Here is a 115,343-nt window from a genome sequence, read left to right on the forward strand (position 1 = left end):
GCGCGCTGATTGTTTTCAAGAATCGCGACCAGCGTGCGACCAACTGCCAGACCGGATCCGTTCAGCGTGTGGCAGAGCTCGGTCTTGTTCTTGTCGTTGCGGAAACGGGCCTGCATGCGGCGGGCCTGGAAGGCGCCGAAGTTGGAGCAGGACGAGATTTCGCGGTAGGTATTCTGGGCCGGCAGCCAGACTTCGAGGTCGTAGGTCTTGGCGGCGGAGAAACCCATGTCGCCCGTACACAGCGCCATGCGGCGATACGGCAGCTCGAGCTTCTCGAGGATCACTTCGGCGTGGCGGGTCAGCGCTTCGTGTGCTTCGGCCGATTGCTCCGGATGCACGACCTGGACCAACTCGACCTTGTCGAACTGGTGCTGGCGGATCATGCCGCGCACGTCACGCCCGCCCGAACCGGCTTCGGAACGGAAGCACGGCGTGTGGCAGACGAACTTGAGGGGCAGGCTTTCGGCCGCGAGGATTTCGTCGCGCACGATGTTGGTCACCGGCACTTCGGCGGTCGGGATCAGGTAGAGCGGATCCTGGTCGCCGCGCAGCACCTTGAACAGGTCTTCCTCGAATTTCGGCAGTTGACCGGTGCCGTTCAGGCTGGCGGCATTGACCAGGTAAGGCGCGTACAGCTCGGTATAGCCATGCTCTTCGCCATGCGTGTCGAGCATGAACTGGGCAAGCGCGCGATGCAGGCGAGCCAGGCCGCCCTTCAACAGCGAGAAGCGGGCGCCGGCGATCTTGGCAGCGGTGGTGAAATCGAGCTGGCCGAGTTGTTCACCGATATCGGTGTGGTCCTTGACCGGAAAGTCGAAGACGCGCGGCGTGCCCCAGCGCTTGATCTCGACATTGCCGGTCTCGTCGGAACCGACCGGCACCGACTCGTCGGGAATATTGGGCAGCGTTGCCAGAATCGCATTGAAGCGCTCGAGCAACTCGCCAAGACGCGCCTCGGAAGCCTTCAGTTCATCGCCAATCGCGCCAACCTGCGCCATCACGCCGGAAGCATCGCCGCCCTGGCCCTTGATCATGCCGATCTGCTTGGAGAGGCTGTTGCGCATGGCCTGCAGGTCCTGGGTGCGGGTCTGCAGCGTCTTGCGTTCGGCTTCGAGCGCCTTGAATTCGGTAAAGTCGATCGGCTTGCCACGCTTGGCGAGGCCTTCGGCCACGGCGTCGAGATTGGAGCGGAGTTGTTGGATGTCGAGCATGATTTGACCTGTAACGGGCGGAGCCGCAGCCCCGGAAAACAGCGATTATACGCGAGGCAACAAATGGCCTGCGCTACGGACAAATGGGCCGGCGCCGATTATCATTGGCGCATAGCTATTTTCACCTGATTGCTCCATGCCCCGCTTTGCCTACGTACTCCTGGTCAGCCTGCTGTTTCCGACCTTCTCTAGTGCCACCCCGGTCAAGGAACCCGCCAGGACGGCCAAGGCGCCGACAGGCAAGGCCAAGGTGCCGCACACGCGCAGTACAGCCAAAGCCAGGGCAGCGAAAAAGCCCGCCCCCGGCCACGCGACGATGGCCGCACCGGCCGGGCCCGCCGCTGCTGCACCAAGCGCCGTCAAACCCGCCGAAGCCGGCCCGACCACCACCTCGGCAAGTGAAAGCTGGTGCGCCGCCATCGGCAAACGTCTGGGCAGCGTGCCACCGCCGCTTTGCAACAAACTGGGCCTGGAGCCCGCTGCCCTTGTTTCCGGAAATGGCCACGCACTGATGTCGCGCGACATCGCTCCGCCCACCCGCAAGATCGCCCAGGCCGGCAAGCCCTCCGTCCGTGCCCGGCGGATCCTGCTGATCGGCGGCATCCATGGCGATGAGCTGACTTCCGCCTCTATCGTTTTCCGCTGGCTGCAATGGCTGGATGAAGCCGACAGTGAGGCCCGCCAGTACCACTGGCGCGTCATCCCGGTCGCCAACCCGGATGGCCTGCTCGCCAACCCGCCGCAGCGCGTCAACAGCCACGGCGTCGACCTCAACCGCAATTTCCCGACGCCGGACTGGGAAAGCGATGCGCAGGCCTACTGGGCCAAGAAAACTGGCCGCGACCCGCGCCGCTTCCCCGGCCAGAAGCCGATGTCGGAACCGGAAACGCGCTGGCTGCACGACGAAATCGAGAAATTCCAGCCCGACGTCGTGGTCAGCGTGCACGCCCCCTACGGCATCCTCGACTACGACGGCCCGGCGCACCAGCCGCGCCGCTTCGGCCATCTCGACCTGAACCGCCTGGGCATCTACCCCGGCTCGCTCGGCAACTACGGCGGCGTGCACAAGAACATGCCGGTCATCACCATCGAGTTGCCCAACGCGACCAGCATGCCGCCGGCCAAGGAGCAGCGCGAAATCTGGGAAGACATGCTGACCTGGCTGCGCCGCAACATCGCCGGCAAAACGACCTCCTGACGCCTTACTGCTCGCCGCCTTCGTTGCCGTTCTGGCGCGTACGGCGGCGCGCCTGCTGGTCGAGGGCACGCAAATGCCCGAGCTTTTCGCCGATCTTGCCTTCCAGGCCGCGCGGCGTGGGCTGATACCAGCCCGGCTCCGCCATGCCGTCCGGCAGATAGCTCTCGCCGGCCGCGTAGGCTTCCGGCTCGTCGTGTGCGTAGCGATAGGCGTGGCCGTAGCCGAGTTCCTTCATCAGCTTGGTCGGCGCGTTGCGCAGATGCACCGGCACCGGCGCCGAACCCGCCTTGCCGACAAAGGCGCGCGCCTGGTTGTAGGCCATGTAACCGGCGTTCGACTTGGCGGCGACGGCCAGGTAGATCACCGCCTGACCCAGCGCCAGCTCACCCTCCGGCGAACCGAGGCGCTCGTAGGTGGCGGCGGCATCGTTGGCGATCTGCATGGCGCGCGGATCGGCCAGTCCGATGTCTTCCCAGGCCATGCGGATGATGCGCCGGGCCAGGTAGCGCGGATCGGCACCGCCATCGAGCATGCGGGTCAGCCAGTACAGTGCGCCGTCCGGGCTGGAGCCGCGCACCGACTTGTGCAGCGCCGAAATCTGGTCATAGAAGGCATCGCCGCCCTTGTCGAAACGGCGCAGGCTCTGCGCCAGCGTTTCTTCGATAAATTCGCCGTCGACCGTCTGGCGCTTGGCGGTGCACGCTGCCGTGCGTACCTGTTCGAGCAGATTGAGCAAACGCCGCGCATCGCCGTCGGCCAGACCGACCAGGCGTTCGCGCGCCGTCGCATCGAACTCGAGATCGGCCAGCGAACGCTCGCGGGCGCGGTCGAACAAGCTACCCATCTCGGCCTCGTCTAGCGACTTCAGCACATAGACCGAGGCCCGCGACAGCAAGGCGGAATTGACCTCGAACGACGGGTTTTCAGTGGTCGCGCCGATGAAGGTGAACAAGCCGGATTCGACAAACGGCAAAAAGCCGTCCTGCTGCGCCTTGTTGAAACGGTGGATTTCATCGACGAACAAAATCGTGCGCTTGCCCTGCGCCCGCCACATCTCGGCCTGCACCACCGCCTCGCGCACTTCCTTGATGCCGGAAAACACCGCCGACAGCGCGATGAACTCGCAACTGAACTGCGTCGCCATCATGCGCGCCAGCGTCGTCTTGCCAACACCGGGCGGCCCCCACAGGATCATCGAATGCGGCTGGCCGGACGCGAAAGCCAGGCGCAGCGGCTTGCCGGGGCCGAGCAGATGCTGCTGGCCGATCACCTCGTCCGGCGTTTGCGGGCGCAACTGCTCGGCGAGCGGTGCGTTGGCCGCTGCAGCGGCATCCTGCGGCGTACGGTCGACCGCGTTTTGCGAGAACAAATCACTCATTGCATCAACCCCAGGCCCGCGAGAACACTTCGTCGAGCGCCGCCACCACGCTGTCGCCCTCTTCGGCCAGCGAGGCCACCTGCGGCCCGAGCGCATCGAGCGACAGCGAAACGATATCGAGCGGATTGAGCACGACCCGCCGCCCCTCGACCATGAATGCCGGATTGACCGGCGAAGCCGGTAAATCGACCGCACCGGCCAGCAGATCGCCGGCCACCAGCGGCACAACCACGCGCCGACGCCGCGCGTCGAATGCCGCCGACTGCACGACCACGACATAGGGCACCTGCGCCGCCTGCCGCCCGATATTGCGATGCACGTCGAACTGGCTCATAGCGTCGAATGCTCGTCGGCGAACGAACCATGCGCCTCTTCAAAGCGGTTCCAGGCCCCCGACACCTCGGCGTAGCGTTGCTGCTGATCCTGGCGCAACTGCTGCTCGCGCGCCACGAACTCGGCGAGCAGACCATCGACGGTCGACGACAGATTGCGGGTAAAAACCCGCGCCTGCTGTACCGTGCTTTCATTGAGCAACAAATTTACCGGGCGTTTGGCCGGCACTGTCTGGGTAACGGGTTTCATGGCAAGACCTCCTGTGCGCATGGTATGCGCAGCCACTTGAAAAAGCCAGTCAGCGCACCGCATCGAGCGGTGACAACACACCGCGCCCACCGCGATTGAGCACATGGGTGTAGATCATCGTCGTCGACACATCGGAATGGCCGAGCAGTTCCTGCACCGTGCGAATGTCGTAACCCGATTCCAGCAGATGGGTGGCGAAGAAATGGCGCAAGGTGTTTTTGATTCTGGACAACCTGCGTGTGCATCACAGCAACAAGGTTCGGGACTGGCTGAAAAAGCACAGCGAACACATAGAGGTGTTCTTCTTGCTCGCCTTTTCTCCGGAACTCAACCCGGACGAATATCTGAACTGTGACTTGAAGGCCTTGGTTCATGGCGGGAAACCAGCCAAGAATCGGGATGAACTGGAATCAAAGGTGCGAGGCGCAATGATAAAAAACAGAATCGTCCAAAACGGGTTATGTCCTATTAACCTGGCAAATAGATAGGGCGTTTATGTTATGATATTTGCATGGATAAAGAAGATGCCCGCAAGCTCAGGCCAGAGCAACAAAAGGAGAAGCGCAAGATAGCGCTTCGCATGCGAATGAACGGACGCGAATTTGCCGAGATTGGATTAGCGGTCGGAGTACATTCCCGTACGGTCCAATATTGGTGGTCGCGCTACCAGGCAGAAGGCCTCAAGTCGGCGGTAGAAGGCGGCAAAAGAGGCACGGAGATTGGTGAGCGACGCACACTCAGCGTGGAACAGGAGTGGGCAGTGCAGCAGTTGATCAGCGAGAAAATGCCTGACCAACTCAAGCTTTCCTTCGCGCTCTGGACACGGGCAGCAGTTCAGGAGTTGATCCATCGTCGTTTCAAGATCGACATGCCGATTCGGACGGTCGGTGAGTATCTCAAGCGCTGGGGTTTTACACCGCAGAAGCCGTTGAAGCGGGCCTATGAGCAGAAACCTGAATTGGTGGAGGCTTGGCTCAAGGAGAGTTACCCACGCATCGCCCGGCGCGCCAAGGACGAAGGGGCGGAGATTCACTGGGGTGACGAAACGGGCATCCGTAGCGATTGCCAACATGGCCGGAGCTATGCGCCAGCGGGAAAAACACCTGTTCAAAGGGTGCCCGGCAGCCGGTTTGCCACGAACATGATCTCCACGGTCACCAACCAGGGGAAAGTGCGCTTCATGCTCTATCGGGAAACGATGACGGCCACTGTCCTGATTCGATTCCTTGCACGCCTGGTTCGTGATGCTGGACGCAAAGTGTTTTTGATTCTCGACAACCTGCGAGTGCATCACAGCAACAAGGTTCGGGACTGGTTGGAAAAACATACCGAGCACATTGAGTTGTTCTTCTTGCCCGCCTACGCCCCGGAACTCAATCCGGACGAGTATCTGAATTGCGACCTGAAGGCCTTGGTTCATGGCGGAAAGCCTGCCAGGAATCGGGATGAACTGGAATCAAAGGTGCGAGGTGCAATGATGAAAATACAGAATCGCCCAAAACGGGTTATGTCCTATTTTAGACACCGAAAAATCCAATATGCCGCGTAATGAACCTATTGGATTGCCGGGTTAATATTTTAGACATCGGAAAATCCAATATGCTGCCTAATGAACCTATTGGATTGCCGGGTTAATAATTAGACACCACCAGAAAATATCAGGCAAAAAAAGCAGACACTCAAAAAAAAGAAACTGCAAACAGTTTCATTTTTCTGAGTTTGATTTGCACTATTTATACCGATGACCAGATTTCAAAATCCTCGTAACCAAAATCGGCAACACGCCCTTTGACAACAGCAACCAAAACTGCTTCCGAATCAGATTGATTACCATCGGCATCATAATAAAGACGCCCGGAAGACGTATCGTAGATCAAATAATCATCAATCCCGGTTTCATTTTGACTCGCACCAGTCAGGCCTTTGCCCTTGATGAAACTCGTTTCTTTCAACCCGATTAAAGACGTATAGACAGCGCTGTCGAATGACAGAATATCAATGACACCATTATCGGAACCTGCGTCAAAATCATTAATTTTATGAGATAGATAGGTTGCCTTGACCGTGCCGTACTGGTCACCACTCATAACAACTTCTGTTTCTTCCGGCAAAAAATTAAACACAAAAACATCGTTACCTTTTCCGCCCCACACCTTATCATTTCCATCACCGAGCCAAATCACATCATCACCAGCACCAGACTTAATCGTGTCACTGCCTGAAGATGCCATACCATCTTCAATATAATAACCATCCTTATTGATAATGTCGTTGCCCGATCCGGTAGTAATCACATCATCTCCGGATCCGCCATACACTATATTATTCCCATCACCGGCCTTAACCACGTCATTACCGGTTCCCGAACCAATAACATCATTACCGGCCCCGGCATCAATACGATCATCTCCGTCATCGGAATCGATCTTCCCGGTTTCCGCAATAACGTAGTTATTGCCGTTTCCCGCATTAATCTTGTCGTTTCCATCGCCGGCATAAATAACATCGTTACCCTCGCCAGACTTGATCGAGTCGTTACCTGCATTGCCGTCGATAACGTCATCGCCGCTGGTTCCCACCAGATTGTCGGCAGATGTGGTACCGATCAAACCATCCCACTCGATGATCGACCATAACAAATTGGACCCGGACAGATCGTTCCATTGACCGGCAGCCCCAAGCCCACCGCCACTGGCAGGCCATTTACCGGCCCCCATGGCCGCGTAATTCTGGCTACCACCAAAATTATCCGGTTCCGAACCAAGACTGCCGCTCCCCCAATTGCTGTAGGAAACGGAAGTGGCATCGGTCCACAGCCACGTTCCCTCGGCTCCGCTATCGGAAGCCCCGATCCAGGCATAGTCGGCACCTCCGCCATCCTGCGCGAGGCTTCCTCCCTTAACCATCGATGCCTTCAGGTTTTTAAGTATTGCCGCGTTTTCAGCGGATGACCCGATATTGACCAAATACGAGGTGACTGAAACGCCCAATGCAGCATCATCGCTCCACGCCAGACTGGTCGCGTTTGTAACCGCACTATCCCAAGTCTGCTTTGACGTCTCGATTTCATAGGTGTGACCGTTAAAATAAAAATGGGTTGCCATTGCCAAGTCCTCCAAACCGGTATTTTTTCGATGATACGCGGATACCATCTCTGTGTCATCGCACCGCGGCGCATCAACAGCTGGTCCATTCGCTTCGAATACCACGCCCCAGAAGGAGTAGCTGCAATACCGTACAGATTTTTCCCGGGGCAGCCTTTAAGATAGCCCCCCGTCGTATCCACTCCCGCAAGGCACTTCCGTCATGATGCATCTCAAGCGTTCCGTCCTCGCCATTTCCGCCCTCTTCCTGCTCGGCAGCGGGCCGCTGCTCGCTGCGCCCGGCAAGGCTGCGGCGCCCGCCACGCTGGAGGCGCAGGCTGGCGGCTTTTCGTCCTACGTGTTGCCGAACGGTTTCCGGATCATCCTGGCGCCCTTCCCGGCGGCGGCCAACGTGCGGATCGAGCTGCTGGTCAAGACCGGCTCGAAGCTCGAAGGCTATGGCGAAACGGGCATGGCGCATCTGCTTGAGCACATGCTGTTCAAGAGCGCCGGCCCGCGCAAGGACATCAAGAGCGACCTGACGGCGCTAGGCGCCAGCTGGAACGGCACGACCAACGCCGAGCGCACCAACTATTTCGAGACGGTGGCAGCCGAGCCGGACAAGGTGGATGCGGCGATCCGTATCGAGGCCGACCGTTTCATCCGCGCCAGTTTCACCAAGGAGCATCTGGCCAGCGAAATGACCGTGGTGCGCAACGAGCTGGAGCGCAACGACAGCGATGCCGGCAGCCTGGTCATGCGCGCCCTGCAACGGCAGAGCTATTTCTGGCACGGCTATTCGCGCCCAACGATCGGCGCGCGCAGCGACATCGAGGATGCGCCATTCAGCGCGCTGCAGGCCTTTCACAAGAAACACTATCGCCCGGACAACGCCGCCCTGATCGTTTCCGGCAATTTCGACGCGGCGCGCGTGCTGGCGCTGGCCGGCAAGCTGTTTGCCGAGGCGCGCAACCCGGCCAGCCCGAAAATCACCAGCTGGACGCGTGAAGAAGCCCGTGCCACGACCAACCGCAGCGAACTGACCCTGCCCGCCGGCAAGACCATCGCCGCCAGCGCCTGGAAGTTGCCCGGCATGACCGAGCGCGAAACCTACGCCCTCGACCTGGCGAGCAGCGCAATCTGCGCCGAGGACTGGGGCAGCCTGCGCAAGGAGCTGGTGCTCGAGCGCAAGCTGGCCGTGTCGGCCTATTGCGGCACGCAGATCCAGAGCGACTACAGCCTGCTGATCGCCTCCGCCTCGGCTGGCAAGGACGCCGATGCCGAAGCGCTTTCCGCCGCCCTGCGTGGGCATCTGGAAAAGGCGGCAGCCAACGGGATCAGCGCCGAACAACTGGAAAGAGCCCGGCAAAACGAGTTGACCGCCTGGGAGCGCCTGGAAAGCGACCACGAAACCCTGGCGCCGCTGCTCTCGCAGGCCGAGCTGGGCGGCGACTGGCGCCTGTTCTTCTGGCAGCGCGACATGGTCAAGGCGGTGACGCTGGCCGAGGCCAATGCGGCGCTCAAGAAATGGCTGGTGGCGGTCAATCGCAGCGACGTGCTGCTGCGCCACGCCGACGGGGTCAGCGCGCCGGAAATCGGCAAGGCAACGCCGGCCGCCGGTCTGGTCCGGGGCAAGACCTGGGCGCCGGTCGCCAAGAGCGCCGACCCGATCCCGACGTCGGTCGGCGAACTGGCGCGCGCCACGCAGAAAATCACCCTTGATGGCGACAAGGCCCGCGCCGCGCTGATTTCGCGTCGCACCCAGGGCAATCTGGCGTGGGTGGTGCTGGCCAATGATTACGGCAACGAAGCGACGCTGAGCGGCCGTCGTGCCGCCTGCGCGATGGGCAACAACCTGCTCGCCTACGGCGGTGCCGGCCTGAGCCGCGACCAGCTGAGCGCAAAACTCGAAGCCCTGCAAGCCGAATGGTCGCTCGGTCTGGGCGGCATCGTGCTCGAAGCACCGCGCCAGAACATCGACGCCGCGCTCGACATCCTGCTCGCCGCCTGGGCCGCGCCGGCGCTACCGGTCAACGAGTTTGAACGCATCAAATCGGCAAGCATTGCCAGCCTCGAAGCGGCCCTGAAAAACCCCGGCAACGTTGCCGCCACGCAGAGCGGCCTGCGCTTTGACAACTATCCGGCCGGCCACCCCTTGCAGCCGCGCCCGCTCGAACAGCAGCTGGCCGAAAGCCGCGCCGTGACGCTGGCCGACGCGACCGCCTGCGTCAATGACTTTGCCGGCATCGGCCATGTCCGTCTGGCCATGGTTGGCGCCTTCACGCCGCAGGACGTCAGCGCCACCTGGAGCAAGATCGCCCGCCTGCCCGCCGCCCGGATTCCCTACGCCCGGGTCAGGGATGTGGCCGTCCCGACAACGGTCGACACCACGCCGATCCGCATTTCCATGCCGGAGAAACCGAATGCCAGCATCACCGGTGCCGCCCTGCTGGCGATGACCGACGAGTCGCCCGATTTCCCGGCCCTGCGCATTGCCGTCAAGATTCTTGGTGGCGATGCCGACAGCCGCGTCTGGAAGCGCCTGCGCGAAACCGACGGCCTCGCCTACGGCGCCGGCGTTTCCCTGGCCGGCAGTTCGTTCGAGCCGCGCAGCCGGGTGACGCTGCAGGCAAGCGCCGCCAGCGACAAGTCGGAAGCCGCCCTCGCCGCCCTGCAGGAGGAACTGGTTCGGGCACTCAAGGAAGGTTTCACGGAGCAGGAAGTGAGCCGCGCCAAGAAGGCCTGGGCGGAGGAGCGCAAGAACATGCTGCGCGCCGAGAAGTCCTTCGCCGGCACGCTGGCGCAGGGCCTGTACACCGGCCACGATTACGCCTGGGTGGCGCAGTACGACGCGAAGATCGCCCGGCTGAGCACGGCCGAAGTGAACGCCGCGCTACGTAAATACCTGCAGGATGCGCCCATCGTCTGGGCGATCGGACGCGGCAACTGAAAATCGGCATTTCCGGGCGGTCGACCGCCCGGAAAAGGCAAAATTACTCGCCGATTACATCGACGCCGGCCGGCGGCGTGAATTTGAAGGCATTCGCCGGCAGGGCCGGGTTGCGCTCCAGCGCCGAGAAGGTGATCAGCGTCGTCTGACCGAAGCTGTCGTGCAACTCCATGGCTTTGAGATCAGCCGCGGCAAAGCCGAGGCGCACTTTCTCGAAACCGCTGTCGCCGCTCTTCGGCGTCGCCTCAACCCAGTTCAGGCCTTCGGCGCTGCCGGCTTCGGCCAGCGTGAAATTCTTTTCCAGGTCGTTCTTGCCGGCGAGCAGGGCCGCCGGCGAACCGCCGATCGCCTTGCCGACCGGGCGCACCGTGACCTGCTGCAGTTCGGTGTCGTAGATCCAGATCTTCTCGCCGTCGCCGACGATCAGTTGCGGCGAGGGCTTGCGGATTTCCCAGCGCAGCTTGCCCGGCCGCGAAATGGCGACGACGCCGGACGATTGCTGCGGCTTGCGGCCGCCCTTGGCGACCACCAGTTGCGCAAAATCGGCCTTGAGCGTGCGCGTGCTCTGCAGGAACTGGTGCAACTGGTCGATTGCGCCGGCTTCGGCGCACAGCGGGAAGATGGCCGTCGCAACGGTCAACAGGGTTTTACGGGCAAATTTCATTCAGCTTCCTTGCGGGCGAGGACTTCGCGGCCGCCACGGCCGTCCATGGAAGAAACCAGGCCGGCCTTTTCCATGGCTTCGATGAGACGCGCCGAACGGTTGTAACCGATGCGCAGATGACGCTGGACCAGCGAGATCGAGGCCCTTTTGTTCTTCAAAACGATGTCGACCGCCTGGTCGTAAAGCGGATCGGCCTCGGCATCGCCGCTTTCGCCACCATCGCCACCGCCCTCTTCCTCGTCGCCGCCGCCACCGTTGAGGATGTCTTCGATGTATTCCGGCGCGCCGGTCGCCTTGAGGTGTTCGACGACGCGGTGCACTTCGTCATCGGAGACAAACGCACCATGGACGCGGGTCGGGTAGCCGGTACCCGGCGCCAGGTAGAGCATGTCGCCCTGGCCGAGCAGCGCTTCGGCGCCCATCTGGTCGAGGATGGTGCGCGAGTCGATCTTGCTTGAGACCTGGAAGGACAGGCGGGTCGGGATGTTGGCCTTGATCAGGCCGGTGATCACGTCCACCGACGGACGCTGCGTCGCCAGCACGAGGTGGATGCCGGAGGCGCGCGCCTTCTGCGCCAGACGCGCGATCTGCTCTTCGACCTTCTTGCCGACCACCATCATCAGGTCGGCCAGTTCGTCGATGATGACGACGATGAAAGGCATGGTCTTCAGCGGCTCCGGCGTTTCCGGCGTCAGGCTGAGCGGGTTCGGGATGTGCTCGCCGCGCTTCTCGGCATCGCGGATCTTGGTATTGAGGCCGGCGATGTTGCGCACGCCCATCGCCGCCATCAGCTTGTAGCGCTTTTCCATCTCGGTGACGCACCAGTGCAGCGCGTTGGCGGCCTGCTTCATGTCGGTGACGACCGGCGCCAGCAGGTGCGGAATGCCTTCGTAGATAGACAGTTCGAGCATCTTGGGGTCGACCATGATCAGGCGCACCTGGTCCGGCTCGGCCTTGTAGAGCATGGACAGGATCATCGCATTGACGCCGACCGACTTGCCGGAGCCGGTCGTGCCGGCAACCAGCAGGTGCGGCGTCTTGGCCAGGTCGGCGACCACCGGCAGGCCGCCGATGTCCTTGCCGAGGCAGACGGTAAGCGGGCTGCTCATGTCGTTGTAGGGCCGGCTGGAGATGATTTCGGAGAGCTTGACCATCTGCCGCTTCGGGTTGGGCAGTTCGAGCGCCATGCACGACTTGCCGGGCACCGTTTCGACAACGCGGATCGAGACCATGGCCAGGGCGCGCGCCAGGTCGCGCGCCAGATTGACGATCTGGGCCCCCTTGACGCCGACCGCCGGCTCGATTTCGTAGCGCGTGATGACCGGGCCGGGCAAGGCCGCCAGCACCTTGACCTGGACACCGAAGTCGGCGAGCTTGCGCTCGATCAGACGTGAGGTGTACTCCAGCGTTTCGGCACTGACCGTCTCGGTGACCGGCGGCGCCGGGTCGAGCAGGTGCAGCGGCGGCAACTGGCCGCCGAATACCGCCTCGGGGAAGAGCACCGCCTGCTTTTCGCGCTCGACGCGGGCCTCGGCCTTTTTCGAGACCGGCACTTCAACCGGGGCCGGCGTTTCGATGATGATCGGCTCGTGCAATTCGACGCGACGTTTCTCTTCTTCGACGACGACTTCGCGCTGCTGCGCGACTTCCTTGCCGATCTGGCGATCGCGCCAGGCATCGACACGGCCGTAGAAGAAGCCGACGAAATTCTCCAGCCCGGCACCGAGCTTCTCGAAGGCCCACAGCCAGGACATGCCGGAGAACACGCTCCAGCCGGCCGCCATCACGGCAAGCAGGAGCAGCGTCGAGCCGGTATAGCCGATCTGATGGGCGAGGACGCGGCTGACCTCGATACCGAGCATGCCGCCCGGACTGAGCGGCAACTCAAGCTTCAGGGAGTAGAAGCGCAGGGCTTCCAGCGTCGAACTGGCGACCAGCAGAAAGACAAAGCCGATCAGCGCCACGTAGAGCGGCCGGCTTTGCGCGGCATCCTGCGTATTGAGCTTGTGAAAGCCCCACCAGACAAACATGCCGAGCAGGACGATCCACCACCAGGCGGAAAAACCGAACATGTAGAGCATCAGGTCGGAAATCCAGGCGCCGGCGCGCCCGGCCGGGTTGTGCATGCCCTGCCCGACGATGGCGTGCGACCAGCCCGGATCTTCGCGACTGAAGCCCCACAGGGCCATCGACAGGAACAGGGCGACAGCGCCGACGGCGAGCCAGCGCGACTCCTGCAGCAGGGTGCCGATTTTTTCCGGCAAGGGACTTGCCGTGTTGCGCTCGATATTGCGTCTAGCCATGTTCAAACTCCGGCGATGATCGGCCGATCATCCTTGCCAACAATAGAAGCGCCGCGCCCGGAAAACAGGCTGCAGCCAAAAAATCCTGAAGACACAAATCACTTTCCAGTCATACAGTTACGCGATGATTATAAACTGCTTTCCCAAACAACATGGGAACTTGGCGGAAAAGCCCGCCTCTGAGAAGGCTATAATTTTCCGATCAGCCACTTAAAGAGGATCGTCATGTCCCAAACCACCCGTCACAGCCCCCTCATCATTCTCGGCTCCGGCCCGGCCGGTTACACCGCCGCTGTCTATGCTGCCCGCGCCAACCTCAAGCCCCTGCTGATCACCGGCATGGCCCAGGGCGGTCAACTGATGACGACGACCGAAGTCGATAACTGGCCGGCTGACACCGACGGCGTGCAGGGTCCGGAACTGATGGCCCGCTTCGAGGCGCATGCCCGCCGCTTCGAAACCGAAATCCTGTTCGACCACATCCACACCACCAAGCTCACCGAACGCCCGTTCACGCTGACCGGCGATGCCGGCACCTACACCTGCGACGCGCTGATCATTGCCACCGGCGCCTCCGCCATGTACCTCGGCCTGCCTTCCGAAGAAGCCTTCTCCGGCAAGGGCGTCTCGGCCTGTGCCACCTGTGACGGTTTCTTCTACCGCAACAAGCCGGTGGCCGTGGTCGGCGGCGGCAACACCGCGGTCGAGGAAGCACTTTACCTTGCCAACATTGCCAGCCATGTAACGGTTATTCACCGTCGCGAGAAGTTCAAGGCCGAGAAGATCATGCAGGACAAGCTGTTCGAGAAGGAAAAGGCCGGCAAGGTCACCATCCTGTGGAACAGCACCCTAGACGAAGTGCTCGGCGACGACTCCGGCGTCACCGGCCTGCGCGTCAAGAGCACCAAGGACGGCAGCACGCAGAACGTTGACGTGCATGGCGTCTTCATCGCCATCGGCCACAAGCCGAATACCGACATCTTTGCCGGCCAGCTCGAGATGGATCACGGCTACCTAGTGACCCAGGCCGGGCGCAACGGTAACGCCACGCAGACCAGCATCCCCGGCGTCTTTGCAGCCGGCGACGTGCAGGACCAGATCTACAAGCAGGCCTGCACCTCGGCGGCCAGCGGTTGCATGGCGGCCCTCGACGCCGAGCGCTACCTCGACAATCTTGGCCACCAGGGCTAAGCACAACCCGCTCAAGGACGGTTTGCGGGCAGTCTGGAAGACTGCCCGCAATGCTGTCCAGGCCGCACCGGCAACACGACGCGAGGAGGTGCCGGAGGCAACGGCCATGCCCGCCCCCGCCGACGACAGTGCTGTTTTCCTGGCGGCCGTTGCCGGCGCGGCGCCCTTGCCGCCCGACAATCGCGTGCAGCTGGCGAAAGCACCGGCACGACGCATCCCGCCACGTCCGCTCCGCAATACCGAGCAAGCAAGCGCCACCAGCCAACGCCGCGACGAGAGCGAACTGCCCGCCTCCTGGCACAGTGAAGGCACCGTCCCGCGCCGGCAGTTGCCGAGCGATCCGGATGCCGCCGCCTTCGTACAGGCGATGGCCGGCGTGGCCCCCCTGCCCGAGGTCAATCGGGTCGTGCTCGGCAAGCCGCCACCGCCGCCCCGGCCGCAACAATTCGTCGCCGATGAACGGGCTGCGCTGCATGAGAGCCTGCATGGCCCGATCGGCCTGCAGGACCGTCTGGAAGGCGGCGACGAGCCGAATTACCTGCGTGACGGCCTGGCCAATACGGTTTTGCGCGATCTGCGGCGTGGCCGCTGGGTGACCCAGGATGAAGTCGATCTGCACGGTCTGAACCGCGACGAAGCGCGCCATCTGCTCGCCGGCTTCCTGGCCGACTGCCTGCTGCACGGCCGGCGCTGCGTGCGCGTCATTCACGGCAAGGGACACGGCTCACCACAGAAGCTGTCCATCCTGCGCCAGCTGGTGCGCGGCTGGCTGGCCCAGCGCCAGGAAGTGCTCGCTTACTGCCAGGCCAAGCCGCAGGACGGCGGCGAAGGCGCCCTGCTCGTCCTGTTGCGTTCGGCCAAAAAACAAGGGACAGCCTGAGCTGTCCCTTTTTGCCAAAACCATTTCTGCCGCAGGTCAGTCGTAGCGCGAAGACGAGCCGCAGACAGTGCAACCTGCACGGCAAGGCGAAGTCGACAAAGCTACGGCTGGCATGCGGTAGAAATCAAATTGCGGCTTCGTTGGTTTCGCCGGTACGAATACGAACGATCTGTTCGACCGAGGTGACGAAGATCTTGCCGTCACCGATCTTGCCGGTACGGGCTGCCTTGATGATCGCGTCAATGGCCGGCTCGACGTTGTCGGAAGCGACAACGATCTCGATCTTGATCTTGGGCAGGAAATCGACCACGTACTCGGCACCACGATACAGCTCGGTATGGCCCTTCTGGCGACCAAAACCCTTGACCTCGGTGACGGTCAGGCCGGCGATGCCGATTTCCGACAGGGCTTCGCGCACTTCGTCGAGCTTGAAGGGTTTGATGACGGCTTCAATTTTCTTCATCGTCTGTTCCTCTCTCTAGATACAGTTTCTTAAAATTCGTCTTGATAACGGTTGGTAATAGGATACCGCCAATCCTTGCCAAAACCACGCGGCGTGATGCGGATGCCGACCGGTGACTGACGCCGCTTGTACTCGGCGATGCGCAGCAGGCGCACGACACGGCGCACATCGGCCTCGGGCAGGCCAGCAGCGATGATCTCGCGCGGGCTGCGGTCTTCTTCCATGTAGGCGCGCACGATGGCGTCCAGCACCTCGTATTCGGGCAGCGAATCCTGGTCCTTCTGGTCAGGCTTCAACTCGGCCGAGGGCGGCCGCACGATGATGTTCTCCGGAATGACCGGGGCGCCGCTGCACAAGGTATTGCGATAGCGCGACAGGCGATAGACCAGGGTCTTGTAGACATCCTTGATCACTGCAAAACCGCCGGCCATGTCGCCGTACAGCGTGCAGTAGCCGACCGCCATCTCGGACTTGTTGCCGGTGGTCAGGACCAGCTTGCCGGTCTTGTTGGAGAGCGCCATCAGGATGTTGCCGCGGATGCGCGCCTGGATGTTCTCTTCGGTGGTATCGGCCGGCAGGCCGGCAAACAGCGGTGCCAGCATCGTCTCGTAGGTGGCCATGGCCGGCGCAATGGCAATCTCGTCATACGAGCAGCCGAGCTGGCGGATCATTTCGCGCGAGTCGTCGAGGCTCATCTGCGCCGTGTAGGGCGACGGCATCATCACCGCATGCACCTTGTCGGCACCCAACGCATCGACCGCAACGCACAGCGTCAGGGCGGAGTCGATACCGCCGGAGAGGCCGATCAGCGCGCCCTTGAAACCGCTCTTGCCAATGTAGTCATGCACGCCGAGGACCAGCGCCTTGTAGGCTTCGGCTTCGAGCGACAATTCCTCGGCCATTTGCGCGGACTGCAGCTGGCCATGCTCGTAATCGACGATGCCGAGCGCTTCTTCGAAAGCCGGCAGGCGCATGCGGCAGACGCCCTTGGCATCGAGCGCAAAGGAGGCGCCATCGAAGACCAGTTCGTCCTGACCGCCGACCAGGTTGCAGTAGATCGCTGCCATGCCGGTCGCGGCAACCCGTTCGCCAAGAACCTCGACACGCGTCTGGTGCTTTTCCAGGTGGCAGGGTGAGGCGTTGAGGACGAGCAGCAGTTCGGCACCGGCGCCATGCGCCAGTTCGGCCGCACCGGCTTCCCAGATGTCGGCACAGATGTTGATGCCGCAACGCACACCGGCAATGTCGACAACCAGCGGCTCGCTGCCGGACTCGAAATAGCGGACTTCGTCGAAAACTTCGTAATTGGGCAGGCGAATCTTGCGGTAGACCGCCTTTTGCTGGCCATTTTCAATGACCGTCGCCGCGTTGTAACAGCGACCTTCGTGTTCTTCCGGATGACCGACAACGATGCTGATGCCATCGACGCGGGTCGCCAGATCAGCCAGTGCCCGGCTGCAGGCGCGGTAGAAATCCGGGCGCAGCAGCAGGTCTTCCGGCGGGTAGCCGCAGAGCGCCAGTTCCGGCGTCAGCAGCACCTGTGCGCCACGGGCTTTCGCCTCGGCAGCACAGGCAACGATACGTTCGACGTTGCCCGTCAGGTCACCGACGGTGGCGTTGAACTGGGCAACGGCGATACGCAGCATCTTAGTAGTTCGGCTTGTCTTTCGCGTCGTTGAAACGCTGGACGCCGGTCATCACTTCATTGCGGGCGGCATCGATGCCTTCCCAGCCATTGACCTTGACCCACTTGCCCGGCTCGAGATCCTTGTAGTGCTCGAAGAAGTGCGAAATCTGCTTGCGCAGCAGTTCCGGCGTGTCTTCGAAGGTCTTGACGTCCTTGTAGAGCGGGGTCAGCTTGTCGACCGGCACGGCCAGCAGCTTGGCATCTTCACCACCTTCATCGGTCATCGACAGCTGGCCGAGCGGACGGCAGCGCACGACAACACCCGGCGGCAGCGGGAAGGGGCTGATCACGAGCACGTCGACCGGGTCACCGTCACCGGCGATGGTGTGCGGGATGTAGCCGTAGTTGCACGGATAGTGCATCGAGGTGGACATGAAACGATCCACGAAAATGGCGCCGCTTTCCTTGTCGACTTCGTACTTGACGGGATCGGAATGGGCAGTGATTTCGATGATGACATTGAAATCATCGGGAAGGGACTTGCCGGAAGGAACGTTGTTAAGAGCCATTTTTATCTCTCTGCGCTTTGGGTTGAAATCGGAACATTATACCGCTGCACTACGTTTCTTCAGCCCCAGGCGGCGAGAAACTGCTGCCAGTGCGGCGCGCCGATCTTGCCGAGTTGCGCCTTGACGAAGTCGCATTCGGCCTTTTCCTCGGCTGCGCTCAGTTCACCGCGCAGGCGGCGGAAGCGGTTGTACACCAGATAGGTATTGATGACGTCGGTTTCGCAGTAGTCGCGAATCTCGCCGCCCTTGCCGGCCTGCCAGGCTTCCCATACCTTGCTGCCGTCCATGCCGAGCTTGCCGGGAAAGCCGTAAAGCTTGGCCAGATCGTCGAGCGGCGCATTGGCGCGGGCATTGTAGAGCGCCAGCAGATCCATCAGGTCGAGATGCCGTGTGTGGTAGCGGCTGATGTAGTTGTTCCACTTGAACTCGCGCGAATCGGCGTAATCGCCTTCGCCCATGTCCCAGTAGCGTGGCGCGGCGACGCCGTGCAGCATGCCGCGGTAGTGCAGCACCGGCAGGTCGAAACCGCTGCCGTTCCACGAAACGATCTGCGGTGTGAATTTCTCGATGCCGTCGAAGAAGCGCTGGATGATCGCGCCTTCGTCCAGGTCAGGTTCGGACAGCGACCAGACCTTGAGACCGTCGCTGGTGCGCAGCACGCAGGAGATGGTGACGACGCGCTGCAGGTGGAGTTGCAGGAAATCATTGCCGGTGCGCGCCCGCCGTTGCTGGAAGGCAAGCTCGGCGACTTCGTCGTCGGAAAGGCCGGCCGGCAGGTCGTTCAGGCGGCGCAGGCCGGCGACATCGGGAATCGTCTCGATATCAAAAACGAGAACCGGCTTCATGCCGGGAAGACGCCGGTCGACAGGTAACGGTCGCCGCGGTCGCAGACGATGGAAACGATCGTCGCATTCTCCAGCGTCTGTGCCAGGCGCAGCGCCACGGCCAGCGCACCGCCCGAGGAAATGCCGGCAAAGATGCCTTCTTCGGTTGCCAGGCGGCGCGTCATCGCCTCGGCATCGCCCTGGCTGACATATTCGATACGGTCGACGTTGGTTTTATCGTAAATCTTCGGCAGGTAGGCTTCCGGCCACTTGCGGATACCCGGGATCTGGCTGCCGTCTTCCGGCTGGCATCCAACGATCTGGATTGCCGGATTGACTGACTTGAGGAAGGCGGAGGTGCCCATGATGGTGCCGGTGGTGCCCATGCTGGAAACGAAATGCGTGATCCGGCCGTCGGTGTCGCGCCAGATTTCTGGGCCGGTGCCCTCGATGTGGGCACGCGGATTGTCCGGATTGGCAAACTGGTCGAGGATGATGCCCTTGCCTTCGTTGCGCATCTTCTCGGCGATGTCGCGACACAGCTCCATGCCGCCATCCTTGGGCGTCAGGACCAGTTCGGCGCCGTAGGCACGCATGCTCTGGCGGCGCTCGATGCTCTGGTTTTCGGGCATCACCAGGATCATCTTGTAACCCTTGATCGCCGCCGCCATGGCCAGCGCAATGCCGGTATTTCCGGAGGTCGCCTCGATCAGCGTATCGCCCGGCTTGATCTCGCCACGCGCTTCGGCATGCACGATCATCGACAGGGCCGGCCGGTCCTTGACCGAACCTGCCGGGTTGTTGCCTTCAAGCTTGGCGAGAATCACGTTGCCACGCCTGTCGTTGTCGGCGCCGGGGACGCGTTGCAAACGTACCAGCGGCGTGTTTCCGACAAAATCCTGCAGGGTTTTATACATGCTTTTGCAGCCACTCGATGTATTGGGAAACGCCTTCCTCAACCGTGGCCATCGGGGCAACGTAGCCGGCAGCGCGCAACTTGGCCAGATCGGCCTGCGTGTATGCCTGGTACTTGCCCTTCAGCGCCTCGGGAAAGGCGGTGTATTCGAGCAAGCCTTGTGCCCGCAACTGGGCGAGATCGAGCGGCGCCTCGCTTTTTGCCTTGCGGCAGCCGTTGACCGCTGCGACAGCGACATCGTTGAAGCTCTGGGCGCGGCCGGAACCGAGATTGAAGATGCCGGACTTTTCCGGATGGTCGAGGAAGAACAGATTGACCTTGGCGACGTCACCGACATAGACGAAATCGCGCATCTGGCCGCCGTTTTCATAACCGTGCGAGCCTTCGAACAACTTGACCTTGCCGTCGGCGCGAAACTGGTTGAAGTTGTGAAACGCTACAGAAGCCATGCGCCCCTTGTGCAGTTCGCGCGGCCCATAGACATTGAAGTAGCGGAAGCCGACGATCTGCGACGACGGATTTTCGGCGAGGCGCTGGCGCACGATCTGGTCGAACAGGAACTTCGAGTAGCCATAGACATTGAGCGGCCCCTCGAACTCGCGCTCTTCCTTGAAGGTGCTGGACGCACCGTAGGTCGCCGCGCTCGACGCGTAGAGGAACTGGACGTCCTGGTCCAGGCACCAGTCGAGCAGGATGCAGGAGTAACGGTAATTGTTCTCCATCATGTAGCGACCGTCGGTTTCCATGGTGTCGGAACAGGCGCCTTCATGGAAGATCGCGTCGATCTCGCCGTCGTAGTGGCCGGCCTGGATGCGCGCAATGAAATCGTTCTTGTCGATGTAGTCACTGATCTCGCAATCGATCAGGTTCTTGAACTTTTCGGCCTTGGCCAAGTTGTCGACCGCGATGATTTTGGTCACGCCGCGCTCGTTGAGCGCCTTGACGATGTTGGAACCGATAAAACCGGCAGCGCCGGTAACGACTATGTACATGGCTATTCCTTACAGGGCAGCGGCGAGTTCTTCACGGGTAACGACGGCGGTCCCCAACTTGCCGACGACAATGCCGGCGGCGACATTGGCGGCGCGGATGGCTTCCGCCCAGTCGGCACCTGCGGCGAGCATGACGGCGAGCGTTGCAATCACGGTATCGCCGGCACCGGAGACATCGAACACCTCGCGCGCCTGCGCCGGCTGGTGGTGGATCTCGTCGGCGGCAAACAGCGTCATGCCTTCTTCACTGCGCGTCACGAGCAAGGCTTCGAGGCCCAGTTCGGCACGCAGTTTCTGCGACTTGGCGAAGAGTTCGTCATCCGACGCCCAACGCCCGACCACTTCGCGCAGTTCCGAGCGATTCGGCGTGATCACCGTGGCGCCGGTGTACTTGGCGTAATCATCGCCCTTCGGATCGACCAGCACCGGTTTGCCGGCAGCGCGTGCCAGGCGGATCATTTCGGCGATGTGGGTCAGACCGCCCTTGCCGTAATCGGAGAGAATCACCGCGTCGCACTGGGCGACCCGGCGCTCGAACTCGGCGAGCTTGGCATCGAGAATTTCATGCGACGGCGTCGTTTCGAAATCGATGCGCAGCAGTTGCTGCTGCCGGCCAATGACGCGCAACTTGACCGTGGTGTCGATCGCCCGGTCGACGTGCAAACCGGCATCGATTTCACCTTCGGCAAGCAGGCTGCGCAGGCTACGCCCGGCATCATCATCTCCGACCACCGACAGCAAGGCCGTCCGGGCGCCGAGCGCCGCGGCATTGCGCGCGACGTTGGCGGCGCCGCCCAGGCGCTCCTCGACACGTTCGACCTTGACCACCGGCACCGGCGCTTCCGGCGAAATCCGGTTGACCTCGCCGAACCAGTAGCGGTCGAGCATGACATCGCCGACCACGAGCAGACGCACTTGCAAGACTTTGTCCAGCATGCAGTTACCGTCCGATCGCGAAGTATTCGATCCCCTGCTCGCGCACGAACTTCGGATCGTAAAGATTGCGCCCGTCGAAAACCACCGGATGCTTCAAAGCCTGCTTGATGGCGTCGAAATCCGGGCTGCGGAATTCCTTCCACTCAGTGACGATGAGCAGTGCATCGGCCTTGTCGAGCGCCCCCATCGGGTTCTCGGCATATTGCAGGCGGCTGTCGTCGCCGAAGATGCGCTGCGTCTCGTGCATGGCGACCGGATCGTAGGCAGACACCGTGGCACCGGCGGCAAACAGGTCGGCGATCAGTTCGCGGCTCGGCGCTTCGCGCATGTCGTCGGTATTGGGCTTGAAGGACAGACCCCAGAGCGCGAAATGCATGCCCTTCAAGTCACCGAAGCGGGCCTTGAGTTTCTTGGTCAGGATGTGTTTCTGTTCGTCATTGGCTTCCTCGACCGCGGTCAGCACCTTGAGCGTGATACCGGCATCATCCTGGGCGGTGGCGATCAGCGCCTTGACGTCCTTCGGGAAGCAGGAGCCGCCGTAGCCGCAACCGGGATACAGGAAGTGGTAACCGATACGCGGATCGGAACCGATGCCCTGGCGGACCATTTCGATGTCGGCACCGAGCACTTCGGCCAGGTTGGCGAGTTCGTTCATGAAGCTGATGCGCGTCGCCAGCATGGCGTTGGCGGCGTACTTGGTCAGCTCGGCACTCTTCACGTCGGTGATGATCAGGCGTTCGTGATTGCGCTGGAAGGGCGCGTAGAGCGCGCGCATCAGGTGAATGGCCTGCTCTTCCTCGGCGCCGACGACGATGCGGTCCGGCCGCATGAAGTCTTCGACCGCCGCACCTTCCTTGAGGAATTCCGGGTTGGAAACGACGCTGTAAGGGATGTCGACCGCACGCTTGGTCAGTTCGTCGGCGATCGCCGCCTTGACCTTGGCACCGGTACCGACCGGCACCGTGCTCTTGTCGACGATGACCTTGTAATCGGTCATCAGGCGGCCGATGTTGCGCGCCGCGCCGAGCACGTACTGCAGGTCGGCCGAACCGTCCTCATCCGGCGGCGTGCCGACCGCGATGAACTGGATGGTGCCGTGCTGCACGGCCTTTTCAATATCGGTCGTGAAATGCAGTCGACCGGCGGCGACATTGCGCCGGACCATTTCCTGCAGACCCGGTTCGTAAATGGGAATACCGCCCTCTTCAAGGATGCGGATCTTTTCCGGATCGACGTCCAGACAGAGAACGTCGTTACCCACTTCAGCAAGACAGGTGCCACTGACCAGACCGACATAGCCGGTGCCGACAACGGTAATTTTCATGGATGCTTCCTACAATGTTTGATCGAATTCTTCACTGCGCCGTGGCGGATAGGTTTCCCAGCCACCGCAGGCCGGACAGCGCCAGTAGAACTGGCGGGCCTTGAAGCCGCAATTATCGCACCGATAACGCGACAGGCGCTTGGTGTAGCCCTGGATGATGGTCTTGGCCAGCTCGACATCGACGCGCACTTCCGGCTCAACCAGCGGCAGACGCGCACTCATCAATTTTTCCAGGCCGAGCAGGGTCGGATTGCGCTGCAACTCGTCGCGCACCAGACGGTAAGCCGACTCGGTGCCCTCGCCTTCAAGAATCAATTGATAGACGACATCGAGCAGATCGAGCGAAGGATAGCGCTCAAGATAGGCGCGCAGCAGTGCCGCACCTTCGTCGCGCCGCTCCAGCTTGCGATAGGTTTCGAGCAGGCGCTGGGCCACCAGGGCCAGGTAGGCCGGATCCTGCTGCTCGATGCGCTGCCAGGCCTCGATGGCGTCAAGGAGCTTGCCCTCCTGCAGCAACAGGTCGCCCTGCAGCAGGCTGGCGCGCACGCACTTGCGGTTCTGCTGCATCGCCTGCTCAAGGTATTCGCGCGCCGAATCCGGGCGCGAACGCATGATTTCATTGGCGGCCAGTTCGCAGTAATACTCGGCCACATCGCGCTGCGAAGCAATTTCCGGCAACTCGCGGGCAATCTCGACCGCCTTCAGCCACTCTTTCTCGACCTGGTAGATCTCGAGCAGGTTGCGCTTGGCTTCGGCGTCGAACGAGGTAGCAAGCAGCTTGTTGAACATCTCCTCGGCCCGATCCAGCAGGCCGGCCTTGAGATAATCCTGGGCCAGTTCGGAGAGGGCATGCAGACGGACCTTTTCATCGAGATCTTCCCGATCGATCAGGTTCTGGTGCATGCGGATCGCCCGTTCGGTTTCACCACGGCGACGGAACAGGTTGCCGAGCGCAAAATGCAGCTCGACGGTCTGAGAATCGACCTTGGCAACCTCGAGAAAGGAATCGATGGCCTTGTCCGGCTCTTCGTTGAGCAGGAAATTCAAGCCCTGAAAATACGAGCGCGGCAAGGCGCGCGACTCATGCACCACCTGGCGCATATCCACCCGTGCCGCCGCCCAGCCCAGCGCGAAAAAAACTGGGATCAGCAGCAGCTGCCAGTATTCGAACAGATCATTCATACGGCAGGTGGCTCGGGAACAACGACGGCGGCAGCCTTGGTTTCACTCGCCGCGCGCTTGAGGCGGGATATTTCGCGGCGCTGGCGATAAATCACCCCGAGCAGCGACAGGACACCCAGGAGCGCACCACCAGCAAAAAAGGCAAGCAGAACAATGACCAGCGGCGCCTGCCAGATCTGGCCAAAAATGAAATTCAGATTGACCGGATCGGTATTCTGCAGCGCGAAGAGCAGCAGAAACGAAAAAATGACGAGCCGTACGGCCCAGGTGATTGCAGTCATGGATTCAAATAAAAAGGGGCAGTGAAATGACTCACTGCCCCGAATCTACCACATTGCGCCTGCGCGACGTCAGATCGACTGATCGACCCGCTCACGCAGTTCCTTGCCTGCCTTGAAGTGGGGAACCCACTTGGCAGGTACGCTGACCTTGTCCCCCGATTTGGGGTTACGACCGGTGCGCGGCGGCCGGTAGTTGAGCGCAAAGCTGCCGAAGCCGCGGATCTCGATACGATCCCCACGCACCAAGGCGTCGGACATCGCATCGAGCATCATCTTGACCGCGAAATCAGCATCCTTCGCCACCAACTGCGGAAATCGCTCCGCCAGCCGGGCGATGAGCTCGGATTTGGTCATGCTTTTTGCCTATCAGCCTTGCTGGTTGAGCTTGGCCTTGAGCAGGGCACCCAGATTGGTCGTACCGGAAGCAGCGGAGTTCGACTCGGCAGAGAACTTCTGCAGGGCTTCGTGCTGTTCGGCTTGATCCTTGGCCTTGATGGACAGGTTGATACCACGGGTCTTGCGATCCACGTTGATGATCATGGCTTCAACCACATCGCCCACCTTGAGGTGTTGCGACAGGTCGTCGATACGATCACGCGAGAACTCGGAAGCGCGCAGATAGCCTTCGTTTTCACCGTCCAGCGTCAGCACGGCACCCTTGGCGTCAACCGTCTTGACGGTGGCGTTAACGATGCTGTTCTTTTCGTGGGTAGCGATGAAGTTGGTGTACGGATCGCCTTCGAGCTGCTTGATACCCAGGGAGATGCGTTCCTTTTCAACATCAATGCCGAGGACGACGGCTTCAACTTCGTCACCCTTCTTGAAGTTGCGGATGGCTTCTTCGCCGGTGGCAGACCAGGACAGGTCGGACAGGTGAACCAGACCATCGATACCGCCAGGCAGACCGATGAAGATGCCGAAGTCGGTGATCGACTTGATGGCGCCCTTGACCTTGTCACCCTTCTTCTGGTTCATCGCAAAGTCATCCCACGGATTCGGGGCACATTGCTTCATGCCGAGCGAAATGCGGCGACGCTCTTCGTCGATTTCCAGGATCATGACTTCAACTTCATCACCCAGGGAAACGACCTTGGACGGATGAACGTTCTTGTTGGTCCAGTCCATTTCGGAAACGTGAACCAGGCCTTCGATGCCTTGTTCGATTTCAACGAATGAACCGTAGTCGGTCAGGTTGGTGACCTTGCCGAACAGGCGGGTACCGGCCGGGTAACGGCGGGCAATACCAACCCACGGATCGTCGCCCAGTTGCTTCATGCCCAGGGAGACGCGGTTCTTCTCGGCGTCGAACTTGAGGATCTTGGCGGTAACTTCGTCACCAACGTTGAGCACTTCGCTCGGGTGACGGACGCGGCGCCAGGCCAGGTCGGTGATGTGCAGCAGGCCATCGATACCGCCGAGGTCGACGAATGCGCCGTAGTCGGTGATGTTTTTGACGATACCCTTGACGACAGTACCTTCCTTGAGGTTCTCGAGAAGCTTTTCGCGATCTTTGTCAGCGGTGGCTTCGAGCACGGCACGGCGGGACATCACGACGTTGTTGCGCTTGCGATCGAGCTTGATCACCTTGAACTCAAGGGTCTTGCCTTCGTACGGGGTGGTGTCCTTGACCGGACGCATGTCGACCAGCGAGCCCGGCAGGAAGGCACGGACGCCGTTGGACATGACGGTGAGACCGCCCTTGACCTTGCCGGTAATCGTACCGGTGACCAGCGAGTTGTTGTTCAGGGCTTCTTCCAGGAAGTTCCAGGCGGCGATGCGCTTGGCGCGATCGCGCGACAGGCGCGTTGCGCCGTAGCCGTCTTCCAGCATTTCGATAGCGACCTGGACGAAATCGCCAACGGCAACTTCCAGTTCGCCCTGATCATTCAGGAATTCTTCGAGCGGAACATAGGATTCCGATTTCAGGCCGGCATTGACCACAACGAAGTTGTGATCGATGAGCACCACTTCTGCAGTGATGACTTCGCCTTGACGCATTTCCTGGCGAGCCAGGGATTCTTCAAATAGTTGAGCAAAAGATTCCATTGACGGAGAGAGCTTTCATGCCGCGAATCGCTAAATCCACAGCGGGTTAGAGTTGAAAACATATCGCCGGCCCGTCGGCCGGCAACACCTTGCTACATTGCTTCCTTGCTCCACGCCAGCACCTGGTTCACCGCCTGTTCGATGGTGAGGCCTGTCGTATCAAGCAACTTGGCATCTGCCTCCTGTCTGAGCGGCGCCACGCTACGCTGGGAATCCCGTTCGTCACGTTGCTGCAGGTCTAACAGAAGGTCCGCGAGATTAGCAGAGAATCCTTTTTCGATCAACTGCTTATAACGGCGTTCGGCGCGCGCCTCGGCACTGGCCGTGAGGAAGACCTTGAGCGGCGCTTGCGGGAAAACCACCGAGCCCATGTCGCGCCCGTCGCCGATCAGGCCCGGTGCGCGATTGAAGGTGCGCTGACGGAACAGCAGCGCGTCGCGCACCGCCGGCAGGGCAGCGACTTTCGAGGCGCCGGCCGAGATTTCCTCGGTCCGGATCGAATCGCCGACCAGCTCGCCGTTGAGACGGATATCGCCGGCCGTGAATTCGGCATCAAGCCGCGTCGCGATGGCGGCGACACCGCTTTCGTCCGCCCAGTCGACGCCGGCTTTTTGTGCCGCCAGCGCGGTCAACCGGTAAAGCGCCCCGGAATCCAGATAGTCATAACCCAGGGCTGCCGCGACGCGCGCCGCGACCGTGCCCTTGCCAGAAGCCGACGGACCGTCGATGGCGATCACCGGCGCCGCCTTGCTCACCTTGGCAAAGCAGGCGAAATAATCGGGGAAGGTCTTGCCGACGCATTTCGGATCATTGATGCGCAAAGGCGTACCAAAGGCCGCCAGCGAGAAGCACATCGCCATGCGGTGATCGTCGTAGGTGTCGATCGCGGCCGGCTGCAGGCTGGCCGGCGTGACACGGATGTAGTCGGCGCCCTCCTCGACCTCGGCACCGAGCTTCTTCAGCTCGGTCGCCATCGCGGCGATGCGGTCGGTTTCCTTGACGCGCCAGCTGGCGATGTTGCGCAGCGTGGTCGTGCCCCTGGCGAACAGCGCGGCGGTGGCCAGCGTCATTGCCGCATCGGGAATGTGGTTGCAATCGAGGTCGACCGCGACGAGGCCGCCTTGCGGCGCACGCGCTTCCATCCAGTTCGGGCCGGTCGTGATGACGGCGCCCATCTGCGCCAGCGCTTCGGCAAACTTGACGTCGCCCTGGATCGATTCGCTGCCGACGCCTTCGACGCGCACCGGCCCGCCGCCGATGGCGCCGAGCGCCAGGAAGTAGGAAGCCGACGAAGCATCGCCCTCGACGTAAATGGTACCCGGCGAGACGTAGCGACTGCCCGCCTTGACGGTGAAACGTTGCCAGCCGTCGCGCTCGACGACGACGCCGAAGCGCGCCATGATCGCCAGCGTGATCTCGATGTAAGGCTTGGAAATCAGCTCGCCGACGACGTCGACCGCTACCGTTTCGCCGGTCAGCGGCAAGGCCATGAGCAGGCCGGTCAGGAACTGGCTGGAGACGTCACCACGCACCTTGACCACACCGCCCGGCTGGATCGCGGCCGGTTTGAGCTGCAGCGGCGGGAAGCCGTCGTTGCCGAGATAGCTGATGTCGGCGCCGAGCTGACGCAGACCATCGACCAGATCGCCGATCGGCCGCTCGTGCATGCGGGCGACGCCCTTCAAGACGTAATCGCCGCCGGCCAGCGCCAGCGCCGCGGTCAGCGGCCGGAAGGCCGTGCCGGCATTGCCCAGAAAAAGCTCCGCCTGGCGCACCGGGAAATGCCCGCCGCAGCCGGTGATCGTCCAGTTTTCGCCCCCCAGCGAGGCGACACCGACGCCAAGCGTCTTCAGCGCATCGAGCATGCGTTCGGTATCGTCGGAGGCGAGCAGGTCGCGCACCTCGGTTGCCCCCTCGGCCAGCGCCGCAAGCAGCAGCACGCGGTTGGAAATGCTCTTCGAACCGGGCAGGCGCACCGTGCCGCCGGCCGAGATCAACTGGGGAAGATCGAGAAATTCAGTACTCAAGGACAACTCCGTTTGCAATGGCAGCGCCGCACTGGGCGCCCGCCTGATTCGTTACCGGCCGGGCCGCATGGCCAGCCGCTTCAGGAAAATTTTTCGCAGGCCGCGAGATCGAGCCCCTGCCGGTCCTTCGCAGAAAGCAGCGGGGCACCGGCCGGCAGCGGCCAGGCGACACCGACTGCCGGATCGTCCCAGCGCAGACAGCGCTCGCTGGCCGGATCGTAATAGTCGGTGGTTTTGTAGAGAAATTCCGCCGTTTCGCTGAGCACCAGGAAGCCGTGTGCAAAGCCCTCGGGAATCCACAACTGCTTCTTGTTTTCCGCGCTGAGCCTGACCCCGGCCCATTGCCCGAAGGTTTTGGCACTTTTCCGGAGGTCGACCGCTACGTCGAAAACCTCACCCTGCACGACCCGCACCAGCTTGCCCTGCGGCTTGCCGACTTGGTAATGCAGACCGCGCAGCACGTTCTGCGCCGATTTCGAGTGGTTATCCTGGACGAACTGGCGCTCGATACCGGTGGCCTCCGCGAATTCCCGCGCGTTGAAGCTTTCGAAGAAAAAGCCGCGCTCGTCGCCGAAGACTTTCGGCTCGATCAACAGTACGTCAGGGATTCCGGTCGGTATTACCTGCATCAGAACGACCTTTCACGCAGCAGGGCGAGCAGGTACTGGCCGTAGCCATTCTTGGCCAGGGGCTGGGCCAATTGCTCGAGATGTGCAGCGCCAATCCATTGTTTACGGAAAGCCACTTCTTCCGGACAGGCCACCTTCAGACCCTGGCGTTTCTCGATGGTGGCGATGAACTGGCTGGCTTCGAGCATAGACTCGTGCGTGCCGGTATCAAGCCAGGCATAGCCGCGCCCCATGATCTCGACGTTAAGCTTGCCTTGCTCGAGGTAGATCCGGTTTACATCGGTGATCTCGAGCTCACCGCGCGCTGATGGCCGGATGCTCTTGGCAACATCGACGACCTGGCTGTCGTAAAAATACAGACCGGTCACCGCGTAATTCGACTTCGGCTGCAGCGGCTTTTCTTCCAGGCTGGTCGCCCGCCCGGCGGCATCGAAGGCAACCACGCCATAACGCTCGGGATCGGTGACGTGGTAGGCAAACACCGTCGCACCCTGCTCCTGCTCGCTGGCATTGGCGAGCAGCTTGTAGAACTCGTGACCGTAGAAAATGTTGTCGCCGAGCACCAGCGCGGCATTGTCGCCGGCGATGAAGTCCTCGCCAATGATGAAGGCCTGCGCCAGGCCGTCCGGACTGGGTTGCACGGCATAGCTCAGATTGATGCCCCACTGGCTGCCGTCGCCGAGCAGTTGCGCGAAGCGCGGCGTGTCCTGCGGCGTCGAGATGATCAGGATGTCGCGCATGCCGGCCAGCATCAGCGCGGTCAGCGGGTAGTAGATCATCGGTTTGTCGTAGATCGGCAGCAGCTGCTTGGAGACTGCCAGCGTCGCCGGATAGAGCCGGGTACCGGAACCGCCGGCGAGGATGATGCCCTTGCGTTTGCTCATGCGCGTGCTCCGTAGTTTTTGTCCAGCCACTGGCGATAGCTGCCGCTGGTGACGTTATTCACCCAGGCCTGGTTGGCGAGATACCACTGCACCGTCTTGCGGATGCCGGTCTCGAAGGTTTCGGCCGGTTTCCAGCCCAGTTCGCGCTCGAGCTTGGAGGCATCGATCGCGTAACGACGGTCGTGCCCGGGGCGGTCGGTGACGTAGGTGATCTGCGTTTGATAGGGCTGGCCGTCGGTGCGCGGCTGCAGTTCGTCGAGCATAGCGCACAGCGTATGCACGACGTCGAGATTGGGCTTCTCGTTCCAGCCGCCGACGTTGTAGGTCTCGCCGACCCGGCCCGCTTCGAGCACGCGGCGGATGGCGCTGCAGTGATCCTTGACGTAGAGCCAGTCGCGAATCTGCTGGCCGTCGCCATAGATGGGCAGTGCCTTGCCGGCCAGCGCGTTGAAGATGACCAGCGGAATCAGCTTTTCCGGGAAGTGGTAGGGGCCGTAATTGTTCGAGCAGTTGGTGGTCAGCACCGGCAGGCCGTAGGTGTGATGATAGGCGCGCACCAGGTGATCGCTCGCCGCCTTGCTCGCCGAGTACGGGCTGTTCGGCTCGTAGCGGTTGCTTTCGGCGAAGGCCGGATCGTCCTTGCCGAGCGAACCGTAAACCTCATCGGTCGACACATGCAAAAAGCGGAAATTCGCCTGGTCGACCGCTGGCAGGCCGTTCCAGTAGGCGCGCACGGCTTCGAGCAGATGAAAGCTGCCAACGATGTTGGTCTGGATGAAATCTTCCGGGCCATGAATGCTGCGGTCGACATGCGATTCGGCGGCAAAATTGACGATGGCACGCGGCCGGTGTTCGGCGAGCAGACGACCGAGCAGCGCGGTGTCGCCGATGCTGCCATGGACGAAGATGTGACGCGGATCATCCTTTAGACTGGCCAGGTTTTCGAGGTTGCCGGCATAAGTCAGCGCATCGAGATTGACGACCGCCTCGGCACTGCCGGCCAGCCAGTCGAGGACGAAATTGCTGCCGATGAAGCCGGCACCGCCAGTCACGAGGATCATGAGAAACAGTCCACCCTGAAGTAATCCCGAATTTTAACGCGCCCCGCCCTCATTCCTGACGTATCCGCAGGAAGCTGGCAAAACGCGGCAGACCTTTGGCGGTCAGGTCGCGGTAGCGATAAGTCACCGTCACGCCGAGCGGCGGCGGGTCGCGCCGTTGCGCATCGCTCAAGCCGCTGCCCAGCGCAAACTCGCGCCCGTCCGGCGTACGCACGCGCAGGGCGCCGAGCTGACCGAGATACTTGCCCTTGCCCGGCAGATGCGCGATGACCACAGCCTCGGCATCGGCCCAGGGCTTCATCTTGAGCAGCACGTCGCTACGCCCGGTGACATAGGGTGCGTCCGCCAGATGCAGCATCAGGCCTTCGCCGCCGGCCGCAACGACGGCCTTGAAGCGTTTTTCGAGTTCCGCCCGGTCGACCACCGGAAATTGCCCGATTTCAGCCAGCCAGGGCACACCGGCCTGCGCCACCAGTTGCCGGATTGCCACGGCGCGTTCGCTGAAACTACCGGGCGCGCCGGGCAGTTCGAAGATCATGTAGCGCACCGCCCGCCATTCGGCGTCATCCGGCTGTTCGCGCCGGACGATGCCGGACAGGCGCTCGAACTGGCCGCGCCCCAGCCACAACTCGCCGTCCAGCGGCGTTTTCGGCAAACCGGCCAGAAACCAGGCCGGAGCCGGCACCACATTGCCGCTGCGAAACCGCAGGACTTCACCATCCCAGATCGCCCGCACACCATCGAGTTTTTCGCTGACCAGATAACGGGAAACATCGACCTGGCCGCGATAGATTTCGGCAAGCAAAATGACGGGCACCTCGCCTGCCGCGAACGCCGGCAGCAGCAGCGTCACGCCGAGCAGCAAGGCGCTCAGCAGGCGTCGCATCAGTCCTCGCCGGCCCAGTCGCGGCGCGCCTGGCGGGCGATGCCGAAGATTTCCTCGAGACGCGCCCCGTCGTTGCGCGCCAGGGCCGCGCGCAATTCGTCGAGCTGCGCGCGGTAGGAATCGAGTTCGCCGAGCAATGCCGCACGATTGGCGAGACAGATGTCGCGCCACATTTCCGGATGGCTGGCGGCGATGCGCGTGAAATCGCGAAAGCCCGAAGCGGCGAAGGTGAAGAAGATGTCGGCATCCTCACGCACGGCGAGATCATGCACCAGCGCGAAGGAGAGCAGGTGCGGCAGATGGCTGACTGCGGCGAAGACGCGGTCGTGCGCTTCCGGCGTCAGCTCGTAGATGTCGGCGCCGCACAGCGACCAGGCGCGCTTGATGCGGTCCAGCGTGTCGTCGCTGTTTTCGGGCAGGGGCGTGACAACAACCTTCCTGCCCTGATAGAGATCCCAGCGCGCCGCCGCCGGACCGCTGTTTTCGGCACCGGCAATCGGGTGCGCCGGCACGAACTGGCTGATCTTGTCGCCGAGCCCGGCCCGCGCCGCGGCGACGACATCGCCCTTGGTCGAACCGCCATCGGTGACGATGGTATTCGGGCCGAGATACGGTGCGATTTTTTCGAAAATTTCCGGCATCTGGGCGACCGGCGTCGCAAGCAGCACGATGTCGGCTTCCTCGATTTCATGCGTCGGATTGATCCCGGCCCGGTCGATCACACCCAGTTGCTGCGCCGCCCGCAAGGTGGCCGGCGTGCGGCCGAAACCGACAACTTCCTCGACCGCCCCGGCTTCTTTCAAGGCCAATGCAAAGGAACCGCCGATCAGGCCGGTGCCGAAGATGATGACCTTGCCGAACTCGGGCATGCCGGCCGCCATTCAGAGGGCCTTATCCAGGGCCTCCAGGAACCTGGAGTTCTCGGCCGCGGTGCCGATCGTCACGCGCAGCCATTCCGGCAGGCCGTAGCCGGCAATCGGCCGGACGATGACGCCCTGCTGCAGCAGCTTCTGGTTGACCGACGCCGCATCGCCCGCCTTGAAGGTGACGAAATTGCCGTGCGGCTTGATGTACTCGAGACCGAGCTTTTCCAGACCGGCAACGATCTGGGTCATGCCGCTGCGGTTCAGCTCGTAGCTCGCCTGCAGGAATTCATCATCATCAAGCGCCGCAATCGCTCCGGCCAGCGCCAGGTTGTTGACGTTGAACGGTTGGCGGACGCGATTCATCAGGTCGGCCACTTCCGGCGAAGCCAGCCCGTAACCAATGCGCAGACCGGCCAGGCCGTAGATCTTGGACAGCGTGCGGCAGACCACGAGATTCGGGAATTCCTTGATCCAGCCGGCGACATCGACGCGGTCGGCGGGCGGCAGGTACTCGTTGTAGGCCTCGTCGAGCACGACGACGACATCCTTCGGCACGCTTTCGAGGAAGGCGCGCACTTCCGGATAGGGCAGGAAGTTGCCGGTCGGGTTGTTCGGATTGGCAATCCAGATCAGGCGCGTATCGGGGCGGATCGCGGCACGCATCGCGGCGAGGTCGTGACCGTAATCCCTGGCCGGCACGGCGATCAGTTCCGCACCGGTCGACAGCGTCGCCAGGGGATAAACCGCGAAGGCATGCTGGGCGAAGATCGCCGAACGGCCCGGCGCCAGGAAGACGCGGGCGATCAGGTCGAGCACGTCGTTCGAACCATTGCCGAGCACGACCTGGCCTTGCGCCACGCCAGCCCGGGTCGCCACCGCCTTGATCAGGTCGAACTGATCGGGATAGCGCTCGATACCGTCAATCGCCGCCTGAACGGCCAGCTTCGCCTTCGGGCTCATGCCGAGCGGATTCTCGTTGGAAGCCAGCTTGACGATGCTGTCAACCGGAATGCCCATTTCGCGGACCAGTTCGGTGATCGGCTTGCCCGGCTGGTAGGCAGAAATGGCGCGCACGTAGGGCAGCGCCTGTTCGACAAGACTCATCAGTATTCCTCAGTAAACGGCGAGCGGGTAGGACCCGAGAATTTTCAGGTAGGCGGCGTTCTTGGCCAGCCCGTCGAGCGCCGCCTTGACGGCCGGCTCTTCGCGATGCCCTTCGACATCGACGTAGAAAACGTATTCCCACAGCGCATTGCGTGCCGGCCGCGACTCGAGGCGCGACATCGAGACGCCGCTCTGCGAGAAGGGCAGCAGCAGTTCATGCAGGGAACCAGTACGGTTCGGCGCCGACATGATCAGCGAGGTCTTGTCGCGCCCGGACGGACCGGCATCGTGCTTGCCGAGCACCAGGAAGCGCGTCGTGTTGTTCGGCTCGTCCTCGATGTTCTCGACCAGTTTGGGCAGTTTGAAGCGCTCGGCCGCGGCCTCGCCGGCAATGGCCGCGACACCGGACTCTTCCGCTGCCATCTGCGCCGCCAGCGAGTTGCTCGCCACCGAAATGCGCGGCACGCCCGGCAGATGGTGATTCAGCCATTCGTGACACTGCGCCAGTGACTGGGCGTGCGAATAAATCCTGGTGATCTTGCCGAGATCCGTCTCGTTCGAGAGCAGGTTCTGGTGGATGCGCAGCACCACTTCGCCACAGATCTTGAGTTGCGTACCGAGCAGCAGATCCATGGTGCGACCGACCGCACCTTCGGTCGAGTTCTCGACCGGCACCACGGCGTAATGCGCATGCCCGGATTCGACTTCGCGGAAGACGTCGTCGATCGAGGCCTGCGGCAGCAGGCGGGCGGCGTGCCCGAAATGCTTGGTCGCGGCGCTGCCGGTGAACGAGCCGAGCGGCCCGAGGAAGGAGATGCCGAGCGGCTCTTCGAGCGACAGGCAGGCCGACATCACTTCGCGGAAGAAGAAGGTGATGTTCTCGCCCGGCAAGGGGCCGGGATTGGCCTCCTGCAAACGACGCAGCACCTGCGCTTCGCGCTCGGGACGGTAGATATGGCCGGCTGCACCATGCTCGGCCTTGATTTCGCCGACCTTCTGGGCGCAACGGGCGCGAGCATTCAGGAGGCGCAGCAACTCGGCATCGATGCCGTCGATTTCGGCGCGGACGCCGGCCAGGGCCTGGGTAAGAGCGTCACTCATGCGGGGTCAAGCCTTGCGTTGGGCGAAATCGTTCATGAAGGCCACCAGCGCCTGCACGGCCTCCAGCGACACGGCGTTGTAGATCGAGGCGCGCATGCCGCCAACCGACTTGTGGCCCTTCAGCGAGGCCAGGCCGGCCGCTTTCGACTCGGCCAGGAAGGCAGCATCGAGTTCGGGATTGGCGAGCACGAAAGGCACATTCATGCGCGAACGACAGTCAGGATCGACCGGATTGCGGTAGAAGCCGCCCGACTGATCGATGGCGTCGTACAAAATGCGTGCTTTTTCGGCGTTGACCGCATCGATGCCGGCCAGACCGCCCTGCTTCTTCAGCCACTGGAAAACCAGGCCGGCGATGTAGATGCCGTAGGTCGGCGGCGTGTTCAGCATCGAGCCGTTCTCGGCCATCACCGCGTAATCCATCACGGTCGGAATGGTCAGCGGCGCCATGCCGAGCAGGTCTTCACGGATGATGACCAGAGTCAGGCCGGACGGCCCGATGTTCTTCTGCGCGCCGGCATAGATCAGGCCGAATTTCTCGACATTGACCGGGCGCGACAGGATGTGCGACGACATGTCGACCACCAGTGGCACACCGGTATCGGCGATGCGCTGCGCAGGAATTTCGACACCATGGATGGTCTCGTTGGTACAGACGTGCAGGTAGGCGGCAAACGGGTCGAGCTTGATTTCCTCAGCCGTCGGCAGACGGGTGAAACCGCTCTCCTCGGTGGTCGCGGCACACCGTACCGTACCGATGCGCTGCGCTTCCTTGTAGGCCTTCTTCGACCACGAACCGGTCACGATGTAGTCGGCCGAACGTCCGGCCAGCAGGTTCATCGGGATCTGCGCGAACTGCTGCGTCGCGCCGCCCTGCAGGAACAGTACCTTGTAGCCGGCAGGAATCCCCATCAACTCGCGCAGATCGGCTTCGGCCTGCTCAAGGATGGACATGAATTCCTTGCCGCGATGGCTCATTTCCATGACGCTGCAACCGGCACCATGCCAGTCGAGCAGCTCTTCCTGCGCCTGCTTGAGAACTTCTTCAGGAAGCGCAGCCGGACCGGCGCTGAAATTCCAGATTCGAGTCATCAGACCTCTCCACCTTCGTTGCTCTCACCTTCGCTTGCTGCCGCTTCATCGCCAGCCGGGGCCGGCGTTTCAGCAGTTGCCTCGGCAGCGACTTCAGCTTCGGCTTCGGCATCAACCTCGGCAACCGATTCGGCAACCTTTTCGAGGCCGGCCAGCTTTTCGCCTTCATCAAGCGAGATCAGCGTCACGCCCTGCGTGGCCCGGCCCATGCCGCGAATTTCCGCGACGCGGGTGCGAATCAGCACGCCGCCGGTGGTGATCAGCATGATTTCATCGTCGTCACCCACCAGCTTGGCACCAACCACGTTGCCGTTGCGCTCGCTGTCGGCAATGGCGCGCACGCCCTGGGTACCGCGGCCGGAATGACGGAAATCGGCCAGAACGGTACGTTTACCGTAGCCATTCTCGGTCGCCACCAGCACCGTCGCCTGATCGCTCTCGGCGACCAGCAGCGAAATGACCGATTGGCCTTCCTGCAGCTTCATGCCGCGCACACCGCGGGCACCGCGACCCATCGGACGAACATCTTCTTCGTCGAACCAGACCGCCTTGCCGGCATCCGACACCAGCACGATGTCGCTCTGGCCGGTGGTCAGTTCAACGCCGACCAGGATGTCACCCTCGTCCAGCGCCACGGCGATGATGCCGGCCTTGCGCGGGTTGGAGAAGTCGGACAGCGGCGTTTTCTTGACCGTACCCATGACGGTCGCCATGAAGATGTACTGGTCGTCGGAGAATTCCTTGACCGGCAACACGGCATTGATGCGTTCGCCTTCTTCGAGCGGGAAGAGATTGACGATCGGCTTGCCGCGACTGGTCCGGCTGCCCTGCGGCGCTTCGTAGACCTTGAGCCAGTAGCAGCGGCCACGATTCGAGAAGCACAGGATGTAATCGTGCGTATTGGCGACAAACAGGTGATCGACGAAATCCTCGTCCTTGATCGCAGCCGCCTGCTTGCCGCGTCCGCCGCGCTTCTGGGCGCGGTAATCGGCAAGCGGCTGAGCCTTGATGTAACCACCGTGCGACAGGGTAACCACCATGTCCATCGGCGTGATGAAGTCTTCGATACCGAGTTCCTGCGTATGCAGCACGATTTCGGAGCGACGCTCGTCGCCGAACTGCTCGCGGATCGCGGTCAGTTCGGTAACGATGATTTCGGTGATGCGCTGCGGCTTGGCCAGGATGTCGAGCAGATCGAGGATCTTGGCCATGACGTCCTTGTACTCGCTGACGATCTTGTCCTGCTCGAGACCGGTCAGGCGTTGCAGACGCAGTTCGAGAATGGCCTGGGCCTGGGCATCGGACAGGCGATACCCCTGCGCCGACAGACCAAACTCGGGCGCCAGACCGTCCGGGCGCGAGGCATCCGACGAAGCCCGCACCAGCATTTCCTCAACCACCGGGCTGCGCCACTGGCGCTCCATCAGGCCGCGCTTGGCGTCCGGCGGCGTCGGTGCGGCCTTGATCAGGGCGATGATTTCATCGACGTTGGACAGTGCGACTGCCAGACCTTCGAGGATGTGGCCGCGTTCGCGCGCCTTGCGCAACTCGAACACGGTACGCCGGGTAACCACTTCGCGGCGATGCGACAGGAAGCATTCAAGCAGCTGCTTGAGATTGAGCAGGCGCGGCTGGCCATCGACCAGCGCCACCATGTTCATGCCGAAGGTGTCCTGCAACTGCGTCTGCTTGTACAGATTATTGAGGATGACCTCGCCGACTTCGCCACGCTTCAGTTCGATGACGACGCGCATGCCGGACTTGTCCGACTCGTCGCGAATATCCGAGATGCCTTCGATCTTCTTTTCGTTGACCAGTTCGGCGATCTTCTCGATCAGCGACTTCTTGTTAACCTGGTAGGGAATTTCATCGACGATCAGCGCCTGCCGACCATTGCCCTTGTCCATGTCTTCGAAGTGGGTGCGGGCACGCATGATGACGCGACCACGACCGGTCTTGTAACCTTCGCGCACACCCATCACGCCGTAGATCAGCGCAGCAGTCGGGAAGTCCGGCGCCGGGATGTGCTCGATCAACTCGTCGATCGAAATCGCCGGGTTCTCGAGCAGCGCGAGGCAACCGGCAATGACTTCATTGAGGTTGTGCGGCGGGATGTTGGTCGCCATACCCACGGCAATCCCGGACGAGCCGTTGATCAGCAGGTTGGGAATACGCGCCGGCATGACCAGCGGCTCGTTTTCCGAACCGTCGTAGTTCGGCCCGAAATCGACCGTTTCCTTGTCGAGGTCTTCCAGCAACTGATGCCCGATCTTGGCCATGCGCACTTCGGTGTAACGCATTGCCGCCGCGCTGTCACCGTCGACCGAACCGAAGTTGCCCTGACCATCGACCAGCATGTAACGCAGCGAAAAATCCTGCGCCATGCGAACAATGGTTTCATAGACTGCAGAGTCGCCGTGCGGGTGGTACTTACCGATCACGTCGCCGACGATACGTGCCGACTTCTTGTAGGCCTTGTTCCAGTCGTTGTTCAGCTCGTGCATCGCGAACAGCACGCGCCGATGCACCGGTTTCAGGCCATCGCGCGCATCTGGCAGCGCCCGGCCGACGATCACGCTCATCGCGTAATCGAGATAGGAACGCCGCATCTCGTCTTCGAGGCTGATCGGCAGAGTTTCTTTGGCGAATTGGTCCATGTCTCACAATCGCACCGCTTGCGCGATGCCTTATTGGTTGAATTGAGCGTAATTTGCTATTTTACCACGCCCCAACCAATGAGCAGACGCCGTTTTCCATGACAACAACACCTGAATCCATCGACCTCCTGATCGAATCCCGCTGGGTCGCAGCGGTCGACCCCGATGTTGTGCTCAAAAACCATGCCGTCGCCGTGCATAACGGCCGCATCCTGGCCGTGCTACCCAGCGGAGAAGCTCGCCTGCGCTATCGGGCCGAACAACGCGTCCAGCTCGATGACCACATCCTGATTCCCGGCCTGATCAACCTGCACACCCACGCCGCAATGTCGCTGATGCGCGGCATCGCCGACGACCTGCCGCTGCTGGACTGGCTGCAAAAGCACATCTGGCCGACCGAAGCCGCCCACATGTCGCCGCAGTTCGTGCTCGATGGCACGCGCCTCGCCTGCGCAGAAATGCTCAAGGGCGGCATCACCTGCTTCAACGACATGTACTTCTTCCCGGATGCCGCCGCCACTGCCGCTGCCGAATTCGGCATGCGCGCCGCGCTTGGCATCACGGCACTCGAATTCCCGACCCCTTACGCCAGCGATGCCGACGATTACATCAACAAGGGACTGGCAGTCCGCGAAAAATGGCTGGACAACCCGCTGATCAGCTTCTGCCTGGCGCCACATGCGCCGTACACGGTGTCAGACGCGACCTTCGAACGCATCCTGACGCTCTCGGCGCAAATGAACCTGCCCATCCACTGCCATATTCACGAAACCCACCATGAAATCGAGGAAAGCCAACAGCAATACCAACAAGGCCCACTCGCCCGCCTGCACAAACTTGGCCTGCTCGGCCCGGGCTTCATTGGCGTACACGCCGTGCACCTCACGGAAGACGAACTGCAACTGCTCGCCAAGACCGGTTGCAGCATCGCGCACTGCCCGACTTCCAACCTGAAACTGGCGAGCGGCATTGCCCCTGTGGCAAGAATGAGACAACTGGACATCAATATCGGACTCGGCACGGACGGTGCGGCGAGCAACAACCGCCTCGACCTGTTCGGTGAAATGCGTCTGGCCGCCCTGCTCGCCAAGGGCAGCACCGGTGACGCCAGCGCCCTGCCCGCCCATGCCGCGCTGCGCATGGCCACCCTGAACGGCGCCATCGCGCTGGGTCTCGGCCATGAAATCGGCTCCATCACCCCTGGCAAGGCCGCCGATCTTTGCGCAGTCAGCCTTGGCACCCTGGAAACCCAACCCTGTTTCGACCCGGTGTCACATCTCGTACATGTTGCAGGACGAGAATGCGTCACGCATGTCTGGGTGGCCGGAAAGTGTTGCGTAGAGCACAAAACTTTACTCTCCAACGGCCAAAATGACTTGGAATCAGCGATTGCCCTATGGCAAAATAGGTTGGAAGTCCGCTAGGCGTCCTGTTTTCAGGTCAATTCGCGGGTCAAAGAGATTTTCAAATTTTCTTCAACGAGGGAAAACAATGATCAAGAACATCGCCAAGAAATCACTGGTTGTCGCACTGCTGGCCGGTATCGGCTTCTCCGCTGTTGCCCAGGAACGCGTTTACGCCATCGACCAACGCGACACCGTCGTCAAGAGCGGTTTCGGCCTGTGCTGGCGTGATGGCTACTGGACCCCGGCTGCTGCCGCCAAGGACAAGGCCGGTTGCGAATGCGACAAGGACCTGCTGCCGGCTGAAGCCTGTGCCGCCCCGGCCGCCAAGACCGCCGCTGCAGCTCCGGCCGTTGCCGGTGTGAAGCCGTCCGGCGAAAAGATCACCGTCGCTGCCGACGCCCTGTTCGACTTCAACAAGGCTGTCCTGCGCCCTGAAGGCAAGGCCAAGCTCGACGACGTCGTTGCCAAGTCCAAGGCCATCAAGCTCGAAGTGATCCTGGCCGTTGGCCACACCGACCGTATCGGTGGTGACGCCTACAACCAGAAGCTGTCGGAAAAGCGCGCTGCTGCCGTCAAGGAATACCTGGTTGCCAAGGGTATCGAAGCCAACCGTGTTTACACCGAAGGCAAGGGCGAAAAGCAACCGGTCACCGGCGACAAGTGCAAGGGCAATGCCAAGACCAAGGCCCTGATCGACTGCCTGCAGCCGGATCGTCGCGTTGACATCGAAGTCATCGGCACCAAGTAATCTGCCGACGCTTCAACAAAAGCCCCGCAGTGCGGGGCTTTTTCTTTTCAACCCCTTTTTTGTGACTCCCATGCTCAACGCCGATCCTGCCGAACTGGACAAATTTGGTGAACTCGCCCACCGCTGGTGGGACCCGAACAGCGAATTCAAGCCGCTGCACGAGATCAATCCGCTGCGCCTCGACTGGATCGACCAGAACATCGGCCTGGCCGGCAAACGCGTACTCGACGTCGGCTGCGGTGGCGGCCTGCTCTCCGAGGGCATGGCGGCACGAGGCGCCGAAGTCACCGGTATCGACCTCTCGGAAAAGCCGCTCGGCGTGGCCAAGCTGCATCTGCTCGAAACCGGACAGAAAGTCGACTATCGCAAGATCGCGGTCGAACAGCTGGCGGAAGAAATGCCCGGCGCCTTTGATGCGGTGACCTGTCTCGAAATGCTTGAGCACGTACCGAACCCGTCGAGCATCGTCAGTGCCTGCGCCCGCCTGGTCAAACCCGGTGGCCAGGTCTTCTTCTCGACCTTGAACCGCAACCCGAAGTCCTACCTGTTCGCGGTGATCGGTGCCGAGTACATCCTCAACATGCTGCCCAAGGGTACGCACGATTACGCCAAGTTCATCAAGCCGTCCGAGCTTTCGCGCTGGGCCAAGCTGGCCGGCCTGGAGCCGGAAGAGCTGATCGGCATGAGCTACAACCCGCTGACGCAGCAGTATTCGCTCGGCCGCGACAGCAGCGTCAATTATCTGCTGCGCAGCATCCGGAATGTTTGAAGCGGTTCTTTTCGACCTCGACGGAACCCTGGCCGACACCGCTCCCGACCTCGGCGGTGCGGCCAATATTTTGCTGCTCCAGGAAGGTCGACCGGAACAGCCGCTCGCAGCCCTGCGCCCGTACACGTCGCAAGGGGTACGCGGCATGCTGCGCGCCGGGTTCGGCATCGAAAACACGCACCCGGATTACGAACGCCTGGCCGCTGCCTTTCTCGAAATCTACGCCGCCCGCCTGTGCGATGAAAGCCAGCTGTTTGCCGGCATTCCCGAACTCCTCGACCGGATTGAAAATCTCAAGCTCGGCTGGGGCATCGTCACCAACAAGCGCATGCGCTTCACCGATCCGCTGGTCGAATTGCTGCAGCTTTCACCGCGCACGCGCTGCGTGGTCAGCGGCGATACGACAGCCGCAGCCAAGCCCTCGCCACTGCCCATCCTGCATGCCTGCGCCCTGCTCGGCTGCGCTCCGGAGAAAGCCATCTACGTCGGCGACGACCAGCGCGACATCATCGCCGGCCGCGCCGCCGGTTGCTTCACCGTCGCAGCCGCCTACGGCTACCTCGGCAACGGCGAAGCGCCGGATGCCTGGGGGGCCGACCTGGTCATCGAACAACCGGAACAACTGGCGACCTACCTCAGTCAGCGCGTTCAGCCGAAATAAGCAGATTGCGCGGCGTCAAGCGCTGGTCGCAAAAGCTTTGCAGGTTCACTGCATAGCCCTGCTGCTCGAGATAGACCGCGAGGTCGAGCACCAGCCAGATTTCCAGCGCCCGCCGGAAAGCCTGGCGCGGCAGGGAAAGGCGCATGACCTCACGATGACGCTGCCAGCCGGCAAGCTCCCATTGCGCACAATCCGCATCAACCGGCACCGCCAGCCCCTCACGCACTGCCATCTGCTGCAGAAATCCGGAAAAATCACCGGCAAACCAGGCCGATGGCACCGGCTTGAAATTCTGGTACGCCGCTGCCGACAAGGCATGACGATAGGCATCGAAGCCCAGCTTCCAGGCCATCTCCCGATCGCGACGCCGGGCCAGGCGGGGCGAAGCGGTCACGGTTTCGGTCACGGCCAGACGCACATCGTCGCGCGTCAGCGCCAGGCCGGAACCACTCGACAAGGGCTGATAGAAGTCCCCCACCCCGCGGTGATAGCAGCACGGCGCCACATCGAAACGGCGAACCCCCTGCACCACGCCACGTTGCAGCAAACGCCGGTGCAAGTCGCCGCAGGCATGCAGGGCCACCGCATGCTGCCCCGGTTGCGGCCACGCGGTGGTGGCCAGCGCATCGGCCACGACGAAATGCTGCCCCGCTGCCTGGCGTGAGGCCAGTCGCTCACCAGCGGCACAGAGTACGGCATCGATTTCCAGCGTATGCACGGTCTGCCCCCATTGTCCGGCAAGCAGGCGCCCAAGATGTCCCTTGCCGCCGCACCAGTCGACAACCGGCTGTCCACAGCATCGGGCAGAAGCCGCGAAAGCCTCGATCTGCGCCCGTTTGCGCCCGGGAATCTCCCAGGCCCAACGCTCGCCTGCGGCCGAGACCGGCGCTGCCGGGGCCTGCGCCAGGCGAATCAGGGAACGCAATTCGCCAAGCTCGGGCAGGTATGGCGTCAGCCAGGCCAGCGCAGCGTCGTTGTCGGCACTCAGGGCTTCCAGCCCGGACTGATCGAGTGCCAGCAAATCAGCAGTCAGGGCCGGATAGGCATGACACCAGTCCGGCCGCAACTCGCGAAAGGGTTGCGGATGCCAGCAATCGCGATAGTGCCGCAGGAGACCTTCGAGCTGCCGCTGCTGCTCGCCCGGGCTCACGTCAGACCTGCCCGCCGCTCACGCCGGCGATAAGCAAGCAGGGCGGGCAGCAAGGCAGAAAGAAGCAGCACCAGGCCAACGACGAAGGGCCAGACCACCGGCGCATTCCAGGCTTGCCGCGCCGCCATGCGGTCGACCGCATCAATTCGCTGATATTTGAGGATATTGTTGCCGACCTCGCTTGGCTTGCGATTCTTCAGCCAGCGGTGGGTCAGCGTGTAGCTCTTCGGATGCAGCCCGAAGACCCAGGGTGCATCGTGCTGCAGGATGTGGTTCATCTGGCGAACGATAGCCAGCCGCTCCGGCGTGTTGTCCATGTTTTTCATGCGCAGGAAGAGGCGGTCAAACTCGGGATTGGCATAGTTCGAGGCATTCTCGCCGCCGTGCGCCACCTTGCCCTCGTTGCCATCGAGCAGAAAGAAGAAATTTTCGGGATCGGGGTAATCGGCATTCCAGCCCAGGGAATAGAGCTGGACATTGCCCTTGCGCAACTTGTCCTGGAAACGGTTGTAATCGGTGCCCCGGACCACAAGCTGGATGTCGATGCCAGCCAATTGCCGGGTCAGCCAGTCAAGGTAAGACTTGTCGCCACCACTGCCGCCCGTGCTGTCGAGATAGACGACCAGCGGCTCGCCCGTGCGGGCGTCGCGGCCATTCGGATAGCCGGCCTCGGCAAGCAGCTTCTTTGCCGCTTCGAGCGCCTTGCGTTTCGGCTTGCCATCGATCCAGTCGTACACGACCCGATTGATCCCCGCCTCGCCGTTTTCGTAGCCAAAGATGCCGGGCGGCAGCGCACCTTGCGCAGCGATACCGCGGCCATTGGCAAATATTGAGATGTACTCTTCTTGATCGATGGCGATTGAAATTGCCTGCCGAATCCGGGTCGACCGCTCGGACAAACCACCCACCACCGGATCGAGCATGTTGAAGCCCATGTAGAAAATTGACGCCTTGACCGTCGTCAGCAGACGGATGCCGCGCGCCTGCATCTCGTCGCTGAGTGCCACATCGCCGCCGACATTGACGCGCACCGCCTGGTCGAAGCTGTCGGAGGAAATGCCCGAGGCGTCGTAGTAGCCCTGCAGGAACTTGTTCCAGTAGGGAATTGCCTCCTTCTCGCGGGTGAACACCGCCTGCTCGATAAAGGGCAGCGCCTTGCCACAATCCGCGAGCAGGCCGGCGGCGCGGTCAGCAGCCTCACCGTCGCAGGGATAATGCTGGGCGTGGAAATTCGGATTGCGGCTGAGCACCATGCGCCGGTTCGGATCGTTCTCGCTCAACATGTACGGGCCGCTGCCGACCGGCCACCAGTCGAGCGTCAGGTTCTTTTCGGCCATGCCGGGCTGGGCGTAGAAACGCTCGGCTTCGCGCGGCACCGGCGCGAAGAAGGGCATCGCCAGCCAGTACAGGAATTGCGGATACTTGCCCTTGATACGGATGCGCCAGGTGCGCTGATCGACCTTCTCGACGCCGCTCAGCGGATATTGGTCAAGATCCAGCCACTCGCCGGCCGGCGCCTTTTTCGCGGCCTGTGCCAGGCTGGCGCCGAGTTCTTTCAGGCCAACGATCTTGTCGGCCATCATGCCGAAAATCGGCGAATGCAGACGCGGATGGGCGAGACGCTTGATCTGGTAGATGTAGTCGTCAGCCGTCACTTCGCGACTGGCCGTTTGCGCAAAATCGGCCAGCGTCTGACGCCCCTCGGCGGCATTTTTGCCCAAATACAACGGTCGACCGTCTGGCGTCTGCACAAATGCCGGATGCGGCTGGAAGCGCACGCCAGCCTGCAACTTCAGTTCATAGACGCTTTCGGCAATGCGCTCGGCCGGCGCATCGGCGGCCAGCTCACGCCCCGCCGCATCGAAATAACGCGGCACGGGAACCTGTTCGACAGTCGCCGGCTCGAGCACGTACGGGCGCTTCAGGTAGTGATACTGCAACGGCGGCTCGTAGATCTGGCCGGTGAAAACCAGCTCATCCTCGCTGTAGGACTGGGCCGGGTCGAGATGCTTGGGCCGCTCGGTAAACGCCGTGTACAGGATGTTTTTGCCCGCATCGGCCGCCGGATAGGGATCATTCCAGGACTGGCCACAAGCCGACAGGCAAGCAAGGAGAACGAGACTGGCGCAAATTTTTCGCATGGGCAGGAGTTTAGCAAATGACCGGTTGACCGTTCTGCCGGGATTTGCCGACAATGAGGCCAATCCGACGACAAAAGGCAGGCACATGCTCGATACCAAAATCCCCGACTTCTCACTGCCCGCCACCAGCGGCCAGACCTTCACGCTGTCGGCCCAGGCCGGCAAGATCGTGGTGATCTACTTCTACCCCAAGGACAGCACGCCGGGCTGCACCACCGAAGGCCAGAACTTCCGCGACCTGTACGCCGAGTTCTCGGCGGTCGACGCCGTCATTCTCGGCATTTCCCGCGACAGCCTGAAATCGCACGAAAACTTCAAGGCCAAGCAATCCTTCCCCTTCGAACTCGGCTCGGATGCCGATGAAACGGTATGTAACCTGTTCGGCGTCATCAAGCAGAAGATGATGTACGGCAAACAGTGCCGCGGCATCGAACGCAGCACTTTCGTCATCGACCGCAACGGCGTTTTGCGCCGCGAATGGCGCGGCCTCAAGGTCGCCGGCCATGTTCAGGAAGTACTGGATTTCGTCAAAACCCTTTAAACCTCCCAACCCCAACCAAAGGCCCATTTCATGCCGCGCAAACCCGCAGCCGTCAAGAAGCCCGCCGTTACCAAACTTTTCGTCCTCGACACCAACGTGCTGATGCACGACCCAAGCAGTCTTTTCCGCTTCGAGGAACATGATGTCTTCCTGCCCATCATGACGCTGGAGGAACTCGACAACAACAAGAAGGGCATGTCGGAAATTGCCCGCAACGCCCGCCAGACCTCGCGCATGCTCGACGAGTTGCTGGCCGCCGGCGATGACATCGATGAAGGCATCGATCTCTACCCGCCGTCGAACAAGCTCGCCAGCGGCCGCCTCTTCCTGCAGACCGAGGCGATCAGCAGCGAACTGCCGCAAGGCCTGCCGACCTCCAAGGTCGACAACCAGATTCTCTCGGTGGTCATCCACCTGCAGAAGAAATTCCCCAAGCGGCCGGTCATCCTGGTGTCGAAAGACATCAACATGCGCATCAAGTCGCGGGCACTGAACCTGCTCGCCGAAGACTATTTCAACGACAAGGTGCTGGAAGACACCGACATCCTGTACACCGGCACCCGCGCCCTGCCCGAGAACTTCTGGGACAAGCACGGCAAGGGCATGGAATCGTGGAAGAAGGAAGCCAAGACCTACTACAAGGTGAATGGCCCGCTCTGTCCGCAAATGCTGGTCAACGAGTTCGTCTGGCTGGAAAAGGACGGCTTCTCGGCCATCGTCAAGGAAACCGCCGGCAAGAGCGCAGTGCTGGAAACCCTGGTCGATTACACGCATCCGAAGAATGCCGTGTGGGGCATCACGGCGCGCAATCGCGAACAGAATTTTGCGATGAACCTGCTGATGAACCCGGATATCGACTTCGTCACCCTGCTCGGCCAGGCCGGCACCGGCAAGACCCTGCTGACGCTGGCCGCCGGTCTGACCCAGGTCCTCGAAAGCAAGCAGTTTGCCGAAATCATCATGACCCGCGCCACCGTGCCGGTCGGCGAGGATATCGGCTTCCTGCCCGGCACCGAAGAAGAAAAGATGGCACCGTGGATGGGCGCACTCGAAGACAATCTCGACGTCCTTACCCATACCGACGAAGCGAGCAGCGGCGCCTACGGCGGCGACTGGGGCAAGGCGGCGACCAACGACATCATCCGCTCGCGGATCAAGGTCAAGTCGATGAACTTCATGCGCGGCCGTACCTTCCTCAAGAAGTACCTGATCATCGACGAGGCGCAGAACCTGACGCCGAAGCAGATGAAGACGCTGGTCACGCGCGCCGGCCCGGGCACCAAGGTGGTCTGTCTCGGCAACATCGCGCAGATCGACACGCCCTACCTGACCGAAGGCAGTTCCGGCCTGACTTACGTCGTCGACCGCTTCAAGGGCTGGCCGCATTCCGGTCACATCACGTTACAACGTGGCGAGCGTTCCCGCTTGGCTGACCACGCGGCTGAAGTGCTATAATCGACCGCAATCAAGCAAAGGGGCCGTGTCAGTGACACGGCCCTTTCGTTTCAGCCACGGGCTGTCTCTGCCGGAGGAATTTTTTGAAACGCCGCACTTTTCTCGCATCAGCCGCCGCCCTTTCAGCCATCATTTCCGATGCCTGGGCTGCCAAGAAATCAAGCCCGGCCAAGGCGTCGACCGCCAAGCCCGGAACCGCGAAAGCCAAATCCGGACGCAGCGCCAAGCCCAGCCGCAAACCGTCGAGCCGCTCATCCCAGCGCTACGCGCCGATTTCGGCGCCGGTTGCGCACACGGCCGACGACCCGGTCATAGAGAGCCCGCCGCCCGGCACGACAGCCAGCCGACTGCCCCCGGTCAAAGCGGCCGAACCACCCAGCGAATGGCGCACCTACGAGATCACGACCACGGTCAACCTGAAAAGCGCAGGCACCAGCAAGCTGTGGCTGCCCCTGCCACTCAACCAGGACACCCTGTTCCAGCGCACGCTGGGCCACTCCTGGGAGGGCAACGAGAACAACGCCGGCATGCGCCGCCTGCCCGATGGCGATCTTGAAGTCTTTCATTGCGAATGGCGGGATAGCGGCGAAGGCAAGTTGCAGCTGAAAACCCTGGTCACGACGGCCGACCGCCACTTCGACGTCACCCGGCGCACGGTTGCGCCGGAGCGCGAGGACATCCTGCGCCGCAACCTGCAGGCCTCGCGCCTGATTCCCAATGATGGCCTGGCTTACCAGCTTGGCGAGCGCATCCTCGGTCGCATCAAGGATCCGGTCGCCCAGGCCAAGGCCATCTATGACTGGGTCGTGGACAACTCGATTTATGACCCATCCCTGCCCGGCTGCGGCACCGGCGATGTCCGGCAGCAACTGGTACGAGGTCAGTATGGCGGTCGCTCGGCCGACATCAATGGGCTGTTCGTCGGCATTTGCCGCGCCATCGGCATCCCGGCACGCTGCGTCTATGGCTTGCGGGTCGGTCCGTCACGACTGTTCCGCAGCCTCGGATTGACCAGCGACGATGCAACGCGTGGCCAGCATGTCCGTGCCGAATTCTACATTCCGGGTTACGGCTGGATTCCGGTCGACCCCAGCGATGTGCGCCGCGCCATCTCCATGGAAGTCCTTTCGGATCGCGACAGCAAGCTGTCTTCGCTGAAAAAGATCCTGTTCGGCGTCTGGGAAATGAACTGGATCGCCTACAACGTCGGCAGCGATATCACGCTGCCCGGCAAGAATTTCAGCCAGCCCTTCCTGCTGCACCCGCAAATGGAGTCGCGCGAAAGTCTCTACCGCGATCAGGGCACAGCACAAGCGCCATATACCATCAGCGCACGCCGGGTCGAACTCTGAAGCAGGCCGGTTTCGTCAGTTCTGTGAGCTGACGAATATATCCGCAATCGCCTTTATTGGCGGGCGTTCGACGACAGCTTAACGAATTAATACCCCCAGCAATACCCCCTAGAAAGAGGTGCAACCCCTCGTTGGGCTGCTGATCGAAAGTACCCGAAACTGCATTCTCTTACGTGCAAGCACGAGGGGCTTCTGTAAATTCCATCCATTGATGCCGGCGTGCTGCGAGCTGGGCCTACCTTAGGGCGGCCCCCACTACCAGATGGAACGCCGTGGTTTTCTCCGATTCGGCCGGAGGGCTTCATGACTACAGATCGGCTTGGCCCGAGCGCTCTGTCGTCATGACCCAAGGGCCTGACGGAGAAACAAATGAATACCTCTCAATATGCCCGCGAACTGGGCATCCAACCTGAATCACTTCGCAAGTCTGTTGCCAAGAATGGCAGCTATTTCGGCGTCGTTCCGACCAAGGCCTTGAATGGTCGCTTGATCTGGCCACCGGCCGAGCTCGATCGCCTGAAAGGCGGTGTGCGATGATCCGCACCCGCATGCGCGACAAAGAGTTCGCCGACAACCTCCCCCTTCGCCTTCCTCTGAAAATGTACCAGCCGCTGTTGCCCCACCACGACTATGTCGAAGGCCAGTTTGTTACGCGCAACTCCTTCGCAGAAGATGGCGCAACGCGGATTCACCAGAATATGCTTCGCCTGATCGCGATCTGCGATTCGCTCGAACTGACACCGGTCGCCAACGTCGGCGCCCTGCTCGGTGAAGACGCCTCATTCTTCTACAGGCCGCTGGGGTTCAAGACCGACACCGGCGACATTCTGATCCTCGATGTCCCGTGTTACGTGAATGAACTGGCCTGGCACGAAGATCTGACGGAGCGTGACTGGTTGTACTCGGAGATCGACCCAGCTCTTTTCGGGTTGCAGTTCAAGTACGAGGAGCAACATATTCGTATTTCTACGCCGTTTGAATCCGGTCTCGACATCGACGACACTGCAAAAGCTATCGCAAATTCACTTGCGATTTTCAATAACTATTGATATCGTGCATCTGCTGCCCGGTTATTAGCGTAGCTCAGGTGGCAGAACGGCGCCCGAGAGCGCCGTTTTTCATTGGGAGTACGCCTTTTGTCTCTACGTATTGCAGTACTGTTTTCGGAAATATTCAACGCTCGAATCCGGGTGTGGTTCGCTAAGCACGGAAGGGATTTTATCTTCGAACACCTTCTCACCAATTCCCATGCGTTGTCGAAACCCAGTCACACTCACAAATCGACCAAGATTCCGTGAGCAACTAACCTCCATCTCAAAAACCGTTGAGAACGCACCGTACTGATCTGGTGATGCCTGATCAGCAAGCCATGAGAACGAGACTTTGCCGTCAAAAAGTACAATCGAGTTGGCATCATAGTACCCAATGGACTCATTTGACCGGGACAGCTCCCTCCAATCACGCGGAAGTCGATGAACAGCACTTTCTCCGGAAGCATTAGGAAGACGGTCGTACTTATCGAAAGGATTGAAGGGCTTCGCGGTTGTCGTCTCAGAAGCCAAACTACCCTCTGAGGATTTCGCGGGTGCTGACCCGGATTCTGCATCAAGACGATGGTCACCCCTAGATTCGGGCGACCACGAAAGATCCGGGCCAGGCGCACCGGCTCTGGTTTCCATTGCCTCCTGTAGTGCAGAAGCGACGAAGATCACCCCGAAGATCGCAGTCACGACAATCGAGGTTATTCGAAGCCAAGTCACGTCGCCCTTGCGAAAATTCCACACTAGGCAAACACCTACCGGGATCAAACAGACACCCAAGGCGCGCGCCAAACTGAAGACAGAAAATCCGTACTTCTGAGCAATGCCGTAGGCGACTGCCAGATACAGGGCCAGAACAAGCACGTTCGGAATTGACACTACAGATTTCACGCTATCGTTCTGGGCGTCCCCCTCGGAGGTCGAGGCTGCATGCTTTACAGGCGGCGCATCCGTCTCAACTGGTCGCTGCATTTTCTCGACCCGAAGCCGAATGTAGTGAGCCTTAGTTCTGGCTTCGTCACCACTCTCCAGAGCAAAAGCCTTGGTCCACAAGGCCTCATCACGAACATTGGCGGTCAGTTCCTTGGCTACCGCCAGATACAACGAGTCATCTGATGACATGGATTTCCGCCTATTCATTTGTGCTAATTGATTATGCCCCAGTTGCTGTTTTATGAGGCGCCTGATCATCAGACTGAACTGGGTCAGCATCTTCCCGGCCGCCACCACCCTCACGAGGATCCTCGACCGGCGACGGCACAGGCCGTTTCACAAAGCTGATCTGATTGTTTCCTAGCGGATGCGTTGCCGGGATTTCTCCCTTGCCCTCGTAGCCCATGACCCCTTCTCCTCAGACCAGTTGTTCGATCGCGCGCAAGGCATCCTGGGCGCCAGCACGTAACGATATGCCACCTTCTGGCACCCGATCATCGCGCGGATTGATTCGTACCAGCTGGCCACCGGCTTTCTCGCTGTAGTTCCGCACGGTGGCGATGTCCCGCCCGGCGCCAAGCTCGATCACAACAAGGCGCTTCACCGTCTGCCGCCAGACATGCAGCCTGACGCTCTGCTCGTTCGAGCGCGTTCGCACCCAACTCCAGTCTCCGAACATCAGGATGTTGGGCCGAGCAATTCCGCCGCAGTGCGGGCAAATCGGGAACTCGCTGAGCAGCTCGCAGCTTTCCTCGTCGACTACAGGGTGAAAAGCATCCCCCGGCCAGATATCCCCACGGCAGCCGTTCAGGCACTGGAGGTGATGAATCGAACCATGAACCTCTGATATCCGATCAGGATCAAAACCGGCTTTCTGAAACTGGCCATCGACGTTCGACGTAAAGACACAGGCCCCGTGCTCGACCTTTGCCGCCAGCGTTCGAAGAATCTGGAAGCCGTCATGCGGTACCGTTTCGCGGTAGAGATTCAGGCGATGGCCGTAGAACCCCCAGGCCCGATGGGGCGAATTCGTAAAGGCGTTTGGGCAGGCGATGTCCTGGAAGTTAATCCCCGACTCGGCCAGGGCCGGGTAGGCTTTCCAAAAACCTTGATTGCCGCGAAAGTCTGGCAGCCCTGAATCGACTCCCAGGCCGGCGCCTGCAGTGATGAGAAGGCCATCTGCTCGCTCTATTGCTGCGACAGCTCGATCAATTGCGTACATGGTCACGCTCTCCTGTTTAGCTGTTTGCCGAATCGGCTGGCCAGCAAGTTGGTGTAAAGCGCCAAGCTCGTAGGTGAGCCACCCCCAAAAACAAAACCCGTTCAGCATTGATTGCTAGAACGGGCTCCACGCCGCTTTAGCAAGAATTTGTATGGCGCCCTGCAAGCTGAATCAAATCGGCGCGCGGTCATTCTGTTCTCAGGAAATTACGTTGTCAATGCACTCCGGCCCATCGGTCGGTCCGCAACGGCCTGATCATCTCAAGCGTACCAGCGGAGTTTCCCCTTTCGGCGACCAGGTAAGCCAGTCCAACCCGGTGTTAGCGACACTAACAAAAAGTAAGCAATGCTTTCATAACGTATTGTTTATTAACGATATTTAATTAATCGGCCACAAAATTTCCGTGTATGATCCATCCCACGCAACCAACACAGGGAGAACGCCATGGAAGACCGCCTCGAAACCGCAGCAGCAACGCTGGACATCATCGAATCCATGATCACCAGTATCGCCGCCAGTCTGAGCTCAGCCGGTGGCATCCCGGCAGCCACAACAACGTTTAATAGCCTGCTGGGCGTCCGATCCATGGTCAGCCAGGTCAAGACAGAGCTCGGCGTCTAGATCCACCAAGCCCCGCCACAGGCCGCTCTCAGCGGCCTTTTTTGTTACCCACCCTACGGCCTAGCCTCGTCTGTATCCAACTAGGCCGCCATGCCCTTGGGTGATCAGGCAGCGACCAAGTGGTCACCACCAGGCGTAGCATGTAATTTAATTTTCAGCGCCTTGATAACCTTCAGGATCGTCGAAAACTCCGGATTGCCGGCTGGCGACAATGCTTTGTACAGGCCCTCTCGAGTCAGCCCAGTGTCACGGGCAAGCTGGCTCATGCCTTGCGCTCTGGCGATGTCGTTAAGAGCGGCACGCACCACACTTCCATCGCCGTTGTCTTCGTCTAGGCAGGCGTCAAGGTAGAGGGCCATGTCTTCACCACTCAGCAACTGATCAACAGGGTCCCAACGGGTAAATTTCTCTGTCATGGCTTCCACTCCTTGGAAATATCGATGGCACGTTTGATGTCGGCATCCTGAGTATTCTTGTCGCCACCGGCGAGCAAGACCACCAACACCGGACCGTTCTGGACAAAGTAGAGACGATAACCAGGGCCGTAGTCGATCCTCATTTCGCTAACACCTTCGCGAACAGGCTTCACGTCGCCGAAGTTGCCGGTCTCCGTCAAGCGACGAAGCCGGGCGTTGATCCGCATAACCGCGGACCGGTCCTTTAGCTTGCCCAGCCACCGGGCGAAGGTCTCGCTCTGGATGATTTCGATCATAGGTCAAGTGTAATCCATGGATTACATATATGCAAGGTTACTCCACGTTCGAGAACCGCCCTTCCGCCCGCAAATCCTGCCGACGCTTCTGCAAATACACCCCGTCCTTGATCATCGCCTGATTCCGCAGCTTCGTCTGCAGGCTGTGCTGTAGCGAGTCTGCCCGGATCGCCAGGCCCGGGTTCGCCAGGTTGAAACGCATCGCCATCTGCATCGCTTCGGCCTGCATCGCCTGGTCACCGGCAATCGTTGCGGCCATCCACTGATTGACGATCCCCTCACGCCGGCCGGTCAATTTTGTCTCGCGCCCCTTGATCGCCGCCCTGCCCTCGTTCATCTCGGCCACTTTCGTCGGATTGAAGCCCAGCGCTGTGCCGAGGATGTCGCCGGTGTCCAGCGCCACGCCCATATCATCGCCGCGCCAAGACTTCACACCCTCGGTTTCGTAGCGAGTTGCCTTCAGCGGAGCGGCCAGCATCTTCGGGAGCATCGCTTCCAGACCGCGGCCCGTCTTGCCCTCGTTGAACGCGCCGACCGCCGTGCCGATGTTGGCAGCGTAACCGGCGACCGGGCCGAGCAGCGTCAACATCCAGGCCTCGACAAGATCACGGCCCTCCTGCTCACCCTGCGGACTGCGGACCCAAAGGTCGCCCAGGCCGACACGGGAAGCGAAATCGACATTCAGCAGCGTGCGCAGCGGTCCGTGGGCAATCGCCTCGCCGCCAGCCTTGCCGAAGACATCGGCCAGCATGTTGCGGAACTCGGTCTGCCAGTCCCATGGATCGTCACCGTCTCCCATTCCCATGGACAACAGGCCAAGCAGCGGCGTAATGCCGAACACGCCCAACGGCAGGCCAAGCGCGCCGGCCGCGCTGAAGTGCATAGCAGCGACGCCAAGCAACATCCGGCGGGCCTCGCGCCGAACCTCCGGCGACTCGCCCTTCAGTGCCTGGTGGGCGTTGCGCCAGAGCAGGTAGGTCATCTGCTGGCTGTACTGCTTGAACATCGTCACCACGCGGGTGAAGTTGCCGGCCATCCAGCGGCTACGGTTGCTGGCCGAGTAGTCGAAGTGCGTCCGGCGCAACGTCTCCAGGGCTGTCTCGACTGCCTCATCGTGGGTCTGCCCCTTCTCGACGGCCAGGCGGTAGGCGGCCAGCGCCGACACCTGCCTGTTGAACACCTCCGGCACGGAAAACGTCCAACCGATGATCTTCATCGCCCGATTGATCGCCCAGGACCGGCTACTCGATGCACTGTCCGTCGTCGCCGTGCTGGCCAGATCGCTGGTCTGCGTGAGGGTAACGAGACCAGCGTCTTCGAGCTGCTGCAGCGCGCGCTTCTCGTCGCCGGTCAGCGCCTTGTTGTCCTTCAGCACGAAGCCCGACCACTTGTCCCAACGGCCGCCGAAGTAGTCCTTGCTGGCCTTGGTCAGCGCGCCGGCCGCCTTGTCGAAACCAAACTTGGCGCCAAGCCAGGGGAAGGTGATCAACGGCATCTGAGACAAGTTAGTGATCCCAGAGGCCACACTGCCACCGAGCGACATCACAAAGCCGACTTGGCCGAGGGCCGCCGTAACCGGGTGTGTAGTCGGGTTCATCATCAGATCGAGTCGCTTGGCCAGTTCGTTGGCGACCTGCTGCTGCACGGTCGTATCGACGTCGCCGGTGGTCTCGCTGATCTGTTTGTTGAGGCTGTCGAGGAGTAGCGTCAGCTCGTCACCATGCAGCACCCGGGCAACGTGATGGCCGACGTGTTGCATCGAGGCGGCGAACGCCCGCATAGCGTCCTGGCTGTACCCGGGCGTGCCCTTGCGGTGGGTGAAGTGCCGACGATACGACTGGTCCGGCAGGCTGCTGATCGCCAATTGGTTGAGCGAGTCCATCAGGGCGCCCTTCTCCTTGGCATCCATCTCCAGGCCATCGACCAGCTTCAGCACGTCGCCGACGAACTCGCCGGCCGGGCCGTCCTTCGTCGCCGAGTAGGCCTTCTTCGCTGTCAGTTTGGTTGTCCAGCCACTGACTCGCAGTTGGCGAGCGCGCTTCTCACGGGCGGCCGAGCTCTCGAAGGCCTCGACGATCCGCTCGGCGCCCTTGTCGGCAATGAGAACGAAGTCGCCGAACCGGGCGAGCGGGAAGTACGGGCCTTCCGCCAGGTACTTGTCGAACTGCAGCCGGATCTCGGCGGCGATACGCTGCCCGTTGGTACCGGCGCGCTCTGCCCGTTTCGACAAGCCATTGCGCAGTTTGGCCAGCGTGGCGGCGTACTGGTCGCGGACATCACGGTAGAGCTGCTGCGCTTCCGGACTCAGCGTCTCCCAGTTGGCCAGGAGCTCGGCTTGTTCGGGTGACTCGGCCGCTATGACCAGATCCGGATCAAACTGAGCCAGCGTAGCCTGGTGCATCAGATCAGCCAGCTGGTCAGCCTCTGGCCCCTTCAGCTTGCGCCAACGCTCAATGATGGCATCAGCCTGCTCTGCGATGACGTTGCGGGCTTGGTCCATCTCCTGGACAACGCGGTCGAACTGCGCCACCTCGGGCATACGCTCACCGTAGATGTCGGCCAGTTGATCGCGAGTCAATGCGCCGAGCGCCCAACTACGCTGGTTGGCCAGTTGGTGGCCCAGCCAGTCCTTGACGGTCAGCCGATCGGCGTCGTCGACCACATTGAAACGCAGGTCGGGATAGGTCGCGTCAAACGAGCCAGCATTTTGTGTGGCGGACTTCAATTGCTTGGGGTCGAAGGCGATAAAGATGTCCGCCGGCGTCTCGACATCGGTCATATCGGGCAGGTCGCCCCCGTCGTCGATGAGGTTGCGCAAAATTGCGCCATCGTTGCCTGCTTTCCGAGCCTGTTTGCCCAAAATATCAGTTTGCGCATCCATGCCTTCACTCGCCAGCGTGTTGTAGTTCGCGCCACCGAAGTCCTTTTCCAACGGACTACGGATATTGAGGAACAACGGAATCACACCGCGCTGCTTCGTTGCGTTGTTCAGGTCGACATCGGTGTCACGGCCGGCATAAGAGGCCGCGGTTTCCCGGGTCGATGCCGCGAAAATCAGACCGCGCTCGTTCGGTTGGAACTCAGTGAAGGTGCCGCCATCTCGCGTGCCGTGGAAGACCACCAGCGGCTCACCGTTTTCATCAATTACCTTTGACGTTGCACCCTTGAAGGTCAGCGCCTGGTGCAGTATATTGTGAACGTCTCCTGAAGGAACTGCCCCCGGAGTGCTCTGCCGGTCACTGACCGGAGCGCCGGATTGCTTAGGCTTCAGGAGATTGTCTTTTGTGGAAACGCTGTGCAGGTAAAAGCGTTGCGTGTTCGGATCCCGATGGACCAACACGGTAACCACGTCATCCACATCATTGATTCGCACTGGCGCCGAGATGTAGATGCTATCCATCAAGCCGCGCGTTGCCACATGCACAATCCGGCCATTTTCAATGACGTCAGGCACAGCCTTGAATGCCACAGCTTTGGCAGGGCTGATCCGGTGACCCATACTATCGCGCACCGCTCGCTCGTCCATCTGAACCTCGCCAATGACGGGATGGACCGCTTTGAAGCCGTAGTCGCGAAAAATACCAACGGCCCACTCCCGCAACGCTGCATAGCCTCGGTGCGGCGCCTCTGATGTCTGAAGATCAGCGAGAGGCGAGCCATTCAAGAAGTCCCTAAGAGCTGCAGTTTCCCAGTCGCCAAACCATGCTTTGAATTGGGGAGTCCGAACCTGCTGGTACTGCTCGTCATCCAATTTCGACGGCTTGCCGTTTGGCGCAAGTCGCTCAGAGTTGAACCGACTCAGGACGTCTGCTGATTTCACTGCTGGCGCCATCAGATCAACACCGAGCTCGAGCGCGCGAGACAGAGCCGACTCACTTTGTGCATCCATGCCGAGAATGCCCCGGACAATCCGAAGGAACCAATGCCAGGCGCTGGTCAGTCCAGAGCTGCTGCTGTCAGGTGCTGCCATCCGAGACAGAACCTGCTGAAACTTCCGATTCGTGAACGCCTCGGCCAGGAACTCCTCAGCATTCGTCAGGCCGTAGTGACTGCGTTTGCCCAGTTTGGTCTGCACATGGTGGAACAACGCCTTGAGCTGACCGCTGGCCAGGCTCTTCTGGCCGAGCGCATCAAGCGTGGCAGCGTGCACCATCTCGTGCAACAGGTGCCGCTCGGCACTCGCCGGCCTGAACAATGAAGCAGTGTTGGTCTTCGGGTTGTAGGCCGCGGCGTAGTTGTTGCTGGGACCGGCATGGATAGCCCACCCCTTGGCATCTCCGACCGTTACCTTGGCCGATACCCCCTTCGCGATGAGCAGACGGGCCAGTTGGCGATTGAACGGAACTGCGGACGTCTTGACGATAGCCTGCAGGATCTCGTTCGAGGATTTGCCTTCAGCAGCCAGGCCATAGACCAGTTGGTCGAGACGGCCGATCTGGTCGGACTCTCCTGCCTTGTTGAAGAAATCGTGGCCGTTCGAGGCGTCGAGGCCTTTCTCGGCCAGTGACTCTGCGGGGGCAGCCCCTTCGTTCTGGTACCGGATCCCATCCAGAACTTTGACGTCGATCGTGCCAAGCGCGCCTTTCACATTGGAAAACTGCTGGCCGGTCACCTTGCCATCTGGCATAGCCACGAACGCCGCGGCACCACCTGCTTTCGATGCCGCCCTGAACAGACGCATCAGCCTGTCACCACTGCGCAGCTCACCCATCTCCTGGGGATCGAACGGAACGAAGGCGCTGACCGCATTCTGAGCGGTCAGAAAGACGATACCCGGCTGGTCCTTGGCAATTGTGGAAACCAAGCCCTTCGCCGCAGACGGACTCGAGATTGCTGCGCCGGGGTTGGACTCGGTAATTTCCCGCTCAACCATGGGTACCTTGAAGGCTGTCGGCTGATCGACCGAAACCGTCCCGTTGTCGTACTTGTCGTTCATCCAGGAAATGGTGTCACCAGTACGGGCTAGAGCAGCCAGTCCGTGGTATTCCACGTTCGATCCGCGCAGAGTGCTCTCAAAGCTCGAGGACAGCATCCTGTCAGCGTTCGATAGGTCGGGCGTTCCGCTCGGGTGGTTGTGGGCCATCCATACATGGGCCGCGCCTTTGATCCTTGCCAGCTCCATCAGTACCGTTGAGGGATAGACCGAGGCCTGGGTCGGCGCCCCTTTGAACCCACCGATAATGGCAAGCGGCTTACCCGCCTTGTCGGTAACCAGAACATCGAGGTGCTCCACCGCGAATCGCGACAGGCCAGCGAAAACTTTGGCAGCACCTTCCCAGGAAGCGACCTTCGAGACAGGGAGGTGCCGCTCGCCTACGGTAACGAGCTGAGTGCTGACGTGATAGATACCGGGAAGGTCGGGGGCTTGGCGGACAGCGAGTACCTTGGTTGCTCGGGACGAAGCTGCAGAGCGCCCTTGGGCGCCCTTCCCTTTCCGAGGTACAGTTTTTCTGGTGGCTTTGGGTATTTCATTTTCGCCCTCGATTACCGTGTCGCCGGAAATGGCGTCAGGTTTGACAACACCATCGGCGACCTTGGCGGGTTCAGTCGGCACAGGCTGAGCTGGGATACTGGCCGGCAACTTGGTGTCGCCATTCCGGACCCAGTCCTTGAACTGCTCGGCACTCATCTTGGTCACCGTCTGCCGGCGCTTCGGACCAGAGCCATCGGCAAAGTGTACGTCGTAGGCCTTGATGGCGGCGCCCTTGAGCTTGTAGCCGATCATGGCCTTGTGTTCGTCAAACTTGCCGGTAGCAGGGTCGAACTGGTCCACAACAAACACCGGGCCAGTGTGGTTCTCCGCGGTCCCGCCCTTCACATAGACGTCGACCTGGTCGCCGTCGGCGCCTTCGGTGCGCTTCACGTAGCCGTAGTGGTCGGACATCGTGACAGACCACGCTTTACCATCCGGACCAGTACCGCTTCTGGTGCTACCGATAGGGTTTTCGACGGCGATATCCAGCCCGCCGACCTTGATATGGCCCTTGGCGTAATTGCCGGCGGCCTTCTGGGCTTCACTCGGCTCAGTGTTGGCTTGATGGGCGGCCTGGTCGATCGACTGAATCGGGCTCTCGCCGGCCAATGCCTTGGCAATCGCCTCGGGCGGGTGGGCGAAGATTTTTTCCTGGGCGTTCTTGTTGGTGACCAGCCCCTTGGTGCCCAGACGCTTGGCCAGTGCGCGCTGCTCGGCAACCGGCAAGGCAGCGACCTGTTCGACAAGCGGATCAACCGCTGGCACCGGTGCTTGCAGCGCCTCGGCGGCCTGCTGCTGGCTGGCTGACAACCAGTCGCGCGGAACAACGGTGTGCCCGCCCCCGGCTGGATGCTCGACCACCATCAGGTCAGGTCTGCTGGCAGCGATTGTCTGGGCGTGCTCCAGCGGCAAAACATTGGCGCGCTCGCCCCATGCGGCGAGATTCTCACGCCCGAGGCGGTCGTTTTCATCCTCCTCCGGCACCAAGTCCGCGAACAGATCGGAGGAGGCCTGCGGCGTTACAGGCACAGCATCAGCCTCTTCAACAGGTGCCGAAGGAGGCATGCTGGCAGGCTGCTGAGATTGAATGTGCTCAGCCGCGGCAGCGGACAACGGACCGGTGGCAGGATCGATAGTCGTGGCACCTTGCCCATCTGCGCGGAGAACGCTAACCGGTGCCGGGGCTTGATGTGATAGACCTGCAATCGGACCACCAAACATGCCACCGCCAAGTGAGCCCATCGCTCCACTGAAAACAGTGTCCTTCACATTTTCCGGAGTCGTCGGATCTTGGAACCCCGCCAGTTGCTCAATCGGATTTTGAACGAGCTCTTCACCCCCTTCGACCGCGGCACCGTGGAGCATCCCCTTGCCAATGCTTCCGGCCAGGCTTATTGCTGCAAATTTTTCAACCAGTTTGTCGCGGCCTGTCTTGGTCAGCGCGGACAGCACCCACTCATTGGGACCAAACCTGTTTTCGATGGCCCCAACCGCGCCAGCGCCCAACGCAGCAACCGCTTTGCCGGTAGTCGAATCAGCCATTTCCGGATTGTCTTGGATCTGCTGTTCTCGAATACCGCCAAAACTCGGCAGGGCGGCAACTACATACGGCCCCGCCCAACTGATGGCTTGCCCCGCCCCAGCGACCAGAGGGGCAGCTGGACCAGCCAATGGCGCGGCGGCGGTAACCCCTTGGCCAATGAGGCGAGCACCAACCATGCCGGCATAAGAGCCGGCCGCATTGCCGGTTGCCTCTTTGAGTGCCGTTCCGGGCATGGCGGCAATGTCATCCAGCGTATGCACCGCCAGCGGATTACTGTCGATAACCTCCTGGCCATAGCGTTTGACCGGGTTGTCTTGACCGACACCAGGGACGAAGTCACCGGCAAACTGGCCAGCCCCTTTGACGAGAGCGCCGACTGACTGCTTGGCGGATGCGACGAAACCTCCATCGCCTTGTGCCGCTTGAAGGATCTTGCTGCCTGACGATGGGACAAGGTCATCGAACACGTCAGCGGATGCGCGTTGCTGTTGGCCAGCGCCAGCCGGGATCAGGTCTTCGAACATTTATTTCACCTCCGGCAGGCCTGCAGCGCGCAGACGGGCGTTCACCGCCTTGGGGTCAGCCCCCCGAGAAATGGCACTCTTTGCCTGTGCTGCGATATCGGCTGGATTTGCCTGGCCTTGTTGCAACATCGGCCGACTCTGGCCGGTGCGCGGGTCGAACACAAAGGGGATTTTCCGGTTACCAAGTAGCGGCTGTTTCGGGTCGATCGGCTCTTCAACATCAATCGCCTGCAGACCCGCCGGCTTCTCTTCGCGCCCGCTGAGTGCCGCAAACGCTTGCTGCACAGCCTTGCGACGTTCAGGCGTGGTCGCCGGGTCGAGCATCTCGCTCCGCAAGCTGGCCAGTTGTTTGCCTTGCTCGACCTGTTGCTGACCAAGCTGATTGTGGTTACCCGCGGCCTGTGCCTGTGCATCCCCTGCCCGCGCTGCCTGGAGGATCTGGGCGCCGCGAACTGCTTCAGCCTTGGTGCTGGGGTCGGTGATCGTCGAGTCAGTCGCATCAGACACCATGCGGCTCGACTGCATGCGCGCGAGCTGGGCGGCCGGGTTGTAGGTGCTGTTCTTCTGGTCGATCAGTGCGGACGCCGAGTCATCGACAGCCCGCTTGTTCGGATCGGTCAGAGCTTCGGTACCGACGTTCGTCACGTTCAGCTGGCCGTTCTTGCCGCGCTGGGCGAGGATGCCGTTGCCGCGGTCAAGATAGCCACCCGGCACGATGTCCTTTGTGGTCAGCGGATGCGCCGGCGTGTTGTCGATCGGCTCGCCAGCGGCCTCCTTAATCGAGTCACCGGGCTGGGCCGGCGCTGCGGCTGGCGGGGCTTGTTTTACCGTGGGGCTTGTCGTCTCGCCAGTTGCATCGAGTTCGGAGCGGTTCGCAGCGAGGCGAGCTTCTGTGTTCGGTGTGATCTGAAGTACCTTGTTGGCTACGGCACCGTAGCCTTGGGCCAGCATTGCGAGGGGACTGGCCGGAGTCGGAGTCGCTTGGTACCGAACACCGTCGATCACTTGCCCGGCGGCCTGCTTGATCGCATCACCAGGCTGTTCAGGAGCCATACCAGTCGCTGCGGCAGCCTTCCCGCCCTTGATCGTCGGGCCGACCGGCTTGCCGGTGCCGGACTCGAGGAGCGCATCGACCGTCTCGAAGCCCAACGCCTTCGCGATACGCAGCAGCAGGTCGTCCTGTGCCTTGGACAGGATTCGCTCGTCCGTCGAGACCGCGATCGGCTCGCCGGTCTCACGGACCTGGGCGGGGATCGTGTCGGAGGTCGGCGTACCAGGGCCCTTGATCTTGCCGCCGGGAGACTTGTCACCGCCTGCGCGCAGGTGGTGGCGGTGCGCCAGACCGGATCTGCGAATTTGCTCAGACACACCAGGCTTTCCGGAAACAGCACCGCGAATCATGCTACCCGGCTCGGGCTTACCACCGTCCGCGAAGGCTTGAACAGGCGTGCTGATCGCGGCCTGGTAGATGCCCTGCTTGCGACGGGATGCTCCTGCCCCTTGGTCGAGAAGATCATCCTGGCGCCAGCGTGCAGACCGCTCCGCATTGAGCTGGTCAGTCTCACTCAGGATCGGAGTCATGGGCGAGACCCTTTGAGTCGGTCCGGGTGCCGACATGGCGGCCTGGTAGATGCCCTGCTTCCGGCCCGACGCGCCCTGTGCTTGATCGATCAGGTCGTCCTGGCGCCAGCGCGCGGTCCGCTCTGCGTTAATGCCAGCGGTGTCTGACTGCAGAACACCAGCTTGGCCGGTATTCTCCTGTGCTTTGGTCCGCGCAGCGTAGTCGGCGAGCATGCCGGCCTCACCGGCAGTCGGTGTGTAGGTGTTCTGGCCGGGGATCGTCCTCGGCGTTTTTGAGTCAATAAGATCTTCAGGCATGGTGCTACCTCACAGTACAAAGATTCGCTGCCGTGGTGGAAATGGGCAAGCTGGTGATTTCGTTCATGGTGCTACCTCACAGTACAAAAAGTGCTTCATCGATGATTCGTTGCGCATCGGGTGGCAAAAGGTTCTTCTCCGGAACCCATTGCCAGGGGAGATTTGCCCAATAGCGATGTGATTTTTCAAGTTCTGACACGGCATATCCGGCATCACGCAAAACCTTGATCTCCGCGGCGCGGATCTCATAGAAATCAGAGTGGAAACCTTGCTTAACTTCATGAACCAGCAAGTTGTGAAGGTTCTCGCCCACCTCAGGAGTTCCTCGGTACTCGGCTGGGACAAAAGGCATTGCCGCTTTATTTCTCTTACGTTCGATCTTGCCCAGCATGTGCGCGATCTTCTCAAGTGGCGGCAGTGCAGCGACACGCGCGGTCTCTTCTACGATCCCCCGGACCAGTTCGCCAAAGTCGACCGCCGGTCGCTCGGCCTGTGCCGGGGCCGGTGGTGGCATGCGCGACAGCAACTTGTCGAGGCGAACTGACAACGCGCTCATTTCATCCGATCCTCGAGTTCGTCCATGCGCTTGGCCAGATCCTCGACCTCTGTCACGCGAGCCAGCCCGCTGAGGACGCCCATCAAGTCGGCGGCGACACTGCTCGGAATCTCGCCAGCCAGGGTGGCGGCAGTGATCTCCTCAGCACGCTCGACCAAGCTGGTCGCCGTTGCCTGGATCGACTGGGCCTGTGACTCCGGCCGCAGAGGCGGGAGAGCCCGGCTAAGCAGCAGTGATGCCGCCGAAACATCACCAGCCTTGGCCTGGCGGACCAGCGCCTTAATTATGTCCTCGACATGATCCTCGATAGCGGCACGGTACTTCTGCGCTTTGGTCGGAATGCCTTTTGGGCGACCGGCCGGGTTGCCAGATTGACCAGGTTGAAAACGAACGGAGGTCATCTGATATCACCCTGATGTAAACAGGACTTAGCTTGCTCTAGCCGGAGGTCGTCGAGCGTGCCGCGGTAATTTTCCCGGGCAGAATCGACTGCCTGCGCGGCATACCCACAATCAGCGATCAGGACCGCCAACCGCTTCTGGCTTTCAGCGATCTGCTCGCGCAGTGCAACCGCTTGGGCCGCCCGTGACGTGAGCCGCTCCTCTGCCTCGGCGAGTCGCTGTTTCGCGTCCACGACGTCCTGGTGGTCGAGAAGCTGCTCATCCTCAATAGCCAGGTAGGCAGCACGAACACCAGGCTCCAACTCGACGATATCTTCTTCAGTCATGGCGAGCTTGTCCTTGAAAATCGCGTTGGTCATGCGGCCAGGAACAAAGCGCGCGAATCGCTGATCGACCGGGTAGAACGGCGGCTCCAACCAGGCCGGCAACCTGGCGCGGACTGGCGTATCTGGGGGCAGGCTCACCCTGTATTCGAAGCGGCGCCTGGTCCTTGACCGCCCTGCCCGGAACTCGACGGTCCGCTGCTCGATCCGCCCCGTCGCTGCCAGACGCTGCGCGAATTTCGCGGCCTGTTTCTCCGGAATTCCACGGCACTGCGCAGCTTCCACAGCAGTGACCCAGAGGCTTGGCAGTTCTTCCAACAGCGCGACAATCTTGGCGCTGGCTGCTGCAATAGCGATCTCCCGGGCGGATGCCATGAGGGCTATCGCTTCCCATCGATGAACGCCTCCAGATGATCCCTGCGGATTCGAAGCGAGCTGCCAATACGGCTGACAATGTCAGGAAATCCGTGACTGCCCCGCTTCAACCAACACCGCATCGTGTTTGGATTCAGCGCACCAGGGAATGCATCGGCGGCCTGCTTGAAGTTCAAGTAGTCGAGACGCGGCTCGGGGGTCATGTTGGTACTCCTCGGTGCAAGTGATGCACCAAGTCTGGAACAGCCCCTCCTGCTTGCGTGCCCTCTACGGCAACAAAATTTTCAAGCGTTAGAAGCACTTACGCTTTGGCCGGATAGAATTCATATCCATGACCAAGTCCGAACTCACCAGCCTGCTGGCAGCCCGCTTCCCTCAACTTGTCCGACCCGATGCTGACATGGCTGTCGGGGAGATTCTCGGAGCCATCAGCAACACGCTACGCACTGGCGGAAGAATCGAAATTCGTGGGTTCGGGGTGTTCTGTTTGAGCTATCGACCACCCCGTACCGGAAGAAATCCGAAGACCGGCGAGAAGGTCGATGTGCCTGGCCGGTATGTGCCGCATTTCCGGGCGGGGAAGGAATTGCGGGAAGCTGTGGACGCTGGGTGACATTCCACTCCTCGTTGCAGTCGCTGAAAGCAATGCTGCCCTAGCTACGAAATGGCCAATGCCAGACGATGCAACTTACTCAAGTCAGCCTTTGCCGCCGTTGGAATAGCGCCAGAGCTAGGTCAGCAATGCGTTGGGTTGCTGACGATGCCAAGTCGTCAGCCAAGCTCAAGCCCCGCGGAGATGGCGTCGAGCAGGGTTGCGCGTACCGCTCGCCATTGATCGGCGATCACGTCATAGCCTGCGACTGGCAGGTGTTGATTAGCGCCGAATGACTGAAGAAGATCGAGCGCCCTACCACGCGCCTCGAAGCTGAACTTGCCAGCCGCTGCCAGATAACGGGCAAAGCTGCCGCTGATGCTCGGATTGACGTCATTCCCGATCCTTGCACTCAGCAAGCCTTCAAGCTTAGCGTCCCATTGGAGTCTTTCTTCGACCGCCAGATTGGTCACCAGTTGAGCATCGAATTTTGAGCGCCACCGCCGGGTGACCATGGCCTCAAGCAATTTACAAAAGGTGGCGCTGTCGGCACGGCAGGCCGCCACATGCACGGCCACGGTCCAATCGGCGAACTCGTGACCGAGCATGTCGAAATCGATGGGGAGCTGCAGTTCCTCTGCGTCAGGCGCAAAGATGGCAAGCGGGATCGCGGTCGTGGTGAATGGGGTTTTCTTAAACTGCGCAACAAGCCGTTGACGCACGCCTGCATCACCAGAAAAGTGTTCGCGCAGAATAAGCCCGACTTCAGCATTAAACATCGCGCGGCCGTTGTGGTGATCACGGTTGTCGAGCGTGTCGAAGCAACGTGCGAGGAGGAGTGTGCTGTGGGGACGCTCGGCCGCAAGCGCGCGCAGCGCTTGCGGCGTGCGCGGGATTTCGCCACGTTCGGCGAGCGCGAGGAAAGCCGCTCGGGCGTTGGGGGAGGCGCTCGGCGCCGCCGAGAGAATCTCGGCGAGCCGGTTGTTGTGGACAAGCGACGTGAAACGCATTGGCAAGCTGTCGCCGAAGGCTGCCTCAAAATCGGCGAAGCGCTCGCAAATCAGACGCTCGAGTGAGGGGATGCCTTCAGTGAGGCCACTGGTCTCAAGCGCCACCGGTTTGCCGCGGTCTTCGAGAGTCGCAAGCGCGTCGAGCGCGCCGATTGTCACCAGCCCGGCAAGAGCCGCGGCGCGGACAGATTCATATTCGGTGCCGACCGCGACCGCTTTGGCAAGGAGCAATTGCCGAGCTGCCTCTTGGGTTTCCGGCGGCAGGGCGCGGTAATGTGCGATGACCATGCGTACGCGGAGTTCGGGATCTGTCTCGAGCATGGCCTGAACCAACACAGCCTCAAGCGCTGTGCCGGTCGCGCCCGTCGCGGCGATCTCCACGACTTGGGCGCGCAGATCAACAGGCAAGGGCACCGCTGCATCGAACAGTGTAGGCGCGAGCTTGGGGTCGTCCGCGTAACCGGCGGCGATTGTCGCGAGCGGCCCATCTGCCTCGCGGATGCGCTTCAGCGCGAGCGTGCGGACATTGGCATGCGCGCCAAACGTGCGAAACAGTATATCGGAGGGGTCGTAGAGGCCGCACAGCTGCTCGGGAAAAGCGAGGATTGCCGCTACGGCTTCGTTGTCAGCAGCATCACAGTTGCACGCTTCCAATCCAATGGCCAGCAGGTCGCGTCGCACCTCCGCGCGCGCCCCCATCCGAATCAGCCGCTCGCGCGCCACAGCCTTGTCGGGCACGATCTCGGGAAGCAGGGCGGCTAAATCGTCTAGATCCTCGTCGGGGGCGTCGGCGAGCGCGATCAGTCGGTGGCAGAGACGCTCAAAATTCTCCCAGCTCAGAGCATCGAACGGCAGCAGCTGGACGCGCGTGGCGACAGGATGCACGGTGGGCACAGCGTCGGGCGGGCTCAGTACGACAAGCGGGGCAAGGGTGGACGGCGAAGCGGACATCGGCACATTCTGGCATCGCGACGCGGACCCCGCCAGAGTAAATTGCGCCGATGTATGGCTTTGGACTTCGCGAACAGTGGCCTGGATGACAGAAATGAGTCGGAAGTTAACGTCCCCAATGGCCGAGCAGTTCACATTCAGGACATACCCCTTCATCGCCGGGTGTAGGCGCGAGCCAGCCATTCATCAGGACTTCTAACCGAACTTCTAACCAGCCTCTTAACCTCTACAAGACATTGAAAAACAACAACTTTTATATATTTAGTTAGAAGTTAGAAGATAAATATAAAAGATACGTATAGAGATTAGGTATTGATGTCGATATATGCACACCTCCCATACTCCCCGATATATCTCTCCCTGGGATACCACCGGTAGGGGGGAAACCTCTAACCTCTAACCAAACTCTGAAGACCATTGTGTCACAACAGTCTTCGAGGTTAGAACCCTTGAAGGCGGACTACTAACCTCCGCCCCCAAGGCAATGCTCAATCGGAAAACTCACTCTCAAGCTGCGCAGCTTCACGGCCTGCTTCGAGCTCAACAGCCAACCTGCCGGGGTGGGCAGGCTTCTCGCCGCGGAAATACCACGTGTAGAGTTTCCCCCGAAACTTAACGGTAGTCGTCTTCATCCGACCGTCGGCGCCCTCCTCTTGATAGGTAGTGAACCCGAGGTTCTTCAGTGCCGCAGCGATCCTGTTTGTATTGAGATCCTTCCCATGCTTTTCCCGAAGTCCAACCCGAAGAGGCAGCACAGCAACCAGGTTCGGATAAATGCCGAGCCCACCGTCTGAAATTACGTCTTCGACCAAAACATCATCGTCTGACCGAGACAGATCAACGATCATGTCGCGCGACTCCGACTCCGGCGCGCGGCCATCGGCACGGAAGTCCTCAGAGATCGGATGGTCGAGCAGCCAACGGCGCAGGCCGCGCGCGTGGGTCTTGATCGCGAAGTCGAACAGATCGTCGAAGTAGGCTGCATCCGACATGCCGGTCACTGCCTTGATCTTGGCGAAGAGCTCGGCCTTGGTCGTGAAGGGGGATCGAAGGAAGAAGATCCGGCGGTCGTTATCAGTGAGCGGCACCGCGTCGTCGAAGTTCGAGAACAGGATGTAGTTGGTCATGTTCGGCCCGTTGTACGGGTCGATGCCTTTGGGATGGATGTCGATCACACTGTTCGAGATGAACGGCTTCAGCTTGTTGAAGATGTCGTAGCGATTGACCCCGTGCATCTTCACTTCCTCAATGCCGATCACACAGGATCCGGCAGACCAGCCAGAAAATGACGACCCTTCCAGCGTCGAGTTGTCCAGCACCTTCACGTTCTTACTGCCCATCACCATGCCGAGCAGGATCACGAAGGCCGACTTGCCGTCGCCCTCGACGCCCTTCAGGAGTGGCGCCCAGCGGATCTTCGTGCCGGGGTTCTGGACACAGAACGCCAGGTAATCGAGGAAGTGGGTCCGGTCAGACTTGTTCGGGATGAGCAGCTCCAAGTGACGCTGCACTATGGCGACGGCACGCTTGTCCTCGGGGGTCAGCTCCTTCCTGTCCTTCGGCAGGAGGTCCGGCCGGTAGGTGTTGAAGAAGAACGAGCCCTCGCGCGCGAACGAGCAGCCGTCGCTGTCCTTGTGCTTGATCGCCATGTAATAGGCTGGCGGGTTGTACTCAGCGACTGAGAAAAAGGGCATATCCCAGGTGTTGAGGCACATGTCGCTGGCCTTCGGGATCGGGCCATCTTCAACAGCGTAGGCACCCATATGGCGGTTGTACATGGCGTTGAAGCTGGTGATCGACACGGTCTCCTTCGTGACCCGGTGGGTGAAGCAATCAAGCGCATTGATCCAGACCCATTCCTGCGCCCACTCCGGCGCATCGCCTGCTACCACGCGCCGGCGTGCTGGTTCGACCAAGCGACGGATATTGGCGATCGGCACGCGCGTCCCGACGAATTCCTCCAGTTTCCGCTTGAACAGGTTCGTGACGGCTTCCCGGTCGCCGACGGACAGGTCTGCGTTCTGGATGACCACAGCGATCTGGTCCTCCAGCTCGTACTGGTCGGCAGCCTCTTCGATCATCAAGGTGATCTCTTTCAGGGCGGACGTCTTCTCCTCCCGCTGCGCCGCAACCACCTTGTCCAGCGTCTTGACCCAGTCGAGCATCGCCAGGTTGCTGGGCAGGCCGCCGATGCCGCGGCTCTCCAGGTCCATCTGTTCGAAGTCGTCATCCGCCTTGTCGAGATGACCGTAGCGGAACACACGGCACAGATCCCACAAGTTGGCGATACCGCTGATCGGCCAGGTGTTGTGACTACTACCGACGTGGAGGCCGTCATCATGGACCCAGACCCCCTCCGGCGTGCCGCCACCCTCGTGCCAGGTGTAGCGGCGGTCAGTGACCCGCTCGAATCCGTGGTCTTGCAGGAGCTCAAGCAGCACTTCGTCCGCCGCGTAGAGCTGATGAAACAGACCGACCAGGCCTTCCTTCTCGGACGGGTCGACCAGCTTCATGTCGTTCCCGCCCTCGCCGGCGCCCTGCTCCCTGGCCAGAGCCAGGAGGCCTGGGTCGATCACCAGATCCACCTCGTCCGTGGCGCCCTGGTAGAAGCCAGATCGCTGCGGCACGGGGTCGATGCGGCCTTCTTCGAAGATCGGGCTGGCCGTGTAGTGGATCTGGACGCGGCGATAGACCGCCTTGTCGATCATCGGGCCGATCACCTTGGCCCACTCATAGAGCTGCGCGCAGGTATAGGGCGTCTTCAGCCAGGTCCAGAGGTGACACTTGAGGATGTCCTCCTTGCCAGGCATGCCGGCCGACGAGGAGAGCTGCCAGTGGAACGAGACGTCCCGGAAGCAGGCCGGCAGGACCGATACGATGAACAGCTTCACCGCGTCCTCGGTCTCAGTGACCGGGTCGATCATGTCGGGCCGGTAGCCGTCGATGTCGATCACCAGCAGGTGCTGCTCCTGGTCTTCGAAGTTGGCGTTGGTCCGAGGGTAGGCGTTCGGGTACGGGCCCTTGGTCGCGCGCTCCTTACCGACGAACTTGCCGTGGATCTGGCAACGCTGTGGCTGGTCCTCGAGTTTCTTCGCGAAGGCTGACCACTCCTTGATGCCGTTGATCTCGACGGTCCTGACCTTGTAGTTGGCCGCGTCACCGTAAGAGTCGGTGGTCCCGTCCGCCTTGTAGGTTTTTGTGAGGGATGGCCCGAGAGTCTCGAGGATGGTGATCATGTTGAAGCCTTGATCGACAACCAACGCCACGGCGTCTGCAGCACCGTCACAAAAACCAACCGCCCCTTCCAACGAGATCAACTGTGCAAGCGAGAACCCATACCTCCCACCAAATAGGGCAGATCCAGGCAGCGCCTTTGACCAAGTTTTAAGCTGTGAAACGGTCACAGGGTCCTCGAGCCAGAAAAACACAGTGACATTGGATTTACGTTCCGGATCGAGGGCCCAGACGAACTTGGCCGAGTGAAACTGTTGCGGGAGGGCCTTTTCTACAGCCGCGCGGACTGAGGCCTCCGAGCCATTAAGTTCGCCGGTGATCGTGAAGAGAGCCAGATGGTTCGGCGCGTCCTTGAAACCATCGCCGACACGACGACCGCGGGTGATCGCCAAGTCCTTGCCGTGCATCTCACGAACCAGACGTGCGACCTCGTTGATGCCTACCGGCGAGAGTTCGCTGTAGGAGTCATCGAACAGCGAGAAGGTCGTGATAAACTTGCAACTGTCTGATGTTGCAGCATTTTTCTGGGTCGCTTTCGGGGCGGCCCTTTTCTTTTTGGAGTCCATGGTGCGACTCCCGATCAGGCGATGCCGTTGGCTACGAGCTTCTCGAGACTCTCACGTTTTACGCGGGTGCTCCGGGCGCCGAGCTTCACAGTTTCGAGCTTTCCAGCTTTCACAAGCGCATAGAAGGAAGTGCGGCCGATCTTCAGGAATTCGCACGTCTCGCGTACGGTCGGCATGCCAGAAATGGCTGACAGAATGGTGCTGTGGGTCATGTGACCTCCTGGGCGTGTTGCCATCAGCGCACAAGATGGGAGCGCACTGGCAGCAGGATATTCACCAGAAGGCAGGCTCTCCTACAGCAATGTTTCCGAGGCGGTGTAGAACTCAGAAGCCATCATCACAGTAGGTCGCACCTAAGAAGCAGGTGCCGTTTAGAGTTGGGTATTACAGTTAGCTGGCTAGAAAACGAACCATGGAGCCAATAGCCAGTTTGGACACCATGGGCGAAATCATATACAACGAAATCTGAACATTCAAGAACAATATTGTATTAATTCAATATGTTAGAAAAACTAACGGCTCATCACGCAGCACCACGCTCGAGAGCAATCACCTCCGCGCCAGCTTTTAACTTGTCGAGGTAATCGGCCCATCGCTGCATCATGTCCCTGCGCTCAACCAGAAAAGCGGTCCGGTTGTATGCCCGCCCATTCGGATCTACCACGTTGTGGGCCAACTGATGTTCAATCAGATCAACTCGGAATCCAAGCACCTCATCAAGGATCGTTCGAGCCATAGCCCGGAAACCGTGAGCTGTCATTTCCTCTGCCGTGACGCCCATCGCGCGAAGGGCAACGCGCACTGTATTCGATGACATAGGCCTCTTGTCTCCTCCCCAACTCGGGAAAACATGTTTCCCATGCCCAGTCATTTCGTGAAGCTCGCGGAGAATCGCAACGGCCTGGGCCGGCAATGGCACCACATGGGGGTTCCGCATCTTCATTTTCTTGGCCGGTAGCTCCCACACGGCCGCGTCTAGATTCATCTCAGACCATTCGGCAATCCGCAACTCACCAGGCCGAACGAAGAGCATCGGCGAAAGCTTCAACGCAGCGGAGACAATAGCCGTTCCTTGATAGGCATCGATCATGCGCATCAGCTCGCCAACCCTCTTGGGATCGGTGATTGCCGCGAAATGCTCGACCTGGGGCTTCTTTACCAATGCGTCCCGGAGATCAGCCGCGGTGTCTCGCTCGCATCGGTCACTAGCCACGCCATAACGGAACACTTGGCCGCACTGGGTGAGTAGGCGGTGTGCTGTCGACAGCGTGCCCCGCTTCTCAACCCTGCGAAGACACTCTAACAACTCACGCGGCTTGATCTCGTTGATTGGCTTCCCACCAATGAATGGGAAAAGGTCACGCTCAAAAAGCTTCATTGTCCGTACGGCGTGCTTTTCGATCCACTCCCCCTTCACGTTCTCATGCCACTCGCAAGCAACCAGTTCAAAAGTATTGGTCGCTCGCTCCTTTGCCTCGGCCTCGTCAGACTTTTTCTTTTGTGCCGGATCGATACCGGCGGCGATCAGCTTCCTGGCCTCGTCACGTTTGTCGCGAGCATCCTTCAGGCCCACGTCGGGGTAGGCGCCCAGAGCCATGAGCTTTTCTTTGCCATCGATCCTGTACTTCAGACGCCAGAGTCTTGAGCCCCCAGGATTGACCAAGAGGAATAGTCCTTTTTCATCCGCGACTTTGTAGGCCTTCTCGCGCGGCTTGCTGGCTCGGATACCGGTATCGCTAAGCGGCATGACTTGTTCTCCTAGCAACGGTTTCAGGGCACTCTGGGGGTATAGACCAAGAGGGACTCCCAACTCTTCGACCGGTCATATACCCCCATCGAAAAATCCATACCCCCAACAATACCCCAACAAGGATCCGAATTCTAGAGAACAACCACGAACAATTTAGAACAGTAATCCAATAAAAAACCCGCACTTAGCGGGTTTTATAGACAACGCCAAACAACAGCGAATTTCAGTTCGTCAGTTCTGTGAATCGACGAAACCGCCGCTCGCCAGATTCTGGAAGCGGGTGAATTCGCCGACGAAGTTCAGGCGGACCGTACCGGTCGGACCATTACGCTGCTTGCCGATAATCACTTCGGCCAAGCCCTTGTTATCCTGGCTTTCCTTGTTGTAGTACTCGTCGCGGTACATCATCAGGATCACGTCGGCATCCTGCTCGATAGCGCCGGATTCGCGCAAGTCGGACATCATCGGGCGCTTGTCGGTACGCTCTTCGACCTTACGCGAGAGCTGTGACAGCGCCACGATGGGCACCTGCAACTCCTTGGCCAGCGACTTGATCGAGCGGGAAATTTCGGAAACTTCGGTCGCCCGGTTCTCGCCCTGCTTGTTGCCGCTCATCAGCTGGATGTAGTCGATGACCAGCAGACCAAGCTTGCCGCCGTACTGGCGCGCCAGGCGCCGGGCGCGGGCACGCAGGTTGGCCGGGCTCAAACCGCCGGTCTCATCGATATAGAGCGGCGCCTCATGCAGTTTGCCAAGCGCGAAGGACAGCTTGGACCACTCCTCGTCGTTCATGCGCCCGGTACGCAGGCTCTGCGAATTCAGGCGGCCAATCGAGGCGAGCATCCGCATCGCCAGCTGGGCGCCGCCCATTTCCATCGAGAACACGCCCACCGGTAAACCACTTTCAACGGCCACATTTTCGGCAATGTTCAGCGCGAATGCCGTCTTTCCCATCGAAGGACGACCAGCAACAATGATCAGATCCCCTGGCTGGAAACCCGACGTCTTCTGATCGAGGTCGATGAAGCCGGTCGGCACACCGGTGATGTCGGACGGATTGTCGCGATCGTGCAACTCCTGGATACGCTCGACGACCTGGGTCAGCAGCGGATTGATGTGCACGAAACCTTCGTTGTGACCGGCCCCGGCTTCGGCAATCTTGAAAATTTTCGACTCTGCTTCATCGAGTAGGGTCTCGGCATCACGACCAAGTGGATTGAGCGCATCCGCAGCAATTTCATCGGCGGTGGCGACCAGCTGGCGTAGCACGGCACGTTCGCGCACGATTTCGGCATAGCGCTTGATATTGGCCGCCGAAGGGGTATTCGCTGCCAGCTCGCCGAGATAAGCGAGGCCGCCGGTCTGTTCGCCTTCCCCTGCCGCATCGAGCGCTTCGGCGACGGTAACGACGTCGGCCGGTTTGGCACGCTCCAGCAGGTTGCGGATCTGGCGAAAAATCCGCCTATGTTCATCGCGATAAAAGTCACTGTCGGTCAGCAAATCGCCGATCCGGTCCCAGGCCTGGTTATCGAGCAACAGACCGCCCAGCACCGACTGCTCGGCTTCAATGGAATGCGGCGGCACGCGCAGATGGGCGAGCGATGGATCGATGGCTTTGGGTTTTTGCGGGCGTTGATTCATGGCGGACAGTTTAAATTAAAAAGGCCCCGCCTTCGCGGAGCCTTTTTGAGTGGGCAGCAACCGGTATTAAGCGGCAACCACAACCACGGTGATGTTGGCCAGCACATCGGTGTGCAGGGCAACGTCAAGCGGGAACTCGCCAATTGCCTTGAGCGGACCTTCCGGCATGCGGACGGACGACTTGTCGACAACAAAGCCAGCAGCCTTGAGGGCTTCGGCGACATCGGCATTGCCGACGGAACCGAACAGACGACCATCCATACCGGCCTTGCGGGCAACGGAAACGGACAGACCGGCCATCTTTTCGGCAACGCCCTGGGCAGCGGCCAGCTTTTCAGCAGCCAGCTTTTCCAGTTCGGCGCGACGGGCTTCGAATTCAGCCATGGCAGCCGGCGTGGCACGCTTGGCCATGCGCTTCGGGATCAGGAAGTTACGGGCGTAACCGTCCTTGACCTTGACGACTTCACCGAGGTTACCGAGGTTAACAACCTTTTCGAGCAGAATGATTTGCATGTTTCGTCTCCCCGAAAATTATTGATGGTTATCGGTAAAAGGCAGCAGGGCCAGGAAGCGGGCGCGCTTGATAGCGGTGCCCAGCTGGCGCTGATAGCCGGCCTTGGTACCGGTCAGACGAGCCGGCATGATCTTGGCGTTTTCCTGGATGTATTCCTTCAGGACGTCAACATCCTTGTAGTCGATCTGTTCGACCTTTTCTGCCGTGAAGCGGCAGAACTTGCGGCGCTTGAAGAGACCACCACCGCGTTTCTTTTTCTTGTCGTCATCCTTCTTCTTGAAGAATCGAGCCATTTTCGTTTCCTTCCAAAAATTCTATTGAATTCACATGCAGCACGGGCAGTTTGCTGGTGCGACTTTTTGCAGCCAGAAATCCGGTAATTTTTACCGCCCCGCCAAGGGGGGCTGCCTGAAGCCAGCGGGCAGATTCGCCCAGAGCCAGCACAGCAATTTCCAGTTCTACCTGTCGCTCCGCACCGTTTTCAGTTTGCGGGGCGCTGTGTTGCAGCCACCCTTCGCTTACTGGAACCCCGGCTGGCGTGTAGCGCAATGCTTTGCGCTCAACCAGGTTGCCGGAGAGTTCGATGCGGTTCAGCCGTAATTCCCGTACAAATATCCGTTAGGCAGCCGGGGCTTCGGCAGCAGCCGGAGCAGCAGCAACTTCACCACCAAGCAGGGACTTGGACTTTTCTTCCTTCATCATCGGGGAAGGAGTCGTCACGGCAGCCTTCATCTTGACGGTGAGGTGGCGCAGCACGGCGTCATTGAACTTGAAGGAATGTTCGAGTTCGTTCAGCGTTTCGCCGTCGCACTCGATATTCATCATGACGTAGTGGGCCTTGTGGATCTTCTGGATCGGGTAAGCCAGTTGACGGCGACCCCAGTCTTCCAGACGGTGAATCGTACCGTTCTTGGCGGTGACGATGGCACGGTAACGTTCAACCATGCCGGGCACTTGTTCGCTTTGGTCCGGGTGGACGATAAAGACGATTTCGTAATGGCGCATGCAAACTCCTTTTGGCAAATACCCCCCGTCATGCGTTCGCGGTGGGGCAAGGTGGAAAAGCCCGCGACTATAACAGAAATCGCGGGCTTGCGGGCAAAACAAAGAGGGAATCAGAAGCTGTCGTCAGCTATCTCAAGTGCACCGGCCGCGCCGGAGATCACGGACTCAGCCAGACCAGCCGCCTGGGTCAGGAAATGATCGGCATAGAAACGGGCTGTTGCCAGCTTGGCGGCCCAGAAGGGGTCATTCTCTCCGGCAGCGATCCGGGCACGCGCGATGACGGCCGCTCGCCCCATCTGCCAGCCACCGGCCACAATCCCCAGCAGATACAGGAAAGGAACCGCGCCGGCGTGAGCCGCCTTGGGATCACCGGCAAAATTGGCAACGATCCAGGAAACCGCCTTTTCCAGGGCGTCGACCGCTACGGACTGACGCGCTCCGATAGCCTGCAAATCGCCATCCAGGGACAGCAACGCAGCACGCATGTCGGCAATCACCGCCGCGATCGTGACACCCTTTTCACGCGCAATCTTGCGGCCGATCAGGTCATTCGCCTGAATCGCTGTTGTACCTTCGTAAATCGCGGTGATGCGCGCATCGCGCAGATGCTGGGCCGCACCGGTTTCCTCGATATAACCCATGCCGCCATGCACCTGCACGCCCAGCGAGGCGATATCGATTGCGCTTTCGGTACTCCAGCCCTTGACGACCGGAATCATCAGATCGGCAAATGCCTGCCCGACCTTGCGCCCGGCTTCGTCGGGATGATTGTGGGCATTGTCCTGCGCGGCAGCGGTAACGTAAGCCAGCGCCCGCATCGCTTCAATGCGCGCCCGCATCGACATCAACATGCGCCGCACGTCCGGATGCTTGATGATCGGCACCTTAGGACCGCCGCGCACACCCACCTCTGTCCCTTGCACCCGTTCCTTTGCATAGACAACGGCACGCTGATAGGCACGCTCGGCATCGCCCAGACCTTCGAGGCCGACATTGAAACGGGCGGCGTTCATCATGATGAACATGTACTCAAGGCCGCGATTCTCCTCGCCAACCAGCGTACCAATCGCGCCACCATGATCACCGAATGCCAGTACCGCCGTCGGACTGCCGTGAATACCCAGCTTGTGTTCAATCGAGACACAATAAACATCATTGCGCTCACCCGGTGTTCCGTCCGCCTTGAGCAGGAACTTGGGCACCACGAACAGGGAAATCCCCTTGACGCCTTCAGGCGCCCCCGGGGTGCGTGCCAACACGAGATGGACAATATTGTCCGTCATGTCGTGTTCACCGTAGGTAATGAATATCTTCTGCCCGAAAATCCTGTAGCTGCCGTCACCCACAGGCTCGGCGCGACTGCGCACCGCAGCAAGGTCCGACCCGGCGGAAGGCTCGGTCAGGTTCATGGTACCGGTCCATTCGCCGGAAACCAGGTTCGGCAGGTAAGCCGCCTTCTGCGCATCGGTGCCGGCAATCATCAGCGCCTCGATGGCACCTTGCGTCAGCATCGGGCACAGCGAGAAAGCATGATTGGCGGCTTTCCACATTTCACTGACCGCAGTGGACAGCAGCTTGGGCAAACCCTGGCCACCGAACTCCGGATCACACCCCAGGCCATTCCAGCCGTTATCGACGAATTGCCGATAAGCCTCCTTGAACCCGGGGGAGGTCGTGACAACCGTATCTTTCCACTTGGCCCCGTCGCGGTCACCCACGCGATTCAGCGGCGACAGAACCTCTCCGGAAAAACGGGCCGCCTCTTCGAGAATGGCATCCACCACATCCGGCGTAGCCTCTTCATATCCGGGCAAGGCGACGACCTCCGTCAAGCCGGCGAGATCCTGCATGACAAAACGAATATCCTTGAGCGGTGCGATGTATTCACTCATGACGCGACATTTTCCTTTTCGATACGATGAGCCGTTTCCTTCAGTTCGATGAGGAACAGGATTTCCTCAACGACAGGAAGTGCAAAGCCGACACGTTGGCCACCCCGGTTGTCACGCAGGAGCTGATAGAGGTAACCGACCACATCGCCTGTGCTCCAGAGATCACAAACCATGCCCATCAAGCGCGGCATGTCCTCCAGACACTCAGGCTTGGGGGCCTGCGGCACAGCCGCCGCAGGCTCGGCAACGTCATCGAGTACCAGATCCAGCGTATGCGAGCCGGCCGCCGCATTGGCACCACTCCACTGCTGAACTTCGACGTTGAAATTCTGGTTCAGGTTGCGCGAGACCGCCTCGAACTCGTTACGCATACCCGCCATGCGATAAACATCCATCAGGCGAATCCAGGGTTGCAAGGCTTCCTGCGGATTATTGTCGATGTACTCCTGGAGGGCCTGCGCAGCACCCTTGACCCGTCCGAATGACAACATGATGTCGGCCAGTTCCATGACAGGATTGGCCTCGAAATGTTCATCCAGCGTCGTTGCCGAAATGGAAAGCACCGAGTCCATGGACTCGGAAGAAGAGGACGCCGCAGCCGCGGGGGAAACCGCAGGCGCCTCGCCGCCATCCAGCTCAAGATCGACGGCCATCGGTGCAGCAGAAACATTCGGCTCGACCGCAAGATCAACCACACCGGACTCTTCACGCTCATCTTCGCGTTTCGGATCAACCTTCAGATCGGGAGCGGCAACCTGGTAGTCAACATCGGCCTCATCCAGCCGTCGCTCCTGGTATTTCCGCCAGCCAAACCAGCCACCAAGACCAAGCACTACACCAAGAATGACGCCATAGAAGCTCCAGTCCGAAATACCGGAGGAATCCTCTTCCGGATTTGCGACTGCCACCGACGGCACGGCAACTGGTGCTACCTCGGGCTTCGCAACGGGGGCCTCAGCCGATGCTCCTTTTTCTACCCGCTGGGAAAACTCGGCAGCGCGTTGCTGCAAGTCTCCCAGAGTACTTTCCATGTTGCGCAATTTTTCCGCCGTCGCCAGCTGGCTTGTCGCCTGCTCATTCATCGACAGCAACATGCGGAACTCGAGGCGCAGAATTTCGCGCTGAGCTTCTGTCGCCTCAGCCGTCTTCGCCCCGACCGATAGCGAAAGAAGATCTGTCGCCAGACGCAGGGATGGTTCGCCAACATCTTCGCCATTGGACAGCAACAGACGATCCGGCACCGGATTGGGCGCCATCCGTTTTTCCGCAACGCGCGGCTTCAGGCGCTCCGGCACATCGGCCTGGCGCGGTGCCAGATTTCTCGGCCGAACAAGCGGCGTCGGCTTTTTGGCAGACGCCCCGGGGTTCGACGAGAGCGGGACTTCCTGGCGAACAGGCAAATCCGGCGGGGCCGCCTTGGGCGGCGAAGCGAATATCACATACTCCCGCCCCACCTCGTGCCCACAAGCCATTTGCAGCGCAAGCACGGTCACCGGATCGCGCAACGGCGTATCGGAACTGATCTCGAGAATGGAGGGGGAACCCTTGCGAATACTGAGCGAAGCTTTTTTCAGCCAGGGAAGATCGCCACCACTTGCAGGTGGTATCAGACGAAAGCAGGAAGGATCCAGCGCCGCCTTGCCATCTCCAAGGATTTCAACCTCAAGCCGAAAACGCTCTCCCAGGCTAGGTTGACCGCGCAACTCTCCCAAGCCGAGCGCATAAGCAGCGCCCGACAAGGCAAAAAGCAAAACGGGCAACGAATACCGAAAAGCCAAACGATTCAACGAGGGACTCCTTGAAAACAAGAATTCGCCTTAATTGTAATCGTTATTTATCCGCAAGATAACGGGAATCATCAAAAGTAATAACCCAATCTGGCCGATAAACGACAAATAGCGTCATTAACATCCCCGAAAGCCACGCCTCGGAAAAACCCAAAAGCATGAAATATGGGAAATACTCATCAATCAAGTACTCCCAAGTGTAAACACCGGAAAAAAATAGAAAAACAGTAATGGAAAAACCAACCGCAATAATTGTCAGCGCCGCCCCCAGGAAAGCATTGACGAAAACATACACAAAAAAATGCGGCGGCAGCAAGCGGACAATCACGCGATGACAAAGCTGGGCAAAGACAACGCCCCCACCTGCCAGCAACAAGGCATTGGCTGCATAAGCAAAAGGCCCGGCTGCGCCATTCAGGGTAATGCCGGCAAGTACCAGGCAAAGCCCGACAAAGGCCAGGTGCGGACCAAAACTCAGGGTAAAAACGGTGGCGCCGAGAAGATGAAACCCCAGGCCCGGCTTGACCCCGGCTTTCAGACTCCAGACTAGGGTCAGCAAGACGACCATGCCCAGCCAGACATTCAGCAAATCAGGAGACTTCAATCGTCCCCATGGCGCCCGTAAAAGACTGCGGGCGAAAAGCGGTATCCAGATGACCCAAGCCATCCAGTACCACGTTTCGCCCAGCAGGTTATCCGGTAGATTCACCCGGCTATTCTAGTACCAGCTTTCGGCTTTGGGGAGTCAGCCGAGTGCGGCACCCAGTTGCGGCACAACGTCGAACAGGTCACCGACCAGGCCGTAATCGGCGACCTGGAAGATCGGGGCGTCCGGATCCTTGTTGATCGCGACGATCACCTTCGAATCCTTCATGCCGGCCAGGTGCTGGATCGCACCCGAAATGCCGACCGCGATATAGAGCTGCGGCGCGACGATCTTGCCGGTCTGGCCGACCTGGTAGTCGTTCGGCACGAAGCCGGCATCGACCGCGGCGCGGCTGGCGCCCAGGGCGGCACCGAGCTTGTCGGCGAGCGGCTCGAGCAGCTGGTGATAGTTTTCACCGCTGCCCAGGCCACGCCCGCCGGAGACGATGATCTTGGCGGCGCCCAGTTCCGGGCGTTCCGACTTGGTCAGCTCGCGGTTGGTCAGTTGCGCCTGGTTGGTATCGGCGGCCGCAGCGATGGCTTCGATTTCGGCATTGTTTCCGGCGTTGACCGCATCGAAGGCGGTGGTCCGCACGGTGATCACCTTGACCGCATCGGCGCTCTTCACCGTGGCCAGCGCATTGCCGGCGTAGATCGGGCGCACGAAGGTGTCAGCGGCTTCGACGCCGGTGATTTCCGAAATCTGGGCAACATCGAGCAGCGCGGCGACGCGCGGCAGCAGGTTCTTGCCGAAGGTCGTGGCCGGCGCCAGGATGTGGCTGTAACCGGCGGCGTTGGCAATGACCAGCGCCGTCAGGTTCTCGGCCGTCTGGCTGGCGTAGTGCGCGGCATCGGCCAGCTTGACCTTGGCCACGCCTTGCAGGCCGGCGGCTTGCTGCGCGGCGGCGGCACAGTTGCTGCCGGCGACCAGCACGTGGATGTCGCCACCGATTTTGGCGGCAGCCGCGACAGTGTTCAGGGTGGCCGCCTTGAGGCTGGCGTGATCGTGTTCAGCGATAACTAATATAGGCATTCGATTCTTCCTCAGGCCGCCTCAGTGCGGCCAGTGCTTGATTGAAGACCAGGGGTTCGGCGGCGTATCGCGATTCGCTTTACGCGCATCCCCGCACGCGGGGCCCCTGCTTGGTAGCTCACGCGATTACCTTGGCTTCGTTCTTGAGTTTGCTCACCAGTTCGGCGACATCGGCCACCATCACGCCGGCGCTGCGCTTGGCCGGTTCGGCGACTTTCAGCGTGCTCAGGCGCGGTGCGACATCAACGCCGAGGTCGGCCGGCTTGACGGTGTCGAGCGGCTTCTTCTTGGCCTTCATGATGTTGGGCAGGGTCGCGTAGCGCGGCTCGTTCAGGCGCAGATCGGTCGACACCACCGCAGGCAAGGAAATGGCCAGGGTTTCCAGGCCGCCGTCGATTTCACGGGTAACCGTGGCCTTGCCGTCGGCAATCACGACCTTGGAGGCGAAGGTGGCTTGCGGCCAGCCGGCGAGTGCGGCGAGCATCTGGCCGGTCTGATTGGCATCGTCGTCGATCGCCTGCTTGCCGCAGATGACCAGACCCGGTGCTTCCTTGTCGCAGAGTGCCTTGAGCAGCTTGGCCACAGCCAGCGGCTGCAGGTCAACATCACCGCAATCAACCAGAATGCCGCGATCGGCACCGATCGCCATCGCCGTGCGCAGGGTTTCCTGGCAGGCGGCCACACCACACGACACCGCGATCACTTCCGTCGCAATGCCGGCTTCCTTCAGACGCACCGCTTCTTCAACCGCGATTTCGTCAAACGGGTTCATGCTCATCTTGACGTTGGCCAGATCGACGCCCGAGCCATCCGCCTTGACGCGGACCTTTACGTTGTAATCAACCACCCGCTTTACGGGGACGAGAATTTTCATAGTCTCTCCTTTTCGGTCATGAATATCGGCAGCGTCTTTGTACTACATCCTGACGCCTGTTTGACATAGCTTGAGTCATTACGCACAATGACCATACTGTGTCGTATGGAATGCATACGGTAGCGTATGGAAAACATCTCTGTCAAGTCCTCCCCCAAGCCGGCGCGCAAGAAATTGGCGGTGCCGCGCACGCAGCTTGATCCGGAACAATGGATCGAGACGGCGACTGACGTCCTCGCCCGCGAGGGCGTGGCCGGCCTGCGCGTCGAAGTTCTGGCCAAGCTGTGCGGCGTTACCAAGGGCAGTTTCTACTGGCACTTCAAGGACCGGCGCGCCCTCCTCGACGCCGTTCTTGAACGCTGGAAGGAAGGCCGCATCCGCGACATCGAGAAAACCACCTCGGTTGCGCCGGGCAAAGAACGCGACCAGTTGCATTACGCCATTGAAGTCTATGGTGCCAGCCGCAACCGCAAGGGCATGTCGATCGAACTGGCAGTCCGTGACTGGGCGCGACACGATGCGCCGGCTGCGGCCGTCGTCGAATCGGTCGACCTGTATCGGCTGGAATGCACACGCAAGCTGTTTGTCGCGGCCGGCATGTCCGACGCCGAGGCCAAAAGCCGCAGCCTGCTGCTCTACGCTTGCGTCTTCGGACTGTCGCTGATGCATTACAGCCCGTTCGACGACAACCCGGGTGACCTCAAGCAACGCATCGCCGAGCGCATCATCGCCGATTAACGACGACAGGTGGCGAGCTGGCCACCAACCAACAATTCGCCTTCCCAACTGCGCAGCAGGGCAGTCAGTTGCCCAACCGAAGCGGTCAACGCAGCCACACCCGCCTGGGAATTACTCTCCCCGGCCGCAATCCCAATATTGATTTCCCGTTCAGCCAGCTGACTGCGACTGCGATCCAGCCATTGCGCCCGCCCCGTCAGCACACCCCGACTGACGGCCGGAGAATCAAAGACCTGGCTGAACTCGGCAATATCGATCCGGAGCAGACAGGCAGTTCGCCCCTGGCCGCTTGAAATCAGCCCCAATTCGCGCGTCAACCGCTGCTGGATCAGACTGGCCGGCGATCCGGCCCAGCGGGCGCGGGCGTATTCGCGCAAGCGCGCCGGTTCGGCATAGAGCAGCCGGTAATTGATGCCGAGCGAGTCGAACCACAAGGGCGCCCGCACTTCGATCGCCAGTGATAGCGCTGATGGTTTTTCAGCAGCAGCCGCTGACGGACCGAGATCATAGATCGCCAGCGCCGCCTCACCCCGCTTGCCCGCGGAGAAGCAGCCGGCGAGCATCAGCACGAGCAGGAATCCGGAAAAGAGACGCATGCTATTTGCCTCCATCCGCAGCAAATCCGGCCTCGCCCGGCCCGGGCTGCAGCGCCGGCGCGCCGAAGACCAGGCCCTGCGGCGTGTCTTCGAGGATGCGCAAGACCCGGCTCAACTGGCGCGACGTCTGCGAAAAGTCGCTGGCCAACTCGTTGAGGCGCGGCATCAGGCCGGAAGCGCCACCGGTCGACGCGTCGCCAATGGCAATATCGAACTTGTCGGTCGCCGCCTGCATCTTGCCGATCAGCACGCGCGTATCGGCGAGTAGCGGCCCCACCTCGCCAGTCGCCTGCGCCAGGTTTTTCAGATTGCGGTCATCGAGCAGCTTGCGCATCTGCTGCAGCGTGCCGTTGAGGTTTTCCAGGGTCGGCTTCATGTTGGCGGATGCAGCCTCAAGATTGACCAGCGTCGCCGTCAGGTGCCGGGCATTCTCTTCGCTGAGCATCGCGTTGGCGCTGACCATCAACTGTTTGGCCTGACGCAGGGTTGCGGCGCCGGTTTCACCCAGTTCGTCGAATAGCGACGGAATCATCGTGATACGCGGCGGCTTGTCGTCGTCCGGCTCCAGCGGCTCACTGTTCTTGCCGGTTTCGAGCAACAGGATGTGAGCCAGCCCGGTGACACCCTGATAATTCAGCTTGGCGACCGTACCATGCGTGAGCGGCACATCCTCACTGACCGAAATGGTGACCAGGATATTGGCGTAATCATCCGGATCAAGCCGGATGTCACTGACCTTGCCGACCCGGATGCCACGGTAGCGAACCTGGGCCTGCGGATTCAGGCCGCCGATATTCTGCTTGGTCACCACCACGTAATCGTGCGTTTCCTCGCGCGACCCGCCCAGCCAGTAGAGCGCCAGCAGGCCGGCCAGACCAAGCAGGAGGGCGAAGAGTCCGGCCACGAAGGCATGTGATTTGTTTTCCATGAGCGTCAATTAAAGCAGCTTCCGGCGGTCTGCGCCAAAAAAGCCGGTGACAAAGGGGTGATCGACCGTCATCACTTCCGCTTTCGGACCGCAAGCAACGATGCGCTGCTCGGCGAGCACGGCGACATGCGTCGCCAGTCCGGCCAGTGTATTGAGATCGTGGGTGACCATGATGATGCTCAGACCGAGCGCCTGCTGCAGGGAGCCAAGCAGGTCGACAAAATTCTGGCTGCGGTCCGGATCAAGGCCGGCTGTCGGCTCATCGAGCAGCAACAGTTCGGGTTCGAGCGCCAGTGCCCGCGCCAGTGCGACACGCTTGACCATGCCGCCGGACAACTCGGCCGGCATCAGCCTGCCGTGCGCCGCTTCCATTTCGACCATGGCCAGCTTGAGATGCACCAGTCGACGAATCCAGTCTTCATCGAGACATTTCAGTTCGCGCAGCGGAAAGGCGATGTTGTCGAATACCGAAAGTGCCGAAAACAGCGCACCATGCTGGAACAACATGCCGAGGCGGCGGCGGATGGCACGCTGCGCAATGATGTCCGGATCATCGAGATCGAAGCCGAACAAGCGCACCTTGCCCGCATTCGGGCGCAACAAGCCGAGCATTTCGCGCAACAGGGTCGTCTTGCCGCTGCCCGAACCACCAAGCAGACCGAGTATCTGACCGGCCTCGACACGCAAGTCGAGCTGGCGATGCACGTACTGGCCAGCAAATACCGTATCGATGCCGCACAGCTCGACGACCGGTGGCGTTCTCATAATTGCGGCATGCCGATCTGGCGGGTCAGCACAGCAAACACGGCATCAACCAGGATGACCGCGGTGATCGCCGTGACCACGGCGCTGGTCGTATTAGCCGACAGGCTCTCGGTATTCGGTTTGACGCGCAGCCCGAAATGGCAGGCGACCAGCGCGATGACGAAACCAAACAGCACCCCCTTGCCCAGACCGATCAGCAAGTTGGCCATCGGCACCGCACGCGGCAGGTTTTCGAAGAAATAATAAAGCGACAGGTCAAGTTGCAACAGCGCCGCCAGCATGCCGCCAAACAGCGCGACAAACGAGGTCCACAGCACAAGCAAAGGCATCGCAGCGGTCAACCCGAGAATTTTGGGCAAAACGATGCGCAGCGTGCGCGAAATGCCCATCGTCGACAAGGCATCGATTTCCTCGGTGACCCGCATGACACCGATCTGCGCCGTCATCGCCGAGCCGGAACGCCCGGCCACCAGCACGGCGACCAGCACCGGCCCGAGTTCGCGGATGATCGAGATGCCAAGAATATTGACGATGAAAAGATCGGCACCAAAACCTTTCAACTGCAGCGCCGACAAATAGCTGATTGTCACGCCAATCAGGAAACCGACCAGCGCTGTCACCGGCAGCGCCTGAGCACCTGCCTTGTAAATATTGGCCGTGAACTCGCGCCACGGCACATCGTCCGGGTGACGAAACAAATAAGCCAGATCAAGGAGCAATTGCCCGAACAGGGTCAACATGCCGCGCAGATTGACGGCCGCCTTCAGCAACAGACTGCCGAGCACTTCAATCAACCGGAAGGAGCGCGCTTCCGGCGCCTCGATTTCATCGGGCAGCACGGCAACCCGCTCGATCACCTGACGATGCAACGGCAGAATTTCCAGGCCTGGCGGCCAGGCCTGCTGCCAGACCCGCCAGAGCAGAACAGCGGCGGCACTGTCCAGGCGACTCAGCGCGGAAAGATCCCACTGCCGGCTGGTCTGTTTCAATGCCTCCAGATCAGCCTGCAGTTCGGCCAGATGGGGCAGCATGGCGGCCAGCGTCCACTGTCCGGACAGCACGATTTTCCCCGGCTCGACCTGCAAGCTGGGGATGTCGTTCACGCGAGCTTCCTCACCGTCCGCGACTTGACCTGGTAATCGCGCCCGACCTGCTTCCAGATTGCGGCTTCCTCGCCGAGTGCGGCAGCCGTCCAGGGATTTTCGGCAAGCCACTCGGCCGGCAATTCAAGCAGGAAACCATTGTCATTGAGACGCACCGTCCAGGCCGGCAAAGCCCGGTCATCGCGTGTGCGATGCAGCAGGACAGCGAGGCGCAGACAGAAAACAAGCAACCAGGCACTGTCGACCGCCGGAATCGCACTCAGCTTTTCCAGCTTGCCGCGATGACCGAGCACCAGCATGGCCAGTCGCGCCTGATCCTTCTTCGAAAAACCAGGCATGTCGGCGTAGGTCAGGATGTAGGCGCCATGCTTGTGATAGGCGTTATGCGCTACCGAAATACCGATTTCGTGCAGGCGCGTCGCCCAGGTCAGGAACTGGATGTCGGCCTCTTCCGGCGAGCCTTCGGCCAACTGGGTCAGCGCCGAAAGCGCCGTCGCCGTGACCCGCTCCGCCTGATCGGCCTCGACCTGATAACGCCGGCGGAACTGCGCCACCGTCGAATCGCGCATGTCGTGATGATGGAAACGCCCGAGCAGATCGTAGAGCACACCGAGGCGCAAGGCACCATCGGCATAGGTCATGCGCTCGATCTCGAGCTCTTCGAAAATTGCCGACATGATGGCGATGCCGCCCGGCAGCACCGGCAAGCGGTCGCCCTTGACGCCAGGCAGATCAAGCGCTTCGGCCGAGCCGGCCTTGACCAGCAGCAGACAGAGCTTGTCCAGGCCTTCACGGGTGATGCCGCTCTCGCCATTCGGGTTCAGGCCATTAAGTTCGAGGATGTCGGCGATCGCGCGCGCCGTACCCGACGATCCAACTGCCTCCTTCCAGCCCAGGCGCTGGTAATCGGCAGCGATCAGCTCGATTTCCTTGGCGGCCGCGACCTGCGCATCGCGCAGGCGCTTCTTGTCGATCTTGCCGTCGGGAAAGAAGCGCAGCGTATAGCTGACGCAGCCCATGTACAGCGACTCCATCAGTTGCGGCTCATGCCGCTTGCCAATGATGAACTCGGTCGAGCCACCGCCGATATCGACGACCAGCCGCTTGTGCGCCACCGAAGGCAGCGAGTGCGAAGCGCCGATGTAGATCAGGCGCGCCTCTTCACGGCCGGCGATGATCTCGATCGGGAAGCCGAGCGCTTCTTCCGCCAGCGGCAGGAAGTCCATCGCATTCTTGGCAACGCGCAGGGTATTGGTCGCCACCGCCCGCACCGCGCCCTGATCGAGACCGCGCAAACGCTCGCCAAAACGGCGCAGGCCGTCCAGCGCACGCATCTGCGAGCTCAGATCGAGGGTTTTGTCAGGGGTCAGTCCGGAGGCCAGGCGCACCGGCTCCTTCATCGAGTCCAGCGTATAGATCTGGTTATCCACGACCCGCCCGACCTGCAGACGAAAGCTGTTGGAACCCAGATCGACAGCGGCAACGGTTTCGTAAATCATCAGCGTGAAACAACCTGAAAGGTAGGATAGACGGCGATTCTAACACCCACCCCCGCGCCGGATTCTTACAAGACCGGCGTAAAAAAACCCGCCGGCTTGCACCGACGGGTTTTTGTGAGAAGACGCAGGCGTTTAGCTGGCCAGCGCGTTCTTGATCTGCTCCAGCGTGGACGGATCGTCGATGGTCGTCAGATCGCCCGGATCACGACCTTCGGCGAGCGCCTGCAGCGAACGGCGCAGCATCTTGCCGGAACGGGTTTTCGGCAAGCCGGTCACGAAATGCACGCGGGCCGGACGACCAATCGCACCGAGAATTCCGTCGACCGTAGCGAACACTTCCTTCTCCAGGGCCTTGACCAGTTCGGGCGTAGCGACCTTGGAAGCATCCTTGACGACGGCGAAGGCCATCGGCACCTGGCCCTTGAGCTTGTCCTCGACGCCAACCACGGCCACTTCGGCAATTGCCACGTGGTTCTGGATGGCTTCCTCGATTTCACGGGTGCCCAGACGGTGGCCGGCGACGTTGATCACGTCATCGGTACGGCCGAGGATGGTGAAGTAACCATCGTCGTCCTTGATCGCCCAGTCATACGACGAGTAAACCAGCGGCTCCTTGAACAGCGTGAAGTAAGTCGACACGAAACGGTCGTCCTGGCCCCACACGGTGGACAAGCAACCCGGCGGCAGCGGCGGAATCACGGCGGCGATACCCTTTTCGTTGGCATCGCAGACCGAGCCGTCCTCACGGAAAATCTGCAGGTTGTAGCCGTAGACCGGGAAGGACGGCGAACCGTACTTGATCGGGGTTTGCTCGACACCCGGCAGCGCGGCCAGCATCGGCCAGCCGGTTTCAGTCTGCCAGTAGTTGTCGATGACCGGCTTTTGCAGTTCGGTCATGAACCATTCGTGAGTCGGCTGATCAAGCGGCTCGCCGGCCATGAAGACGTGCTTCAGGGACGACAGGTCGTACTTGTGCATGAAGGCCGGATCCTGCTTCTTCAGCACGCGGGCGGCGGTCGGTGCCGAGAACATCACGGTGACCTTGTACTTCTCGACGATCTGCCACCAGATGCCGGCGTCCGGGCGCAGCGGCGTACCTTCGTACATCACGGTGGCCATGCCGGCAATCAGCGGGCCGTAGATGATGTAGGAGTGGCCGACCACCCAGCCGATATCGGAGGTGGAGAAGAAGGTTTCGCCCTCGCCACCGCAGTAGATGTGCTTCATCGACGAAGCCAGTGCCACGGCATAACCACCGGTGTCGCGTTGCACGCCCTTCGGCTTGCCGGTCGTGCCGGAGGTGTAGAGGATGTAGGAAGGCTCGGAGGATTCCAGCCATTCGCAAGGCACCTGGGCATCCATGAACTGGGCGCGCAGCGTGGCGTAGTCGACATCGCGACCGGCGACCTTGTTGAATTCCTTGTCCAGGCCACGGTCGACCATCAGCACCTTGGCCGGCTTGTGTTCGGCCAGCTCGATGGCTTCATCGAGCAGATGCTTGTAGGGCACAGCCTTGCCGCCGCGCATGCCGGCATCGGCAGAAACGATCAGCACCGGCTTGGCATCGTCGATGCGGGTTGCCAGCGAGCCGGAAGCGAAGCCACCGAACACCACCGAGTGGATGGCGCCGATACGGGTGGCGGCGAGAATGGCGAAGGTTGCCTGGGCAATCATCGGCATGTAAATCAGGACGCGGTCGCCCTTCTTGACACCGAGGCTCTGGTAGATCGCTGCCATGCGCTCGATTTCGCGCTGCAGTTCGGCAAAGGAATAAACCTTCTCTTCGTCGGTTTCGGTCGATACGAAAATCAGCGCATTGGCGTCCGGACGCTTGGCCGCGTGGCGGTCAACAGCGTTGTAGCAAAGATTGGTCTTGCCGCCGACGAACCACTTGGCAAACGGCGGGCGCGAAAAATCGCAAACCTGGGTGAACGGTTCCTTCCAGTCGACAAGCTGGGCCTGCTCGGTCCAGAACTCGTTCGGCTTTTCGATGGAATACTGGTGAAACTCCTTGTACGTCGCCATAAAACTCCCTCTAGCTAGATTTTCCTGCACTACAGATAATCGGGCGGACTGTTTATTTTTGTCCTGTCCGCTCGTTCAAACGGTGTTCGATCTCTGCCAGCGGCAGAGCCAAACCCAATTCCTTGTCCAGCAGTTGCAGCAGGGGACCAAGCTGCTTCGCCAGGGCCACCAGATGCGGCTTGACGGCATCAGCCCGGTTACTGGCCAGCAACTCCAGCGCGTGGTGGATCGAGATGGTTCTTGTCGCCGGTGCCACACCACCGGAAACGATGCGGTTGCCACCGGCCTGCATCGCCTCCTGCATGCGATGCCCGGCGAGATCGAGCAAGGCACCGGCCGAGGTCACATGATCGGCCGGCACACCGGCCAGGCCAATACTGACGGTGACCGAGAGCGGCTGCCCCTGGACGGAAAGTCGTGATACTTCGACCGCCTGCCGCACCCGCTCGGCAAAGGTCGCGCAATACGACAGCGCGGTGCCCGGCGAAACGATGGCGTACTGACCCGCGCCAAAATGGCCAAGACTGTCTTCCTGACGAATCTTGCCGGCCAGCATGCGGGCAAAACGGTGGCCAACCTCGGCCGCGGTATCAGCCCCCAGTCGCTCGCACATGCCCTGGTAGCCATCAAAACCAAAGACCAGCAAACTGCTGTCACCACCGTGCCGTGCCGAATGCGACAGCGCCTGTGCCGTCTGCAACTCGAGAAACTTGCGGGTAAACAGGCCACTCAGCGGATCCTGCACCATGCGCTCGCGGCCGGCGTCGAGATCCTCGCGCGCCTCCGACAAGGCCAGCAGATGCTTCAGACGCAGCAGTATCTCCGCACTGCCCACGCCCTTGGTCACGAAATCAGAAACCCCGGCATCCGTCGCCCGCTGGCGATCTTCCTCGGTTTCCTCACCGGAAACCAGGATGAAAGGCAATTCCTGCAAACGCCGCAACTTCGACGCGCGGATACGCTCAACCAGCTCCAGGCCGTTCAGCTTCGGCATGTGCAGATCGGAGATCACCGCCTGGATCGAGTGATCCAGCACCAGCGTCTGCCAGGCTGCGTCGCCATCGGCCTCCTCGCGCACCTCGTAATAACCCTTCAGATGCTGCATCAGGGTCGCGCGCACAACGCGCGAATCATCGACGATCAGGATATGCGGCAAACCGGCCATCTCAGCCACCGGCCAGTTCGACGACGACGCGTCCCTTGGCCCGGCCGGCCATGAATTCAACGAAGGTCGCCGGCAGTTCTTCGAAAGCAATGCGCCGCGCCATCGAAGCCAGGTGCGGCGGCCGCAGGTCGCTTGCCAGGCGCTGCCAGACGCCGCTGCGATAAGGCTCGCGGATGTAGCCGGAGTCGATGCCGAGCAGCGAAACGCCGCGCAGGATGAACGGCGCCACCGTCGTATTGAGCGACATGCTGGCGGCCAGGCCAATGCTGGCAATCGTGCCGCCCTGCTCCATGGTGCTGGCAATCCAGGCCAGAACATCGCCGCCCAGGTTGTCGACCGCACCAGCCCAGCGACCACGATCAAGCGGGCGAATTTTTGTCAGGTCAAGATTCTGGCGCAGCATCACCTCGGCCGCACCGAGACTGCGCAGATAGTCGGCTTCGCTTTCCTTGCCGGTCAGCGCGACGACGTGATAGCCGATCTTGGCCAGCATATCGACTGCCAGACTGCCGACACCTCCGGTCGCGCCGGTGACGATGACCGGGCCTTTTTCCGGGCGCAGGCCGTTTTCTTCCATGCGCACGATGCCCAGCGCCGCGGTAAAGCCGGCCGTACCCAGCGCCATCGCCTCGAACAGTGACAAGCCGGCCGGCAAGGGCACAACCCAGGCCGCTGGTACACGGGCGATCTCGGCGTAACCGCCATGATGCGCGACGCCGATGTCGAAACTGGTCGCAATGACCGGATCACCCGCCTTGAAACGCGCGTCGCTGCTGCTGATGACCGTCCCCGAGAGATCAATGCCACCGACGCAGGGAAAGCGCCGGATGATCTTGCCGGATCCCGTCGCCGCCAGCGCATCCTTGAAGTTGACGCTGGAGTAGGCAACCCGGATGGTCACTTCGCCGGCATCAAGCCGACTCTCGTCCATCTGGACAAAATCGCTACTGACTTTGCCGTCGCGTTCTTCAATCAGCAGTGCCTTGAAGGAATCCATGGTGCTCCTCGGTTTTCGGGAAATAAATTGTATTCATAATTACGGATTATGAACATAGTTGCAGCCGTCGTTTTTACCGCATCTTTACAGCGGACTGTTTTTCAAATACATTTCGCCGCTATGCAAAAAGTCTTAGCTACCCTTTTCCTTGCTTCCGCCCTGTTTGCCGGCGGAATCAACTCGGCCTGCGCGGCTGAGCAGATTCGCAAGGAAGAGCAGCAGTCCTTCTTCGAACGCTACACCAATGCCGCCCAGGATGTCATCCTGCAAGGCCTCAAACTGGTTGGCGTGCGCTACCGCTGGGGTGGCAACGACGAGGACAGCGGTCTCGATTGCAGCGGTTTTGTCCGCCTCGTTTTCAAGGACAGCGTCGGCACCTCTCTGCCGCGCACCGCCAAGGAAATGAGCGAAATCGGGCAGCGTATCGACTCCAGCCAGCTCAAGCCGGGCGATCTGGTGTTCTTCAACACCATGCGCCGCACTTTCTCGCATGTCGGCATCTATCTCGGCGACAACCATTTCCTGCACGCACCACGCACCGGCGCTGAAGTCCGCGTCGAGAACATGGAAAACAGCTACTGGATGCAGCGCTACAACGGCGCGCGTCGCATCATCGACAACTGAGTCGTAGCGACAACAAAGAAAACATGAGCGGCCAAGCCGCTTTTTTTACGCCCGCTTGCAAGAACCGTTCTCATTCGCATAAACTGCAAACTCACCGGATCGTTTTGCCATCACAGGAGATTGCCGCATGAAGTTGCCCCTATCCTTCGCCGCCCTGGCCCTGCTCGCCAGCACCGCCCAGGCCGCCGAACTGAATCTGTACTCGGCCCGTCATTACCAGACGGACGAGGCGCTCTACAGCAACTTCACCAAACAGACCGGCATCAAGATCAACCGTATCGAAGGCAAGGAAGACGAGTTGCTGGAGCGCATCCGCAACGAAGGCAGCAACAGTCCGGCCGACATCTTCCTGACCGTCGACGCGGCCCGCCTGGCCAAGGCGCATGAACTGGGCCTGTTTGCCCCGGTCAGCTCGAAAATCCTCGAGTCGCGCATCCCGGCCCACCTGCGCACCGAAGACTGGTTCTCCTTCTCGACCCGGGCCCGCGTCATCGTGTACAACAAGGCCACGGTCAAGGCAGAAGATGTCCAGAATTACGACGATCTTGCCAATCCGAAGCTGAAAGGCAAATTCTGCTCACGCTCGGGCTCCCACCCCTACAACCTGTCGCTGATGGCTTCGGTCATTGCCAACCAGGGCGAAGCCAAGGCCGAGGAATGGGCCAAAGGCATGGTGGCGAACTTTGCCCGCGCCCCCAAGGGTGGCGACACCGACCAGATCAAGGCGGTTGCGGCCGGTGAATGCGGCGTTGCCGTTTCCAACACCTACTACGTCGCCCGCCTGCTGCGCTCGACCAAGCCGGAAGACGTCAAGACCATGGAAAAGATCGGCATCGTCTGGCCGAACCAGAAAACCAGCGGCACCCACATCAACGTTTCCGGTGGCGGCATGCTGAAAACCGCGCCCAACAAGGCGGCTGCCGTGCGCTTTCTGGAATACCTGGCCTCCGACGCGGCGCAGGCCTATTTCGCCGATGGCAACAACGAGTGGCCAGCGGTCAACAGCGTGAAAATCGCCAATTCCGCCCTCGACTCACTCGGCAAGTTCAAGGCCGACAAGTTGCCGGTCAAGAATCTGGCGATGTACCAGGCGAAGGCACAGATCATCTACGATCGGGCCGGCTTCCGCTGAGTACGGCAACATCTCGCCAAAGACAGCGCAATCGCATAGACTTTCCGCTCCAAGCAACAACGGTAACGGGAAATGTCAGGCAAAGTTTTGACTACGAGTGAATTGGTTGCCGCCATCCGCAGCGGCAGCCTGAGTGCCGTCATCAGTGCACTGGATGCCGGCGCCAACATCGAGGAAAGCGATGTTCACGGCCACTCCGGGCTGCCCTTGCGCACCGCCTGCTTTGGCGGCAAGCCGGAAATTGTCGCCGAACTGATCCGGCGCGGTGCCGACATCAATGCCCGCGGCGGCGACGGCCCCGGCCAGCCCTTGCGGCTGGCCGTGCGCACCCGGCAACGGGCAATCATCACGCTGCTGCTCGAGAGCGGTGCGAACATCCCGGCCGACCTGGAAATCAGCCACGAGTTTCTCGCCAGCGGCAAGACTCAGGATTTGCCTGCCCTGGAAATGCCGGTTGCGGAAAAGCCGGCCGTGCAGGCAGCCGAACCGCCCGCCCCGCCCAAACCGGAATTGCCGCCGCTTGAAATGACGCCGATGGAGAAGCTGGAACCGCCAGCCATCGCTGAACCGGCAGCCGCAGCCTACGAACTGCCACCGCTTGAACTGACCAGCTCCGCCACGTCATTTCCGGCAAGCAGCGCCGAACTGGCCGAACCCGATCTGCAGCTGGAAAACCCGGAACTGCCGCCGCTGGAAATGGACAGCCCGGCAAGAATGCCGGCACCGATCGATCCGGCCGACTTCGACATCATCGAAAATATCGATATCGGACGCAGCTATGGCACCGACACCAATCTGCTGACCATGGACATGCTGCGTTACAACGAAGAACAGGAACAGGCTGCCGCCGCAGCCGAGGCTCCGCCCGCCAAAGCGGAAGCCGGCAAGACCAGCTTCTGGAAAAGCGGCCGCAATATCAGGTAGCCGTACTGCCCGAAGCGCCTCGCCGCGAGGCGGAAATCTGGCGCGACAAGGCGATCAGCGGCAGCAGGCCGACCGCAACGATGGCCAGTGCCGCCGTCGAGGCTTCCGCCAGACGCTCGTCGGAAGCCAGCGTGTAAGCCTGCGTCGCCAGCGTATCGAAATTGAACGGGCGCATGACCAGCGTCGCCGGCAACTCCTTCATCACATCGACAAAGACCAGCAGGCCGGCCGTAAACAGGCTGCCGCGCAGCAGCGGCGCATGCACGCGGCGCAGCGTCTCGCCCTGACCGAGGCCCAGGCTGCGTGCCGCGTCGTCCATGCTCGGCGTGATCTTGGCCAGACTCGATTCGACGGTATGCAGCGCCACCGCGAGAAAGCGCACCAGGTAGGCATAGATCAGGGCAGCGATGCCGCCGGTCAGCAACAGGCCGGGGTTATAGCCGAACCAGCTTGTCCATTGTCCGGCCAGCCAGTTGTCGAGACGCGTCACCGGAATCAGCACGCCGACCGCAATGACCGCGCCGGGCACCGCATAGCCGAGGCCGACCAGGCGATTGAGGCCGGCAGCCAATGCCGATTTCGACAAGCGGGCGCCATAAGCGAGCAGCAGTGCGATCAGCACGCCGATCAGGGCGGTCGCGCCGGCCAGCACGAAGCTGTTGCGCGCCAGGATCAGGAAGCGCTCGCCAAACTGGGCATCGCCCTCGGTCAACGCCATTTTGAGCAGCAAAACCGCCGGCAGCACAAAACCGAGCAGCAGCGGCAGGCTGCAGGCAAGGATGGCAAACAAGGCCGGCCAGCCGCCGAGCCGGGCGCCGGCCAGCGGCCGGTTGCGGCCGGTGGTGTTGTGATAGCGGGCGCGGCCGCGCGACGTGCGCTCGGCCATCAGCAGGAAGAGCACAAAGCCGAGCAGCATCGCGGCCAGCTGGGCGGCGGCGACGCGGTCGCCGAGCGAGAACCAGGCGCGGTAAATGCCGGTCGTGAAGGTGTCGACCGCAAAATAGGCCACCGTGCCGTAATCGGCGAGGGTTTCCATTAGCGCGAGCGCGATGCCGGCGACGATGGCCGGCCGGGCGAGCGGCAGCGACACGGCAAAGAAGGCGCGCCACGGCCCCATGCCCAGCGTGCGGGCGGCTTCCAGCATGCCGCTGGCGCGCTCGATGAAAGCGGTGCGGGCAAGCAGATAGACGTAGGGATACAGCACGCAGACGAACATCAGCACCGCACCCGGCAGCGTCCGGATATCCGGGAACCAGTAATCGCCGTGCGCCCAGCCGAAACTCTCGCGCAAGGCGGTCTGCACCGGCCCGACGAACTGCAGGAAATCGGTATAGACATAGGCCATGACATAAGCCGGCATCGCCAGCGGCAGGACCATCGCCCACTCGAAGAAGCGCCGCCCGGGAAAATCGTGCATCGCGGTCAGCCAGGCCGTCGCGACGCCAACCAGACCGACACCACAACCAACGCCCAGGCACAGCCACAGCGAATTGAGGATGTAATCCGGCAGCACCGTATGCACCAGATGCAGCCAGGTCTCCGACGTACCGCCGAGCAAAAGATTGAGGCCGACGCTGGCCACCGGCAGGCCGGCAAGCAAGGCAACGACGAGACCGACCAGGAGCAGGGGGGAGGAATGGGCTGTACGCATGGCTGTGAATGGCAATTATAATCGGCCGCTATGGCTCAACTTGAACTAAATGGCGTCGTGCAACGCTACGGTCGGCAGACCGTCGTCGATGGCGTGGACTTTCGCCTCGAGGCCGGCCAGATCGCCTGCCTGCTCGGTCCTTCCGGCTGCGGCAAGACCACCCTGCTGCGCTGCATCGCCGGTTTCGAGGAAATTGCCGACGGCGAGATCCGCCTGCATGGCGAAGTGGTCAGCCGGGCCGGCCAGCGCCTGGCGCCGGAAAAGCGCCGGATCGGCATGGTCTTCCAGGATTACGCGCTGTTCCCGCACCTCAGCATCGCCCAGAACGTCGCCTTCGGGCTCGGGCGCAAGCCCTCCGAAGACGTGCATCGGCGCGTTCGCCAGTTGCTCGCCACGGTCGGCCTGTCCGGCCAGGGCGACAAGTACCCGCACGAACTCTCCGGCGGCCAGCAGCAGCGCGTCGCCCTGGCCCGCGCCCTGGCGCCGAGGCCCGAACTGATCCTGCTCGACGAGCCCTTCTCCAACCTCGATGTCGGCCTGCGCGAGCGGCTTTCGGTCGAAGTCCGCGAAATCCTCAAACGCGAGGGGTCGACCGCCGTGATGGTCACCCACGACCAGCACGAAGCCTTCGCCATCGCCGACGAGATCGGCATCATGTCGGAAGGCCGCATCCAGCAATGGGACGTGCCCTACAACCTCTACCACCGGCCGGCCAACCGCTTCGTCGCCGATTTCATCGGCCAGGGCGTCCTGCTCGCCGGCACGGTCGGCGACAACAACACGGTGCACATGGAACTCGGCAGCCTGGTGTCCGACACGCCGGTCGAATGCAACGAATCCTGTTCGGCCTGCGATCGCGGCTGCCGCGTCGACATCCTGCTGCGCCCGGACGACATCGTGCACGACGACGCCAGCCCGGTGCAGGCCGAAGTCCTGCACAAAGCCTTTCGCGGTGCCGACATCCTGTACACCCTGCGCCTGGCGAGCGGCAGCGAGGTCCTGTCACTGGTGCCCTCGCACCACAACCACGCACTGGGCGAAAAAATCGGCATCCGGCTCGATGCCGACCACGTGATCGCCTTCAAGAAACACGAGGAATGTACCGATCCGGCCTGCGAGATCCGTCTCGAACAACAGGCGCGCCCGCTCACCCGGCAGGACCCGGCGCCACGCAACGCCGCTTGAGCGCCCGCCCGCGATGATTCCCTTCCTCGGCCCGCACGACCCTTTTCCCCCGGTCGCCCAGGCCCGCGAAGACATGGGCGGCCTGCTCGCAGTCGGCGCCGATCTGCGCCCGGATCGCCTGCTCGACGCCTACAGCCAGGGCATCTTTCCCTGGGGCACGGTCGAAGGCGAACCGATCTGGTACAGCCCGGACCCGCGCATGGTGCTGTTTCCCGCCGAATTCCGCCTGCACCGCTCGCTGCACAAGACGCTGCGCAGCGGCAAGTTCGAAGTCCGCTTCGACAGCAACTTCGCCGGCGTCATGGCCGGCTGTGCCGGCACACCGCGCCCCGGCCAGGACGGCACCTGGATCACCGATGAAATGATGGAGGCCTATATCAGGCTGCATGAACTTGGCTGGGCGCATTCGGTCGAAACCTGGGCAGAAGGCGAACTGGTCGGCGGTCTCTACGGTCTGGCGATCGGCCGCATGTTCTACGGCGAGTCGATGTTCGCGCGCCGCACCGATGCTTCCAAGGTCGCCTTCGCCCACCTGATCCGCCATCTTGAACGAGGAGAATTCGGCATGATCGACTGCCAGATGCGCACCGAGCACCTCGCCTCGCTGGGCGGGCGCGAAATTCCGCGCGCCGACTTCCTGGCCGGGGTACGCGCCCTGACCGCCGCCCCGACACTGCGCCAGTCCTGGCAGACGGTCGACGCCGTTTTTGACTGGTAAACCATGGCCCAGCCCGACGACGCCGAACTGCCCTTCTCGCTGCTCCAGTTCTACGCCACCTCGCCCTACCCGTGCAGCTACCTCGAGGACCGCGAGGCGCGCTCGCAGGTCGCGACGCCGGCCCACCTGATCGACAGCGAGATCTACAGCACGCTGGTCCGCAACGGCTTCCGGCGCAGCGGCATCTTCACCTACCGGCCGCATTGCGACGGCTGCAAGGCCTGCATCCCGGTCCGCCTGCCGGTGGCCGAACTGCAGCCCAAGCGCAGCCAGCGCCGCGCCCTCAAGAAGCACGCCGGCCTGGTTGCACGCGAACTGCCGCTGGTTGCCGTCGCCGAACACTATGCGCTCTACCAGCGCTACCAGCAGACCCGCCACGCCGGCGGCGGCATGGACGACGACAGCCACGACCAGTACGCGCAATTCCTGCTGCAAAGCCGTGTCGACACGCGGCTGATCGAATTCACCGAAAACGGCGTGGTGCGCATGGTCAGCCTGATCGACGTGCTCGACGACGGCCTCTCATCGGTCTACACCTTTTTTGACCCGGATTTGCCGGGCGCCAGTTTCGGCACCTACAACATCCTGTGGCAGGCAGCGCAATGCATCACCCTCGGCCTGCCCTACCTCTACCTCGGTTACTGGATTGCCGAAAGCCGCAAAATGGCCTACAAATCCGGCTTCTCGCCCATCGAAGGCCTCATTGACGGCCAGTGGCGAACCTTCACCCCCGACCCGACGCCCCCATGACCCTGCGCCTTGCCCCCCTGCTTGCCCTGCTCTGCCTGCCCTTTGCCGCCCTCGCCCAGAGCGGCGAACGCACCGCCTATACCTGCGACAACGACAGCCGCATCGAAATCGCGTTTTCGACCGCCGCCGACGGTCGACCGCTCGCCGTGCTGCATTTTGCCGACGAGGCGATCACCCTGCCGCAAGTGCCGGCCGCCAGCGGCGCGCTCTACCGCAACGAGATCATCCTGCTGCACCTGCGCGACGACACGGCCGTCATCGAAGACAGCAAGGGCAACCGCCGCCGCTGCAGCCGCGGCGACCTCGCCCCGGCCCGGCCGGCCGCAAGCAGCGCCCCGGCTGCCGTGAGCAGCTTCATCGACGTCGCCGGCCAGGTCACTTACCGCCAGCGCAGCGCCCTGCCGCCCAACGCCGTGCTCATCATCCGCGTCCAGGACGGCAAGCGCACGCTCGCCGAACAGCGCATCGAACTCGCCGGCCAGCAGGTGCCGATCGGCTTCCAGACCAGCATCGACCGCGACCTGCTCGGCAAGAAATCGCGCGTCAGCGTGACTGCCCGCATCGAACAGGCCGGCCGCCTGCTTTTCGCCAATGCCCGCCCGCATCCGGCACCGCTCACCGAGCAGCCGCTCGACATCCAGCTGCAGCCCGTCACCCATGCCCGGCCGCGCTAAGTTCGCTGCACTTTTCGCCGGCCTGCTGCTCGCCCTGCCGGCCTCGGCGGCAAGCGTGCTCTGCCACATCACCTACGGCGGCACAACGCAGACCCTCAGCGCGCAACCAAGCGCCGCGCCCTACGCCGAGCCGGCGACGCAGATCGGCTCCTTCTTCCGCTTTCGCATCGTCGTCCGCGACGAACCGGTCGAACTCGCCAGCATCAAGCTCTACACCTACGCCGACCTCGACAGCGGCCCGACCCTGATCCACCAGGCCAGCCACGCCTACCCGCCGGTCAACCTGCCGACCTACGGCTTCAGCGGCCTGAACTACGTCTACGAACCGCTGCGCGACGGCGAGCTGCAATACTGGTGCGAGTTCCAGCCGGGAGCGGCAAAATGAGGCTTTTTCAACGGTTGACCGCTGCGGCCGCCCTGTTTTGCGCCGCCAGCCTGCATGCCGAACCGCTCACCCTGATCTTTGCCGGCGACGTCATGCTCGACGACGGCCCCGGCCGCCTGATCGCCGCCGGCGGCGACCCGCTCGCCCCCTTTGCCGACATCCTCAAGGCCGCCGACTACCGCATCGCCAATCTCGAATGCCCGGTCGGCGAAAGCGGCCAGCCGCTCGCCAACAAGATCTACAGCTTCCGCGCCAAACCGGAGGCGCTGCGCGTGCTGGCCGGGCGCTTCGACGCCGTGGCGCTCGCCAACAACCACTCCGGCGACTACGGCCGCGACGCCTTCCGCGAAACCCTGAACCACCTCGACCAGGCCGGCATCGCCCGCTTCGGCGGCGGCCTCAACCTGGCCGAAGCGCACCAGCCGCTGTGGATCAACAAGAATGACCTGAAAATCGCCGTCCTCGCCTACAACGAATTCAAGCCGCGCAGCTTCGAAGCCGGCCCCGACTGGCCCGGCGTCGCCTGGAGCGAAGACGATCAGGTGCTCACCGACATCCGCGCCGCGCAAGCGGCCGGCGCCGACCTCATCATCCCCTTCATGCACTGGGGCTGGGAGCGCGAAGGCAAGCCCGTCGAACGCCAACGCCAACTGGCGCGCAAGATGATAGACGCCGGCGCCGCACTCGTCGTCGGCGGCCACCCGCACGTCACGCAAGGCGCCGAAACCTACCAGGGCCGGCCGATCATCTACAGCCTGGGCAATTTCGTCTTCGACGGCTTCGACTACCCGGAAGCGCAGCGCGGCTGGCTGCTGCGCGTCAAACTCGACCGCTCCGGCGTCATCTTCTGGGAAACCCTGGCCGCGCAAATGGACGAAGACGGCACCCCGCACCCGCTCAGCGGCGCCTTCACGCCTTGCGGCCGCGGCCACGACGACACCATCCAGGAATGCCAGAATCCGTAAGAGCCGGTTCACGCGCTTCCGAAAATCACGAAATCGCTCTGCTTATCCCGACCTCACCTTGACAAGGGAGGAGCCTCCCCGGATCGCGCCATCCGGCTCCCTCCCCTGACAAGGGGAGGGCTGGGGAGGGGTTGCATGCGCAGCAACAGATCGAGGGCAGCCGCCAAGGCACAAATGCCGGGTTAGAATCCCGGCATCATGCAAATCGACCAATTCCTCAGCCGCTGGCGCCATGCCGGCGGCTCCGAACGCGCCAATTACCAGCTTTTCATCGCCGATCTGTGCGATCTGCTGGAAGTCGACAAACCCCAGCCAGCCAACGTAGACACCCGCGACAACCCTTACGTCTTCGAGCGCCGCGTCGTCTTTCACCACGGCGACGGCAGCACCAGCAACGGTTTCATCGACTGCTACAAGCGCGGCAGCTTCATCGGCGAAGCCAAAAAAATCCGCGCCGGCGCCGAAACCCGCATGTTCGACGACGCCATGCTGCGCGCCCGCGGCCAGGCCGAAAACTACGCCCGCCACCTGCCCGCCGACGAAGGCCGCCCGCCCTTCCTGGTCGTCCTCGATGTCGGCCACGTCATCGAGCTTTACGCCGAATTCACCTGCACCGGCGGCAGCTACACGCCCTTCCCCGATCCGCGCAGCCACCGCATCAAGCTCGACGACCTCGCCAAACCGGAAATCCGCGCCCGCCTCAAGGCCGTCTGGAGCGACCCGCACAGCCTCGACCCGGCCCGCCGCACCGCCCGCGCCACGCGCGACATCGCCATCCGCCTGGCGCGCGTCGCCCAGTCGCTGGAAGGCAAATACCCACCCGAGCGCGTCGCAGCCTTTCTTTCGCGCTGCCTGTTCTCGATGTTTGCCGAAGACGTCGGCCTGCTGCCCAAGATCGACAACGAAGGCGCCTTCACCGGCCTGCTCAAGACCTTGCACAACGCGCCGGAACAATTCGTGCCGCTCGTCGCCGAACTCTGGAAGGCGATGGACGAAGGCCAGTTCTCGGTCGCCGTACGCGCCCAGCTGCCGCGCTTCAACGGCAAACTGTTCAAGAATCCCGAAGTTTTACCGGTCGACCGTGCGCAAATCGAACTTTTGCTCGAAGCCAGCCGCGCCGACTGGGCCGAAGTCGAACCGGCCATTTTCGGCACCCTGCTCGAAAGCGCGCTGAACCCGCTGGAGCGCCACGACCTCGGCGCGCATTACACGCCGCGCGCCTACGTCGACCGCCTGATCCTGCCCGCCGTCATCGAGCCGCTGCGCGCCGACTGGCACGACACCCAGGCCGCCGCGCTGCTCCTCGCCAACGAAGGCAAGCTCAGTCAAGCCGCCGACCTCGTCCGCGCCTGGCACCACAAGCTGTGCAACATCCGCGTGCTCGACCCGGCTTGCGGCTCCGGCAACTTCCTCTACGTCACGCTCGAGCACATGAAGCGCCTCGAAGGCGAAGTGCTCGACACCCTGGCTCAGCTGGGCGACACGCAGCAACGCCTGGAAGTCGAGGGCCTGACCGTCGACCCGCACCAGTTCCTCGGCCTCGAAATCAACCCGCGCGCCGCCGCCATCGCCGAAATGGTGCTATGGATCGGCTACCTGCAATGGCATTTCCGCACCCAGGGCAGCGGCCTGCCGCCCAGCCCCATCCTGCGCGACTTCAAGAACATCGAATGCCGCGACGCCGTGCTCGCCAGCGATGCCGTCGAATTCGCCACGGACGCCTCCGGCAAGCTGCTCAGCCGCTGGGACGGCCGCACGACCAGGCCGCACCCGGTCACCGGCGAGCTGGTGCCGGACGAAAGCGCGCAAGTGCCGCTGGAGCGCTACAGCAACCCGCGCCCCGCCGCCTGGCCGCAGGCCGACTACATCGTCGGCAACCCGCCTTTCATCGGCGCTGCCAGCATGCGCCAGTCGCTCGGCGACGGCTACACCGAAGCCCTGCGCGCCGCCTGGCCGGAGGTGCCGGAATCGGCCGATTTCGTGATGTTCTGGTGGCACCACGCCGCCGGCCTGACCCGCCAGGGAAATGTCAGGCGCTTCGGCTTCATCACCACCAACAGCCTGAAACAGACCTTCAACCGCCGTGTACTGGAGCAGCACCTCAACGGCGAACCGCCGCTCAGCCTCGCCTGGGCCATTCCCGACCATCCCTGGGTCGATGCCGCCAGCGGTGCCGCCGTGCGCATCGCGATGACGGTCGGCAGCGCCGAAGACAAACCGGGCGTGCTGGAAACGGTCGTTGCCGAAGGCGGTGCCGAAGCCGATGCGGTCCACATCGAATTAAAGGCCAAAACCGGGCGCATTCATGCGGACTTGAGCATCGGCGCCGATGTCGTTGGTGCCAAGGCGCTGCGCGGCAACGGTGGCATCAGCTCGCCCGGCCTCAAGCTGCACGGAGCTGGTTTCATCGTCACCCCGGAAGATGCGACCAGGCTGCAACCCTGCGACCGCATTCGCGCCTATCGCAATGGCAAGGACCTAACCGACAAACCGCGCGGCGTTTCGGTCATCGACCTTTACGGCTTGACGGCCGAAGAAGTGCGCAGCCGCTACCCGGCGACTTATCAATGGGTACTGGAACGGGTCAAACCGGAACGCGATCAGAACAACCGGGCCATCTACCGCGACAACTGGTGGATATTCGGTGAACCCCGCAAAGACCTGCGCGCCATGCTGGCCGGTCTGCCCCGCTACATCGCCACCGTCGAAACTGCCAAGCACCGTCTCTTCCAGTTCCTTGACGCCAGCATCGCCCCCGACAACAAGCTGATCTGCATCACACTGGCCGACGCGTACGCTCTCGGCGTGCTGTCCTCGCAAATTCATGGCGCTTGGGCGCTGGCCGCCGGTAGCCGCCTCGGTGTCGGCAACGACCCGGTCTACGTCAAAACCACCTGCTTCGAGAAATTCCCCTTCCCCGCCGCCAGCCCCGAGCAGCAAGCCCGCATCGCCGCCCTCGCCGAACAGCTCGATACCCACCGCAAGCGCCAGCAGGCGGCGCATCCCGAGCTGACGCTGACGGGGATGTACAACGTGCTGGGCAAATTGCGCGCCGGCGAAGCGTTGACCGCCAAGGACAAGGCCATCCACGAAATGGGCCTGGTGGCGGTGCTGCGCCAGTTGCACGACGAACTCGACGCCGCCGTGCTTGCCGCCTACGGCTGGTCCGATCTCGCGCCGGACGACAGCGCCGCGCTGCTCGAACGCCTGGTCGCGCTCAACGCCGAACGCGCCCGCGAAGAAGCCGGCGGCCAGATCCGCTGGCTGCGCCCCGACTTCCAGAATCCGGGTGCCGCCGCATCCCCGGCCGGCCAGCCGGTCGACACGCCGCAACAGGGCAAAATGGTTTTGCCCGAAAATCCGGCGTCGACCGCTACGCCCGCCGCCGGCAGCAAACGCCCCTGGCCGCCCGGCCTGCCCGAGCAGGTCGCCGCCATCGCCCAGCTTCTCGCCGAAAGCCCGCTGCCGCTCAGCGAGCCGGAAATCGCCAGCCGCTTCAGCGGCAAAGGTGCCTGGAAAAAACGCCTGCCGCAACTGCTCGAAACCCTGGTCGCCCTCGGCCGCGCCCGGCAAAACGACGACGGCCAGTTTGGAGCGAGCAAATGATTTGGGGCCTGGTTCTGGAAATCATCGGTCTCGTGCCATTGCTGATCCTGGTCGCCCTCGTACTCTGGAAAAAACGGCAACTGGATCGTGAAGAACGGCGTGACCCGATTCTGACCGAACTGCGCGTCCTGCCCGCCCACAGCCTGCGCGAACGCCAGGACAAGATTGTCGAGACGCGCATCGACAATCTGATCTACGTGCTTACGGTTGGCTTGCTGACTGCGTTGTTCATTTCATCGCGCCGCATTGATATGGCAACGCTAGCCTGGGATTGGCTGGACATTCTCTTCATCGTCCTCGCCATTGGTAGCGCGCTTTACTTTGGCCGCCGGGTCACCCGCGACATGCCGCTGCAACTCAAGTACAGGCAGGGCATCCGCGCCGAACAAGCCGTGGCACAGGAACTCGCCGCTTCGCTGGCCGGCGACAACCGCATCATCCACGACATCCAGGCCGGCGAATTCAATATCGACCATGTCGTGATCACGCCGGTTGGCGTGTTTGCCGTGGAAACCAAGTCGCGCCTCAAACCGCCGGCCGGCAACGGTTCGCCGCGGGTGAAGTACGACGGCAAGCGACTGGAGTTCCCCGGCTGGAGCGAAACCAAACCGATCGAGCAGGCAGCGCGGCAGGCCAAGTGGCTGGCCGACTATTTGCAGAAATCGACTGGCGAAACCTTCCCGGTTTTTGCCGTGCTCGCCCTGCCCGGCTGGTTCATCGACTACAGCGTGCGCGTGACCGAGCAGATGGTGCGCGTGATCAACCCGAAAAACAGTGGCTGGTTGCTCCTGCCCGGCAAACAGCCGATCCGGCTCGACCCGCCTGCCATCCAGCGCGCCGCCTTCCAGATCGAAAAGCTGGCCCAGGTGCCGGCGCCCGAATAAAGCTTCGTTACCGAAAGTTCTCCCATGCGCCCTTTCTCGATCAGGATTTTCGTTCCCTCCGGCGACCCGGAAGGCGTCCGCATCGTCAGCCGTGACGACTGGCCGGGCAAGGCCGTGGTCTTTCCGCGCGCGCTGCTCGGCGAGGTCAAGGGCCGGCGCGAATACCAGCAGCCGGGCGTTTATCTGCTGGCCGGCGGCAAGCGCCTCTATATCGGCGAGGGCGATCCGCTCGGCGAGCGCCTGGACAGCCATGCGCGCAACAAGACCTTCTGGAAGAAGGCCAGACCGCTGACAAAGCCTCCAAGCGATTGGGGGCTTTATTTTTTTATAATGCAGGCATGCTCAAGCCTGCCTACCCTGCCCAAACGGAACTGGAGATGGTGACGTTGGAGCAATTGGTCCCGAAAGACCACTTGCTCCGGCTGCTCGACCAGCACATCCGGTTTGATTTTATTCGTGAAGCGACCCAGCACCTGTATTGCGAGAACAATGGCCGACCGGCGATTGATCCGGTGGTGTTGTTCAAGATGTTGTTCATTGGCTACTTGTTTGGGATTCGCTCCGAGCGACGGCTGGTGAAGGAAATCGAGGTCAATGTGGCTTACCGCTGGTTTCTCGGCTTTCGGCTGACGGACAAGCTGATTGGCGGGCGGGTGCTTTACACGGACAGCACGCATCTGAAGGCGAATGCCAACAAACGGCATTTTGAGGCGCATCAGGTTGAGCAAACACCGGCGGCCTATTTGGCCGAGCTGGATGCAGCCATCGAAACGGATCGTGCCGCCGCGGGCAAGAAGCCGCTCAAGCGTGATGACGATGATTCGACACCGCCAATGAAGGAGGTCAAGGTCAGCACGGTCGATCCCGACGCAGGTTTCATGGCCCGCGACAACAAGCCGACCGGCTTCTTCTATCTGGATCACCGGACTGTCGATGGCGTGCATGCCCTGATCGTCGATACCCATGTCACGCCGGGCAATGTCCATGACAGCCAGCCCTACCTTGCCCGCCTGGATCGGGTCATGGAGCGCTTTGATCTGGCCGTGGGCGCCGTCGGGCTCGATGCCGGGTATTTCACCCCGCAAGTCTGCAAGGGCATTCTTGACCGAGAGTTGTTCGGGGTGATGGGCTACAAGCGACCCACACACCGCGATGGCTATTTCTACAAGCGGGACTATCTCTACGATGCGGTCCAGGACTGCTACCGCTGCCCGGCCGGGGAGGTTCTGCCGTACCGGACGACCAACCGGCTGGGCTATCGGGAATATGCCTCGAATCCCGCCCGTTGCGCTGATTGTGGCGTGCGCGGGCAGTGCACGCAGAGCCGGAACCATCAGAAGCTCGTGACCCGGCATCTCTGGGAAGGTTTCAAGGAAGCGATCAACGCCAATCGCCTGAGCGACCTTGGCAAACGGCTGTACGCCCGGCGCAAGGAAACAGTGGAGCGCAGCTTTGCCGATGCCAAGGAGTTGCATGGCCACCGTTACGCCCGCTTCCGTGGCTTGGCCAAGGTGCAAGCGCAGTGCCTGCTCTCGGCGGCCTGTCAGAACATGAAGAAGATGGCCCTGTTGCTGGCCCGCAAGGCGGCAGCCTTATTGGCCAAAATCCTCGGGCAAGCCCTGTTTGCGGCCGACTTCGCCCGCTATTACCTACCGATGGCGCTCCACCACGAAAATTCCAGAATCCGCCTTGTTTCGGCTTGAATCCGAAAAACGCCCGAATTCCCAAACAGAAAAACAAAACCCCCGAAAAATCGGGGGTTCGTCAGCAGTCTGACCTTCTGGAAGAAGGCGGTATTTTTCACCGCCGAATCCGGTCGCCTCAACAAGGCGCATGTGCAGCATCTCGAATCGCGCCTGGTCGGCCTTGCCCGTGCCGCCGGGCTGGCCGAACTGGACAACGGCAACCAGCCGCAGCCGCCGGCGTTGAGCGAGGAGGAATACGCCGCGGCGGAAAACTTCCTGCGTGAAATCCTGCTCATGCTGCCCTTGCTTGGTTTCTGGCATTTCGACGACGACCGGGTTGAAGAAACCGAGGACGAATTGCGCGAGGAAGCAGAGCAGCAGGTACAGACACGGCGCAGCGGCAAGCGCGCCGATGTCTATTCCGCCCTGCCGCGCGGCATGCGTTTTTCCTTCCGCAGCTCGACCGGCATGCACGCGACACTGACGCTGGTCGATGGCGGTGTGCAGGTCGCCAAGGGCAGCCAGGCCTGCGCCGAGGCCAAGCCGCATTTCGACATCCACGGCGCCAGCTATGCCGCGCAGCGGCGCGAGCTGATCGAGTCCGGCATCCTCGTGCCGGACGGCGCCAATTACGCCTTCACCGCCGACCAGTTTTTCGCCTCGGCGTCGGCCGCCGCGTCGGTGATCGCCGGCCAGAACCACAACGCCGACCACTGGCTGGCCGACGACGGCGCCAACCTCGGCGACCTGTTGCGGCAAAGCCGGGCCAAAGCCGGCGCCTGAGCGCTACGGCCAGCGGTCGACCGCGTCAAAACGACGATTTTCAGCATGCCCAGACATTTGCGCAGCGGCTTGCCGGAATGGGATGGCCGGCAATTTGCCCACGACGATCCACGCGTCCCGCTGCCAATCCGGCAGCAGGTGGCGCGCCGGGCTGAACCGGGTTGGGCGCTGTATTTCGCCGATACCGCGCAAGGCGGGGAATGGTGGCTGCTCGATGACGAAGGCGAGCTGATCGAGAGTTTCTGGCTGACGGAATAAGGCACGAAAAACACCACGCGTTTAACGCTTGACGTTAAATTCAACTCGGACTAAATTCAGCCATGACGATACGTTCATTTCGCTGCACCGAAACTGAAGCCTTGTATGCGGGTGAAAGCTCTCGCCGTTTTCGCAATATCGAAAGCGTCGCCCAGCGCAAGTTGCAAATGCAGGATGCTGCCGCCGAGTTGCGCGATCTGCGCGCGCCGCCCGGCAATCGCCTGGAAGCACTGAGCGACGACCGGGCCGGACAGCACAGCATCCGCATCAACGAGCAGTGGCGGATATGCTTCAAATGGACTGAGAATGGCCCGACCCGGGTTGAAATCGTCGACTATCACTGAGGAGTGAAGATGGCGACCAACAATATGCGTGCGATCCACCCCGGCGAAATTCTCCGCGAAGAATTTCTGCTGCCGCTCGACATGAGCGCCAACGCGCTTGCCATGGCCTTGCACGTTCCGGCCCCGCGCATCAACGACATCGTCCGCGAAAAGCGGGCGATCAGCCCCGATACCGCCTTGCGGCTCGCCCGTTATTTCGACACGACAGCGCTGTTCTGGCTCAACCTGCAAAGTACTTTCGACCTTAAGCAGGCCGAGAACGAAAATGCCGAACGGATCGCCGAAGAAGTTCGCCCCTTGCAACGCGCTGCCTAGGAGCCCGCCATGGATACCCGCTACCTCGACGACCTTACCCCCGGCCAGCAGTTCACGACGCCGGGCGTGACGCTGACTGAAGCCGAAATCATCGACTTTGCCTGGCGTTATGACCCGCAATCCTTTCATCTCGATGCCAATGCGGCGGCCAATTCGCCTTATGGCGGGCTGATTGCCAGCGGCTTCCAGAGCCTGGCCGTGTGCTTCCGGCTGTTCATCCAGAGCGGCGTCCTCGCCGAATCCAGTCTCGGCTCGCCGGGCATCGACGAATTGCGCTGGCTGGCGCCGGTGCGGCCGGGCGATACGCTGCACTGCACGATCGAGGTGCTGGAGGTTCGACCGTCCAGCTCAAAACCGGATAGAGGCATCGCCCGCCTGCGTTACCGGGCGGTCAACCAGCGCCAGGAAGCGGTTTTGAGCTTCATCGTGAACCACCTGTTGCGGCGGCGCACCATAGACTGAGACTGACGGCTGCAGACTGCGCCCAAGCCCCCGGCGAAGTGCTAGATTGTTGGCTTCGACCCGCCGCACAAGCATCGCGGTGCCGGACGAAACCAAAATATTCAAGCGCCATAGGCGCCTCAGGGGAAATCATGCATCAACGTCAAGCGCTGCCGGCACTTACCGTCGCCGCTATCGGGGTCGTTTTCGGCGACATCGGTACCAGCCCGCTCTATGCCCTAAAAGAAATTTTCAACGGCCATCACCCGATTCCGGTCACTCCGGAAAATATTCTCGGGGTTCTGTCGATGGTTTTCTGGTCGATCATCGTGCTGGTCACCATCAAGTACGTGGCGATCATCATGCGTGCCGACAACCGCGGCGAAGGCGGCTCGCTGGCGCTACTCGCGCTGGTCACCGAACGCGCCAAGAATCCGAAGCTGGCCTGGATCGTCACGCTGCTCGGCATCTTTGCGGCCGCCTTGTTCTACGGCGACAGCATGATCACGCCGGCCATTTCGGTGCTTTCCGCGGTGGAAGGGTTGGAAATCATCACGCCGACACTGAAGCCGTATGTGATCCCGATCACGCTCGCCATCCTGACCGGCCTGTTCGTCATCCAGAAGCGCGGTACCGGCACCGTCGGCATGTTCTTCGGCCCGGTCATGGTTGCCTGGTTCGGCATCCTCGGCGCGCTGGGCGTCATGCAGATCATTCAGAACCCGCATGTGCTGGAAGCCCTCAACCCGATCTTTGCGATCTATTTCATCGTCACCCATACCGGCCTCGCCTTCCTCGCGCTGGGTTCGGTCGTGCTCGCGGTCACCGGCGGCGAAGCGCTTTATACCGACATGGGCCACTTCGGCCGCTTCCCGATCCGCCTTGCCTGGTTCGGTTTCGTGATGCCGGCGCTGGTCCTCAACTATTTCGGCCAGGGCGCGCTGCTGCTGGTCGAACCGGAGGCGATCGCCAGCCCGTTCTATCACCTGGCGCCGGACTGGGCCATCGTGCCGATGGTCTTCCTCGCCACCATGGCCACCGTGATCGCTTCGCAGGCGGTCATCTCGGGCGCCTTCTCGGTGGCTCGCCAGTCGATCCAGATGGGTCTGCTGCCGCGCATGCAGATCATCCACACTTCAGGCATGGAAGAAGGCCAGATCTATGTGCCCTTCACCAACTGGTCGCTCTACCTCGCGGTCGTCGCGCTGGTCATCGGCTTCAAGAATTCCTCCAACCTGGCTGCCGCCTACGGCATTGCCGTTACCGGCACGATGCTGATCGACACCATCCTGGTCGCCTTCGTGATGCTGCTGATGTGGAAATGGAACAAGGTGGTGATCGTTCTCGTCGCCGGCTCGCTGCTTGCCGTCGATATCGCCTTCTTCGCCGCCAACGCGATCAAGATCCCCGAGGGCGGCTGGTTCCCGCTCGCCATGGGCCTCGTCTCCTTCACCGTGCTGACCACCTGGCGGCGCGGCCGCAAGCTGGTGTCGGAAGAAATGGCCAAGCAGAGCATCCCGATGGATGACTTCCTGCACTCCATCGACGACGTACATCGCATCCAGGGCACGGCCATTTTCATGACCAGCGCCAAGGACGGCGTACCGCCCGCCCTGCTGCACAATCTCAAGCACAACCAGGTCCTGCATGAGCGGGTCGTGCTGGTCACCGTGCAAACCATGGCCACGCCGCACGTCAACGACATGGACCGCATCTACCTGCACGACATGCACAAGGGCTTCAAGCGTCTGATCATCCGTTACGGCTTCATGGAAAGCCCGGACGTGCCGGGCGCGCTGGAGCAGTGCAAGCGCTTCGGCGAGCGTTTCGACCTGATGGAAACGACCTTCTACCTGTCGCGCGAAACCATCGTCCCCTCACTGGCCCGCAAATTCAGCCCGCTACGCGGCCGCCTGTTTGCCGTGATGTCGAAAAACGCCACCAGCGCCAGCGACTTCTTCCACATTCCGAGCAACCGGGTGGTGGAGTTGGGGACGCAGCTGGTGATTTGATCGAGGAATTCACTGCCAATAAAAAAGCCGGGGCATTTCCCGGCTTTTTTATTATGAACCACGGGGAAAATTATTTAGCATTCGCAAACTTGAGTAGAGGACATAGGTAACATGAACCGTTTCCTCTTACTCTCACCCAAAATTTATGAGCAACGATCGCCTAAGCGAGTGGGTATCGACCGTCGACGACAACCTATCAGCAAAGCTTAAGGAAGCTTCGTTGCTCTCTTATGCAAACGCCTGCTCACTTCTAGATGACGCAGCTACGCTGTACTCGGCAAATCGCTTTCCGAGGGCGGCCGCCTTAGCAATTCTGGCGGAAGAGGAATTCTCAAAGTCCTTTGTGTTGTGCGTTTCAGTTCAAGAAAAACGCTGGGATTCGGCATTACTCAGAGGACTGCGTGACCACGCCCCAAAGCAGGCAATCGCAAAAGCCATGCGCACCTACGCCGAATGGGTAAAAATTAATGAGCAGCGAGTCGCGGCCATGAACCAATACAGCCTCATACCTGCCCTCTCATCTCGTATACCGACGGATGAGGAAATGAGTGAAATGTTCGAGGAAATCAAGACAACACACATCAAACGTCGCTCCAAAGACAGGCAGAAACAAAATTTTTTGTATGTCGCAATTGCTCGAGACGGAAGTACTAGCAATAACCCATCTTCCACCACAAAGGATGAATCGAAGAGTCACTTGGATAGCACCCAAGAGTTCAAACTGATTTCCGAGCACATGCTATCGCATACGATCTCTGGCTTTAAACCCCGCCCATAGCAAGCCTCTGATCAAAGGGCAACACCAAGCCTCTGCCCGTTACACCCCACTGCTTAGCAATACGCTTCGGTCAAATACAAGCCTGCGCCCCCATCCTCACTGATAGCGCAGCGCCTCGATCGGATCGAGTTGCGCCGCCTTCTTGGCCGGGTACCAGCCGAAGAAGATGCCGACCGTGGCCGCCACGGCAAAGGCGACCAGCGCGGCGCTGCCCGAGATGACGATGACCATGCCGGTGAAGGCGTTGATGCCGAGCGCGATGCCCAAACCGAGCAACAGGCCGAGCAGGCAGCCGGCGAAGGAGATCATCACCGCTTCGAGCAGGAACTGGGTCAGGATGTCTTTCTGACGGGCGCCGATCGCCATGCGGATGCCGATTTCGCGGGTCCGTTCGGTGACCGAGACGAGCATGATGTTCATGATGCCGATGCCGCCGACCAGCAGCGAGATCGAGGCGATCGCGCCGAGCAGGATGGACATCGTGCGCGTCGTCGCCGCTTCGGACTCGGCGGCGGCCGACAGGTTGCGCATGAAGAAATCGTCCGGCATGCCTTCGCGCAGGCGGTGGCGCTGGCGCAGCAGCGCGGTGATACCGGCTTCGACCTTGGGCATGGATTCGGCGCTGTCGGCCTGGACCATGATCATCCGTACCGAACCCAGGAAGGGCGTGCCGAACACCTTGCGCTGGGCGGTGGTGAGCGGAATGATCACAGTGTCGTCCTGGTCGCGGCCGTCAAGGTTCTGGCCCTTGCTGCCGAGCACGCCGATCACCACAAACGGGTTCTGCTGGATGCGCATCGTCTTGCCGACCGGGTCGTCGGCGCCGAACAGGTTCTCGGCCACGGTCTTGCCGATGATCGCGACGCGCGTCGCCGAGCGCACGTCGGAATCGCCGAAGGAAGCGCCATTGACGATGTTCCAGGCACGCGCTTCAAGGTATTCCGGGGTCGAGCCGATGACCTGCGTGCTCCAGTTCTGCGAGCCGTAGACCAGTTGCCGCGTCCCTTGGTGGGTCGGCGAAACGTTGGCGACACCGTCGAGTTCGGCCATCGCCTCGGCGTCGGCGACGTTCAGCGACGGCGCGCCGGCCGAGCCGCTGCGCACGCCGGAAGCGGTGAAGGAACCGGACAGCACGATGTAGAGATTCGAGCCCATGGTGCTGATCGTCTGCTGCACCGCGTACTGCGCACCCTGCCCGATGGCGATCATGATCACCACGGCGCCGACGCCGATCACCATGCCGAGCATGGTGAGCGCCGTGCGCAGGCGGTTGGCACCCATCGCCAGCCAGGCTTCGCTGAGCATCGCTTTCAGCATGAGCGCTCCGCTGCGAATTGGTTTTTGCCGTTTTTGCGCGGTCGACCGTCAAAAAAGGCCAATTTTCGCGACACGTTGATCATGCCGCCGCTCCGGTCAGGTGGTCGTTGATGATCTGGCCGTCGAGGAAGCGCACCTGGCGCTTGGCGTGTTCGGCGATGTCCGGTTCGTGCGTGACGAGCACAATGGTGATGCCTTCGCCGTTGAGTTCGCCGAACAGGCGCATGATTTCCTCGCTGGTATGGCTGTCGAGATTGCCGGTCGGCTCGTCGGCGAGAATCAGGCGCGGCTTGTTGACCAGGGCGCGGGCAATCGCGACGCGCTGCTGCTGGCCGCCGGAAATCTGGTTGGGGCGCGACTCGGCGTATTTTTCCAGGCCGACCCGGGCCAGCATCTCGCGCGCCGCACGCCGCCGCGTTTCCTTGTCGACGCCGGCATAGACCAGCGGCAGCGCGACGTTGTCCTGCAGGCTCATGCGCGGCAGCAGGTTGAAGCCCTGGAAGACGAAACCCAGCGTGCGGTTGCGCAGTTGCGCCAGGGCGTCCTTTTCCAGGTGCGCAACGTTCTCGCCGGCAAGGAAATAGTCGCCCATGCTCGGCTGGTCGAGGCAGCCGAGCAGGTTCATGAAGGTGGACTTGCCGGAGCCGGACGGCCCCATGATGGCGATGTACTCGCCCGGCCGCACCTCGAGATCGACGCCCTTGAGCGCCGGAAACAGGCCGGCCGCCGTGACGTAGGACTTGCCCAGGCCGACCACCCGGATGACCGCATCGCTCATCAGAACATCCGCATGCCGACGCTGGACGGCGGCTTGCCGCTGCTGCCGTTCTCGCCGAGCACGATGCGGTCGCCTTCCTTGAGTTCGCCGCCGACGACTTCGGTATTGCGGTTGTCGGTAATGCCGAGCTGGACGCTGACCGGTTTGATTTCATCGCCTTCCAGCACGTAGACCGTACCGCTCTGGCCGTCGCGCTTCTTGCCTTTCTTCTCGCCCGGCGCGCCCGCCGGCGGCGAGCCCGGCGCAGCGGTCGACGCCGTTTTCTGGCCATTTTCCGGTTTCTTGTCGGCCGCATCGGCCGGCTTGAAACGCAGCGCGGCATTCGGCACGAGCAGCACCTTCTCGCGCTTCTGCACGGCGATATTGACGTAGGCAGTCATGCCCGGCAGCAGCACCAGTTCCGGGTTCGCGACATTGACGCGGACGTTGTAGGTAACGACGTTCTGCTGGTTGGTCGGGTTGAGGCGGATCTGCTGCACTTCGCCAGTGAAATTGCGGCTCGGGAAGGCGTCGACCGTAAAGCGCGCCTTCTGCCCTTCGCGCAGGTTGCCGATGTCGGCTTCGGCAAAACTGGTGTCGATGCGCATGTCGGAAAGATCCTGCGCGATCTTGATCAGCACCGGCGTCTGGAAGCTGGCGGCGACCGTCTGGCCGAGATCGACGACACGATCGACGACAACGCCGGTGACCGGCGAGCGTATCGTCGTGTTGCCGTGATTGACCCGGTCCTTCTCCAGTTGCGCCCGCGCCAGCGCCTGTTGCGCGGTCGCCGACTTGAGCGACTGCAAGGACTGCTGGTATTCCTGCTTCGAGACGTACTCCTGTGCGAACAGCGTCTTCATGCGCGCCTCGTTGGCCTGCGCCAGTTCGAGCGCCGCACCGGCATTGGCGAGATTGGCCTCGCTCTGCCTGACCTGGGCGCTGAGCAGCGCATCGTCAAGTTCGAGCAGCGGCTGGCCCTTCTCGACCTTGTCGTTGAAATCGACGTAGAGCTTCTTGACCGTACCCGAAACCTGCGTACCAACGCTGACCAGCACGACCGGGTTGAGCGTGCCGTTGGCCGACACCGTCTGCGTCACGTCGCCCTTTTCGA

104 protein-coding genes and 2 pseudogenes (2 of these 106 only partly in view) are annotated in these 115,343 nt (G+C 61.4%); 38 read left to right on the forward strand and 68 right to left on the reverse strand.

Annotated elements, in window-relative coordinates; translation table 11 throughout:
• A protein-coding gene (gene serS / locus KI612_RS14035; RefSeq protein ID WP_226440692.1) for a serine--tRNA ligase crosses the window boundary here: on the reverse strand, positions 1 to 1,211 show its 5' portion. Its footprint begins 76 nt before the window's first position; 1,211 of the gene's 1,287 nt are visible here — the first part of the coding sequence; it begins with the start codon at positions 1,209 to 1,211; the stop codon falls past the left edge of the window.
• 136 nt (positions 1,212 to 1,347) lie between these two features.
• Between serS and KI612_RS14040 the strand changes: the two genes are divergently transcribed.
• Positions 1,348 to 2,409 (forward strand): M14 family murein peptide amidase A, encoded by a 1,062-nt coding sequence (locus tag KI612_RS14040; RefSeq protein ID WP_226440693.1) that lies wholly within the window; start codon positions 1,348 to 1,350, stop codon positions 2,407 to 2,409.
• Between the two features lie 4 nt (positions 2,410 to 2,413).
• On the opposite strand, the gene KI612_RS14045 is transcribed toward KI612_RS14040, so the two are convergent.
• The 4 genes and pseudogenes from KI612_RS14045 to KI612_RS14060 form a co-directional block, all read right to left on the reverse strand.
• On the reverse strand, positions 2,414 to 3,787 hold the full coding sequence (locus KI612_RS14045; protein WP_226440694.1) for a replication-associated recombination protein A: 1,374 nt from the start codon (positions 3,785 to 3,787) through the stop codon (positions 2,414 to 2,416).
• A 4-nt stretch (positions 3,788 to 3,791) separates the two neighbouring features.
• Complete coding sequence (locus tag KI612_RS14050) at positions 3,792 to 4,121, reverse strand: CcdB family protein (RefSeq protein ID WP_226440695.1); 330 nt, start codon at positions 4,119 to 4,121, stop codon at positions 3,792 to 3,794.
• Positions 4,118 to 4,369: a type II toxin-antitoxin system CcdA family antitoxin gene (locus KI612_RS14055; RefSeq protein WP_226440696.1), complete on the reverse strand. Its 252-nt coding sequence runs from the start codon at positions 4,367 to 4,369 to the stop codon at positions 4,118 to 4,120. Before KI612_RS14055 ends, KI612_RS14050 begins: the two co-directional genes overlap by 4 nt.
• Before the next feature lie 49 nt (positions 4,370 to 4,418).
• Positions 4,419 to 4,586, reverse strand: a pseudogene (locus tag KI612_RS14060) (tyrosine-type recombinase/integrase); the annotation flags it as partial.
• Here KI612_RS14060 and KI612_RS14065 point away from each other — a divergent pair.
• Both KI612_RS14065 and KI612_RS14070 read left to right on the forward strand, forming a co-directional pair.
• Positions 4,576 to 4,841, forward strand: a pseudogene (locus tag KI612_RS14065) (transposase); the annotation flags it as partial. The pseudogenes KI612_RS14060 and KI612_RS14065 overlap by 11 nt on opposite strands.
• 39 nt (positions 4,842 to 4,880) lie before the next feature.
• Positions 4,881 to 5,918: an IS630 family transposase gene (locus KI612_RS14070; protein WP_226440294.1), complete on the forward strand. Its 1,038-nt coding sequence runs from the start codon at positions 4,881 to 4,883 to the stop codon at positions 5,916 to 5,918.
• Between the two features lie 184 nt (positions 5,919 to 6,102).
• On the opposite strand, the gene KI612_RS14075 is transcribed toward KI612_RS14070, so the two are convergent.
• On the reverse strand, positions 6,103 to 7,473 hold the full coding sequence (locus KI612_RS14075) for a lectin-like protein (RefSeq protein WP_226440697.1): 1,371 nt from the start codon (positions 7,471 to 7,473) through the stop codon (positions 6,103 to 6,105).
• 202 nt (positions 7,474 to 7,675) lie between these two features.
• On the opposite strand from KI612_RS14075, the gene KI612_RS14080 reads away from it, so the two are divergent.
• A complete protein-coding gene (locus KI612_RS14080) occupies positions 7,676 to 10,402 on the forward strand; it encodes a M16 family metallopeptidase (RefSeq protein WP_226440698.1) in 2,727 nt (908 codons plus the stop codon).
• A gap of 43 nt (positions 10,403 to 10,445) precedes the next feature.
• Here the strand turns inward: KI612_RS14080 and lolA are convergent, their stop codons facing one another.
• Together lolA and KI612_RS14090 are read right to left on the reverse strand one after the other, a co-directional pair.
• Positions 10,446 to 11,066 carry an outer membrane lipoprotein chaperone LolA gene (gene lolA / locus KI612_RS14085; RefSeq protein WP_226440699.1) on the reverse strand — a complete coding sequence of 207 codons (621 nt, stop codon included), beginning with the start codon at positions 11,064 to 11,066 and terminating at the stop codon, positions 10,446 to 10,448.
• Positions 11,063 to 13,369, reverse strand: coding sequence for a DNA translocase FtsK (locus KI612_RS14090; RefSeq protein ID WP_226440700.1), 2,307 nt, complete (start codon positions 13,367 to 13,369; stop codon positions 11,063 to 11,065). The genes lolA and KI612_RS14090 overlap by 4 nt, the downstream gene beginning before the upstream one ends.
• Before the next feature lie 225 nt (positions 13,370 to 13,594).
• Between KI612_RS14090 and trxB the strand changes: the two genes are divergently transcribed.
• Positions 13,595 to 14,560 (forward strand): thioredoxin-disulfide reductase, encoded by a 966-nt coding sequence (gene trxB / locus KI612_RS14095; RefSeq protein ID WP_226440701.1) that lies wholly within the window; start codon positions 13,595 to 13,597, stop codon positions 14,558 to 14,560.
• On the forward strand, positions 14,544 to 15,440 hold the full coding sequence (locus KI612_RS14100; protein ID WP_226440702.1) for a Smr/MutS family protein: 897 nt from the start codon (positions 14,544 to 14,546) through the stop codon (positions 15,438 to 15,440). The genes trxB and KI612_RS14100 overlap by 17 nt, the downstream gene beginning before the upstream one ends.
• A 124-nt stretch (positions 15,441 to 15,564) precedes the next feature.
• Here KI612_RS14100 and KI612_RS14105 read toward each other — a convergent pair whose 3' ends face one another.
• From KI612_RS14105 to gyrA, 22 genes are all read right to left on the reverse strand, one after another.
• The gene (locus KI612_RS14105) at positions 15,565 to 15,903 is read right to left on the reverse strand and encodes a P-II family nitrogen regulator (RefSeq protein WP_226440703.1); all 339 of its coding nucleotides are present in this window, start codon (positions 15,901 to 15,903) and stop codon (positions 15,565 to 15,567) included.
• Between the two features lie 29 nt (positions 15,904 to 15,932).
• Positions 15,933 to 17,549, reverse strand: a complete 1,617-nt coding sequence (locus KI612_RS14110; protein ID WP_226440704.1) for an NAD+ synthase — start codon at positions 17,547 to 17,549, stop codon at positions 15,933 to 15,935.
• 1 nt (position 17,550) lies between these two features.
• On the reverse strand, positions 17,551 to 18,099 hold the full coding sequence (gene ppa, locus KI612_RS14115; RefSeq protein WP_226440705.1) for an inorganic diphosphatase: 549 nt from the start codon (positions 18,097 to 18,099) through the stop codon (positions 17,551 to 17,553).
• Positions 18,100 to 18,158: 59 nt separating this feature from the next.
• Positions 18,159 to 18,944, reverse strand: coding sequence for a 3'-5' exonuclease (locus KI612_RS14120; RefSeq protein ID WP_226440706.1), 786 nt, complete (start codon positions 18,942 to 18,944; stop codon positions 18,159 to 18,161).
• On the reverse strand, positions 18,941 to 19,840 hold the full coding sequence (gene cysM, locus KI612_RS14125; protein WP_226440707.1) for a cysteine synthase CysM: 900 nt from the start codon (positions 19,838 to 19,840) through the stop codon (positions 18,941 to 18,943). Before cysM ends, KI612_RS14120 begins: the two co-directional genes overlap by 4 nt.
• The gene (rfaD, locus tag KI612_RS14130) at positions 19,833 to 20,831 is read right to left on the reverse strand and encodes an ADP-glyceromanno-heptose 6-epimerase (RefSeq protein WP_226440708.1); all 999 of its coding nucleotides are present in this window, start codon (positions 20,829 to 20,831) and stop codon (positions 19,833 to 19,835) included. The genes cysM and rfaD overlap by 8 nt, the downstream gene beginning before the upstream one ends.
• Before the next feature lie 9 nt (positions 20,832 to 20,840).
• Positions 20,841 to 21,767, reverse strand: a complete 927-nt coding sequence (gene rfaE1, locus KI612_RS14135; RefSeq protein ID WP_226440709.1) for a D-glycero-beta-D-manno-heptose-7-phosphate kinase — start codon at positions 21,765 to 21,767, stop codon at positions 20,841 to 20,843.
• Positions 21,768 to 21,771: 4 nt separating this feature from the next.
• Positions 21,772 to 23,091: a UDP-glucose dehydrogenase family protein gene (locus KI612_RS14140; protein ID WP_226440710.1), complete on the reverse strand. Its 1,320-nt coding sequence runs from the start codon at positions 23,089 to 23,091 to the stop codon at positions 21,772 to 21,774.
• Positions 23,092 to 23,100: 9 nt separating this feature from the next.
• Positions 23,101 to 24,273, reverse strand: coding sequence for a lipopolysaccharide assembly protein LapB (gene lapB / locus KI612_RS14145; RefSeq protein WP_226440711.1), 1,173 nt, complete (start codon positions 24,271 to 24,273; stop codon positions 23,101 to 23,103).
• Entirely contained in the window at positions 24,270 to 24,554 is a 285-nt protein-coding gene (locus KI612_RS14150; RefSeq protein ID WP_226440712.1) for a LapA family protein, read from the reverse strand. The genes lapB and KI612_RS14150 overlap by 4 nt, the downstream gene beginning before the upstream one ends.
• A gap of 69 nt (positions 24,555 to 24,623) precedes the next feature.
• On the reverse strand, positions 24,624 to 24,908 hold the full coding sequence (locus KI612_RS14155; RefSeq protein WP_226440713.1) for an integration host factor subunit beta: 285 nt from the start codon (positions 24,906 to 24,908) through the stop codon (positions 24,624 to 24,626).
• A gap of 12 nt (positions 24,909 to 24,920) precedes the next feature.
• Positions 24,921 to 26,600, reverse strand: coding sequence for a 30S ribosomal protein S1 (gene rpsA / locus KI612_RS14160; RefSeq protein WP_226440714.1), 1,680 nt, complete (start codon positions 26,598 to 26,600; stop codon positions 24,921 to 24,923).
• Positions 26,601 to 26,692: 92 nt separating this feature from the next.
• Entirely contained in the window at positions 26,693 to 28,627 is a 1,935-nt protein-coding gene (locus KI612_RS14165; RefSeq protein ID WP_226440715.1) for a bifunctional 3-phosphoshikimate 1-carboxyvinyltransferase/cytidylate kinase, read from the reverse strand.
• Between the two features lie 80 nt (positions 28,628 to 28,707).
• Positions 28,708 to 29,256, reverse strand: a complete 549-nt coding sequence (gene rfbC, locus KI612_RS14170; protein WP_226440716.1) for a dTDP-4-dehydrorhamnose 3,5-epimerase — start codon at positions 29,254 to 29,256, stop codon at positions 28,708 to 28,710.
• Positions 29,256 to 30,140 (reverse strand): glucose-1-phosphate thymidylyltransferase RfbA, encoded by an 885-nt coding sequence (gene rfbA, locus KI612_RS14175; RefSeq protein WP_226440717.1) that lies wholly within the window; start codon positions 30,138 to 30,140, stop codon positions 29,256 to 29,258. Before rfbA ends, rfbC begins: the two co-directional genes overlap by 1 nt.
• On the reverse strand, positions 30,137 to 31,201 hold the full coding sequence (rfbB, locus tag KI612_RS14180) for a dTDP-glucose 4,6-dehydratase (protein WP_226440718.1): 1,065 nt from the start codon (positions 31,199 to 31,201) through the stop codon (positions 30,137 to 30,139). The genes rfbA and rfbB overlap by 4 nt, the downstream gene beginning before the upstream one ends.
• A 49-nt stretch (positions 31,202 to 31,250) precedes the next feature.
• Positions 31,251 to 32,087: a DNA ligase gene (locus KI612_RS14185; RefSeq protein WP_226440719.1), complete on the reverse strand. Its 837-nt coding sequence runs from the start codon at positions 32,085 to 32,087 to the stop codon at positions 31,251 to 31,253.
• Complete coding sequence (locus KI612_RS14190; RefSeq protein ID WP_226444252.1) at positions 32,087 to 32,956, reverse strand: prephenate dehydrogenase; 870 nt, start codon at positions 32,954 to 32,956, stop codon at positions 32,087 to 32,089. The genes KI612_RS14185 and KI612_RS14190 overlap by 1 nt, the downstream gene beginning before the upstream one ends.
• A gap of 12 nt (positions 32,957 to 32,968) precedes the next feature.
• Positions 32,969 to 34,057 carry a histidinol-phosphate transaminase gene (gene hisC / locus KI612_RS14195; protein WP_226440720.1) on the reverse strand — a complete coding sequence of 363 codons (1,089 nt, stop codon included), beginning with the start codon at positions 34,055 to 34,057 and terminating at the stop codon, positions 32,969 to 32,971.
• A gap of 9 nt (positions 34,058 to 34,066) precedes the next feature.
• On the reverse strand, positions 34,067 to 35,158 hold the full coding sequence (pheA, locus tag KI612_RS14200) for a prephenate dehydratase (RefSeq protein WP_226440721.1): 1,092 nt from the start codon (positions 35,156 to 35,158) through the stop codon (positions 34,067 to 34,069).
• Between the two features lie 6 nt (positions 35,159 to 35,164).
• On the reverse strand, positions 35,165 to 36,250 hold the full coding sequence (gene serC, locus KI612_RS14205) for a 3-phosphoserine/phosphohydroxythreonine transaminase (RefSeq protein WP_226440722.1): 1,086 nt from the start codon (positions 36,248 to 36,250) through the stop codon (positions 35,165 to 35,167).
• Positions 36,250 to 38,907 (reverse strand): DNA gyrase subunit A, encoded by a 2,658-nt coding sequence (gene gyrA, locus KI612_RS14210; RefSeq protein ID WP_226440723.1) that lies wholly within the window; start codon positions 38,905 to 38,907, stop codon positions 36,250 to 36,252. Before gyrA ends, serC begins: the two co-directional genes overlap by 1 nt.
• Positions 38,908 to 39,005: 98 nt before the next feature.
• Here gyrA and KI612_RS14215 point away from each other — a divergent pair, with 98 nt between their 5' ends.
• The 4 genes from KI612_RS14215 (at position 39,006) to KI612_RS14230 (ending at position 42,491) form a co-directional block, all read left to right on the forward strand.
• Positions 39,006 to 40,331, forward strand: a complete 1,326-nt coding sequence (locus KI612_RS14215; protein ID WP_226440724.1) for a TRZ/ATZ family hydrolase — start codon at positions 39,006 to 39,008, stop codon at positions 40,329 to 40,331.
• A gap of 67 nt (positions 40,332 to 40,398) precedes the next feature.
• Positions 40,399 to 41,061: an OmpA family protein gene (locus KI612_RS14220; protein ID WP_226440725.1), complete on the forward strand. Its 663-nt coding sequence runs from the start codon at positions 40,399 to 40,401 to the stop codon at positions 41,059 to 41,061.
• Positions 41,062 to 41,131: 70 nt separating this feature from the next.
• On the forward strand, positions 41,132 to 41,830 hold the full coding sequence (gene ubiG / locus KI612_RS14225) for a bifunctional 2-polyprenyl-6-hydroxyphenol methylase/3-demethylubiquinol 3-O-methyltransferase UbiG (protein ID WP_226440726.1): 699 nt from the start codon (positions 41,132 to 41,134) through the stop codon (positions 41,828 to 41,830).
• Positions 41,823 to 42,491 carry an HAD family hydrolase gene (locus tag KI612_RS14230; protein WP_226440727.1) on the forward strand — a complete coding sequence of 223 codons (669 nt, stop codon included), beginning with the start codon at positions 41,823 to 41,825 and terminating at the stop codon, positions 42,489 to 42,491. Before ubiG ends, KI612_RS14230 begins: the two co-directional genes overlap by 8 nt.
• On the opposite strand, the gene KI612_RS14235 is transcribed toward KI612_RS14230, so the two are convergent.
• Entirely contained in the window at positions 42,466 to 43,641 is a 1,176-nt protein-coding gene (locus KI612_RS14235; RefSeq protein WP_226440728.1) for a methyltransferase, read from the reverse strand. The genes KI612_RS14230 and KI612_RS14235 overlap by 26 nt on opposite strands.
• Positions 43,638 to 45,782, reverse strand: a complete 2,145-nt coding sequence (locus KI612_RS14240) for an ABC transporter substrate-binding protein (RefSeq protein ID WP_226440729.1) — start codon at positions 45,780 to 45,782, stop codon at positions 43,638 to 43,640. The genes KI612_RS14235 and KI612_RS14240 overlap by 4 nt, the downstream gene beginning before the upstream one ends.
• An 85-nt stretch (positions 45,783 to 45,867) precedes the next feature.
• Here KI612_RS14240 and KI612_RS14245 point away from each other — a divergent pair, with 85 nt between their 5' ends.
• The 5 genes from KI612_RS14245 to KI612_RS14265 all read left to right on the forward strand — a co-directional run bounded on the left by KI612_RS14245 (position 45,868) and on the right by KI612_RS14265 (position 50,179).
• Entirely contained in the window at positions 45,868 to 46,323 is a 456-nt protein-coding gene (locus tag KI612_RS14245) for a peroxiredoxin (protein ID WP_226440730.1), read from the forward strand.
• A gap of 30 nt (positions 46,324 to 46,353) precedes the next feature.
• Positions 46,354 to 47,778 carry a PhoH family protein gene (locus tag KI612_RS14250; RefSeq protein ID WP_226440731.1) on the forward strand — a complete coding sequence of 475 codons (1,425 nt, stop codon included), beginning with the start codon at positions 46,354 to 46,356 and terminating at the stop codon, positions 47,776 to 47,778.
• Between the two features lie 83 nt (positions 47,779 to 47,861).
• Entirely contained in the window at positions 47,862 to 49,130 is a 1,269-nt protein-coding gene (locus KI612_RS14255; protein ID WP_226440732.1) for a transglutaminase-like domain-containing protein, read from the forward strand.
• 369 nt (positions 49,131 to 49,499) lie between these two features.
• Entirely contained in the window at positions 49,500 to 49,667 is a 168-nt protein-coding gene (locus tag KI612_RS14260; protein WP_226440733.1) for a DNA-binding protein, read from the forward strand.
• The gene (locus tag KI612_RS14265) at positions 49,664 to 50,179 is read left to right on the forward strand and encodes a hypothetical protein (protein ID WP_226440734.1); all 516 of its coding nucleotides are present in this window, start codon (positions 49,664 to 49,666) and stop codon (positions 50,177 to 50,179) included. The genes KI612_RS14260 and KI612_RS14265 overlap by 4 nt, the downstream gene beginning before the upstream one ends.
• A gap of 93 nt (positions 50,180 to 50,272) precedes the next feature.
• Here the strand turns inward: KI612_RS14265 and KI612_RS14270 are convergent, their stop codons facing one another.
• Entirely contained in the window at positions 50,273 to 51,382 is a 1,110-nt protein-coding gene (locus tag KI612_RS14270) for a surface-adhesin E family protein (RefSeq protein ID WP_226440735.1), read from the reverse strand.
• 139 nt (positions 51,383 to 51,521) lie between these two features.
• Entirely contained in the window at positions 51,522 to 52,325 is an 804-nt protein-coding gene (locus KI612_RS14275; RefSeq protein WP_226440736.1) for an SIR2 family NAD-dependent protein deacylase, read from the reverse strand.
• A 444-nt stretch (positions 52,326 to 52,769) separates the two neighbouring features.
• Between KI612_RS14275 and KI612_RS14280 the strand changes: the two genes are divergently transcribed.
• A complete protein-coding gene (locus tag KI612_RS14280) occupies positions 52,770 to 52,946 on the forward strand; it encodes a hypothetical protein (protein WP_226440737.1) in 177 nt (58 codons plus the stop codon).
• A 104-nt stretch (positions 52,947 to 53,050) separates the two neighbouring features.
• Here KI612_RS14280 and KI612_RS14285 read toward each other — a convergent pair whose 3' ends face one another.
• The 8 genes from KI612_RS14285 to KI612_RS14320 form a co-directional block, all read right to left on the reverse strand.
• Positions 53,051 to 53,362 (reverse strand): addiction module antidote protein, encoded by a 312-nt coding sequence (locus KI612_RS14285; protein WP_226440738.1) that lies wholly within the window; start codon positions 53,360 to 53,362, stop codon positions 53,051 to 53,053.
• Positions 53,359 to 53,658 carry a type II toxin-antitoxin system RelE/ParE family toxin gene (locus KI612_RS14290; protein ID WP_226440739.1) on the reverse strand — a complete coding sequence of 100 codons (300 nt, stop codon included), beginning with the start codon at positions 53,656 to 53,658 and terminating at the stop codon, positions 53,359 to 53,361. Before KI612_RS14290 ends, KI612_RS14285 begins: the two co-directional genes overlap by 4 nt.
• A gap of 37 nt (positions 53,659 to 53,695) precedes the next feature.
• Positions 53,696 to 61,198 carry a PLxRFG domain-containing protein gene (locus tag KI612_RS14295; protein ID WP_226440740.1) on the reverse strand — a complete coding sequence of 2,501 codons (7,503 nt, stop codon included), beginning with the start codon at positions 61,196 to 61,198 and terminating at the stop codon, positions 53,696 to 53,698.
• Positions 61,199 to 63,076, reverse strand: a complete 1,878-nt coding sequence (locus KI612_RS14300) for a hypothetical protein (RefSeq protein WP_226440741.1) — start codon at positions 63,074 to 63,076, stop codon at positions 61,199 to 61,201.
• A gap of 76 nt (positions 63,077 to 63,152) precedes the next feature.
• Positions 63,153 to 63,632 carry a hypothetical protein gene (locus tag KI612_RS14305; RefSeq protein ID WP_226440742.1) on the reverse strand — a complete coding sequence of 160 codons (480 nt, stop codon included), beginning with the start codon at positions 63,630 to 63,632 and terminating at the stop codon, positions 63,153 to 63,155.
• Positions 63,629 to 64,033, reverse strand: a complete 405-nt coding sequence (locus tag KI612_RS14310; protein WP_226440743.1) for a DUF5681 domain-containing protein — start codon at positions 64,031 to 64,033, stop codon at positions 63,629 to 63,631. The genes KI612_RS14305 and KI612_RS14310 overlap by 4 nt, the downstream gene beginning before the upstream one ends.
• Positions 64,030 to 64,731, reverse strand: a complete 702-nt coding sequence (locus KI612_RS14315; protein WP_226440744.1) for a hypothetical protein — start codon at positions 64,729 to 64,731, stop codon at positions 64,030 to 64,032. The genes KI612_RS14310 and KI612_RS14315 overlap by 4 nt, the downstream gene beginning before the upstream one ends.
• Before the next feature lie 5 nt (positions 64,732 to 64,736).
• On the reverse strand, positions 64,737 to 64,934 hold the full coding sequence (locus KI612_RS14320; RefSeq protein ID WP_226440745.1) for a helix-turn-helix domain-containing protein: 198 nt from the start codon (positions 64,932 to 64,934) through the stop codon (positions 64,737 to 64,739).
• Between the two features lie 128 nt (positions 64,935 to 65,062).
• Here KI612_RS14320 and KI612_RS14325 point away from each other — a divergent pair, with 128 nt between their 5' ends.
• Positions 65,063 to 65,344, forward strand: a complete 282-nt coding sequence (locus tag KI612_RS14325; RefSeq protein WP_226440746.1) for an integration host factor subunit beta — start codon at positions 65,063 to 65,065, stop codon at positions 65,342 to 65,344.
• Between the two features lie 158 nt (positions 65,345 to 65,502).
• Here KI612_RS14325 and KI612_RS14330 read toward each other — a convergent pair whose 3' ends face one another.
• The 14 genes from KI612_RS14330 to KI612_RS14395 all read right to left on the reverse strand — a co-directional run bounded on the left by KI612_RS14330 (position 65,503) and on the right by KI612_RS14395 (position 82,225).
• Entirely contained in the window at positions 65,503 to 67,467 is a 1,965-nt protein-coding gene (locus tag KI612_RS14330; RefSeq protein WP_226440747.1) for a hypothetical protein, read from the reverse strand.
• A gap of 305 nt (positions 67,468 to 67,772) precedes the next feature.
• Positions 67,773 to 71,084, reverse strand: coding sequence for a primase-helicase family protein (locus KI612_RS14335; RefSeq protein ID WP_226440748.1), 3,312 nt, complete (start codon positions 71,082 to 71,084; stop codon positions 67,773 to 67,775).
• 14 nt (positions 71,085 to 71,098) lie between these two features.
• The gene (locus KI612_RS14340; RefSeq protein WP_226440749.1) at positions 71,099 to 71,296 is read right to left on the reverse strand and encodes a helix-turn-helix transcriptional regulator; all 198 of its coding nucleotides are present in this window, start codon (positions 71,294 to 71,296) and stop codon (positions 71,099 to 71,101) included.
• A 311-nt stretch (positions 71,297 to 71,607) separates the two neighbouring features.
• Positions 71,608 to 72,831, reverse strand: a complete 1,224-nt coding sequence (locus tag KI612_RS14345; protein ID WP_226440750.1) for a tyrosine-type recombinase/integrase — start codon at positions 72,829 to 72,831, stop codon at positions 71,608 to 71,610.
• A gap of 234 nt (positions 72,832 to 73,065) precedes the next feature.
• Positions 73,066 to 74,475: a replicative DNA helicase gene (gene dnaB / locus KI612_RS14350; protein WP_226440751.1), complete on the reverse strand. Its 1,410-nt coding sequence runs from the start codon at positions 74,473 to 74,475 to the stop codon at positions 73,066 to 73,068.
• Positions 74,476 to 74,541: 66 nt separating this feature from the next.
• Positions 74,542 to 74,988 carry a 50S ribosomal protein L9 gene (rplI, locus tag KI612_RS14355; protein WP_226440752.1) on the reverse strand — a complete coding sequence of 149 codons (447 nt, stop codon included), beginning with the start codon at positions 74,986 to 74,988 and terminating at the stop codon, positions 74,542 to 74,544.
• An 18-nt stretch (positions 74,989 to 75,006) separates the two neighbouring features.
• Complete coding sequence (gene rpsR, locus KI612_RS14360) at positions 75,007 to 75,282, reverse strand: 30S ribosomal protein S18 (protein WP_226440753.1); 276 nt, start codon at positions 75,280 to 75,282, stop codon at positions 75,007 to 75,009.
• Positions 75,254 to 75,538, reverse strand: a complete 285-nt coding sequence (gene priB / locus KI612_RS14365; protein ID WP_404818054.1) for a primosomal replication protein N — start codon at positions 75,536 to 75,538, stop codon at positions 75,254 to 75,256. Before priB ends, rpsR begins: the two co-directional genes overlap by 29 nt.
• 69 nt (positions 75,539 to 75,607) lie before the next feature.
• Positions 75,608 to 75,994 (reverse strand): 30S ribosomal protein S6, encoded by a 387-nt coding sequence (gene rpsF, locus KI612_RS14370; RefSeq protein WP_226440754.1) that lies wholly within the window; start codon positions 75,992 to 75,994, stop codon positions 75,608 to 75,610.
• A 110-nt stretch (positions 75,995 to 76,104) separates the two neighbouring features.
• Positions 76,105 to 77,886: an acyl-CoA dehydrogenase gene (locus KI612_RS14375; RefSeq protein ID WP_226440755.1), complete on the reverse strand. Its 1,782-nt coding sequence runs from the start codon at positions 77,884 to 77,886 to the stop codon at positions 76,105 to 76,107.
• Positions 77,883 to 79,673: a type IV pilus assembly protein FimV gene (locus tag KI612_RS14380; RefSeq protein WP_226440756.1), complete on the reverse strand. Its 1,791-nt coding sequence runs from the start codon at positions 79,671 to 79,673 to the stop codon at positions 77,883 to 77,885. The genes KI612_RS14375 and KI612_RS14380 overlap by 4 nt, the downstream gene beginning before the upstream one ends.
• Before the next feature lie 43 nt (positions 79,674 to 79,716).
• Positions 79,717 to 80,382 (reverse strand): energy-coupling factor ABC transporter permease, encoded by a 666-nt coding sequence (locus tag KI612_RS14385; RefSeq protein ID WP_226440757.1) that lies wholly within the window; start codon positions 80,380 to 80,382, stop codon positions 79,717 to 79,719.
• 36 nt (positions 80,383 to 80,418) lie between these two features.
• Positions 80,419 to 81,351, reverse strand: a complete 933-nt coding sequence (locus KI612_RS14390) for an electron transfer flavoprotein subunit alpha/FixB family protein (protein ID WP_226440758.1) — start codon at positions 81,349 to 81,351, stop codon at positions 80,419 to 80,421.
• A gap of 118 nt (positions 81,352 to 81,469) precedes the next feature.
• A complete protein-coding gene (locus KI612_RS14395; RefSeq protein ID WP_226440759.1) occupies positions 81,470 to 82,225 on the reverse strand; it encodes an electron transfer flavoprotein subunit beta/FixA family protein in 756 nt (251 codons plus the stop codon).
• 126 nt (positions 82,226 to 82,351) lie between these two features.
• Here KI612_RS14395 and KI612_RS14400 point away from each other — a divergent pair, with 126 nt between their 5' ends.
• Positions 82,352 to 82,963, forward strand: a complete 612-nt coding sequence (locus KI612_RS14400; protein WP_226440760.1) for a TetR/AcrR family transcriptional regulator — start codon at positions 82,352 to 82,354, stop codon at positions 82,961 to 82,963.
• Here the strand turns inward: KI612_RS14400 and KI612_RS14405 are convergent.
• The 8 genes from KI612_RS14405 to KI612_RS14440 form a co-directional block, all read right to left on the reverse strand.
• Positions 82,960 to 83,559: an ABC-type transport auxiliary lipoprotein family protein gene (locus KI612_RS14405; RefSeq protein WP_226440761.1), complete on the reverse strand. Its 600-nt coding sequence runs from the start codon at positions 83,557 to 83,559 to the stop codon at positions 82,960 to 82,962. The genes KI612_RS14400 and KI612_RS14405 overlap by 4 nt on opposite strands.
• Position 83,560: 1 nt before the next feature.
• Complete coding sequence (locus tag KI612_RS14410; RefSeq protein WP_226440762.1) at positions 83,561 to 84,487, reverse strand: MlaD family protein; 927 nt, start codon at positions 84,485 to 84,487, stop codon at positions 83,561 to 83,563.
• Between the two features lie 9 nt (positions 84,488 to 84,496).
• Positions 84,497 to 85,252: an ABC transporter ATP-binding protein gene (locus KI612_RS14415; RefSeq protein WP_226440763.1), complete on the reverse strand. Its 756-nt coding sequence runs from the start codon at positions 85,250 to 85,252 to the stop codon at positions 84,497 to 84,499.
• Complete coding sequence (locus tag KI612_RS14420; protein WP_226440764.1) at positions 85,249 to 86,355, reverse strand: ABC transporter permease; 1,107 nt, start codon at positions 86,353 to 86,355, stop codon at positions 85,249 to 85,251. The genes KI612_RS14415 and KI612_RS14420 overlap by 4 nt, the downstream gene beginning before the upstream one ends.
• Positions 86,352 to 87,854: an exopolyphosphatase gene (gene ppx, locus KI612_RS14425; protein ID WP_226440765.1), complete on the reverse strand. Its 1,503-nt coding sequence runs from the start codon at positions 87,852 to 87,854 to the stop codon at positions 86,352 to 86,354. The genes KI612_RS14420 and ppx overlap by 4 nt, the downstream gene beginning before the upstream one ends.
• A 132-nt stretch (positions 87,855 to 87,986) precedes the next feature.
• Positions 87,987 to 89,879 (reverse strand): propionate--CoA ligase, encoded by a 1,893-nt coding sequence (locus KI612_RS14430; protein WP_404818055.1) that lies wholly within the window; start codon positions 89,877 to 89,879, stop codon positions 87,987 to 87,989.
• 52 nt (positions 89,880 to 89,931) lie between these two features.
• Positions 89,932 to 91,044, reverse strand: coding sequence for a GGDEF domain-containing response regulator (locus KI612_RS14435; RefSeq protein ID WP_226444256.1), 1,113 nt, complete (start codon positions 91,042 to 91,044; stop codon positions 89,932 to 89,934).
• Between the two features lies 1 nt (position 91,045).
• Positions 91,046 to 92,041 carry an oxidoreductase gene (locus KI612_RS14440; protein ID WP_226440767.1) on the reverse strand — a complete coding sequence of 332 codons (996 nt, stop codon included), beginning with the start codon at positions 92,039 to 92,041 and terminating at the stop codon, positions 91,046 to 91,048.
• 120 nt (positions 92,042 to 92,161) lie between these two features.
• On the opposite strand from KI612_RS14440, the gene KI612_RS14445 reads away from it, so the two are divergent.
• The 3 genes from KI612_RS14445 to KI612_RS14455 all read left to right on the forward strand — a co-directional run bounded on the left by KI612_RS14445 (position 92,162) and on the right by KI612_RS14455 (position 94,721).
• Entirely contained in the window at positions 92,162 to 92,665 is a 504-nt protein-coding gene (locus KI612_RS14445; RefSeq protein ID WP_226440768.1) for a C40 family peptidase, read from the forward strand.
• 127 nt (positions 92,666 to 92,792) lie between these two features.
• Entirely contained in the window at positions 92,793 to 93,797 is a 1,005-nt protein-coding gene (locus KI612_RS14450; protein WP_226440769.1) for a Fe(3+) ABC transporter substrate-binding protein, read from the forward strand.
• A gap of 87 nt (positions 93,798 to 93,884) precedes the next feature.
• Positions 93,885 to 94,721, forward strand: coding sequence for an ankyrin repeat domain-containing protein (locus KI612_RS14455; RefSeq protein WP_226440770.1), 837 nt, complete (start codon positions 93,885 to 93,887; stop codon positions 94,719 to 94,721).
• Here the strand turns inward: KI612_RS14455 and KI612_RS14460 are convergent.
• On the reverse strand, positions 94,714 to 96,372 hold the full coding sequence (locus KI612_RS14460; RefSeq protein ID WP_226440771.1) for an ABC transporter permease: 1,659 nt from the start codon (positions 96,370 to 96,372) through the stop codon (positions 94,714 to 94,716). The two genes, KI612_RS14455 and KI612_RS14460, sit on opposite strands and share 8 nt — an antisense overlap.
• A 30-nt stretch (positions 96,373 to 96,402) precedes the next feature.
• On the opposite strand from KI612_RS14460, the gene KI612_RS14465 reads away from it, so the two are divergent.
• From KI612_RS14465 to KI612_RS14545, 17 genes are all read left to right on the forward strand, one after another.
• Positions 96,403 to 97,557 (forward strand): ABC transporter ATP-binding protein, encoded by a 1,155-nt coding sequence (locus KI612_RS14465; RefSeq protein ID WP_226440772.1) that lies wholly within the window; start codon positions 96,403 to 96,405, stop codon positions 97,555 to 97,557.
• A 13-nt stretch (positions 97,558 to 97,570) separates the two neighbouring features.
• Positions 97,571 to 98,275 (forward strand): leucyl/phenylalanyl-tRNA--protein transferase, encoded by a 705-nt coding sequence (aat, locus tag KI612_RS14470; RefSeq protein ID WP_226440773.1) that lies wholly within the window; start codon positions 97,571 to 97,573, stop codon positions 98,273 to 98,275.
• A 3-nt stretch (positions 98,276 to 98,278) separates the two neighbouring features.
• Positions 98,279 to 99,025: an arginyltransferase gene (locus tag KI612_RS14475; RefSeq protein WP_226440774.1), complete on the forward strand. Its 747-nt coding sequence runs from the start codon at positions 98,279 to 98,281 to the stop codon at positions 99,023 to 99,025.
• Positions 99,022 to 99,699 (forward strand): YbaY family lipoprotein, encoded by a 678-nt coding sequence (locus KI612_RS14480; RefSeq protein ID WP_226440775.1) that lies wholly within the window; start codon positions 99,022 to 99,024, stop codon positions 99,697 to 99,699. Before KI612_RS14475 ends, KI612_RS14480 begins: the two co-directional genes overlap by 4 nt.
• Positions 99,683 to 100,084: a hypothetical protein gene (locus KI612_RS14485; protein ID WP_226440776.1), complete on the forward strand. Its 402-nt coding sequence runs from the start codon at positions 99,683 to 99,685 to the stop codon at positions 100,082 to 100,084. Before KI612_RS14480 ends, KI612_RS14485 begins: the two co-directional genes overlap by 17 nt.
• Positions 100,081 to 101,049: a CapA family protein gene (locus KI612_RS14490; RefSeq protein ID WP_226440777.1), complete on the forward strand. Its 969-nt coding sequence runs from the start codon at positions 100,081 to 100,083 to the stop codon at positions 101,047 to 101,049. Before KI612_RS14485 ends, KI612_RS14490 begins: the two co-directional genes overlap by 4 nt.
• A 198-nt stretch (positions 101,050 to 101,247) precedes the next feature.
• The gene (locus tag KI612_RS14495) at positions 101,248 to 104,655 is read left to right on the forward strand and encodes a class I SAM-dependent DNA methyltransferase (RefSeq protein ID WP_226440778.1); all 3,408 of its coding nucleotides are present in this window, start codon (positions 101,248 to 101,250) and stop codon (positions 104,653 to 104,655) included.
• Entirely contained in the window at positions 104,652 to 105,539 is an 888-nt protein-coding gene (locus KI612_RS14500; RefSeq protein WP_226440779.1) for a nuclease-related domain-containing protein, read from the forward strand. Before KI612_RS14495 ends, KI612_RS14500 begins: the two co-directional genes overlap by 4 nt.
• 24 nt (positions 105,540 to 105,563) lie before the next feature.
• The gene (locus KI612_RS14505) at positions 105,564 to 105,923 is read left to right on the forward strand and encodes a GIY-YIG nuclease family protein (RefSeq protein WP_226440780.1); all 360 of its coding nucleotides are present in this window, start codon (positions 105,564 to 105,566) and stop codon (positions 105,921 to 105,923) included.
• On the forward strand, positions 105,878 to 107,242 hold the full coding sequence (locus KI612_RS14510) for an IS1182 family transposase (protein WP_226440781.1): 1,365 nt from the start codon (positions 105,878 to 105,880) through the stop codon (positions 107,240 to 107,242). Before KI612_RS14505 ends, KI612_RS14510 begins: the two co-directional genes overlap by 46 nt.
• A gap of 132 nt (positions 107,243 to 107,374) precedes the next feature.
• A complete protein-coding gene (locus KI612_RS14515; protein ID WP_226440782.1) occupies positions 107,375 to 108,007 on the forward strand; it encodes a DUF4357 domain-containing protein in 633 nt (210 codons plus the stop codon).
• A gap of 45 nt (positions 108,008 to 108,052) precedes the next feature.
• A complete protein-coding gene (locus KI612_RS14520) occupies positions 108,053 to 108,265 on the forward strand; it encodes a hypothetical protein (RefSeq protein WP_226440783.1) in 213 nt (70 codons plus the stop codon).
• Between the two features lie 62 nt (positions 108,266 to 108,327).
• Positions 108,328 to 108,609, forward strand: coding sequence for a type II toxin-antitoxin system RelE/ParE family toxin (locus tag KI612_RS14525; RefSeq protein WP_226440784.1), 282 nt, complete (start codon positions 108,328 to 108,330; stop codon positions 108,607 to 108,609).
• A gap of 9 nt (positions 108,610 to 108,618) precedes the next feature.
• On the forward strand, positions 108,619 to 108,924 hold the full coding sequence (locus tag KI612_RS14530) for a HigA family addiction module antitoxin (RefSeq protein ID WP_226440785.1): 306 nt from the start codon (positions 108,619 to 108,621) through the stop codon (positions 108,922 to 108,924).
• 9 nt (positions 108,925 to 108,933) lie between these two features.
• Positions 108,934 to 109,386, forward strand: coding sequence for a MaoC family dehydratase (locus KI612_RS14535; RefSeq protein WP_226440786.1), 453 nt, complete (start codon positions 108,934 to 108,936; stop codon positions 109,384 to 109,386).
• A gap of 131 nt (positions 109,387 to 109,517) precedes the next feature.
• Complete coding sequence (locus KI612_RS14540; RefSeq protein ID WP_226440787.1) at positions 109,518 to 111,377, forward strand: potassium transporter Kup; 1,860 nt, start codon at positions 109,518 to 109,520, stop codon at positions 111,375 to 111,377.
• A 145-nt stretch (positions 111,378 to 111,522) separates the two neighbouring features.
• On the forward strand, positions 111,523 to 112,155 hold the full coding sequence (locus KI612_RS14545; RefSeq protein WP_226440788.1) for an AbiV family abortive infection protein: 633 nt from the start codon (positions 111,523 to 111,525) through the stop codon (positions 112,153 to 112,155).
• Between the two features lie 96 nt (positions 112,156 to 112,251).
• Here the strand turns inward: KI612_RS14545 and KI612_RS14550 are convergent, their stop codons facing one another.
• The 3 genes from KI612_RS14550 to KI612_RS14560 form a co-directional block, all read right to left on the reverse strand.
• Positions 112,252 to 113,472 (reverse strand): ABC transporter permease, encoded by a 1,221-nt coding sequence (locus KI612_RS14550; RefSeq protein WP_226440789.1) that lies wholly within the window; start codon positions 113,470 to 113,472, stop codon positions 112,252 to 112,254.
• Positions 113,473 to 113,551: 79 nt separating this feature from the next.
• Positions 113,552 to 114,250, reverse strand: a complete 699-nt coding sequence (locus tag KI612_RS14555; RefSeq protein ID WP_226440790.1) for an ABC transporter ATP-binding protein — start codon at positions 114,248 to 114,250, stop codon at positions 113,552 to 113,554.
• Positions 114,250 to 115,343 carry the 3' portion of an efflux RND transporter periplasmic adaptor subunit gene (locus KI612_RS14560; RefSeq protein ID WP_226440791.1) on the reverse strand. 124 nt of this gene lie beyond the right edge of the window, so 1,094 of the gene's 1,218 nt are visible here — the last part of the coding sequence; its start codon lies beyond the right edge, outside the window; the stop codon is at positions 114,250 to 114,252. The genes KI612_RS14555 and KI612_RS14560 overlap by 1 nt, the downstream gene beginning before the upstream one ends.

Source organism: Quatrionicoccus australiensis, from assembly GCF_020510525.1.
Taxonomy (GTDB): Bacteria; Pseudomonadota; Gammaproteobacteria; order Burkholderiales; family Rhodocyclaceae; genus Azonexus; species Azonexus australiensis_B.

Coding starts and splice junctions, on each gene's coding strand:
- aat (WP_226440773.1), top strand. CDS start 97,571: ATGATTCCCTTCCTCGGCCCGCACGACCCTTTTCCCCCGGTCGCCCAG.
- KI612_RS14505 (WP_226440780.1), top strand. CDS start 105,564: ATGCGCCCTTTCTCGATCAGGATTTTCGTTCCCTCCGGCGACCCGGAA.
- dnaB (WP_226440751.1), bottom strand. CDS start 74,475: ATGAATCAACGCCCGCAAAAACCCAAAGCCATCGATCCATCGCTCGCC.
- KI612_RS14110 (WP_226440704.1), bottom strand. CDS start 17,549: ATGCTGCGTATCGCCGTTGCCCAGTTCAACGCCACCGTCGGTGACCTG.
- KI612_RS14105 (WP_226440703.1), bottom strand. CDS start 15,903: ATGAAGAAAATTGAAGCCGTCATCAAACCCTTCAAGCTCGACGAAGTG.
- KI612_RS14390 (WP_226440758.1), bottom strand. CDS start 81,351: ATGCCTATATTAGTTATCGCTGAACACGATCACGCCAGCCTCAAGGCG.
- KI612_RS14405 (WP_226440761.1), bottom strand. CDS start 83,559: ATGCGTCTCTTTTCCGGATTCCTGCTCGTGCTGATGCTCGCCGGCTGC.
- trxB (WP_226440701.1), top strand. CDS start 13,595: ATGTCCCAAACCACCCGTCACAGCCCCCTCATCATTCTCGGCTCCGGC.
- KI612_RS14040 (WP_226440693.1), top strand. CDS start 1,348: ATGCCCCGCTTTGCCTACGTACTCCTGGTCAGCCTGCTGTTTCCGACC.
- KI612_RS14315 (WP_226440744.1), bottom strand. CDS start 64,731: ATGGCATCCGCCCGGGAGATCGCTATTGCAGCAGCCAGCGCCAAGATT.
- ppx (WP_226440765.1), bottom strand. CDS start 87,854: ATGATTTACGAAACCGTTGCCGCTGTCGATCTGGGTTCCAACAGCTTT.
- rplI (WP_226440752.1), bottom strand. CDS start 74,988: ATGCAAATCATTCTGCTCGAAAAGGTTGTTAACCTCGGTAACCTCGGT.
- KI612_RS14075 (WP_226440697.1), bottom strand. CDS start 7,473: ATGGCAACCCATTTTTATTTTAACGGTCACACCTATGAAATCGAGACG.
- KI612_RS14120 (WP_226440706.1), bottom strand. CDS start 18,944: ATGAAGCCGGTTCTCGTTTTTGATATCGAGACGATTCCCGATGTCGCC.
- ubiG (WP_226440726.1), top strand. CDS start 41,132: ATGCTCAACGCCGATCCTGCCGAACTGGACAAATTTGGTGAACTCGCC.
- KI612_RS14500 (WP_226440779.1), top strand. CDS start 104,652: ATGATTTGGGGCCTGGTTCTGGAAATCATCGGTCTCGTGCCATTGCTG.
- KI612_RS14265 (WP_226440734.1), top strand. CDS start 49,664: ATGATCCGCACCCGCATGCGCGACAAAGAGTTCGCCGACAACCTCCCC.
- rfbC (WP_226440716.1), bottom strand. CDS start 29,256: ATGCAGGTAATACCGACCGGAATCCCTGACGTACTGTTGATCGAGCCG.
- KI612_RS14540 (WP_226440787.1), top strand. CDS start 109,518: ATGCATCAACGTCAAGCGCTGCCGGCACTTACCGTCGCCGCTATCGGG.
- KI612_RS14090 (WP_226440700.1), bottom strand. CDS start 13,369: ATGGCTAGACGCAATATCGAGCGCAACACGGCAAGTCCCTTGCCGGAA.
- rpsA (WP_226440714.1), bottom strand. CDS start 26,600: ATGGAATCTTTTGCTCAACTATTTGAAGAATCCCTGGCTCGCCAGGAA.
- KI612_RS14520 (WP_226440783.1), top strand. CDS start 108,053: ATGCCCAGACATTTGCGCAGCGGCTTGCCGGAATGGGATGGCCGGCAA.
- KI612_RS14535 (WP_226440786.1), top strand. CDS start 108,934: ATGGATACCCGCTACCTCGACGACCTTACCCCCGGCCAGCAGTTCACG.
- rfaD (WP_226440708.1), bottom strand. CDS start 20,831: ATGTACATAGTCGTTACCGGCGCTGCCGGTTTTATCGGTTCCAACATC.
- KI612_RS14280 (WP_226440737.1), top strand. CDS start 52,770: ATGGAAGACCGCCTCGAAACCGCAGCAGCAACGCTGGACATCATCGAA.
- rpsR (WP_226440753.1), bottom strand. CDS start 75,282: ATGGCTCGATTCTTCAAGAAGAAGGATGACGACAAGAAAAAGAAACGC.
- KI612_RS14525 (WP_226440784.1), top strand. CDS start 108,328: ATGACGATACGTTCATTTCGCTGCACCGAAACTGAAGCCTTGTATGCG.
- KI612_RS14190 (WP_226444252.1), bottom strand. CDS start 32,956: ATGCCCGAGTTCGGCAAGGTCATCATCTTCGGCACCGGCCTGATCGGC.
- KI612_RS14460 (WP_226440771.1), bottom strand. CDS start 96,372: ATGCGTACAGCCCATTCCTCCCCCCTGCTCCTGGTCGGTCTCGTCGTT.
- KI612_RS14415 (WP_226440763.1), bottom strand. CDS start 85,252: ATGAGAACGCCACCGGTCGTCGAGCTGTGCGGCATCGATACGGTATTT.
- KI612_RS14485 (WP_226440776.1), top strand. CDS start 99,683: ATGCCCGGCCGCGCTAAGTTCGCTGCACTTTTCGCCGGCCTGCTGCTC.
- KI612_RS14295 (WP_226440740.1), bottom strand. CDS start 61,198: ATGTTCGAAGACCTGATCCCGGCTGGCGCTGGCCAACAGCAACGCGCA.
- KI612_RS14305 (WP_226440742.1), bottom strand. CDS start 63,632: ATGAGCGCGTTGTCAGTTCGCCTCGACAAGTTGCTGTCGCGCATGCCA.
- KI612_RS14220 (WP_226440725.1), top strand. CDS start 40,399: ATGATCAAGAACATCGCCAAGAAATCACTGGTTGTCGCACTGCTGGCC.
- KI612_RS14070 (WP_226440294.1), top strand. CDS start 4,881: ATGGATAAAGAAGATGCCCGCAAGCTCAGGCCAGAGCAACAAAAGGAG.
- KI612_RS14490 (WP_226440777.1), top strand. CDS start 100,081: ATGAGGCTTTTTCAACGGTTGACCGCTGCGGCCGCCCTGTTTTGCGCC.
- gyrA (WP_226440723.1), bottom strand. CDS start 38,907: ATGGACCAATTCGCCAAAGAAACTCTGCCGATCAGCCTCGAAGACGAG.
- KI612_RS14245 (WP_226440730.1), top strand. CDS start 45,868: ATGCTCGATACCAAAATCCCCGACTTCTCACTGCCCGCCACCAGCGGC.
- KI612_RS14530 (WP_226440785.1), top strand. CDS start 108,619: ATGGCGACCAACAATATGCGTGCGATCCACCCCGGCGAAATTCTCCGC.
- KI612_RS14445 (WP_226440768.1), top strand. CDS start 92,162: ATGCAAAAAGTCTTAGCTACCCTTTTCCTTGCTTCCGCCCTGTTTGCC.
- KI612_RS14340 (WP_226440749.1), bottom strand. CDS start 71,296: ATGACCCACAGCACCATTCTGTCAGCCATTTCTGGCATGCCGACCGTA.
- KI612_RS14080 (WP_226440698.1), top strand. CDS start 7,676: ATGATGCATCTCAAGCGTTCCGTCCTCGCCATTTCCGCCCTCTTCCTG.
- KI612_RS14555 (WP_226440790.1), bottom strand. CDS start 114,250: ATGAGCGATGCGGTCATCCGGGTGGTCGGCCTGGGCAAGTCCTACGTC.
- KI612_RS14495 (WP_226440778.1), top strand. CDS start 101,248: ATGCAAATCGACCAATTCCTCAGCCGCTGGCGCCATGCCGGCGGCTCC.
- rpsF (WP_226440754.1), bottom strand. CDS start 75,994: ATGCGCCATTACGAAATCGTCTTTATCGTCCACCCGGACCAAAGCGAA.
- KI612_RS14240 (WP_226440729.1), bottom strand. CDS start 45,782: ATGCGAAAAATTTGCGCCAGTCTCGTTCTCCTTGCTTGCCTGTCGGCT.
- hisC (WP_226440720.1), bottom strand. CDS start 34,057: ATGAGTCTTGTCGAACAGGCGCTGCCCTACGTGCGCGCCATTTCTGCC.
- KI612_RS14045 (WP_226440694.1), bottom strand. CDS start 3,787: ATGAGTGATTTGTTCTCGCAAAACGCGGTCGACCGTACGCCGCAGGAT.
- KI612_RS14480 (WP_226440775.1), top strand. CDS start 99,022: ATGACCCTGCGCCTTGCCCCCCTGCTTGCCCTGCTCTGCCTGCCCTTT.
- rfbB (WP_226440718.1), bottom strand. CDS start 31,201: ATGATCCTCGTGACTGGCGGTGCCGGCTTCATCGGCAGCAATTTCGTC.
- KI612_RS14300 (WP_226440741.1), bottom strand. CDS start 63,076: ATGCCTGAAGATCTTATTGACTCAAAAACGCCGAGGACGATCCCCGGC.
- KI612_RS14310 (WP_226440743.1), bottom strand. CDS start 64,033: ATGACCTCCGTTCGTTTTCAACCTGGTCAATCTGGCAACCCGGCCGGT.
- KI612_RS14440 (WP_226440767.1), bottom strand. CDS start 92,041: ATGGATTCCTTCAAGGCACTGCTGATTGAAGAACGCGACGGCAAAGTC.
- KI612_RS14270 (WP_226440735.1), bottom strand. CDS start 51,382: ATGCTGACCCAGTTCAGTCTGATGATCAGGCGCCTCATAAAACAGCAA.
- KI612_RS14285 (WP_226440738.1), bottom strand. CDS start 53,362: ATGACAGAGAAATTTACCCGTTGGGACCCTGTTGATCAGTTGCTGAGT.
- KI612_RS14155 (WP_226440713.1), bottom strand. CDS start 24,908: ATGACCAAATCCGAGCTCATCGCCCGGCTGGCGGAGCGATTTCCGCAG.
- KI612_RS14230 (WP_226440727.1), top strand. CDS start 41,823: ATGTTTGAAGCGGTTCTTTTCGACCTCGACGGAACCCTGGCCGACACC.
- rfaE1 (WP_226440709.1), bottom strand. CDS start 21,767: ATGCTGGACAAAGTCTTGCAAGTGCGTCTGCTCGTGGTCGGCGATGTC.
- KI612_RS14050 (WP_226440695.1), bottom strand. CDS start 4,121: ATGAGCCAGTTCGACGTGCATCGCAATATCGGGCGGCAGGCGGCGCAG.
- KI612_RS14545 (WP_226440788.1), top strand. CDS start 111,523: ATGAGCAACGATCGCCTAAGCGAGTGGGTATCGACCGTCGACGACAAC.
- KI612_RS14410 (WP_226440762.1), bottom strand. CDS start 84,487: ATGGAAAACAAATCACATGCCTTCGTGGCCGGACTCTTCGCCCTCCTG.
- KI612_RS14055 (WP_226440696.1), bottom strand. CDS start 4,369: ATGAAACCCGTTACCCAGACAGTGCCGGCCAAACGCCCGGTAAATTTG.
- KI612_RS14465 (WP_226440772.1), top strand. CDS start 96,403: ATGGCTCAACTTGAACTAAATGGCGTCGTGCAACGCTACGGTCGGCAG.
- KI612_RS14335 (WP_226440748.1), bottom strand. CDS start 71,084: ATGGACTCCAAAAAGAAAAGGGCCGCCCCGAAAGCGACCCAGAAAAAT.
- KI612_RS14215 (WP_226440724.1), top strand. CDS start 39,006: ATGACAACAACACCTGAATCCATCGACCTCCTGATCGAATCCCGCTGG.
- KI612_RS14430 (WP_404818055.1), bottom strand. CDS start 89,879: ATGGCGACGTACAAGGAGTTTCACCAGTATTCCATCGAAAAGCCGAAC.
- KI612_RS14435 (WP_226444256.1), bottom strand. CDS start 91,044: ATGGCCGGTTTGCCGCATATCCTGATCGTCGATGATTCGCGCGTTGTG.
- KI612_RS14510 (WP_226440781.1), top strand. CDS start 105,878: ATGCTCAAGCCTGCCTACCCTGCCCAAACGGAACTGGAGATGGTGACG.
- pheA (WP_226440721.1), bottom strand. CDS start 35,158: ATGAGTGACGCTCTTACCCAGGCCCTGGCCGGCGTCCGCGCCGAAATC.
- KI612_RS14395 (WP_226440759.1), bottom strand. CDS start 82,225: ATGAAAATTCTCGTCCCCGTAAAGCGGGTGGTTGATTACAACGTAAAG.
- KI612_RS14320 (WP_226440745.1), bottom strand. CDS start 64,934: ATGACCCCCGAGCCGCGTCTCGACTACTTGAACTTCAAGCAGGCCGCC.
- KI612_RS14250 (WP_226440731.1), top strand. CDS start 46,354: ATGCCGCGCAAACCCGCAGCCGTCAAGAAGCCCGCCGTTACCAAACTT.
- lolA (WP_226440699.1), bottom strand. CDS start 11,066: ATGAAATTTGCCCGTAAAACCCTGTTGACCGTTGCGACGGCCATCTTC.
- KI612_RS14400 (WP_226440760.1), top strand. CDS start 82,352: ATGGAAAACATCTCTGTCAAGTCCTCCCCCAAGCCGGCGCGCAAGAAA.
- ppa (WP_226440705.1), bottom strand. CDS start 18,099: ATGGCTCTTAACAACGTTCCTTCCGGCAAGTCCCTTCCCGATGATTTC.
- KI612_RS14450 (WP_226440769.1), top strand. CDS start 92,793: ATGAAGTTGCCCCTATCCTTCGCCGCCCTGGCCCTGCTCGCCAGCACC.
- KI612_RS14150 (WP_226440712.1), bottom strand. CDS start 24,554: ATGACTGCAATCACCTGGGCCGTACGGCTCGTCATTTTTTCGTTTCTG.
- KI612_RS14185 (WP_226440719.1), bottom strand. CDS start 32,087: ATGCGACGCCTGCTGAGCGCCTTGCTGCTCGGCGTGACGCTGCTGCTG.
- serC (WP_226440722.1), bottom strand. CDS start 36,250: ATGACTCGAATCTGGAATTTCAGCGCCGGTCCGGCTGCGCTTCCTGAA.
- KI612_RS14260 (WP_226440733.1), top strand. CDS start 49,500: ATGAATACCTCTCAATATGCCCGCGAACTGGGCATCCAACCTGAATCA.
- KI612_RS14275 (WP_226440736.1), bottom strand. CDS start 52,325: ATGTACGCAATTGATCGAGCTGTCGCAGCAATAGAGCGAGCAGATGGC.
- KI612_RS14290 (WP_226440739.1), bottom strand. CDS start 53,658: ATGATCGAAATCATCCAGAGCGAGACCTTCGCCCGGTGGCTGGGCAAG.
- KI612_RS14325 (WP_226440746.1), top strand. CDS start 65,063: ATGACCAAGTCCGAACTCACCAGCCTGCTGGCAGCCCGCTTCCCTCAA.
- rfbA (WP_226440717.1), bottom strand. CDS start 30,140: ATGAGCAAACGCAAGGGCATCATCCTCGCCGGCGGTTCCGGTACCCGG.
- KI612_RS14475 (WP_226440774.1), top strand. CDS start 98,279: ATGGCCCAGCCCGACGACGCCGAACTGCCCTTCTCGCTGCTCCAGTTC.
- KI612_RS14330 (WP_226440747.1), bottom strand. CDS start 67,467: ATGGCTGGCTCGCGCCTACACCCGGCGATGAAGGGGTATGTCCTGAAT.
- KI612_RS14345 (WP_226440750.1), bottom strand. CDS start 72,831: ATGCCGCTTAGCGATACCGGTATCCGAGCCAGCAAGCCGCGCGAGAAG.
- KI612_RS14550 (WP_226440789.1), bottom strand. CDS start 113,472: ATGCTGAAAGCGATGCTCAGCGAAGCCTGGCTGGCGATGGGTGCCAAC.
- KI612_RS14375 (WP_226440755.1), bottom strand. CDS start 77,886: ATGAGTGAATACATCGCACCGCTCAAGGATATTCGTTTTGTCATGCAG.
- cysM (WP_226440707.1), bottom strand. CDS start 19,840: ATGTATAAAACCCTGCAGGATTTTGTCGGAAACACGCCGCTGGTACGT.
- lapB (WP_226440711.1), bottom strand. CDS start 24,273: ATGAATGATCTGTTCGAATACTGGCAGCTGCTGCTGATCCCAGTTTTT.
- KI612_RS14140 (WP_226440710.1), bottom strand. CDS start 23,091: ATGAAAATTACCGTTGTCGGCACCGGCTATGTCGGTCTGGTCAGTGGC.